Annotated in this window: 109 protein-coding genes, 1 tRNA gene and 2 pseudogenes (2 of these 112 only partly in view); 59 read left to right on the top strand and 53 right to left on the bottom strand. The window is 60.3% G+C overall.

The window, feature by feature from the left end; genetic code table 11:
- From ACP7BX_RS25365 to ACP7BX_RS25350, 4 genes are all read left to right on the top strand, one after another.
- On the top strand, nt 1-426 hold the 3' portion of the coding sequence (locus ACP7BX_RS25365) for a sensor histidine kinase (protein ID WP_033898552.1). 855 nt of this gene lie to the left of the window's left edge; only the last 426 of its 1,281 coding nucleotides appear in the window; its start codon lies off the left edge, out of view; its stop codon occupies nt 424-426.
- A gap of 189 nt (nt 427-615) precedes the next feature.
- Nucleotides 616-1,296 carry a class I SAM-dependent methyltransferase gene (locus ACP7BX_RS25360; protein ID WP_269131907.1) on the top strand — a complete coding sequence of 227 codons (681 nt, stop codon included), beginning with the start codon at nt 616-618 and terminating at the stop codon, nt 1,294-1,296.
- Between the two features lie 4 nt (nt 1,297-1,300).
- Nucleotides 1,301-2,020 carry a lipopolysaccharide kinase InaA family protein gene (locus tag ACP7BX_RS25355; protein WP_426132041.1) on the top strand — a complete coding sequence of 240 codons (720 nt, stop codon included), beginning with the start codon at nt 1,301-1,303 and terminating at the stop codon, nt 2,018-2,020.
- Nucleotides 2,017-2,244: a hypothetical protein gene (locus tag ACP7BX_RS25350; RefSeq protein WP_028617789.1), complete on the top strand. Its 228-nt coding sequence runs from the start codon at nt 2,017-2,019 to the stop codon at nt 2,242-2,244. Before ACP7BX_RS25355 ends, ACP7BX_RS25350 begins: the two co-directional genes overlap by 4 nt.
- Nucleotides 2,245-2,308: 64 nt before the next feature.
- Here the strand turns inward: ACP7BX_RS25350 and ACP7BX_RS25345 are convergent, their stop codons facing one another.
- Genes ACP7BX_RS25345 through ACP7BX_RS25335 form a run of 3 tightly spaced genes read right to left on the bottom strand, consistent with a single transcriptional unit; the run spans nt 2,309 to nt 5,932 of the window.
- Complete coding sequence (locus ACP7BX_RS25345; RefSeq protein ID WP_426132044.1) at nt 2,309-3,406, bottom strand: DUF1513 domain-containing protein; 1,098 nt, start codon at nt 3,404-3,406, stop codon at nt 2,309-2,311.
- 2 nt (nt 3,407-3,408) lie between these two features.
- On the bottom strand, nt 3,409-4,473 hold the full coding sequence (locus ACP7BX_RS25340) for an imelysin family protein (protein WP_033898548.1): 1,065 nt from the start codon (nt 4,471-4,473) through the stop codon (nt 3,409-3,411).
- Between the two features lie 31 nt (nt 4,474-4,504).
- The gene (locus ACP7BX_RS25335) at nt 4,505-5,932 is read right to left on the bottom strand and encodes a di-heme oxidoredictase family protein (RefSeq protein WP_426132040.1); all 1,428 of its coding nucleotides are present in this window, start codon (nt 5,930-5,932) and stop codon (nt 4,505-4,507) included.
- Nucleotides 5,933-6,071: 139 nt separating this feature from the next.
- Between ACP7BX_RS25335 and ACP7BX_RS25330 the strand changes: the two genes are divergently transcribed.
- On the top strand, nt 6,072-6,635 hold the full coding sequence (locus ACP7BX_RS25330; protein WP_426132039.1) for an NAD(P)H nitroreductase: 564 nt from the start codon (nt 6,072-6,074) through the stop codon (nt 6,633-6,635).
- Here the strand turns inward: ACP7BX_RS25330 and ACP7BX_RS25325 are convergent.
- From ACP7BX_RS25325 to gap, 8 genes and pseudogenes are all read right to left on the bottom strand, one after another.
- Nucleotides 6,632-7,387 carry a methyl-accepting chemotaxis protein gene (locus ACP7BX_RS25325; protein WP_371858613.1) on the bottom strand — a complete coding sequence of 252 codons (756 nt, stop codon included), beginning with the start codon at nt 7,385-7,387 and terminating at the stop codon, nt 6,632-6,634. The two genes, ACP7BX_RS25330 and ACP7BX_RS25325, sit on opposite strands and share 4 nt — an antisense overlap.
- 102 nt (nt 7,388-7,489) lie before the next feature.
- Nucleotides 7,490-8,629: pseudogene (locus ACP7BX_RS25320) on the bottom strand (HAMP domain-containing protein); the annotation flags it as partial.
- A gap of 280 nt (nt 8,630-8,909) precedes the next feature.
- Nucleotides 8,910-9,311 carry a YbaN family protein gene (locus tag ACP7BX_RS25315; RefSeq protein WP_269131904.1) on the bottom strand — a complete coding sequence of 134 codons (402 nt, stop codon included), beginning with the start codon at nt 9,309-9,311 and terminating at the stop codon, nt 8,910-8,912.
- A 168-nt stretch (nt 9,312-9,479) separates the two neighbouring features.
- Complete coding sequence (locus ACP7BX_RS25310) at nt 9,480-10,088, bottom strand: biliverdin-producing heme oxygenase (RefSeq protein ID WP_314530951.1); 609 nt, start codon at nt 10,086-10,088, stop codon at nt 9,480-9,482.
- 133 nt (nt 10,089-10,221) lie between these two features.
- Nucleotides 10,222-12,795 (bottom strand): TonB-dependent receptor, encoded by a 2,574-nt coding sequence (locus ACP7BX_RS25305; protein WP_426132038.1) that lies wholly within the window; start codon nt 12,793-12,795, stop codon nt 10,222-10,224.
- Between the two features lie 115 nt (nt 12,796-12,910).
- Nucleotides 12,911-13,879, bottom strand: a complete 969-nt coding sequence (locus ACP7BX_RS25300) for a FecR family protein (protein WP_178955282.1) — start codon at nt 13,877-13,879, stop codon at nt 12,911-12,913.
- Between the two features lie 74 nt (nt 13,880-13,953).
- The gene (locus ACP7BX_RS25295) at nt 13,954-14,472 is read right to left on the bottom strand and encodes an RNA polymerase sigma factor (protein ID WP_033898538.1); all 519 of its coding nucleotides are present in this window, start codon (nt 14,470-14,472) and stop codon (nt 13,954-13,956) included.
- An 86-nt stretch (nt 14,473-14,558) separates the two neighbouring features.
- A complete protein-coding gene (gene gap / locus ACP7BX_RS25290) occupies nt 14,559-15,560 on the bottom strand; it encodes a type I glyceraldehyde-3-phosphate dehydrogenase (RefSeq protein WP_038845935.1) in 1,002 nt (333 codons plus the stop codon).
- Between the two features lie 221 nt (nt 15,561-15,781).
- Here gap and edd point away from each other — a divergent pair, with 221 nt between their 5' ends.
- From edd to ACP7BX_RS25270, 4 genes are all read left to right on the top strand, one after another.
- Nucleotides 15,782-17,608, top strand: a complete 1,827-nt coding sequence (gene edd / locus ACP7BX_RS25285; RefSeq protein ID WP_016975495.1) for a phosphogluconate dehydratase — start codon at nt 15,782-15,784, stop codon at nt 17,606-17,608.
- A complete protein-coding gene (locus tag ACP7BX_RS25280) occupies nt 17,605-18,561 on the top strand; it encodes a glucokinase (RefSeq protein ID WP_314530965.1) in 957 nt (318 codons plus the stop codon). Before edd ends, ACP7BX_RS25280 begins: the two co-directional genes overlap by 4 nt.
- A 102-nt stretch (nt 18,562-18,663) precedes the next feature.
- Nucleotides 18,664-19,398 (top strand): response regulator, encoded by a 735-nt coding sequence (locus tag ACP7BX_RS25275; RefSeq protein WP_016975493.1) that lies wholly within the window; start codon nt 18,664-18,666, stop codon nt 19,396-19,398.
- 31 nt (nt 19,399-19,429) lie between these two features.
- The gene (locus tag ACP7BX_RS25270) at nt 19,430-20,857 is read left to right on the top strand and encodes an ATP-binding protein (protein WP_161630237.1); all 1,428 of its coding nucleotides are present in this window, start codon (nt 19,430-19,432) and stop codon (nt 20,855-20,857) included.
- On the opposite strand, the gene ACP7BX_RS25265 is transcribed toward ACP7BX_RS25270, so the two are convergent.
- Nucleotides 20,854-21,783: an AraC family transcriptional regulator gene (locus ACP7BX_RS25265; protein ID WP_016975491.1), complete on the bottom strand. Its 930-nt coding sequence runs from the start codon at nt 21,781-21,783 to the stop codon at nt 20,854-20,856. The genes ACP7BX_RS25270 and ACP7BX_RS25265 overlap by 4 nt on opposite strands.
- A gap of 328 nt (nt 21,784-22,111) precedes the next feature.
- Here ACP7BX_RS25265 and ACP7BX_RS25260 point away from each other — a divergent pair, with 328 nt between their 5' ends.
- Both ACP7BX_RS25260 and ACP7BX_RS25255 read left to right on the top strand, forming a co-directional pair.
- Complete coding sequence (locus ACP7BX_RS25260; RefSeq protein ID WP_016975490.1) at nt 22,112-22,453, top strand: antibiotic biosynthesis monooxygenase family protein; 342 nt, start codon at nt 22,112-22,114, stop codon at nt 22,451-22,453.
- 42 nt (nt 22,454-22,495) lie between these two features.
- Nucleotides 22,496-22,738 carry a hypothetical protein gene (locus ACP7BX_RS25255; RefSeq protein ID WP_033898533.1) on the top strand — a complete coding sequence of 81 codons (243 nt, stop codon included), beginning with the start codon at nt 22,496-22,498 and terminating at the stop codon, nt 22,736-22,738.
- Here ACP7BX_RS25255 and ACP7BX_RS25250 read toward each other — a convergent pair.
- The gene (locus ACP7BX_RS25250; protein ID WP_426132037.1) at nt 22,735-23,358 is read right to left on the bottom strand and encodes a flavin reductase family protein; all 624 of its coding nucleotides are present in this window, start codon (nt 23,356-23,358) and stop codon (nt 22,735-22,737) included. The two genes, ACP7BX_RS25255 and ACP7BX_RS25250, sit on opposite strands and share 4 nt — an antisense overlap.
- A 159-nt stretch (nt 23,359-23,517) precedes the next feature.
- Between ACP7BX_RS25250 and ACP7BX_RS25245 the strand changes: the two genes are divergently transcribed.
- Nucleotides 23,518-24,273, top strand: coding sequence for a hypothetical protein (locus tag ACP7BX_RS25245; RefSeq protein WP_426132036.1), 756 nt, complete (start codon nt 23,518-23,520; stop codon nt 24,271-24,273).
- Between the two features lie 112 nt (nt 24,274-24,385).
- On the opposite strand, the gene ACP7BX_RS25240 is transcribed toward ACP7BX_RS25245, so the two are convergent.
- The 4 genes from ACP7BX_RS25240 to ACP7BX_RS25225 all read right to left on the bottom strand — a co-directional run bounded on the left by ACP7BX_RS25240 (nt 24,386) and on the right by ACP7BX_RS25225 (nt 30,593).
- Nucleotides 24,386-25,705 (bottom strand): MFS transporter, encoded by a 1,320-nt coding sequence (locus ACP7BX_RS25240; protein ID WP_426130841.1) that lies wholly within the window; start codon nt 25,703-25,705, stop codon nt 24,386-24,388.
- A 166-nt stretch (nt 25,706-25,871) separates the two neighbouring features.
- A complete protein-coding gene (locus ACP7BX_RS25235; RefSeq protein WP_177111202.1) occupies nt 25,872-27,206 on the bottom strand; it encodes a sigma-54-dependent transcriptional regulator in 1,335 nt (444 codons plus the stop codon).
- Nucleotides 27,200-28,966, bottom strand: coding sequence for an ATP-binding protein (locus ACP7BX_RS25230; RefSeq protein ID WP_426130966.1), 1,767 nt, complete (start codon nt 28,964-28,966; stop codon nt 27,200-27,202). Before ACP7BX_RS25230 ends, ACP7BX_RS25235 begins: the two co-directional genes overlap by 7 nt.
- A 103-nt stretch (nt 28,967-29,069) precedes the next feature.
- Nucleotides 29,070-30,593: a fumarate hydratase gene (locus ACP7BX_RS25225; protein WP_016971118.1), complete on the bottom strand. Its 1,524-nt coding sequence runs from the start codon at nt 30,591-30,593 to the stop codon at nt 29,070-29,072.
- Nucleotides 30,594-30,809: 216 nt separating this feature from the next.
- On the opposite strand from ACP7BX_RS25225, the gene ACP7BX_RS25220 reads away from it, so the two are divergent.
- Nucleotides 30,810-31,742, top strand: coding sequence for an iron-sulfur-binding ferredoxin reductase (locus ACP7BX_RS25220; RefSeq protein ID WP_426130843.1), 933 nt, complete (start codon nt 30,810-30,812; stop codon nt 31,740-31,742).
- 30 nt (nt 31,743-31,772) lie between these two features.
- On the top strand, nt 31,773-32,522 hold the full coding sequence (locus ACP7BX_RS25215; protein ID WP_426130845.1) for an enoyl-CoA hydratase: 750 nt from the start codon (nt 31,773-31,775) through the stop codon (nt 32,520-32,522).
- A 196-nt stretch (nt 32,523-32,718) separates the two neighbouring features.
- Here the strand turns inward: ACP7BX_RS25215 and pyk are convergent, their stop codons facing one another.
- Nucleotides 32,719-34,170: a pyruvate kinase gene (gene pyk, locus ACP7BX_RS25210; protein ID WP_177111199.1), complete on the bottom strand. Its 1,452-nt coding sequence runs from the start codon at nt 34,168-34,170 to the stop codon at nt 32,719-32,721.
- A 173-nt stretch (nt 34,171-34,343) separates the two neighbouring features.
- Here pyk and ACP7BX_RS25205 point away from each other — a divergent pair, with 173 nt between their 5' ends.
- Nucleotides 34,344-34,718: a hypothetical protein gene (locus ACP7BX_RS25205; protein WP_025854787.1), complete on the top strand. Its 375-nt coding sequence runs from the start codon at nt 34,344-34,346 to the stop codon at nt 34,716-34,718.
- A 226-nt stretch (nt 34,719-34,944) separates the two neighbouring features.
- Nucleotides 34,945-35,304, top strand: coding sequence for a PilZ domain-containing protein (locus tag ACP7BX_RS25200; RefSeq protein WP_016975477.1), 360 nt, complete (start codon nt 34,945-34,947; stop codon nt 35,302-35,304).
- A gap of 24 nt (nt 35,305-35,328) precedes the next feature.
- Here ACP7BX_RS25200 and ACP7BX_RS25195 read toward each other — a convergent pair whose 3' ends face one another.
- From ACP7BX_RS25195 to ACP7BX_RS25170, 6 genes are read right to left on the bottom strand one after another with little or no spacing between them, the layout of a single operon-like run.
- Nucleotides 35,329-36,660, bottom strand: a complete 1,332-nt coding sequence (locus tag ACP7BX_RS25195) for a DUF58 domain-containing protein (RefSeq protein WP_426130848.1) — start codon at nt 36,658-36,660, stop codon at nt 35,329-35,331.
- A gap of 7 nt (nt 36,661-36,667) precedes the next feature.
- Entirely contained in the window at nt 36,668-37,663 is a 996-nt protein-coding gene (locus tag ACP7BX_RS25190; protein ID WP_426130850.1) for an AAA family ATPase, read from the bottom strand.
- Nucleotides 37,660-38,832 carry a DUF4350 domain-containing protein gene (locus ACP7BX_RS25185; RefSeq protein WP_426130852.1) on the bottom strand — a complete coding sequence of 391 codons (1,173 nt, stop codon included), beginning with the start codon at nt 38,830-38,832 and terminating at the stop codon, nt 37,660-37,662. Before ACP7BX_RS25185 ends, ACP7BX_RS25190 begins: the two co-directional genes overlap by 4 nt.
- On the bottom strand, nt 38,829-40,358 hold the full coding sequence (locus ACP7BX_RS25180) for a DUF4129 domain-containing protein (protein WP_426130854.1): 1,530 nt from the start codon (nt 40,356-40,358) through the stop codon (nt 38,829-38,831). Before ACP7BX_RS25180 ends, ACP7BX_RS25185 begins: the two co-directional genes overlap by 4 nt.
- Nucleotides 40,345-41,325 (bottom strand): stage II sporulation protein M, encoded by a 981-nt coding sequence (locus tag ACP7BX_RS25175; RefSeq protein ID WP_426130856.1) that lies wholly within the window; start codon nt 41,323-41,325, stop codon nt 40,345-40,347. The genes ACP7BX_RS25180 and ACP7BX_RS25175 overlap by 14 nt, the downstream gene beginning before the upstream one ends.
- Complete coding sequence (locus tag ACP7BX_RS25170) at nt 41,322-42,014, bottom strand: RDD family protein (RefSeq protein ID WP_426130858.1); 693 nt, start codon at nt 42,012-42,014, stop codon at nt 41,322-41,324. Before ACP7BX_RS25170 ends, ACP7BX_RS25175 begins: the two co-directional genes overlap by 4 nt.
- A 167-nt stretch (nt 42,015-42,181) precedes the next feature.
- Here ACP7BX_RS25170 and sbcB point away from each other — a divergent pair, with 167 nt between their 5' ends.
- On the top strand, nt 42,182-43,609 hold the full coding sequence (sbcB, locus tag ACP7BX_RS25165) for an exodeoxyribonuclease I (RefSeq protein ID WP_426130860.1): 1,428 nt from the start codon (nt 42,182-42,184) through the stop codon (nt 43,607-43,609).
- A gap of 89 nt (nt 43,610-43,698) precedes the next feature.
- Here the strand turns inward: sbcB and mvaT are convergent, their stop codons facing one another.
- Nucleotides 43,699-44,073, bottom strand: a complete 375-nt coding sequence (gene mvaT, locus ACP7BX_RS25160) for a histone-like nucleoid-structuring protein MvaT (protein ID WP_016970296.1) — start codon at nt 44,071-44,073, stop codon at nt 43,699-43,701.
- Nucleotides 44,074-44,423: 350 nt separating this feature from the next.
- On the opposite strand from mvaT, the gene purU reads away from it, so the two are divergent.
- Nucleotides 44,424-45,272: a formyltetrahydrofolate deformylase gene (purU, locus tag ACP7BX_RS25155; RefSeq protein ID WP_010208067.1), complete on the top strand. Its 849-nt coding sequence runs from the start codon at nt 44,424-44,426 to the stop codon at nt 45,270-45,272.
- An 86-nt stretch (nt 45,273-45,358) separates the two neighbouring features.
- Entirely contained in the window at nt 45,359-45,529 is a 171-nt protein-coding gene (locus ACP7BX_RS25150) for a hypothetical protein (RefSeq protein ID WP_177004758.1), read from the top strand.
- Here ACP7BX_RS25150 and ACP7BX_RS25145 read toward each other — a convergent pair whose 3' ends face one another.
- Both ACP7BX_RS25145 and ACP7BX_RS25140 read right to left on the bottom strand, forming a co-directional pair.
- A complete protein-coding gene (locus tag ACP7BX_RS25145; RefSeq protein ID WP_370590840.1) occupies nt 45,530-46,294 on the bottom strand; it encodes a methyl-accepting chemotaxis protein in 765 nt (254 codons plus the stop codon).
- Between the two features lie 93 nt (nt 46,295-46,387).
- A pseudogene (locus tag ACP7BX_RS25140) lies at nt 46,388-47,419 on the bottom strand (HAMP domain-containing protein); the annotation flags it as partial.
- Nucleotides 47,420-47,622: 203 nt separating this feature from the next.
- Between ACP7BX_RS25140 and ACP7BX_RS25135 the strand changes: the two are divergent.
- Nucleotides 47,623-49,101, top strand: a complete 1,479-nt coding sequence (locus tag ACP7BX_RS25135) for a helicase HerA-like domain-containing protein (protein WP_426130862.1) — start codon at nt 47,623-47,625, stop codon at nt 49,099-49,101.
- A gap of 4 nt (nt 49,102-49,105) precedes the next feature.
- Here ACP7BX_RS25135 and ACP7BX_RS25130 read toward each other — a convergent pair whose 3' ends face one another.
- Nucleotides 49,106-49,561 (bottom strand): DUF721 domain-containing protein, encoded by a 456-nt coding sequence (locus ACP7BX_RS25130; RefSeq protein WP_033898507.1) that lies wholly within the window; start codon nt 49,559-49,561, stop codon nt 49,106-49,108.
- 305 nt (nt 49,562-49,866) lie between these two features.
- On the opposite strand from ACP7BX_RS25130, the gene secA reads away from it, so the two are divergent.
- The 3 genes from secA (at nt 49,867) to ACP7BX_RS25115 (ending at nt 54,902) form a co-directional block, all read left to right on the top strand.
- Complete coding sequence (secA, locus tag ACP7BX_RS25125; protein WP_038845958.1) at nt 49,867-52,602, top strand: preprotein translocase subunit SecA; 2,736 nt, start codon at nt 49,867-49,869, stop codon at nt 52,600-52,602.
- A gap of 124 nt (nt 52,603-52,726) precedes the next feature.
- Entirely contained in the window at nt 52,727-53,944 is a 1,218-nt protein-coding gene (argJ, locus tag ACP7BX_RS25120; protein ID WP_426130865.1) for a bifunctional glutamate N-acetyltransferase/amino-acid acetyltransferase ArgJ, read from the top strand.
- A gap of 13 nt (nt 53,945-53,957) precedes the next feature.
- Nucleotides 53,958-54,902, top strand: a complete 945-nt coding sequence (locus tag ACP7BX_RS25115) for a Nudix family hydrolase (protein ID WP_038845961.1) — start codon at nt 53,958-53,960, stop codon at nt 54,900-54,902.
- Between the two features lie 125 nt (nt 54,903-55,027).
- Here ACP7BX_RS25115 and ACP7BX_RS25110 read toward each other — a convergent pair whose 3' ends face one another.
- The 3 genes from ACP7BX_RS25110 to ACP7BX_RS25100 are packed head-to-tail and all read right to left on the bottom strand — an operon-like array spanning nt 55,028 to nt 58,609.
- Nucleotides 55,028-55,606, bottom strand: a complete 579-nt coding sequence (locus ACP7BX_RS25110) for a cob(I)yrinic acid a,c-diamide adenosyltransferase (RefSeq protein ID WP_038845963.1) — start codon at nt 55,604-55,606, stop codon at nt 55,028-55,030.
- Nucleotides 55,607-55,608: 2 nt separating this feature from the next.
- Nucleotides 55,609-57,645: a sensor histidine kinase gene (locus tag ACP7BX_RS25105; RefSeq protein WP_269131877.1), complete on the bottom strand. Its 2,037-nt coding sequence runs from the start codon at nt 57,643-57,645 to the stop codon at nt 55,609-55,611.
- A 46-nt stretch (nt 57,646-57,691) separates the two neighbouring features.
- On the bottom strand, nt 57,692-58,609 hold the full coding sequence (locus ACP7BX_RS25100) for a putative 2-dehydropantoate 2-reductase (RefSeq protein WP_426130867.1): 918 nt from the start codon (nt 58,607-58,609) through the stop codon (nt 57,692-57,694).
- 123 nt (nt 58,610-58,732) lie between these two features.
- On the opposite strand from ACP7BX_RS25100, the gene ACP7BX_RS25095 reads away from it, so the two are divergent.
- Together ACP7BX_RS25095 and ACP7BX_RS25090 are read left to right on the top strand one after the other, a co-directional pair.
- Nucleotides 58,733-59,218, top strand: a complete 486-nt coding sequence (locus ACP7BX_RS25095) for a YajQ family cyclic di-GMP-binding protein (protein ID WP_003175814.1) — start codon at nt 58,733-58,735, stop codon at nt 59,216-59,218.
- A gap of 123 nt (nt 59,219-59,341) precedes the next feature.
- Nucleotides 59,342-60,184 (top strand): mechanosensitive ion channel family protein, encoded by an 843-nt coding sequence (locus tag ACP7BX_RS25090; RefSeq protein WP_177111179.1) that lies wholly within the window; start codon nt 59,342-59,344, stop codon nt 60,182-60,184.
- 192 nt (nt 60,185-60,376) lie between these two features.
- Here the strand turns inward: ACP7BX_RS25090 and ACP7BX_RS25085 are convergent, their stop codons facing one another.
- Complete coding sequence (locus ACP7BX_RS25085; RefSeq protein ID WP_269131874.1) at nt 60,377-61,678, bottom strand: OprD family porin; 1,302 nt, start codon at nt 61,676-61,678, stop codon at nt 60,377-60,379.
- Nucleotides 61,679-62,552: 874 nt separating this feature from the next.
- On the opposite strand from ACP7BX_RS25085, the gene ACP7BX_RS25080 reads away from it, so the two are divergent.
- Together ACP7BX_RS25080 and ACP7BX_RS25075 are read left to right on the top strand one after the other, a co-directional pair.
- Nucleotides 62,553-62,978 carry an HIT domain-containing protein gene (locus ACP7BX_RS25080; RefSeq protein WP_038845967.1) on the top strand — a complete coding sequence of 142 codons (426 nt, stop codon included), beginning with the start codon at nt 62,553-62,555 and terminating at the stop codon, nt 62,976-62,978.
- Between the two features lie 3 nt (nt 62,979-62,981).
- Entirely contained in the window at nt 62,982-63,188 is a 207-nt protein-coding gene (locus ACP7BX_RS25075; protein ID WP_010208093.1) for a SlyX family protein, read from the top strand.
- A gap of 69 nt (nt 63,189-63,257) precedes the next feature.
- Here ACP7BX_RS25075 and ACP7BX_RS25070 read toward each other — a convergent pair whose 3' ends face one another.
- Entirely contained in the window at nt 63,258-63,860 is a 603-nt protein-coding gene (locus ACP7BX_RS25070; protein ID WP_033898496.1) for a cold-shock protein, read from the bottom strand.
- A 415-nt stretch (nt 63,861-64,275) separates the two neighbouring features.
- On the opposite strand from ACP7BX_RS25070, the gene ACP7BX_RS25065 reads away from it, so the two are divergent.
- From ACP7BX_RS25065 to ACP7BX_RS24980, 18 genes are all read left to right on the top strand, one after another.
- The gene (locus tag ACP7BX_RS25065; RefSeq protein ID WP_033898494.1) at nt 64,276-64,749 is read left to right on the top strand and encodes a Dps family protein; all 474 of its coding nucleotides are present in this window, start codon (nt 64,276-64,278) and stop codon (nt 64,747-64,749) included.
- Between the two features lie 180 nt (nt 64,750-64,929).
- Nucleotides 64,930-65,262: a ribbon-helix-helix domain-containing protein gene (locus tag ACP7BX_RS25060; RefSeq protein WP_269131872.1), complete on the top strand. Its 333-nt coding sequence runs from the start codon at nt 64,930-64,932 to the stop codon at nt 65,260-65,262.
- 167 nt (nt 65,263-65,429) lie between these two features.
- Nucleotides 65,430-65,651, top strand: coding sequence for an FmdB family zinc ribbon protein (locus ACP7BX_RS25055; protein ID WP_010208103.1), 222 nt, complete (start codon nt 65,430-65,432; stop codon nt 65,649-65,651).
- A 107-nt stretch (nt 65,652-65,758) separates the two neighbouring features.
- A complete protein-coding gene (gene aspS / locus ACP7BX_RS25050; RefSeq protein WP_033898492.1) occupies nt 65,759-67,534 on the top strand; it encodes an aspartate--tRNA ligase in 1,776 nt (591 codons plus the stop codon).
- Nucleotides 67,535-67,669: 135 nt separating this feature from the next.
- Nucleotides 67,670-68,416 carry a YebC/PmpR family DNA-binding transcriptional regulator gene (locus tag ACP7BX_RS25045; RefSeq protein ID WP_314531074.1) on the top strand — a complete coding sequence of 249 codons (747 nt, stop codon included), beginning with the start codon at nt 67,670-67,672 and terminating at the stop codon, nt 68,414-68,416.
- A gap of 158 nt (nt 68,417-68,574) precedes the next feature.
- The gene (gene ruvC / locus ACP7BX_RS25040) at nt 68,575-69,099 is read left to right on the top strand and encodes a crossover junction endodeoxyribonuclease RuvC (RefSeq protein WP_016975450.1); all 525 of its coding nucleotides are present in this window, start codon (nt 68,575-68,577) and stop codon (nt 69,097-69,099) included.
- A 67-nt stretch (nt 69,100-69,166) separates the two neighbouring features.
- Complete coding sequence (ruvA, locus tag ACP7BX_RS25035) at nt 69,167-69,778, top strand: Holliday junction branch migration protein RuvA (RefSeq protein ID WP_314531078.1); 612 nt, start codon at nt 69,167-69,169, stop codon at nt 69,776-69,778.
- Entirely contained in the window at nt 69,779-70,837 is a 1,059-nt protein-coding gene (ruvB, locus tag ACP7BX_RS25030; RefSeq protein ID WP_015885611.1) for a Holliday junction branch migration DNA helicase RuvB, read from the top strand.
- Nucleotides 70,838-70,977: 140 nt separating this feature from the next.
- Entirely contained in the window at nt 70,978-71,433 is a 456-nt protein-coding gene (ybgC, locus tag ACP7BX_RS25025) for a tol-pal system-associated acyl-CoA thioesterase (RefSeq protein ID WP_015885610.1), read from the top strand.
- A 1-nt stretch (nt 71,434) separates the two neighbouring features.
- Nucleotides 71,435-72,130: a protein TolQ gene (tolQ, locus tag ACP7BX_RS25020; RefSeq protein WP_015885609.1), complete on the top strand. Its 696-nt coding sequence runs from the start codon at nt 71,435-71,437 to the stop codon at nt 72,128-72,130.
- Between the two features lie 23 nt (nt 72,131-72,153).
- Nucleotides 72,154-72,606, top strand: coding sequence for a protein TolR (gene tolR, locus ACP7BX_RS25015; protein ID WP_161630238.1), 453 nt, complete (start codon nt 72,154-72,156; stop codon nt 72,604-72,606).
- A complete protein-coding gene (gene tolA / locus ACP7BX_RS25010; RefSeq protein WP_033898485.1) occupies nt 72,606-73,679 on the top strand; it encodes a cell envelope integrity protein TolA in 1,074 nt (357 codons plus the stop codon). The genes tolR and tolA overlap by 1 nt, the downstream gene beginning before the upstream one ends.
- A gap of 17 nt (nt 73,680-73,696) precedes the next feature.
- Entirely contained in the window at nt 73,697-74,977 is a 1,281-nt protein-coding gene (tolB, locus tag ACP7BX_RS25005) for a Tol-Pal system beta propeller repeat protein TolB (protein WP_033898484.1), read from the top strand.
- Nucleotides 74,978-75,032: 55 nt separating this feature from the next.
- Nucleotides 75,033-75,533: a peptidoglycan-associated lipoprotein Pal gene (gene pal / locus ACP7BX_RS25000; protein ID WP_003209827.1), complete on the top strand. Its 501-nt coding sequence runs from the start codon at nt 75,033-75,035 to the stop codon at nt 75,531-75,533.
- Nucleotides 75,534-75,539: 6 nt separating this feature from the next.
- Nucleotides 75,540-76,373: a tol-pal system protein YbgF gene (ybgF, locus tag ACP7BX_RS24995; RefSeq protein ID WP_426130873.1), complete on the top strand. Its 834-nt coding sequence runs from the start codon at nt 75,540-75,542 to the stop codon at nt 76,371-76,373.
- Between the two features lie 164 nt (nt 76,374-76,537).
- Nucleotides 76,538-77,185 (top strand): 7-carboxy-7-deazaguanine synthase QueE, encoded by a 648-nt coding sequence (gene queE / locus ACP7BX_RS24990; protein ID WP_010208116.1) that lies wholly within the window; start codon nt 76,538-76,540, stop codon nt 77,183-77,185.
- Between the two features lie 16 nt (nt 77,186-77,201).
- On the top strand, nt 77,202-77,876 hold the full coding sequence (queC, locus tag ACP7BX_RS24985; protein ID WP_028617741.1) for a 7-cyano-7-deazaguanine synthase QueC: 675 nt from the start codon (nt 77,202-77,204) through the stop codon (nt 77,874-77,876).
- 63 nt (nt 77,877-77,939) lie between these two features.
- Nucleotides 77,940-78,015: transfer RNA gene (locus ACP7BX_RS24980), tRNA-Lys, on the top strand.
- A 132-nt stretch (nt 78,016-78,147) separates the two neighbouring features.
- On the opposite strand, the gene ACP7BX_RS24975 is transcribed toward ACP7BX_RS24980, so the two are convergent.
- Nucleotides 78,148-78,756 carry a helix-turn-helix transcriptional regulator gene (locus tag ACP7BX_RS24975; protein ID WP_426130875.1) on the bottom strand — a complete coding sequence of 203 codons (609 nt, stop codon included), beginning with the start codon at nt 78,754-78,756 and terminating at the stop codon, nt 78,148-78,150.
- Nucleotides 78,757-78,920: 164 nt separating this feature from the next.
- Here ACP7BX_RS24975 and ACP7BX_RS24970 point away from each other — a divergent pair, with 164 nt between their 5' ends.
- From ACP7BX_RS24970 to nadA, 4 genes are all read left to right on the top strand, one after another.
- Nucleotides 78,921-79,151, top strand: a complete 231-nt coding sequence (locus ACP7BX_RS24970) for a hexameric tyrosine-coordinated heme protein (RefSeq protein ID WP_033902227.1) — start codon at nt 78,921-78,923, stop codon at nt 79,149-79,151.
- 211 nt (nt 79,152-79,362) lie between these two features.
- On the top strand, nt 79,363-80,649 hold the full coding sequence (locus ACP7BX_RS24965) for an OmpP1/FadL family transporter (protein ID WP_177073973.1): 1,287 nt from the start codon (nt 79,363-79,365) through the stop codon (nt 80,647-80,649).
- Between the two features lie 117 nt (nt 80,650-80,766).
- Nucleotides 80,767-82,341, top strand: a complete 1,575-nt coding sequence (locus tag ACP7BX_RS24960) for a lactate dehydrogenase (protein WP_426130878.1) — start codon at nt 80,767-80,769, stop codon at nt 82,339-82,341.
- Nucleotides 82,342-82,575: 234 nt separating this feature from the next.
- Complete coding sequence (gene nadA / locus ACP7BX_RS24955) at nt 82,576-83,634, top strand: quinolinate synthase NadA (protein ID WP_038845978.1); 1,059 nt, start codon at nt 82,576-82,578, stop codon at nt 83,632-83,634.
- Between the two features lie 4 nt (nt 83,635-83,638).
- On the opposite strand, the gene ACP7BX_RS24950 is transcribed toward nadA, so the two are convergent.
- The 12 genes from ACP7BX_RS24950 to arcD (ACP7BX_RS24895) form a co-directional block, all read right to left on the bottom strand.
- The gene (locus tag ACP7BX_RS24950) at nt 83,639-84,127 is read right to left on the bottom strand and encodes an RDD family protein (RefSeq protein ID WP_122728567.1); all 489 of its coding nucleotides are present in this window, start codon (nt 84,125-84,127) and stop codon (nt 83,639-83,641) included.
- A gap of 95 nt (nt 84,128-84,222) precedes the next feature.
- Nucleotides 84,223-84,435 carry a cold-shock protein gene (locus ACP7BX_RS24945; RefSeq protein ID WP_003365337.1) on the bottom strand — a complete coding sequence of 71 codons (213 nt, stop codon included), beginning with the start codon at nt 84,433-84,435 and terminating at the stop codon, nt 84,223-84,225.
- Nucleotides 84,436-84,824: 389 nt separating this feature from the next.
- Nucleotides 84,825-85,949, bottom strand: a complete 1,125-nt coding sequence (gene gcvT, locus ACP7BX_RS24940) for a glycine cleavage system aminomethyltransferase GcvT (protein WP_426130881.1) — start codon at nt 85,947-85,949, stop codon at nt 84,825-84,827.
- Between the two features lie 39 nt (nt 85,950-85,988).
- A complete protein-coding gene (locus ACP7BX_RS24935) occupies nt 85,989-87,365 on the bottom strand; it encodes an L-serine ammonia-lyase (RefSeq protein ID WP_177073975.1) in 1,377 nt (458 codons plus the stop codon).
- Between the two features lie 171 nt (nt 87,366-87,536).
- Nucleotides 87,537-90,374: an aminomethyl-transferring glycine dehydrogenase gene (gene gcvP / locus ACP7BX_RS24930; RefSeq protein ID WP_038849560.1), complete on the bottom strand. Its 2,838-nt coding sequence runs from the start codon at nt 90,372-90,374 to the stop codon at nt 87,537-87,539.
- A 10-nt stretch (nt 90,375-90,384) separates the two neighbouring features.
- Nucleotides 90,385-90,768, bottom strand: a complete 384-nt coding sequence (gene gcvH / locus ACP7BX_RS24925; protein ID WP_010208126.1) for a glycine cleavage system protein GcvH — start codon at nt 90,766-90,768, stop codon at nt 90,385-90,387.
- 271 nt (nt 90,769-91,039) lie between these two features.
- A complete protein-coding gene (locus tag ACP7BX_RS24920) occupies nt 91,040-92,548 on the bottom strand; it encodes a sigma-54-dependent transcriptional regulator (protein WP_426130884.1) in 1,509 nt (502 codons plus the stop codon).
- 175 nt (nt 92,549-92,723) lie between these two features.
- Nucleotides 92,724-93,086, bottom strand: a complete 363-nt coding sequence (locus tag ACP7BX_RS24915) for a DUF5064 family protein (protein WP_016975436.1) — start codon at nt 93,084-93,086, stop codon at nt 92,724-92,726.
- Between the two features lie 18 nt (nt 93,087-93,104).
- The gene (arcC, locus tag ACP7BX_RS24910; protein ID WP_177004775.1) at nt 93,105-94,034 is read right to left on the bottom strand and encodes a carbamate kinase; all 930 of its coding nucleotides are present in this window, start codon (nt 94,032-94,034) and stop codon (nt 93,105-93,107) included.
- 53 nt (nt 94,035-94,087) lie between these two features.
- Nucleotides 94,088-95,098, bottom strand: coding sequence for an ornithine carbamoyltransferase (locus ACP7BX_RS24905; RefSeq protein WP_033896356.1), 1,011 nt, complete (start codon nt 95,096-95,098; stop codon nt 94,088-94,090).
- A 69-nt stretch (nt 95,099-95,167) separates the two neighbouring features.
- Nucleotides 95,168-96,424, bottom strand: coding sequence for an arginine deiminase (gene arcA, locus ACP7BX_RS24900; RefSeq protein WP_426130887.1), 1,257 nt, complete (start codon nt 96,422-96,424; stop codon nt 95,168-95,170).
- A gap of 33 nt (nt 96,425-96,457) precedes the next feature.
- Nucleotides 96,458-97,885, bottom strand: coding sequence for an arginine-ornithine antiporter (gene arcD, locus ACP7BX_RS24895; protein WP_038851585.1), 1,428 nt, complete (start codon nt 97,883-97,885; stop codon nt 96,458-96,460).
- A gap of 447 nt (nt 97,886-98,332) precedes the next feature.
- Here arcD (ACP7BX_RS24895) and arcD (ACP7BX_RS24890) point away from each other — a divergent pair, with 447 nt between their 5' ends.
- Nucleotides 98,333-99,760 (top strand): arginine-ornithine antiporter, encoded by a 1,428-nt coding sequence (arcD, locus tag ACP7BX_RS24890; protein ID WP_095017422.1) that lies wholly within the window; start codon nt 98,333-98,335, stop codon nt 99,758-99,760.
- A complete protein-coding gene (locus ACP7BX_RS24885; RefSeq protein ID WP_426130889.1) occupies nt 99,757-100,620 on the top strand; it encodes a DNA-3-methyladenine glycosylase family protein in 864 nt (287 codons plus the stop codon). The genes arcD (ACP7BX_RS24890) and ACP7BX_RS24885 overlap by 4 nt, the downstream gene beginning before the upstream one ends.
- A 114-nt stretch (nt 100,621-100,734) precedes the next feature.
- On the opposite strand, the gene ACP7BX_RS24880 is transcribed toward ACP7BX_RS24885, so the two are convergent.
- The 3 genes from ACP7BX_RS24880 to ACP7BX_RS24870 form a co-directional block, all read right to left on the bottom strand.
- Nucleotides 100,735-102,084 carry a CoA transferase gene (locus ACP7BX_RS24880; RefSeq protein WP_426130891.1) on the bottom strand — a complete coding sequence of 450 codons (1,350 nt, stop codon included), beginning with the start codon at nt 102,082-102,084 and terminating at the stop codon, nt 100,735-100,737.
- A 40-nt stretch (nt 102,085-102,124) separates the two neighbouring features.
- Entirely contained in the window at nt 102,125-103,468 is a 1,344-nt protein-coding gene (locus ACP7BX_RS24875) for a sensor histidine kinase (protein WP_426130893.1), read from the bottom strand.
- Nucleotides 103,469-103,536: 68 nt separating this feature from the next.
- The gene (locus ACP7BX_RS24870) at nt 103,537-104,001 is read right to left on the bottom strand and encodes an LTXXQ domain-containing protein (protein ID WP_016975427.1); all 465 of its coding nucleotides are present in this window, start codon (nt 103,999-104,001) and stop codon (nt 103,537-103,539) included.
- Nucleotides 104,002-104,340: 339 nt separating this feature from the next.
- Here ACP7BX_RS24870 and ACP7BX_RS24865 point away from each other — a divergent pair, with 339 nt between their 5' ends.
- Nucleotides 104,341-104,889: an ImmA/IrrE family metallo-endopeptidase gene (locus ACP7BX_RS24865; protein WP_314531141.1), complete on the top strand. Its 549-nt coding sequence runs from the start codon at nt 104,341-104,343 to the stop codon at nt 104,887-104,889.
- Nucleotides 104,886-105,302, top strand: coding sequence for a hypothetical protein (locus ACP7BX_RS24860; protein WP_314531144.1), 417 nt, complete (start codon nt 104,886-104,888; stop codon nt 105,300-105,302). Before ACP7BX_RS24865 ends, ACP7BX_RS24860 begins: the two co-directional genes overlap by 4 nt.
- A gap of 67 nt (nt 105,303-105,369) precedes the next feature.
- Here the strand turns inward: ACP7BX_RS24860 and ACP7BX_RS24855 are convergent, their stop codons facing one another.
- The 4 genes from ACP7BX_RS24855 to ACP7BX_RS24840 form a co-directional block, all read right to left on the bottom strand.
- Entirely contained in the window at nt 105,370-106,047 is a 678-nt protein-coding gene (locus tag ACP7BX_RS24855; protein ID WP_314531147.1) for a response regulator transcription factor, read from the bottom strand.
- Between the two features lie 7 nt (nt 106,048-106,054).
- Nucleotides 106,055-106,462, bottom strand: a complete 408-nt coding sequence (locus ACP7BX_RS24850; RefSeq protein WP_095017418.1) for a translation initiation factor 2 — start codon at nt 106,460-106,462, stop codon at nt 106,055-106,057.
- Between the two features lie 106 nt (nt 106,463-106,568).
- On the bottom strand, nt 106,569-106,868 hold the full coding sequence (locus ACP7BX_RS24845) for a YciI family protein (RefSeq protein WP_015885584.1): 300 nt from the start codon (nt 106,866-106,868) through the stop codon (nt 106,569-106,571).
- A gap of 1 nt (nt 106,869) precedes the next feature.
- The gene (locus ACP7BX_RS24840; RefSeq protein ID WP_016975424.1) at nt 106,870-107,466 is read right to left on the bottom strand and encodes a septation protein A; all 597 of its coding nucleotides are present in this window, start codon (nt 107,464-107,466) and stop codon (nt 106,870-106,872) included.
- Between the two features lie 87 nt (nt 107,467-107,553).
- Between ACP7BX_RS24840 and ACP7BX_RS24835 the strand changes: the two genes are divergently transcribed.
- The 6 genes from ACP7BX_RS24835 to rluB form a co-directional block, all read left to right on the top strand.
- Nucleotides 107,554-108,417 (top strand): PHP domain-containing protein, encoded by an 864-nt coding sequence (locus ACP7BX_RS24835; RefSeq protein WP_314531158.1) that lies wholly within the window; start codon nt 107,554-107,556, stop codon nt 108,415-108,417.
- Nucleotides 108,418-108,430: 13 nt separating this feature from the next.
- Nucleotides 108,431-109,060, top strand: a complete 630-nt coding sequence (locus ACP7BX_RS24830; protein ID WP_033896346.1) for an L-threonylcarbamoyladenylate synthase — start codon at nt 108,431-108,433, stop codon at nt 109,058-109,060.
- 120 nt (nt 109,061-109,180) lie between these two features.
- Nucleotides 109,181-109,879: a segregation and condensation protein A gene (locus ACP7BX_RS24825; protein ID WP_177053511.1), complete on the top strand. Its 699-nt coding sequence runs from the start codon at nt 109,181-109,183 to the stop codon at nt 109,877-109,879.
- A 12-nt stretch (nt 109,880-109,891) separates the two neighbouring features.
- Nucleotides 109,892-110,830: an SMC-Scp complex subunit ScpB gene (scpB, locus tag ACP7BX_RS24820; RefSeq protein ID WP_426130897.1), complete on the top strand. Its 939-nt coding sequence runs from the start codon at nt 109,892-109,894 to the stop codon at nt 110,828-110,830.
- Between the two features lie 32 nt (nt 110,831-110,862).
- Nucleotides 110,863-111,051 (top strand): DUF1289 domain-containing protein, encoded by a 189-nt coding sequence (locus ACP7BX_RS24815; protein WP_426130899.1) that lies wholly within the window; start codon nt 110,863-110,865, stop codon nt 111,049-111,051.
- Between the two features lie 147 nt (nt 111,052-111,198).
- A protein-coding gene (gene rluB / locus ACP7BX_RS24810; RefSeq protein WP_010208149.1) for a 23S rRNA pseudouridine(2605) synthase RluB crosses the window boundary here: on the top strand, nt 111,199-112,347 show its 5' portion. Its footprint extends 63 nt past the window's final position; only the first 1,149 of its 1,212 coding nucleotides appear in the window; its start codon is at nt 111,199-111,201; its stop codon lies off the right edge, out of view.

Genomic DNA, 112,347 nt, shown 5'->3' with positions numbered 1-112,347 from the left:
AGCCTCGCGCAGGTGGCCGATGATCTGCTCGGTATCTGGCGCGAGCCCATCGAGCAAAAAGGCCTGGAGCTGATCTACAACCCCGGTCACCCCCTGGACACGCGCTATAACACCACCTTCCTGCACGCCGTCATGGGCAACCTGCTGCGCAACGCCCTGCACTACACCGAACACGGGTTCATCCGCTTGACCCTGGAACCCACGGGCTTTGTGGTGGAAGACAGCGGGGTCGGTATTCCCGAAGACAAACGTGAGGCGATGTTCGAGCCGTTTGTACGCGGCAGCGAGAAACGCGGAGAAGGCCTGGGCCTGGGATTGTCGCTGGTCCAGCGCATCTGCGAGAACCAGGGCTGGACCGTGAGCCTCAGCACCATGGAGCCCAATGGCTGCCGCTTTCATGTGCAACTGAGTCAGGTCAACGCCTGACTCCACCCTCTGCCGCTATCCTGCCAGAGATCACCGTCATTCGGCGAAGATGGCCCCATGCCATTGCTTGTGTCTGTAAAGTCTTGAAATGTATGGGGATTGGACAGGACAAGTTTTTCACAACGGGTTGACCTGTTGATCACAGACGGCTGCTTAAGGTTGTAGGCATCAGCAACTGGAGATCCGTTGATGTCTACCCCGACCAAACTCGAATTTTCCGAAAAGTACGACGACGAACACGCCCAAGAGTATTTGCTCAAGCATCAGGACAATCTGGCCCGCCGGTTGTCCCACAAACGCGACGAGCAATTGGCCCGTGGCGCGCTGGCGATGGCCGGTGAGCCTGGCCTGGTGCTCGACTTGCCGTGCGGCGCCGGGCGTTTCTGGCCGCTGCTGGCCGAAAAGCCCAACCGCGTCATCATTGGCGCCGACAACTCGGCGTCGATGTTGAAGGTGGCAACGGTCGCCCAGCCCGCCGATGTGGTGAAACGGGTACGACCCTTGCAGACATCAGCGTTTGATATCGATCTGCCGGATAACTCGGTCGACAGCATTTTTTGTATGCGCCTGTTGCACCACATTGGTGATCCGGCGCACCGACTGGCGATATTGCGGGAGTTTCAGCGCGTTACCCGTGACAGCGTGATCGTTTCGCTGTGGGTCGATGGCAATTTCAAAGCCTGGAAACGCAAACGTCTCGAAGAGCAGCGTCGTAAAAAAGGTGAGCAGGAAGGTTACCAAAACAGATTTGTGTTACCGGCTGCTACTGTTGAAGCAGAATTCGAAGAAGCCGGTTTCCGTGTTCAGGAGTCCCTGGACTTCATTCCGCTCTACGCCATGTGGCGAGTGTATGTATTGCGCAAGAGGTAACAGGATGGCAGTTGAGTGCGTAGCAGGCAGTCATGTAGCGCCCGAAGAACGCTTTGATTATTTCTGGCGCCAGCAAGGCGAGTGGGTCGAAGAACCCAACCGTCGGCGTGGGGGTGAAAGTGGTGTGCAACGCGTGATGAGTGCCAATGGACGCTTGCTCTACAGCAAGCGCCAGACCGGCCATATCTACCGCAGTTGGTTGCACCCGTTTGGCCGTCCCACTGTGTTGCGTGAGCGGGATGCCATCAAGGGCCTGCGCCTGTTGGATGTACGCGTACCCGAGATGGTTTTTTGCGAGGCGCGCCGCGACCCTGAGCACCACTGGCAGGCCCTGTTGGTGACTGCGGCCCTCGATGGCTTCGACGAAATCGAAAACTGGTATGCCGCCGGTGGTCGTGAACAGTACGGCGAGCTGGTGCATGAGCGCGTGCTCAAGGAGCTTGCTGGCACCTTGGCGCGTATGCACCTTGGGCGCTGGCAGCATGGCTGCCTGTACATCAAGCACATTTTTGTAAGGGTGACCGGCCAGGGCGACTCGGCCAACGTCGAAGTGGCGCTGCTGGATTTCGAGAAATGCCGCCAACGCTTGACCGCTTATCGGGCCGCTTCCCATGACATGCTGCAACTGCGCCGCCATTCGTCGTGGAACGACACCGACTGGAAGAAACTCAGCTACTTTTATGAGACGGCGTTTGGCAGCGCTATCAAGGGTTTAACCAGATGAAGCTAGAAATAGCACGAGGTTTGTTCCTGGTCGGGGCGTTGGGCGTTGCAGCCTTGGCGCTGGCGGCCTGGGAACAGCCTCGCACACAGGTGCTCAGTGCAACGCAGGGTGGCGCGCAATGCCTGTTGCCGCGCGTCGCCAAGGCGAGCACCGCAGCCAAGCCTGATCATGAGTTGTTGCTGTTCATGTTTGGCATGTCTCAAGGGATGAGGCCACAGAGTTGAAACGATTCAAACCCCCAGGAAAGGGCCTTGCGATGCGAGGCCCTTTTTTTTGCTGTGCGCCAGCTCAGATCAGATGCAGGTGGTTATCCCAGAGCCCGGCGGGCAATTCCAACGGCTTTGCCACCAACGGTTTCTGACGACAATCGTAGAACCGGCAACGACCTTGGCCCGAGGTCACGACAAAGCCATTCTCGACGGCCCCGACACCGGCACAGTCAGGCAATGGCCCATCAAGACGCAGCTCGCCACTGTCCATGTCCCAGATAAAGAAGCGGTTGCCCCGTGGAGCCGTCAACGCCACCAGGCGCAACTCGCTGTGCACCGCGACGCTGGCGGTGTAGTGCCCCATGGCCTGCAACTGCTCATCCGCCACCGGGAACGCCACGAAGGGTTGGCCCGGCCGCTTGATCGCCAGCAACTCGGAACGCTCCTGTGACGCGCCCATGAACTGCTGCCCGGTGAGGATGGTGCCATCGCTGGCAATCCCCATATGGCGCACGCTGTTCATCTGCTGGCCCAGGGTTTCCTTGCTGATCAGGCTGCCGTCGCGGTGCATCAACACCAGGCTTGGCTCCATGGCATTGAGGTTCATTTCCACGCGGCTTTCGGCTTCGGTGCGAATGCCGCCGTTGGCCACCACCAGCGTCTCACCGTCGGGCATCCACGACACCTGATGCGGGCCGATGCCGTGGGTGGACATCTCGCCGGTATGCACCAGCCGCTCGCCTTCGAACTTATACACACCGAGGAGGCCACGGCCGGGGTCGGTCGTGTCGTTCTCGGTGGCGTACAGCCAGTCGCCACTCTTGTGAATGACCGCGTGGCCATAGAAATGGCGATTCGCCTTGGAAGTGATGGTTTGCAGCAGCGTGCCATCACGCAGGTCGATCAGGTAACTCTCGGTGCCTGGGCGACGGGCGACAAACAGTGCAATTGGCAGCGTCGGGTGGTTGATGATGTCGTGGCAGCGCTGGCCGACCTGGGTGGCAAACACCGGCTTGCCGTCCAGGCGATAGCCCACGGCATAGTGCTTGCCGTCTGCATCATCCCGCGCCGACAGCAGCAGCGGGCCCTTGTCTTTCCCTTTGAACAGCGTCCAGCCGCCCAGAGTGAGCGCACTGAGCAGCACGCTGCCAACCGCCAAAGCCTGTCGCCTGAGCATCATCAGTCACCGTCGTTGGCGTTAAAGCCCAGTTGGATACCCAGCGCCTTGGCCAGCTCGCCTTCGTGCAGGCGGTGGACGACGTTGAGGCTGTCGTAGAGATCGTTGAGCTGCTGGCGCCCGGCGTCGTCGGCCAGCAGTTCATTGAGGGTGCGCTGGTTGCTGGCGAACAGTTTCAGCGACGCGGCGTAGGCGGCGTCGATCTTGTCGGCCAACGGCTTCTGCTCGGACGGCAGCAGGCCACGCAGGCCTTTGTTGTCGACGCCGACCCATACGGTCTGGGCGGCGGCGAGGCTGGCTTCGAGGCTTTGCAGGGACGACTGGCTGCGCCATGCATCGGCCTGGAAGGGCTGCGGGATGCCCTTGGTCTGGCGGCCCATTGGCGTGCCGAGTTTCTTCTTCAGAGTGTCCAGTGCGGTCACTTGGACGCGCAGCAGATCGGCAATGGCTTCGTGGGAATCGGCGTAGCGCTGGTTCGGAAACTTGGTCATCTGCGCCAGCATGCCGTCGGTGCTGTTCCAGCTCGCCAGGATCTCTTCGGCCAGGGCTTTTTGACGGTCGCCGATGGCCACCAGCAGTGGGCAGTAACGGGCTTTTTGCGCGTCGTCGGCGATGTCGGTCTTGGCGTCATAGAGGATGTATTCGTAGGCCGACAGGCCTTGCACCACCACGCTGGACTTGGCCAGGGCGGCGCCATCGATCTGCGGCTGGCTGGCGACCAGTTGCTCGACCTGGCGGCCGACCAGGTTCTTCTTGTCTGGCCAGAACTGCACCTGCCACGAACGGTTGCCTTCGGCCAGCGGGCCGATCAACAGCGGTTGCAGCTCGGCCCAGGCCTTCTGCGCGTGCAGGAAGTCGGCACGGGCGGTGTCCAGGCTCTCTTTGCCTTGGCAGTAGGCCAGGGCGCTGACGGCCAGTTGGCGGTCGGCTTCGACCCAACGGCTGTAGGTCGGCAGGATCACTTGCTTGGCGATGGCCGCCGAGGTCACCGCTTGCGGGTCTTGCGGCGAGCAGGCGCCGAGGGCGAGGGCGGCCAGGCTGGTGAACAACAACTTGGGACGGAACATGTCGAGCTCCCTTCTGTAATTGGGGCGAAGCTTATAAAGAATTCAGGAACGCCAGCAACGCAGCGCGCTGCTCGGCATTAAAGGACAACACATGCTGCTGCGCCGCGTGTGCTTCACCGCCGTGCCACAGCACGGCCTCCAGCAGGTTGCGGGCGCGGCCGTCATGCAAGAACTGGGTGTGGCCACTCACGGTTTGTGTCAGGCCAATGCCCCACAACGGCGGCGTACGCCAGTCGCGGCCACCGGCCTTGAATTCGCTGCGGTTGTCGGCCAGGCCTTCGCCCATGTCATGCAGCAGCAGGTCGCTGTACGGACGAATCACTTGGTTGGCCAGCTCAGGTTCGGCGGCATTGGCCGCCGTGGTGAACGTGGGGTTGTGGCAACCCTGGCAACCGGCCTGGTAGAACAGGTTCTTGCCGGCCAGCACCTGTGGCGTGTTGACGCCACGGCGCGCCGGCACGGCGAGGTTGCGGGTGTAGAACAGCACCAGGCGCAGGATGTTGTCGCTGACTTCCGGCTCGCCATCGGGGCCATTGCCGTTGGGGGCCTGCTTGCAGGCGACTTGGGCATCGGTGCAGTCATCGAAGGGTCTCAAAGAGGTGGTGAGGCCCATATCACCAGAAAACGCGTGAACATTTTGTTGATTGAGGTTGGGTTGCCCGGCTTTCCAGCCAAAACGCCCGAGCACGGTTTTTTGCTGGGCGTCGTCCCAGACCCAATTGGCGCGGCCGACGATGGCTTCTTTGTCGGCGGTCTTCGGGTCGGTATTGCGCAGGATATCGGCGTCGCTGATGGCTTCGAGCAGGCCCAGGCCGATCATGGGCGGGGCGATGCGTGCGGAGAAGCGTGTATCCGGATCCATCGGGCCGTAGCCGAGCTGGGTGATCTGCAGGTCTGGCTTGCGCAACTCGACCACGGTGCCGTCCTTGAACGTCACGTTGACCGGTGTGTAGTCGACCCGCACCTTGCCTTCCGGCAGCACGCCCGGCACGGCCATGTCCTGCAGCTGACCGCCGTAGACCAGCTCGGGCACCACGCCGACCTGTTCGATGAGCTTGGCATAGGGCGCTGCATCCGGAATCGACAGGCGCACCAGCATCGACACCGCATTCGGTGCGTCGGGCAACGGCGGGTGCCCACGGCCATCCTTGATATGGCAGTTCTGGCAGGCATTGGTGTTGAACAGTGGGCCAAGTCCATCACGCGCGGTGGTGGTAGACGGTGCGATCACCCACGGGCTGCGAAAGAAGCTGTTGCCGACGCTGAAATCCAGGCGGCGGGTAGGCGACAGGTTGGCCGAGGGCAGGGAAAACGCGTTCTGGTCGCGCTTGTTCACCGTTGCAGCACCGCCCGCCCGTGATTCACCCGGCTCGGCCTTGGTAAACCTGGGCGCGTCATCGCAGGCGGCCAGGCTCAAGGCCAGCACGGCTGCGGACAGGCGAAAAAGCGAACGGAACATCAAGTTTCCCGGACGAAGGCAAAAAATAAGGTCGCAAAGTCTAACAGGGCGGGGCGCAATGAATAAGAGCAATTATCGTTTGGTCGAATCCGATTCATTCCCGCTAGAATGGCCGCACATTTTTCTCTGGAGGTGGCCAATGCAGGCTCTCGACGCTTTGCTCAACCGTGTTTCCGTGCCGCGTCTGCTGGAACCGGCACCGACCCAGGAGCAGCGCGACGTGCTGTTCGCCGCCGCCATGCGCGCGCCCGACCACGGTCAATTGCGCCCTTGGCGCTTCCTCACCGTTGAAGGTGCGGCCCGTGAGCAAATGGGCACGCTGCTGGCCGAGGCTGCGCGCCTGCAAGACGCCGACGCGCCACAAGCCGCCATCGACAAGGCCCAGAACGGCCCGTTGCGTGCGCCCTTGGTGGTGGTGGTGATTGCCCGTTTGCAGGAACACTTCAAGGTGCCGAAATCCGATCAATTGCTGGCAGCCGCCTGTGCGGCCCACGGCATCCTGCTGGCGGCGTATGCCCAGGGGATTGGCGCCGTGTGGCGCACGGGTGAACTGTCCTACTCGTCCCATGTCGCCAAAGGCCTGGGGCTGACGGCAGATGAGGAAGTGATTGGCTTCCTCTACCTGGGCACGCCGCAGAATCCACCGCGCACAGCGCCCAAGGAAGATGTGGCGGCGTTTGTCAGTGCCTGGACCGGCGTTTAAACCCTGAACTGATCCATCAGCTTCATCTGCTGGCTGGCCAACGCATTGAGTTGGCTGCTGATGGCCGCCGACTCGGTGGCCTGGCCGGTGAGGGTTTCGGTCACGGTGCGGATCGCCGAGACGTTGCGGTTGACCTCCTCGGCCACCGCGCTCTGCTGTTCGGCGGCGCTGGCGATTTGCAGGTTCATGTCGCTGATCACGGTCACCGCGTCGCTGATCTTGCCCAAGGCCTGCACCGCTTGATGGATCTGCCCGGCATTGTTCTGGGCCTGGCTCTGGCTTGAATGCATGGTCGCCACCACGCCACGGGTGCCGCTCTGGATGCGCTCGATCACCAGGCGGATTTCCTCTACCGAATCCTGGGTGCGCTTGGCCAGGTTGCGCACTTCGTCGGCCACCACCGCAAAACCACGTCCGCTTTCTCCGGCGCGTGCGGCTTCGATGGCGGCGTTCAGCGCCAGCAGGTTGGTCTGCTCGGCGATGCTGCGGATCACTTCCAGCACCGAACCAATCTGCTCGCTGTTGACCGCCAAGGCTTCGACTTCGCCCACGGCCTTGCTGACTTCTTCGGCCAGGGTGGTGATGTCGCGAGTGCTCTGCTCGATGATCGACATGCCTTCGCGCGCCGACTGATCGGCCCCGCGTGCCGCGCTGGCGGCATTGGAGGCGCTGTTGGCGACGTCGTGGGCAGTGGCACTCATCTCGTTGGAGGCCGTAGCCACTTGGTCGATTTCGCGGAACTGCACCTGCATGCCTTCGCTGGTCTGGCGCGCGATGGCGGAGGACTGATCGGCGGTGCCACGGGCTTCGGTGATGCTTTGCTTGATCTGGGCGATGGTCGGTTGCAGCTTGTCGAGGAAGCGGTTGAACCAGTTGACCAGTTCACCCAATTCGTCCTTCTTGGCGTAAGCCAAGCGTTGAGTCAGGTCGCCGTCGCCGCTGGCGATGTCTTTGAGCATGGCGGCCACGCTGTTGATTGGGCGAGTTACGCCGGTGGCGGTCAGCCAGATCAGCAGCAGGCCCAGCAAGCCGGCCGCGGCGGCCACCAGCAGCGCCTTGAGGGTGCCGGCGGCCTGGGCGTCGTCGAGCACACCTTGCAGTTTCACGTTATCGGCGAGCATCACGGCTTTGGGCAGCTTGATCACCACGCCCCAGGCTTTGGCATCGGCAATCGGCTTGACCGGGTACACGGCACGAATGGTGCCGTCCTGTTCGCGGATCATGCGGTTGTCACTGGCCAGCAACTGCACGATTTCCTTGCCTTCGGCGCCAAGGGTGTCGATCAGGTTCTTGCCGACCTTGGCCGGTTCACCGCTGTAGGCCGCGATCAGGCCAGTGCTTGAAAGGATTTCCAGGTGCGCGGCGCCATTGAACAGGTCTTTCTGTGCGATATCAGTGGTGGCTTGCAACGCATTCAGGGCGATGTCGACGCCCACCACGCCGATAACCTTGCCGTCCACGATCAGCGGCAGCGAGATGGTCGTCATCAACACGGGTTTGCCAGCCACGGTGTCTTCGTACGGGTCCAGCAGGCAAGTGTTACGCGTGTCGCGTGGGCAGGTGTACCAAATGTTGTAGGGCGTACCGCTGAGGTTGAGGGTGGTCTTGGTCAAGTCGTCCTCGACCATGATGGTGTTCAGGCCTTCGCCTGCTGCGCGGCTCCAGTAACTGGAGAAGCGGCCTTTTTCGTTGGAGACGCGGGCTTTGTCGTCGATGAACTCGCTGTCCTTGCCGTCCAGGCCATTGGGCTCGAATGAAAGCCAGATGCCCAACACCTTATTGTTACGGTCAAAGGCGGTTTTCAGACTCTGGTTGAGCGCCTCGCGCAACGCCCCAGCTTCAAGCCCGCGCTGGGTGGCCAGCTTGCGCAAGTCCTTGATCTGGTCGGCCAGCGCGGTCACGGCCACCAGGCTGTCGCCGAAGGTTTTCTGCAACTGCGCCGCTTGCTCGGCAGCCTTGGCCTGCAGCAATTGCTCAACGCTGGCGGTGAGCATGCGCGAACTGGAGTCGCTGACCAATTGATCGTTCTGGTTGGTGTTGTAGATGTTGATGCCGACGACCAGCGCAATCACCCCCAACAGGCAAAGGCCCGACAGCAGCACGATTTTCAAGCGAATGGAGAGGGTGTCGAACATAGGTTCACTCACGAATGGACTTGTTGGAAAGCACGCAGTGCAGGCCAAGTCCATTCAGCGCTATGTCTGAAACATCGGCGTCATGAATCAATTCATGAGAGAGAGGCGATGAGCGGTAGGAAAAATCCTACACGCGCCGTTATACGGGCGCTGCAAGCCGTTCCGGGCGTGACCAGATCCACAGGTTGCCCAGGCTCATTCCGGCGATTGCGAGGTAGATCGGCCAGCCATGGTCGAGCATCACCAGCATCAGGATGGCGCACAGCAGCATGCTCACCGTGGCACTGACCTTGGCCCGGCGGGCGATGATCTTGCCGTTGCGCCAGTTGAACAGGATGGGCCCGAACAGCCGGTGGTTTTCCAGCCAGGCGCTGAGGCGCGGTGAGCTTTTGGTGGCGGCCCAGGCGGCGAGCAGGATGAATTCGGTGGTGGGCAACCCCGGCACGACAATCGCCACCAACCCGATGCCCAGGCTGACGTAGGCCAGCAGGCCGAAGAGGATCCGGGCGATTTTCGAGGTGGATTGGGTTTTGCGAGTCATGGTGAAGCTTATCTGGTAGGAAAAATGCAGATTATCTGAACTGGAATGCAATCAAGTGTGGGAGCTGGCTTGCCTGCGATAGCAGTGTGTCAGTCACTGCATCTATACCTGACGCACCGCTATCGCAGGCAAGCCAGCTCCCACATTGATCCGGTTTCTACCGGAACATTACGCCAGTTCAGGGGCGCTAGCGTACGCTTGTTCCAGCAAGACGGTGAAGCGTACAAACGCGTCGATTGCGCCTTTTTCCACCGCAGCCTCTTCTTCAGCGCTGAATTCCAGGGCATCGAGCGTACGGGTGAAGCGCTTCCAGCCTTCGGCACGACCACCGGCCGGTTCACCCAGGTGACGGGCACCGAAGGTTTCGCTCAGGCCCAGGCCCACAGCGCGCTTGATCAGGAACGCAGCGCCCAGTTTGGAGCCTTCGGACACGAACAGCCAGCCCAGGGCTTCGGCCTTGCTCGGGTTTTTCACGGCACCGGCCACCGGTGCAGGCACTTCGGTGTCGAGGTCGCCCAGGTCCAGTTTGGCGGCTTCGGCGCGGCAACGCTCGGCCAGGTCCGGCACGATCTTGATCAGCTCTGCATCGTTGTACAACGCTACCAGTTCCGACTGGAACAGGTACTGCGCGACCACGAAGCGGGCGAAATTGGCCTGGGTTTCAAACGGCGCGTGGGCTTTGACCAGGGCGTCGAGTTTGGTATGTGGCTCGTTGGTGATCTGGTTCAGGCGCTGGGAGCGTAGGCTTGGGCGTTCTGCGGTTGGAGAAGCGGTCATGAAAAAGTCCTTGAGAAGGGGAGCGCCTGGGTGCCCTAAAGAGAGCTGTTATCAACTAGACGAACAAGAAGACGCGGCACAGTAAAAAATCCTCACCTCGTCGATGAAATTTCGACGAGGTGAGCGGAGCGGATCAGATGTCCCAGATCAGGTTGATCGCAAAGTTGCGACCCGGCTGGGTCAGGCGGTCGAGGTTGGCCGGGGAGGTCACGCCGGCTTCACCGACGCCGTCGTAGCTGCGTACGTCGTCCCAGTTCCAGTACTTCTTGTCGGTGAGGTTGTAGAGGCCGCCATTGATGGTCACGTCGTTGGTGACCTTGTAGAAGCCGGTCAGGTCGACGATGCCAAAGCCTGGGGTCTTGAACGGGCCCTTGGACTTGTCGCCGTCTGGCGAGAAGAAGGTGGTGCTGTCGACGCGGTTCTGTTTCTTGACCAGTGTCCAACTGACCAACGCGCCGTATTGTTCCTGGTCGTAACCCAGACCGAACACGCCCTTGAGCGGGTTGACGCTGTTGAGGGGTTCGCCGGTCTCATCGTTGCGGCCATAGGCGTACGCCACCGCACCTTGGGTGTACAGGCCTTGGGGCGCGCCAAACGCGTCCAGGTTCATGCGGCCCTTGGCTTCGATGCCCTTGATAGTGGCGCGCTTGATGTTGAACGGCTGGAAGATCGTGCCGGTGGGGGCGACGGAGGTGTTGTCCTCGTCGATGAAGTCTTTGTACTTGTTGTAGAACACTGCGACATCGAAGTTACCCGCGTCGAAGTTACCGCGAATCCCGGTCTCGATGCCTTTGCTGGTTTCCGGCTTGAGGCTCGGGTTTGGCTCGACCACGTACCCTTGCTGGATATTTTCAAAGCGGCCGTACAGGGCCTTGGCTGACGGCGTGCGGAAGCCTTCGGCGTATTGGCCGAACCAGGTGTAGTGGTCAGTCAGCGCGTAGGTCAGGCCGAATTTCGGCGAAACACGGTGCCAGGTCTTGGTGTCGTCGTCGTGTGGGTAGATCCGGTTCGGGTCGGTGGCGTTGAGGAAGTCCTCGGTCAGCTTGGGTTTGAGCTGGGTGTAGTCATAGCGAACGCTGGGCAGGAAGGTCCAGTTGTTCCAGGCGATCTGGTCCTGGGCAAACAGCGAATAGGTATTGATGGTCGGGTCCGGGAAGTCGCTGGCCTTTCTCACGCTGTCTGTGGCGGACGGGCTGGGGGCGCCGATGGCGGTACAACCGCTGCCGACGGCCAGGCAGGTGGCGGCACCTTCACGGGACCCGGTGACTTTCTGCTGCTTGAGGGTGGTGCCGTAGGTCACTTGGTGATCGGTGTCACCGAGGCTGAAGGCCTTGTCCAGTTGGGCATCGAATACCCATTGTTTTTCCTGGTAGAGCGTATCGCGGGTCCGCAGCACGCGACGGCCGGCCTGGTAGATCTCGGCGGTGGTCTGGTCGGTCTTGGCAATCTGATAGTTGAGGCTGGTCTTGATACGGTCGGCAACCGGCGATTCCAGCGCGAAGCTGTTTTCCAGGCCGAAGCGCTCACGGGTGATGGTGTCGTTGCCCGAGCGTGCGCGGTACAGGTTGGGGGAGACGGGGGCGCCAGTGTTGAACGGCCCGCCTATGGCGTTCTTCTGGTTAGTGTCGCGATCATCCTTGTACTTCTCATACGTCAGGCCTAAGCGATTGTTCTCCCCATAATTCCAACCCAGCTTGGCGAGGATGTTGGTGGTGCGCGCGTCCTCCGGGTTGGCGCCGGTGCGGGCCAGGCCGGTGGCGTTATTGCCGTCGTAGGACTCCATTTCGTGGCCATTGCGTTGGCTCAGGTGCAGCAAGCCGTCGAAGTCCTGCACGCGGCCGGCGAAGGTGCCGGAGGTCAGCCAGCTTTCATCGGCGGAGCTGTAGCCGGTCTTGAGACGGGCGCCGACGTCCTGGCCGGGCTTGATGATGTCGTCCGGGTCGAGGGTGAAGTAACTCACTGCGCCGCCAATGGCGCTGCTGCCGTACAGGGCCGAGGCCGGGCCGCGCAGGATCTCGACGCGCTTGACGATTTCCGGGTCGACGTAGTTGCGACGGGTCTTGGCGTAGGGGCCGTTGAAGAAGTTGTCCGGCACTTCCACGCCATCGACCTGAGTGAGGATGCGGTCGCCGTCGATGCCGCGAATGTTGAAACCGGCGTTACCGGCACGGGTGCCGGCGCCACCGACCGAAACGCCGGGCTCATAGCGCACCAGCTCGCGGATGGTGTTGACGTTCTGGCGGTCCAGCTCTTCGCGATCATGCACGCTGACGGTGCTCGGTACGCTGCTCACGTCCTGCTCATTGCGGGTGGCGCTGATGGTCACCTGTTGCAGGTTGAGGGTGCTGCCCGCTGCACGTTTTTCCAGGACGATGTTGTTGCTGCCCAGTTTGCGATAGCTCAGGTTGGTCCCCACCAACAGCCGGTCCAGGGCTTTTTCCGGCGGCAGCGGGCCGCGCACGCCAGGGGACGACACACCCTGGCCCAATTCAGCGGGCAGGCCGACTTGCCAGCCGGTCACGGCGGTAAAGGCGTTGAGGGCCGAGACCAGCGATTGCTGCTCGATGCTGAAGTTGTAGTTGCCGTGACTGCGCGCAGCGGGTTCGGCGGCGGTGGCGCTCATCACTGGCGCACCGGCCAGCAGAATGGCGGCCGTCAGCAAGGACAGGACGGGCGAAGAGGACCGGCGGTTGAAACAAGAGGACATCGAGAGCGCTCCGGGGTACGAATCTTATAGTTGCGAACTGAAACAAATAGGAATCAGTTGCATTGGCTAAGACGAGACGTACCACCCTCAGCTATCGAGTAAAAATAATTCTCATTTAGTTCAAGATCACCAGCGCCGGGTATTCCGACAGCTTGGCCGAGGTGATGTGGGCCAGGGATCGCACCACATCCAGAGGCTGGTCGAGGCGATAATTGCCGGTGACGGCGACGCTGGCGAGTTGGTCATTGGTGTTGACGATCCAGCCAGGGTAATAGCGACGCAGCTCGGCGAGCACTTCGCTCATCGGGCAGTTCTCGAAGATCAGCCGGCCTTGCACCCAGGCCAGGTCCTTGTTGGCGTCCAGCTTGGCCGGCTGGCCGAACCCCCTGGGCCCGATGCGGATGCTTTCACCGGCGCTCAGGCGCACGCGGGCATCGTCGAAAGTGTTGCTCAGGTCGACATCGCCGCGTTGCACTTGCACCTGGGCTTCGCCATTCAGGTAACGCACGGCAAAAGCCGTATCGCGCACGCTGGCACGGACAGGGCCGGCGTCGATTTCCAGGGGTAGGCCGTGGCTGGGCACGATTTCGAAAAACGCCTCGCCCTGGTACAGGCGGGCGATGCGCTGGTGGTCCTTGATGCTGCTGGAAAACGCCGAGTTGGTGTTCAGCAGCACTTTGGAACCGTCGTCCAGTTGCAGGCGCTGGCGTTCGCCCACCACGGTGAGGTGGTCGGCCTGCAGGCGTACCGGCAGGTTGCTGAAGCTGAACAGGCCGATCAGCAGCACGGCGGCGGTAGCCAGTGGTTTCCAATGCGGTTTGATGCGGCGCCAGGCGCTGGGCTTGCGTGGTACCGCCAATGCGACGGCGGCACTGTGCACCGGCGCGCCACCCCAGGCGGCCTGGGCCTTGGCGAAAGCATGAACGTGGGCGGGATCGCTGGCCAGCCAGGCTTCGAATTCGGCTTGCTGCCCGGGTTGCGGGCACTGCAAGGCGATCAGCCAGTCGAGGGCTTGATCCATAGCCGTGTCTTGCAACACCTCATGAGCCAGCTCATGGGGTCGCAGTTTATTCGGGTCCGTCACGGTGTTCCTCGGGTCTTCGCCACGTTCTATTCAACTTTCCTACAGCCTGGGTCGACGCTTCTTTCGCGTGAAGCTTAAGGCCGATCCAGCCGTTCGGCCACACCTACACAGATGGCCATGATCAATTTGAGTTCCTTTTGCACGGTGCTCAAGGACACTTCCAGCTGATCGGCAATCTCTTGGTAGCTGCAACCATGCAGGCGGCTGAGGATGAAAATCTGCTGTTGGCGGGCGCTCAACTGGCCCAGGCTGACGCTCAAGGCTTCGAGCATTTGCTCGGCCTGGGTGGCATCTTCGGGGGTGCTGATGGGGGCCGCGACACTTTGCAGGACATCCAGCGGGACATCTTCCTGCAGCGTGCGGGCCTGGATTCTGCGCGCGCGCAGATGATCCAGCGCCAGGTTGCGCGCCGTCTGATAGACAAAAGGTTCAAGGTGATCGATCGGCCGCTCGCTCAGGGCCCGAGTCACGCGCAGGTAGGTTTCCTGCAACAGGTCCTCGGCGGTGCTGTGGTTATTCACCATCCGCTGCAAGGTGCGAAGCAGAACCACCCGTTGGGTGAGAAAAACATGGTTGAAGCGAGATTGGCTCACAGTGATACCAGACCGATTTGCAGTGAATGATAATGCTTATCATCAACTCAAATGGCAAGTAGCTATTTCTGTGAGCCTGTTTTGGCTTACTCGGCGTTACACAATGCCAGGCAGTTATCCAACATACGGTTGGAGAAGCCCCACTCGTTGTCATACCAAGCCAGCACTTTCAGCAACTTGCCACTGACCTTGGTGTGATTGGCGTCGAAGATCGACGACAACGGGTTGTGGTTGAAGTCGCTGGAAACCAGCGGCAAGGTGTTGTAACCAAGGATCTTGGAATGCTGGCTGGCATCCTTGAGCAACGCATTGACCTGTTCGGCAGTGGCTTCTTTCTTCAACTGCACGGTGAGGTCCACCAGCGACACGTTGATCACCGGGACACGCACCGCCATGCCGGTCAACTTGCCCGCCAGTTCCGGCAACACCAGGCCGACGGCTTCAGCCGCGCCGGTCTTGCTCGGGATCATGTTCTGGGTGGCCGAACGCGCGCGGTACGGGTCGGTGTGGTAGACATCGGTCAGGTTCTGGTCGTTGGTGTAGGCGTGAATCGTGGTCATCAGGCCACTTTCGATGCCCAGCTCGCGGTGCAGCACCTGGGCCACAGGCGCCAGGCAGTTGGTGGTGCACGACGCGTTGGAGATGATCTGGTGGGATTGGCGCAGAATGTCGTGGTTCACACCGTAGACCACGGTGGCGTCCGCGCCCTTGGCCGGTGCCGAGATGATCACCTTGCGCGCGCCGGCGGTAATATGGGCGGCAGCCTTGTCACGGTCGGTGAACAGACCGGTGCATTCGAACACCACGTCGATCTTGTGCGCAGCCCACGGCAGGTCGGCGGGGTTGCGAATGGCACTGACGGCAATCCGGTCACCATTGACGGTCAGGCTTTCCTGATCGTGGGCGACCTCTGCGTCGAAAGTGCCATGCACGGTGTCGTATTTGAGCAGGTGGGCGTTGATCGAACTGTCGCCCAGATCGTTGATGGCGACGATCTGCAAATCCTGGCGGTAGCCTTGGGTATACAGTGCGCGCAGGACATTACGGCCGATACGGCCAAAACCATTGATTGCGATACGAAGAGTCATTGGAGAGTGCCTGTCGTCGATTTGTTGTAAGAATTACAAGATTATTCGCATAAAAATAGAAAACAAGCCTTTTTAGTGGCAATATTTTGTTCAATCTACAACGAGTGACCTGAATCAACTGGTCCGATGATCCAAACGACTCCCTGCCATCCCATGCGCTGCGGGCGTTTGATCAGCATAGACACTCAGGTCGCCACATCCGTTAGCCTGGAGTTCTACACATGCATCCCCGCGTTCTTGAGGTCACCGAACGGCTTATCGCCCGTAGCCGCGCCACCCGCGAGGCCTACCTTGCGCTCATTCGCGGTGCAGCCATCGACGGTCCGATGCGCGGCAAGCTGCAATGCGCCAACTTCGCCCATGGCGTGGCCGGTTGCGGCACTGAAGATAAAAATAGTCTGCGCATGATGAATGCCGCCAACGTGGCAATTGTTTCGTCATATAACGACATGCTCTCGGCGCACCAGCCGTACGAGCATTTCCCTGAACAAATCAAGAAAGCCCTGCGCGAAGTCGGCTCGGTCGGCCAGTTCGCTGGCGGCACCCCTGCGATGTGCGACGGCGTGACCCAGGGCGAGCCTGGCATGGAGTTGAGCCTGCTCAGCCGTGAAGTCATTGCCATGTCCACGGCGGTAGCGCTGTCCCACAACATGTTCGATGCCGCGCTGATGCTGGGCATCTGCGACAAGATCGTCCCCGGCCTGATGATGGGCGCGTTGCGCTACGGCCACCTGCCGATGATCTTCGTGCCGGGCGGGCCGATGCCGTCCGGCATCTCCAACAAGCAGAAGGCTGATGTGCGCCAGCGCTACGCCGAAGGCAAGGCCACCCGCGAAGAGCTGCTGGAATCGGAGATGAAGTCCTACCACAGCCCCGGCACCTGCACCTTCTACGGCACCGCCAACACCAACCAGTTGCTGATGGAAGTGATGGGCCTGCACCTGCCGGGCGCTTCGTTCGTCAACCCGTACACGCCGCTGCGTGATGCGCTGACCCGCGAAGCCGCGCATCAGGTCACGCGCCTGACCAAGGCCAACGGCAGCTTCATGCCGATCGGCGAGATCGTCGACGAGAAATCCATCGTCAACTCCATCATCGCCCTCAACGCCACCGGCGGTTCGACCAACCACACCCTGCACATGCCGGCCATCGCCATGTCGGCGGGCATCATCCTCACTTGGGACGACATGGCCGACCTCTCCGAGGTGGTGCCGACCCTGTCCCACGTGTATCCAAACGGCAAGGCCGACATCAACCACTTCCAGGCGGCGGGCGGCATGTCGTTCCTGATCCGCGAACTGCTCGAAGCCGGCCTGCTCCATGAAGACGTCAACACCGTGGCCGGTAAGGGCCTGAGCCGCTACACCCAGGAGCCCTTCCTGGTCGACGGCGAACTGATCTGGCGCGATGGCCCGATCGAAAGCCTCGATGAAAGCATCCTGCGTCCCGTGGCCCGTGCGTTCTCGCCGGAAGGCGGCTTGCGCGTGATGGAAGGCAACCTCGGTCGCGGCGTGATGAAGGTGTCTGCCGTTGCCCCTGAGCATCAGATTGTTGAAGCGCCGGCGGTGGTGTTCCAGGACCAGCAAGACCTGGCCGACGCGTTCAAGGCCGGCCAGTTGGAAAAAGACTTCGTGGCCGTCATGCGCTTCCAGGGCCCGCGCTCCAATGGCATGCCCGAATTGCACAAGATGACGCCGTTTCTCGGCGTGTTGCAGGACCGTGGCTTCAAAGTCGCACTGGTAACAGACGGGCGTATGTCCGGCGCGTCGGGTAAGATCCCCGCCGCGATTCACGTCAACCCCGAAGCCCAGAGCGGCGGGCCGCTGGCGCGGGTGCGCGATGGCGATATCATTCGCGTGGATGGCGTGAAGGGCACCTTGGAGCTTAAGGTGGACGCCGACGAATTTGCAGCGCGCGCGCCTGCCACGGGCCTGTTGGGCAATAACGTGGGGGCCGGTCGCGAGCTGTTTGCATTTATGCGCTTGGCCGCAAGCTCCGCAGAGCAGGGCGCCAGCGCCTTTACCTCTGCCTTGGAGACGCTTAAGTGAAGCTAGCGCTGGTCGGTGACATCGGGGGCACCAACGCCCGTTTCGCGTTGTGGCGCGATCAGGAACTGCATTCGATCCGCGTGCATGCCACGGCGGATCACTCCAGCCCTGAAGACGCGATCAAGGTTTACCTCAACGAGGAAGGCCTGCAAATCGGCGACATCGGTGCGGTGTGCCTGTCGGTGGCCGGACCGGTGAGCGGTGATGAATTTAAGTTCACCAACAATCACTGGCGCCTGAGCAAGACTGCGTTTTGCAAGACGTTGCAGGTCGATGAATTGCTGCTGGTCAATGACTTCTCGGCCATGGCCCTGGGCATGACCCGCCTCAAGCCCGACGAATTCCGCGTGGTTTGCGAGGGTACGCCGGAGCCGTTGCGCCCGGCGGTAGTGATTGGCCCTGGCACTGGCCTGGGTGTCGGGACGCTGCTGGACCTCGGCGCAGGCCGTTTTGCGGCGTTGCCGGGGGAGGGCGGGCATGTCGACCTGCCCCTGAGCAGCCCGCGTGAAACCCAGCTGTGGCAGCACATCTACACTGAGATCGGCCACGTCAGCGCCGAAACCGCCTTGAGCGGTGGCGGGTTGCCGCGCCTGTACCGTGCCATTTGCGCGGTCGACGGCCACACGCCGGTACTGGAAACCCCCGAGGCTATCACGGCCGCAGGCTTGGCCGGCGACCCGGTGGCGATGGAGGTATTGGACCAGTTCAGCATCTGGCTGGGCCGCGTCGCCGGCAACAATGTGCTGACCACCGGTGGACGCGGTGGCGTGTACATCGTAGGCGGGGTGATACCGAGGTTTGCCGACTTCTTTATCAACAGCGGCTTTGCCAAGAGTTTTGCCGACAAAGGCTGTATGAGCGACTACTTCAAGGGCATTCCGGTGTGGTTGGTAACCGCGCCGTATTCCGGGTTGACCGGGGCTGGGGTGGCACTGGAGCAGGCTTTTGCGTAGGCAGTGATGGCCTCATCGCGGGCAAGCCCGCTCCCACATGTGGGAGCGGGCTTGCCCGCGATGAGGCCATCAAGAACACCCCATAACAACAAGGAGGACCCCGTGAGCGTAATCAGTAAATCGATTCTCCTCGTCGACGACGACCAGGAAATCCGCGAATTGCTGCAGACCTACCTCAGTCGCGCCGGTTTCCAGGTGCGTGGCGTGCCGGATGGCGCGGGGTTCCGCCAGGCAATGAACGAGGCGCCGTGCGACCTGGTCATCCTTGATGTGATGTTGCCGGACGAAGACGGTTTCAGCCTTTGCCGCTGGATCCGCCAGCACCCGCGCCAGGCGCAGGTGCCGATCATCATGCTCACCGCCAGTTCCGACGAGGCCGACCGCGTGATCGGCCTGGAGCTGGGCGCCGACGACTACATCGGCAAGCCTTTCAGTCCCCGCGAGTTGCAGGCGCGGATCAAAGCCTTGTTGCGTCGCTGCCAGTTTGGCCAGGAACGCAGCAGTGGTGGCGAAGTGTTGGTGTTTGATGAATGGCGCCTGGATATGATCAGCCACCGCCTGTTCCATGTGGACGGTGAAGAAGTGATCCTTTCCGGGGCCGATTTCGCGCTGCTCAAATTGTTTCTCGACCACCCGCAACAGATCCTCGACCGCGACACCATCGGCAACGCCACCCGTGGCCGTGACCTGATGCCGCTGGACCGTATCGTCGACATGGCCGTCAGCCGCTTGCGCCAACGCCTGCGCGACACTGAAAAACCCCCGAGGCTGATCCGTACCGTGCGCGGCAGCGGTTATCAACTGGCAGCCAGCGTGGTTGCCGGCAATGCCCACTGAACATCTGACTGAGCGTCGCCGCCGCTTCCCGGTGCCCCGTTCTTTGCTGGGGCGCATGCTGCTGCTGACGCTGCTGGCAGTGTTGTTTGCCCAGGCGCTGTCCAGCGTGATCTGGGTCTCGCAGTTGCGCGCCACCCAGCTCGAAGGCCTGGTCACCAGCGCCCGCAGCCTGGCGCATTCGATGACCGCCAGCGTGAGTTATTTCCGTTCGTTGCCGGTGGCCTACCGTCCGTTGGTCCTCGATCAATTGCGCAGCATGGGCGGCACGCGTTTTGTCGTGACCCTCAATGATCGCCCCTTGGACATGGCCATCCTGCCGCAGACCCCGCGTAAGCAGGCCGTGCTTGAAGCGGTCGATGAAGTGCTGAAACAAACCCTCGGCGCCGATGTGCATATCTCGGTGGAGTTCGTCAGCGCCGAAGACCTGCGTATCTTCAACGCCGGCCTGAAGCTCGATGAGCTGCCGCGTTCATGGGCCCACTACGCGTTGACCCTGGAACCGGTAAATCCGCCGGTGCTGGTCACTCAGATCCAGCTCGCGCCCGGCGAATGGCTGTACATCGCCTCGCTACTACCCGAGCCCTACACCAGTCTGGAAGAACAAGGCCTGCCGTCCCAGCAGGTGTGGTTTATCGTGCTGACCAGCGGTTTCCTGTTGCTGTTCATCGGCCTGCTGGTGCACTGGCAAAGTCGCCCTCTCAAGCGATTGGCGCGGGCCGCGCGGGACATGTCGCTGGGCGCCGACGTAGAGCCGGTGGCCGAAGGTGGCGGCAGCGAAGTGGTGGAAGTGGGTCGTGCGTTCAATGCCATGCGCGAGCGCATCAGCCGTTACCTGACCGAGCGCAGCCAGTTGTTCAGCGCGATTTCCCACGACTTGCGCACACCGATCACCCGTCTGCGCCTGCGTGTGGAATTGCTGGAAGACGAGAACCTGCAAACCAAGTTCGGTCGCGACCTGGATGAGCTGGAGTTGTTGGTGAAGGGCGCGCTGCAATGCGTGAAAGACACGGATATCCACGAAAACATCGAACCGGTCGACCTGAACCATGTGCTCGACTGCCTGGTGGAACCGTACCTGGCGCCGAACGGCAATGGTCGCGTGACCCAGCATGGCCGGGCGTTGACGACGTATCCGGGCAAGCCGCTGGCGCTCAAGCGTTGCATCGGCAACCTGATCGACAACGCATTGAAGTACGGGCAGAACGCCCATCTGCGCATCGAAGACGACGGCGTGGAATTTATCCTGCATGTGGATGACGAAGGCCCCGGCGTACCCGAGCAACGCCTGGAGCAAGTCTTCGAACCGCACTTCCGCCTGGCCGGGCAGCAACAGGGCTATGGCTTGGGGTTGGGGATTGCGCGCAACATTGCCCACAGCCATGGCGGCGAAGTGAGTTTGCAGAATTTGCGTGAGGGTGGGTTGCGGGTGACCCTGCAACTGCCGCGCACGCTCGACTAAATGCTCTGGCGCAGCCGGGCCAAATCTCTGAGGGGGGGCGCCCCAAACAACCGACTGTACTCGCGGCTGAACTGCGACGGGCTTTCATACCCCACGCGATACCCGGCCGCCGACGCTTCCAACCCTTCGGCGATCATCAACCGCCGCGCTTCCTGCAAGCGCAGTTGCTTCTGGTACTGCAACGGGCTCATGGCGGTGATCGCCTTGAAGCGGTGGTGCAAGGTCGAGACGCTGAGGTTCACTTCCTTGGCCAGGTCGTCGATGCGCAGCGGTTGCTCGTAGTTGCCGTTCAACCACTTGATCGCCTGGCTGACCCGATGGCTCTGACTGTTGGCCACGGCGATTTCATACAGGCGATAACCCTGGGGACCCCGCAACAGGCGATAAAGAATTTCGCGGTTGATCAGCGGCGCCAGCATGGCGATGTCTTTGGGCGAGTCCAGCAGGCGCGCCAGGCGCAGCACGGCGTCGAGCAGTTGGCCGTCGATACGGTCGACATACATGCCACGGGACGTCGGACGCGACGGCACGCCCATCGGGCCTGCTTCCGCGATCAAGGCCGTCAGCTGCGCCGGGTCGATATTGATGCGCACCGACAGGTTCGGGTCTTCCGGGGTGGCCTCGATGATCCGCCCAGCCACCGGCATCGCCACCGAGAACACCAGGTAATTGAGTGGGTCGTAGGCAAAGATCTCGTCAGCCAGGCGCACTTCCTTGCTGCCGCTGGCCAGGATGCACAGGGCGGGCTCCACCAACACCGGCATGAAGTCACGCGGCGTGTTGTGGCGGTTCAGGAACAAGGTGGTGATGGCGGTACCGTAGGAGCCGTCCTCCCAGGTATGCCGGTGCACGATGCTGGCCAGTTCGGCGCGCTGCTTTTCCATCTCGGCATCGAGGGGGATGGCTTTATGTTCGGGCGACGACATGGAGCGTCCTCTACTGGCTACTTCGATGGGCTCAGCTTAGCGGCGGCTTTTCAAAAAGTGTTACGTCGATTCTGCACAATCCTTGCCTGATCCTGCGGCGCATCGTGAATCAGGCAATCGCAGCGCCTGTCATCTCCCTGAAACAAGGCGTTGGCCAATGGAATAAAACAGCTGCGCCAGACGTCCTCTCTACGCTTCTCGCAGGATTGTGCAATAAGCCGACAGGAATTGACTAACCGCGCTCGCATTCGCGCCGTTATCTTTGATCCTGTGGCAACACGCCCTCACAGTGCTTGCCGAGCATCACTTCTCAACGGGAGAGTCGAACATGTCCACCCCCATTCCCGCGAGCCATATGGCCTTTATCCGCGCCCGCACCGGGTGCAGCACCGAACTCGGTGCACGCTTGAGCAGTTTGATCGAACCGGGCCGTCAGGCTCAGGGTTGCCTGCAATTCTCGTTGCAGCATTCCCAGGTCGATCCCGATGTATGGCTGGTCTCGGGCTTCTGGAGCAGCGAGCAGGCGATGAGTGCCTACTTCAATTCTCCGGCCTTGATGATCTTTACCGAGCTGTTGAACGACATGGTGGTCCGCAGCATGGACTTCCAGACCTTTACCGATGCATCCGCCGCCCACGCCTACGGCGAGTACCTGCAACTGGCCGGTTGAGGGTTAGAATGGCCAACTTTTCCATTGGCCAGGACCTGCAACATGGCACGTAAACAATTTGCCCACCACGAAGCCGTTTCCGCCGTAGTACCGGGGGAGGGTGGCTACAGCGCCGCCGTCGCCGTCAAGGCACTGGATGGCATGGGCGCACCGCGCTTTCACAAGATCCTTGATGGCCAGACGTTCAAGACCGCCTCCGACGCCGACGATGCGGCCACCCTGCAACTGGAGCGGTTGGTCGATGTCGACGAAGAAGGTCAGTTGGCATGGGCGGCTGAATCCTAAGCCTTGGGTCGATGCATCTTGAACAGGGCCTCAGGGCCCAACTGGAAGTAATCCGCCGGGCCGCCACCGCGCAAAATCGGCTCGGCGGCGGCGGTGTCATAGATGCCGTCCTTGAGCAGCCACTTGGCAATGTGCACCGCGACCACCTCGCCGAGCACCAGCCAGCTCGGCACTAATGCTTTGTCGGCGCGCTGAAGCTGGATGATCTGCGTCACCTTGCATTCGAACGACACCGGGCTCTCGCGCACTCGTGGCACGCCCACGATCTTCGAAGCCACCGGCGTCAGGCCGGACAATTCGAACTCATTCACCTCGGGTGATACCGGGGCGCAACTCTGGTTCATCTGCTCGGCCAGCGGGCGGGTCGCCAGGTTCCACACAAACTCGCCGGTCTGTTCGATGTTGTTCAGGCTGTCTTTGCGCCCGACACTGGAAAACCCGATGATCGGCGGAATGTAGTTGAACGCATTGAAAAAACTGTAGGGCGCCAGGTTCAGGCGGCCTTGGCTGTCGTGGGACGAAATCCAGCCAATGGGCCGGGGGCCGACGATGGCATTGAACGGGTCATGGGGCAGGCCGTGGCCGTTGGCGGGTTCGTAGAAATGGATATCGTCAGGCATGGCCGATGTTCCTGCAGTGGGCGTCGATGAAGTGGCCATACTATGGAATTTTCATTCATCGCCCACCTATTTTTCACAGCTCCACCGTCAGTCTGCGCCCAATGTCGACCGCCCAATCAGTCGGCCTATTGAGAGACTGCGCTTCGGAGCCTTGCCCCTATGAATAAACTTCCTCAGATCACCCTGGCGTTCTGGGTCATGAAAATCTGTGCAACCACCCTGGGCGAGACCGCCGGGGATTTGCTGTCGATGACCCTGGATGTCGGTTACGCCATCAGTTCGATGATGCTGATCAGCGTGTTCCTGCTCACCCTGGTGACGCAGCTGCGCTCGAAAACCTATAACCCGGTGCTGTACTGGATCGTGATCTTGTCCACCAGCACGGCGGGCACCACCATGTCGGACTTCATGGATCGCACCCTGGGCCTGGGTTATGCGACGGGGTCGATGATCCTGATCGTGATCCTGATGATCATTTTCGCGCTCTGGCACCTCAGTGGCGATTCGCTGAACGTGAACAAGGTGCAGACCTTCCGGGGCGAGCTGTTCTACTGGATGGCGATCCTGTTTTCCAACACCTTGGGGACCGCGTTGGGTGATTTCCTGGCGGACGACTCCGGGCTGGGTTTTGCCGGGGGCGCGTTGTTGGTCGGCTCAACCATCGCCGCGGTGGTTGCGCTCAAGTACTTCACGCAGATTTCGTCGGTGTTGTTGTTCTGGGTGGCGTTTGTATTGACGCGGCCATTCGGTGCAACGCTGGGGGACTTCCTCACCAAGCCCCATGAAAAGGGCGGATTGGACTTTGGCACGGTGGGTTCGTCGGCGGTGTTGGCGGGTGTGTTGCTGGTGATGATTGTGGGCGCTTCGTATGCGCAGCGGCGGTATGGCGCTATCAACCAGACGCTGCAGAACTAAATGTGGGAGCGGGCTTGCTCGCGAATACGGAGTATCAGCCACCGGAAACATTGACTGATCCACCGCATTCGCGAGCAAGCCCGCTCCCACAGTTTTATACCGCGATAGGCTGTTAATCAGTGGTGATGCGTGAATGCTTGCGCGTGTCCTTCATGGTCACATAGACCACCAGCGACACTGCAATACAAGCAGTTACATACCAGTAGTAGCCGGTTTCCATGCCGATGCTCTTGAACCACAGCGCGATGTATTCAGCGGTGCCGCCGAAGATCGAGACGGTCAGGGCGTACGGCAGGCCCACGCCCAGGGCGCGGATTTCGGTGGGGAACAGCTCGGCCTTCACCACGGCGTTGATCGAGGTGTAGCCGCTGACGATGATCAGCGCCGCCATGATCAGGAAGAACGCACCCCACCAGCTCTGGATGGTGTGCAGGGTGGTGAGGATCGGCACGGTGAACAGCGTGCCAAGGATGCCGAAGGCGATCAGGATCGGACGACGGCCGACTTTGTCCGACAGCCCGCCGACGATGGGTTGCAAGCACATGAACAGGAACAGCGTCGCCGCCGAGATGGTGGTGGAGTCGGAAATGCTCATGCCGACCGTGTTCACCAGGTATTTCTGCATGTAGGTGGTGTAGGTGTAGAAGGCGAGGGTGCCGCCCATGGTCAGGCCGACCACGGTCAGTAGCTCCTTGGGATGGCGCATCAAGGTGCGCATTGCGCTTTCCTTGGCTTTTTCCTTCTTGGTGAACGACTCGGTTTCTTCCATGCCACGACGAAGGTACAGCGCGACGACTGCGCACAGTGCGCCGATGGCGAACGGGATACGCCAGCCCCACGCGTACAGCTGCTCGGTGGTCAGCAGTTGTTGCAGCACGATCAGCACGGCCAAAGCGATGAGCTGGCCGGAGATCAGGGTCACGTATTGGAAGCTGGAGTAGAAACCACGACGTTCCTTGGTTGCCATCTCGCTGAGGTAAGTGGCGGAGGTGCCGTATTCGCCGCCGACCGACAGCCCCTGCAGCAAACGGGCGAACACCAGCAGGATCGGCGCACCGATACCAATCATTTCATAGCTGGGGCTCAGGGCAATCAGCAGCGAGCCGAAGCACATCAGGTAGACCGAGGCCATCAGGGCTTTTTTACGCCCGACCTTGTCGGCATACAGGCCCATCAGCCAGCCACCGATCGGGCGCATCAGGAAGCCCACGGCGAAGATTGCGGCGGTGTTGAGCAGTTGAGCGGTGGTGTCGCCTTTCGGGAAGAAGGTCTTGGCGAAGTACAACGAGAAGGCGGCGTAGACGTACCAGTCGTACCACTCGACCATATTGCCGACGGAACCACTGAAAATCGATTTGATGCGGCTGGAGGTAGTGCGCTCTTTCGTCGGCGCGGCCGCCGACCCCAGAGGCAGGGCGTTGGAGTTATCCATTGAAGGATCCTTCATCTAGTTGTTTTTATGGAGCGGCGCGTGCGCAGCCTGGCTCGAGCTATAGCAGGAGCTGTGCCAGGTGGATGAAGGCCCGGAATAGAAGGGTTGCAGGATTTTTTTGAGCGGAAAGCCGCTGATGATTTTCAGGTGATGAGCGGAAATCCGCTCATTCGTCCTTCAGGAACATGTCGCGGGCGAGGCCGTGGCGCTGCATCTTTTCATTGAAGGTACGGCGTGGCAGTTGCAGCTCGGCCAGCACCGCCTTGATATCACCCTTGTGCCGGGTCAGCGCGGCTTTCAGGCAGTGGGCTTCGAAGGCCTCCTGCTGCGCGGCCAGGGATTGCCCGGCCTCGATGCCTTCCGGTTCCGGCTCGCCAAGGCCGAGTACCTGGCGTTCGGCGACGTTGGCCAGTTCGCGGACATTGCCCGGCCAGTCGTGGCTGAGCAGGCGCCCCAGTTGCGCGCCGCTCAGGGGCTCGACGCTGCGGCCCAGGCGCTCGGCGGCACTCTGTGCAAAGTGGTCGAACAGCAGCGGGATATCTTCGCGGCGTTCACGCAAGGGAGGCAGGCGCAATTGGGCGACGTTCAAGCGATAGGCCAGGTCTTCGCGAAAGCGCCCGGCGCGGGCCTCTTCCAGCAGGTCCGGCTTGGTCGCGGCGATGATGCGCAGGTCGACGTGGATACTTTGGTTGGAGCCCAATCTTTCAAGCTTCTGTTCCTGCAACACGCGCAGCAGCTTCACCTGTTGGGCCAGCGGCATGCTTTCGATTTCGTCGAGGAACAGCGTGCCACCATGGGCATATTCCAGTTTGCCGATGCGCTTGCCCTGGGCGCCGGTAAACGCGCCGCTTTCGTGGCCGAACAGCTCGGCTTCAAACAACTGCTCGGGGATGGCGGCGCAGTTGAGCGCGACAAAGGGTTTCTTCGACCGTGGGCCAAAATCATGCAGGCAACGGGCGACCATTTCCTTGCCACTGCCGGTCTCGCCACGGATCAGCACGTTGACCGGCAGGCTGGCCAGGTCCAGCACCTGGCGGCGCAAGGTTTGCAAACCACGCGACACACCCAGCAGGGTCGTTTCCAACTGCGCCCGATGATCGGCCTGCTGGTGCAGGCGTCGGTTTTCCAGGATCAGCCCACGTTTGTCCAAGGCTCGGCGCAGGCTGTTGAGCAGGGCGTCGGGGCTGAAGGGTTTTTCCAAAAAGTCGTAGGCACCGTCGCGCATGGCCTCAACCGCCATCGGCACATCACCGTGGCCGGTGAGCAGGATGACCGGTAAGTCGGCATCGCGACGTTGCACTTCGGCCAGCAGTTCGAGGCCGCTGAGTCCGGGCATGCGCACATCGCTGAGGATCACGCCGGGGAAATCCTTGGGCAGCTGCGCCAGGCAGGCCTCGGCACGGCTGAATAGCTGCACCTCAAAACCCGACAGGCTCAGCCATTGCTCGACGGCCGTGCGGATGCTGGCTTCGTCATCGACCACAATCACCGCGTTCAACATAGGTCGGGCGTCTCCAGCGCGATAGGCAGGGTCAGGGTGAACACCGCGCCGTCGCCGCGATTGCTCGCGATCAGGCGCCCGCCCAATTCGTGCACGATAGCGTAGGACACCGCCAGCCCCAAGCCGAGCCCGTCGCCCACGGGCTTGGTGGTGAAGAACGGGTCGAACACGCTGTTCAGATGTTCTTCGGCAATCCCGCCGCCGCTGTCGCTGACGGTCAGCTTCCACAGCTGTTGGTCGGCATGCAGGCGGATTTCCAGGCGTTTGCGCGGTTTATCGGCCATGGCATCGAGGGCGTTGCGCAACAGGTTGATCAGCACCTGCTCCAGGCGGATCGCATCGCCGCGCACCCAGGCGGGGCGGGTCAGGTCCAGCACCACGCCGATGGATTCATCGCGCAGGCGCGCATCGAGCAAGTGCAGGGACTGGTCGACCACGGTGGCCAGGTCCAGGCGTTCACGCAGGCCGCTCGGGCTTTTGCGCGCGAAGGTCTTGAGGTGGCCGGTGAGGGCGGCCATGCGCGTGAGCATGTCGTCCAGTGGCGTGAGCGCCTGGTAGGCGTCGTCGACACGACCATGATCCAGCAGCAGGCGCAACGTGGCCAACTGCATGCGCTGGGCAGTGAGTGGCTGATTGATTTCGTGGGCGAGGGCGGCGGACATCTGTCCCAGCGCTGCGAGCTTGGCCGATTGCACCAGGCCATCCTGGGCCGTGCGCAGCGCCTGGGTGCGTTCTTCCACCAGTTGCTCAAGCTCTTCGCGACTGCGCTGGCGCAAGCGGGCCAGGCGCCAGCGCTGGGTCAGGAACAGCACCAGGAACACCAGCGCCAGCCAGGAACCGGCGGCGGCCAACCCGGCGTTGCGCTGATCTTCAAAGGCGAACTGCGGCTTGCGCAGCAGGTGCAGGGTCCAGCCTTCGGCCTTCAGCGGCAGGGATTCCCAGATGTAATTGGCACTGCCATCCGGACCGTTGACGCGCATCAAATGGCTGTTTTCGTCGAAGCGTTGCAGGGTGCTGGTTTCGAGTGCCTGCAGTTGTTTTTTGTCGTACTGGCGAGTGGCCTTGAGCTCGGCCAGGTCGCTGGCCGACAACGGTCGCAGGTTGCGGTAACGCCAGCCGGGTTGATTGGCGATGAACACGATGCCACGTGCATCGCTGACCAGCAGCAGGTCATTGCCCTGGGCCCATTCGCGCTCAAGTTCGGGGAATTCGAGTTTCACGACCATCGCGCCAAGGAACTGCTCGTGTTCATCCACCACGGCACTGGAGAGAAAGTACCCGGGGATGCCGGTCGTCACGCCCACCGCATAGAAGCGCCCGGTGCCCTGGCTCAAGGTCTGGCTGAAGTAGGGGCGAAACGCGTAGTTGTGCCCCACATAACTGCTCGGCAGGTTCCAGTTGCTGGCGGCCACGGCCAGGCCGGTGCGGTCCATCAATTCCAAGGTGGACGACTGCGCCGCGCCGTTGATGCGCTCCAGCTTGCGGTTGAGCAGATCCTGGGTCGCGGTATCCAGCGGGCCCTTCAAGGCATTGATCATCTCCGAGTCCAGCGCCAGCACCGCAGGCAGGGCGCGGTAGCGTTCGATCAGGGTATGCAGCGAGTTGGCGTACAGCGCGAGCTGCTGATTGGCACGGGCGGCGTCGTCCACCAGCGCCTGGCGTTCGGCATGGCGCGTGGCCCAGGCTGCGGCCAGTAGCGCGCCGGCGATGATCAGCAGGGAATAGAAGGTCAGGCGCAGGGGGCGAGGGATCACGATCATACGGTGAGGGGCAGGCACGGTAAGGGAGTGCACCATACCATGTGCCATAAAAAAGGCGACTGGGCCATGGCCGCAGTCGCCTTTATGTTTGCAGGGGAAGCGCTTACTGCACTTCTACCGCCAGGCTTTCACTGATCTTTTTCTGCCAGATGGCAGGACCGGTGATGTGCACGGATTCGCCTTTGCTGTCGACAGCAACGGTAACCGGCATGTCCTTCACGTCGAACTCGTAGATCGCTTCCATGCCCAGCTCGGCGAACGCCACCACGCGCGACTTCTTAATGGCTTGCGCCACCAGGTAAGCAGCGCCGCCCACGGCCATCAGGTACACGGCCTTGTGGTCCTTGATCGCTTCGATCGCAGTCGGGCCGCGCTCGGATTTGCCGATCATGCCCAACAGGCCGGTTTGTTCGAGGATCTGACGGGTGAACTTGTCCATCCGCGTCGCGGTGGTCGGGCCGGCTGGGCCAACCACTTCTTCGCGCACCGGATCAACCGGGCCGACGTAGTAGATGAAGCGACCTTTCAGATCAACCGGCAGGGTTTCGCCCTTGTTCAGCATCTCGACCATGCGCTTGTGCGCGGCGTCGCGACCGGTGAGCATCTTGCCGTTGAGCAATACGGTTTCGCCCGGCTGCCAGCTCTGCACTTCTTCCGGGGTCAGGGTGTCGAGGTTGACGCGACGGGCCGATGGGCCAGCTTCCCAGACGATTTCAGGGTAAGCGTCCAGCGGTGGCGCTTCCAGCGATGCCGGGCCCGAACCGTCGAGCACGAAGTGCGCGTGACGGGTGGCGGCGCAGTTGGGGATCATGCACACCGGCAAGGACGCGGCGTGGGTCGGGTAGTCCATGATCTTCACGTCGAGCACGGTGGTCAGGCCACCCAGACCCTGGGCGCCGATGCCCAGTTGGTTGACCTTCTCGAACAGCTCCAGGCGCATCTCTTCGATACGGTTCTGTGGGCCGCGCTTTTTCAGCTCGTGGATGTCGATGGACTCCATCAACACTTCTTTGGCCATGACGGCGGCTTTTTCGGCGGTGCCGCCGATGCCGATGCCGAGCATGCCCGGTGGGCACCAGCCGGCGCCCATGGTCGGAACGGTCTTCAATACCCAGTCAACGATCGAGTCGGACGGGTTGAGCATGGCCATTTTCGACTTGTTCTCGGAACCGCCACCCTTGGCCGCCACGTCCACTTCCACGGTGTTACCCGGAACGATGGAGTAGTGGATGACCGCCGGGGTGTTGTCCTTGGTGTTTTTGCGCGCGCCTGCCGGGTCGGCCAGGATGGAAGCACGCAGGACGTTTTCCGGCAGGTTGTAGGCGCGACGCACGCCTTCGTTGATCATGTCGTCCAGGCCCATGGTGGCGCCATCCCAACGCACGTCCATGCCCACGCGCACGAACACGGTAACGATACCGGTGTCCTGGCAGATCGGGCGATGGCCGGTGGCGCACATGCGCGAGTTGATCAGGATCTGGGCGATGGAGTCACGGGCCGCTGGCGATTCTTCGCGCAGGTAGGCTTCGTGCATGGCCTGGATGAAATCCACGGGGTGGTAGTAGGAAATGAATTGCAGGGCGTCGGCAACGCTCTGAATCAGGTCGTCTTGCTTGATCACGGTCATGAGTCGCGCTCCTCTATAAGGGAACATTCAATAAAGGTGGCTTCAGTGTTGCATCGGTCGGCTGAAGCCACCTTTCCAAGGCACGCCAAAATGGTGCAGGCGCGACGCTAAAAAGGCGCGGCAGTATAACCCGGCTCGGTGGCCGATACACCCGACTATGGTCAAACTGTCGCAGGCATGATTCCCTGTGCGCGCCCCTTGTGATTGAGCCCTTATATGCCTGAACTCTACGTCGGCGAACGCCATTGGTCGGTATCTTCCGGCAGCAACCTGCTGGATGCCTTGAACCAGGCCGGTGTGGCCGTGCCCTACAGTTGCCGCGCCGGCAGTTGCCATGCGTGCCTGGTGCGATGCCTGGGGGAGGTCGAGGACAAGCAGCCCGAGGCCTTGAGCCCGGCGCAACGCCAGGACGGCTGGCGCTTGGCGTGCCAGTGCCAGGTGAGCGGGGACCTGCGCGTTGAAACCTTTGACCCGGCGCGTGACGGGTTGCCGGCCCAGGTGCTGAGTGTGGATTGGTTGAGCCCGAGCGTGCTGCGTCTGCGTCTGCAACCCGAGCGTGGCTTGCGCTACCGGGCCGGGCAGCATCTGGTGTTGTGGGCGGGACAAGTGGCGCGGCCCTATTCCCTGGCGAGCTTGCCCCAGGATGACCCATTCCTGGAGTTTCACCTCGATTGCCGTCTGCCTGGCGAATTCAGTGATCTTGCCCGCCAGTTGCAGCTGGGCGACCGTCTGCGCCTGGGCGAATTGCGCGGTGGCGCGCTGCAATACGACCCTGACTGGCAAAGCCGGCCGTTGTGGCTGCTGGCGTCCGGCACCGGCCTTGGCCCGCTTTGGGGCGTGTTGCGTGAGGCCTTGCGCCAGGATCATCAGGGCGACATCCGCGTGATTCACCTCGCCCATGATGCGGGTGGGCATTACCTGGCCGAACCCCTGGCGCAACTGGCGGCACAGCATCCCAACGTGACGGTGGAGCTGTGGACGGCGGCGCAGGCGACCCAGGCATTGGCGCAACTGCGGCTTGTTTCGCGGCAAACTCTGGCTTTACTCTGCGGGCACCCGGCCAGTGTCGAGGCGTTTTCCAAGCGTCTGTTCCTGGCGGGACTGCCGCGCAATCAACTGCTGGCCGATGTGTTCCTGCCCCGTGGTTGAGCGCTGAATTCTACAGCCGCGAGATTCGCCATGACCGATGCCATCCTGCAACACCGCGAACGCGGGTTGCTGACCTTGCAGCTCAATCGCCCCGACAAGAAAAACGCCCTGACCCGCGCCATGTACACGCAACTGGCCGAGGCACTGGAACAGGCCGATGCGGATGAGGCCATCCGCTGCGTGCTGATCCAGGGCAGCAGTGACTGTTTCACCGCCGGCAACGACATTGGCGATTTTCTTGAACAGCCGCCCAGCGATCTCGACAGCCCACCGTTTTACTTCATGAAAAGCCTGCTCAACTGCCGTAAACCGGTGATTGCCGCCGTGGCGGGCTCTGCGGTGGGTATTGGCACGACCCTGCTGCTGCATTGCGACCTGGTCTACATCAGCCGTGATGCGCGGCTGCGCATGCCATTCGTCAACCTGGGGCTGTGTCCGGAGTTTGGGTCGAGCCTGATCCTGCCGAGGTTGTTGGGGCACGCGAAGGCTGCGGAATTATTGCTGCTGGGCGAAGGCTTTACCGGCGAGCAGGCGGCAGCCTGGGGGATTGCTACCGAGGCGCTGGGCAGCGGGGAGGCGGCGTTGGCCAAGGCGCGGGAAATGGCCGAGCGCTTTGAGACCTTGGCGCCGGGGGCTGTGCAGGTGACCAAGCAATTGATGAAGAGCGTTGACCGTGAGCAATTGCGCCAGGTGATTGAGGAAGAGGGGGCGCTGTTTACCCAGCGGTTGAGGTCGCCGGAGGCGGTTGCGGCGTTGTCGGCTTTTATCACTCGGCGATGAAGCTTTGGTGATTGGTCTGGCCTCTTCGCGGGCAAGCCCGCTCCCACATTCGACCGAGTTCCTTCAGGATGTACGCGGTTAACTGTGGGAGCGGGCTTGCCCGCGAAGGGGCCCTCCAAGCCAACACATCAATCGGTTTTAAATGCAAAAAGCCCCGCCATTCACAGGGCGGGGCTTTTGTTTTTCAGCCTGTCACTCAGACCTGCGGGTCGCCCACGTGCAGGATCTTCATGCCATTGGTGCCACCGGTGGTGTGGTAGCTGTCGCCCTTGGTCAGGATGACCCAGTCGCCTTTCTCTACGACACCACGTTTGACCAGCTCGTCGATCGCCTTCTGGCTGACTTCGTTCGGTGCCAGCGAGGCCGGGTCGAACGGAATGGTGTACACGCCACGGAACATCGCAGCGCGAGCCTGGGCTTCGCGGTGCGGGGTGAACGCGTAGATCGGCACCGAGGAGCGGATGCGCGACATGATCAACGGCGTGTAGCCACTTTCGGTCAGCGCGATGATCGCCTTCACACCGGGGAAGTGGTTCGCGGTGTACATGGCCGCCAGCGCGATGCTCTGGTCGCAGCTTTCGAACTCTTTGCCGATGCGGTGGCTGGAAGTCTTGCTGGTTGGGTGCTTTTCAGCGCCGAGGCAGATACGCGCCATGGCTTGCACAGCTTCCAGCGGGTACGGGCCAGCGGCGCTTTCGGCCGAGAGCATCACGGCGTCGGTGTAGTCGAGCACGGCGTTGGCCACGTCGGACACTTCGGCGCGGGTCGGCATCGGGTTCTGGATCATCGACTCCATCATCTGGGTCGCCACGATCACCGCTTTGTTGTGACGGCGTGCGTGCAGGATGATCTTCTTCTGGATACCGATCAGCTCGGCGTCACCGATTTCCACACCCAGGTCGCCACGGGCAACCATCACTGCGTCGGAAGCCTTGATCAGGCCGTCGAGGGTTTCGTCATCGGCCACGGCTTCGGCGCGTTCGATCTTCGCCACCAGCCAGGCAGTACCACCGGCCTCGTCGCGCAGTTTACGGGCGTATTCCATGTCGGCGGCGTCGCGCGGGAAGGACACGGCGAGGTAGTCCACTTCCATTTCGGCGGCGAGCTTGATGTCGGCCTTGTCTTTTTCGGTCAGGGCCGGTGCGGTCAAGCCACCGCCACGACGGTTGATGCCTTTGTGGTCGGACAGCGGGCCGCCGATGATCACGGTGCAGTGCAGTTCAGTCGGGGTAGCGGTGTCGACGCGCATCACGACGCGACCGTCATCTAGCAACAGCTCGTCGCCGACGCCGCAGTCCTTGACCAGGTCCGGGTAGTCGATACCCACGACTTGCTGGTTGCCTTCGGTCAGCGGGTGGCTGGTGGAGAAGGTGAATTGATCACCGATCTTCAGCTCGATCCGCTTGTTGGCGAATTTGGCGATACGGATTTTCGGGCCTTGCAGGTCACCCAGCAGTGCGACGAAGCGGCCGTGCTTGGCGGCCAGGTCACGCACCAGCTTGGCGCGAGCCTTGTGCTCGTCCGGGGTGCCGTGGGAGAAGTTCAGACGGGCAACGTCCAAACCAGCCAGAATCAGCTGTTCGAGGACTTCCGGCGAGTTGCTGGCCGGGCCAAGGGTGGCGACGATTTTGGTACGACGGACGGACATGCACAGACTCCTGAGTTCAAGCGCTGAGGAAGGCTACTATGCTCTTTCGTTGTAGTCATTGTTCGTTTGCACTACTTATCGACGATTGACTTGTTTTCGTTGCGGCTGAATACGAACATCCTTGAAGATTTTCGACGGGGGGTCGATACACTGCACAAGACAGGAGAACCCTCATGCGAATTTTGCTCATTGCTGCCCTGGCCGTCAGTGTTGTCGGCTGCACCCGCTGGTCGATGGACCATCATCTGAACAATGCCTACCGCGCCTACAAGGTCGGTGACTGCGAACGCGTTACCCTGGAATTGTCCCAGGTCGACCGTGAAAGTCGCACCCGACGTTATGTACAGCCGGAAGTCTCGATGTTGCGCGGCCAGTGCCTGGAACGGCAGAAACTGTTCGTCGACGCGGTACAGACTTATCAATTCATCATCAATCAATACCCGTCGAGTGAGTACGCCTACCGTGCCCGCGCAAGGCTCGACACCCTGCAACAACTGGGGCATTACCCCGGCGCAAGCGTCGCGCAACCGCGTCCAGCGTCCTTGTGATGATCTTCGTCATTCAATAACTGGCCCGTCGCCAGTCTTGGGCTATCCTTTGAATGTTCGTTTGTATAAGTTTCTATGCAAATGGATGGGAGGCCCTGACTGGGTGGCTGTCTAGCGACAGGCAATTGCCTGTTGTCGCACCGAGATCCAGGGAGCGTGGGCGATTAACGCCCGTTCCGAATCACTGGCACGGCCGCAGTCATGGCCACTGGATGGCGATCTCACCATGTTTACCGACCGACGGATCGAGCGGCATCAGCTTCCTTATTTCCTGCAAGTGTTTAATCGTCTCACCGACAAGCCCATCGGCTTTTTGGGCAATGTCTCGGAAGATGGGCTGATGTTGATCAGCCAATTGCCCATGATGGTCGACGTGGACTTCGAGTTGCGCTTGAAGATTCCAGGCGCTGACGACACTTTCCACCCCATTGATCTCACGGTGACCTGTCTGTGGAGCCATGAGGACATCAACCCGCAACACTACGATTCCGGCTTCAGAGTGCTCCAGGCACCCGAGGAATATGGGCAGTTGATCAACGTCTTGTTGAATTACTTCAGCTTTGATCCGTTGCAGGCTTCGGCGTAGATGAAGAGCGTTGGCGCGCCCTTATCAGAGCACGCCGGCTTTCTTCCACCCCAGGTAACGTGTGACCAAGGCCGGTCCCAGTTCAGACGGTAAAGTGTCCAGTAGGGACAGGCCTTGGGCGCGCAGTCGGTCATGCAGTTCGTTACGGGTATTCAGGTAGTCGATGGTGCCGCTGTAGGCCAAGGCTTCGGGCAAGGTTTGCACGGGGGCTTGGCGCAGTTGATCAAGGGCTTCCTCACGTAAACTGGCCACCAGCACCCTGTGATGGCGGCTGATGCGATTGACGGCCGTCAGCAGTGTTTCATCATCCTCATCCCGCAGGTTGGTTATCACGATCACCAAAGCGCGTCGTTTTTGCCGAGCCAGCAGTTGGCTTGCTGCAGCCTGATAATCGGCAGCCCGCCGAGTGGTATCAAGGTCGTATACCGCGTTGAGCAACAGATTCAACTGGCTACTGCTTTTGACTGGCGCCAAGTAACGTGGCTGGTCTCCGGCAAAGGTGCACAGCCCTACCGCATCACCCTGGCGCAACGCGACATAGCTGAGCAGCAGGCAGGCATTCAGGGCATGGTCAAAGTGGGACAGTTCGTCATCCTGGCTGCGCATGCGGCGGCCGCAATCGAGCATGAACACGATCTGTTGGTCACGCTCATCCTGGTATTCACGGGCGATGGGTGTGCGTTGCCGGGCGGTAGCCTTCCAGTCGATCTGCCGCAGGCTGTCACCCTCGCGAAACTCACGCAACTGGTGAAACTCCAGTCCCAAGCCGCGGCGCTGCCGTTGGCGTACACCCAGTTGGCTCAGCCAGTTATCCACACCCTGCAGTTGAGCACCATAGAGACGGGCGAAATCCGGATAGACGCGGGTGGTATCGCTCACGTCGATCAGTCGCCGAGCTGACCACAGGCCCATGGGGCTGGGCAGGAGAATTTCACAGCGGTTGAAACTGAAATGACCACGCCTCAAGGGGCGAAGGCGATAACCCAGTTCACTGTGTTCACCAGGGCGCAGGTCTATGGATTGGGGCATGTGCTCCACCGACAGCCCATCAGGGACATGATCGAACACCTGCACGCTCAGTGTCTGCGGGAAGTCATGCTCGAGAACCAGGCGTATTTCCCCCCAGCGGCCCAGTGCCAGGCTTCCGGGCATTTGCCGCTGCACGCGGGGCGAAGGGCGGCTACGCAGACGCATCGCATCCAGCAGCGCGAGCAGTAACAGCGCCAGTAGCAGACCCCACGCGATGGAGTGCAAGGTGTCGGGCACCTTGAACTGCAACGCTGCCGCAATTCCCAGCAGGATGTCCAAGCCCAGCAATACGCCAAGCCAGTTCAGCAGCAGACGGGTCGGTTTCATGGGCGATTCATTGCCGAGGTGCCGGGATCTGGTCGAGCAGTTGCTTGAGCACCTGGTCGACCTCCAGCCCGTCGATATCCAGCTCTGGCGCGATGCGTACCCGATGGCGCAGCACTGCCAGCGCGCAACCCTTGATATCGTCCGGGGTGACGAACTCACCACCGCGCAACAGGGAGCGGGCACGTGCGCCACGTACCAGGTCGATGGAAGCGCGTGGGCCAGCGCCGATGGCCAACCCCGGCCAACTGCGCGTAGCGCGCGCCAGCCGTACGGCATAGTCGAGCACTTGTTCGTCGAGTGCCAGTTCACTGGCTATCTGCTGAAGCGACAGCACATCTTCGGCCAGCAGTACCGTACGCAAGGGTTGTACATCCAGCATATCGGCCCGAGACGAGCGGGTGACTTCACGCACCATGTCCAGTTCTTGCTGCGCGTCGGGGTAATCCATGCGCACCTTGAGCATGAAGCGATCCAGCTCCGCTTCCGGCAGCGGGTAAGTACCTTCCTGTTCAATAGGGTTCTGGGTCGCCAGCACCATGAACGGTTGACCGATGGGCAACGCCTCGCCTTCGAGGGTGACTTGCCGCTCCTGCATGGCTTCGAGCAAGGCTGCCTGGGTCTTGGCCGGGGCACGGTTGATTTCGTCGGCCAGCAACAAATGGGTGAACACCGGCCCTTTGCGCAACTTGAACTGTTCAGTGTGCAGGTCATACACGGCGTGGCCGGTGACATCGCTGGGCATCAGGTCCGGGGTGAATTGAATACGCGCGAAATCCCCCTCAAAGCAACGTGCCAGGGCACGCACCAGCAGAGTTTTCCCCAGCCCCGGCACGCCTTCGAGCAGCACATGGCCGCCGGCGATCAGCGCGGTCAGGACATCGTCGATCACCGGGTCCTGGCCAATCACCGCCTTGCGCAATTCCGTACGCAGGTCCTGGGCTTGCCTGCTGGCACGTTGCAGGGTTTCGCTGGTCAGGGCAGTGGCGCTTGGAAGTTCGCTCATAGGGCATTCCTGAGGGTTTGCAGGCACGCGACCTGCCGGCTGAAATCGGCACTGGAAAGCCGTTTCTGCGGGAGTGGGTCAAGGACCTGGCTGATGACATGAAGGGGTTGGCGCGTCAGGTGTTCAAGCACCCGGCACTGTGCTGCACTGTCGAGGTGTTCAAAACCGGGGTGACGGTGCCGGGCCGCGCGCAGAATATCGCGCTGCAAAGCATGCAGCAGCGTGCCCTGGCCGCTGCGGCGCAGCAGGAAGTCGGCACTGGCTTTAAGGTGTTCCTGCAATTGGCGGCGAGCATTGGAGGTTGGAGATCGAGTCGGGCCTTGACGCATACCGGCCCGCCACAGTGCCAGGGCGATCAGCGAAATAAGTGCGATCAGGGCCTGGGGAAAATACCGCATCAGTAACGTGAACAGGTCGTCGAAGTCACTGTTGAACAACAGGGTCACGGCCGTGCCCTGATTCAGGTACCACAGCAGCCAGGCATTGTCCTGCTTGCCGATGTTCGGGGTTTTCCACAGGTCACTGTCGGTGATCACTGTGACGCTGCCTTCCCCGAGGTCGAGTTGCATCAGGTGGCTCGACCTTGAGCTGTTGGCGGAAAATTGGGCCTGGTGCCTAGGGTCGGTAAGATTGAAATCCGTGTCGAAACTGAAGTACGCCGAGGCGGTTTCATTGTCGACGTAGAGTTTGGTGAGGTCCTGGCTTTTGTTTTTAAGGGGCTTTTTGCTGGAAGGCGCAGGTTCCTCAGGTTCGTCACTCAAGGTCTGATGGATATGCAAGCGATCGAGCAGCAGGTCGCCACTTTTGCCGGTCTCCTCATCCCACAACGCCTCGGCCACCAGCAACAGATGACCGCCGGATTTGGCCCAGCTCAGCAGTTGCTCTACCTGGCGGGGTGACATGTTGCTGCGCTCGCCGAGCAGCAACAGGCTGTTGCCCTTGCCCGGTAGGGCAGTCAGCCGCTCCAGGCTGTTGGCGTGCTCAACGGTCACGCCTTGTTGGCGTAGAAAGTGTTCGGCTGCCAAGTAGGGGTTGGCCAAGGCTTCTGGAGAAGGGCCACGATCCACCACCTCGTCGTAGGGAATTGCCTTGGTCCACGCGTAGAAGGCACCGGCTCCAAACACGCATGCCAACAATAATAGCCCCACCCACAATAACGACCGGTTCATTGATTGCTCCCCGGGTTGAACAGGGTGCGCCAATCACTGCACAGTTTTTGCTGGGCTGAGGGGGGAGGCAGGTGATGGCCGTAGGCAAGGTTCTGCCAGTGTTGGGTCAACTCATCGCTGAAAGCCAGCAGCTGCGGTTGTTGCAACCGTTGAACCCGCTCCAGGACCTGGCCTTCGGTATCAGCGCTTTTCAGCGGCACATTGAAATCATGCAACAGCCGACTGAGCAGGCCTCGATACAGTAGGCCAAGGGCTTCCCTGGGATGGGTGGCCCACAAATGCTCGGCGGCACTGGCCACATCGTCGGGCAACGTCTGCGTGTCCAGTTCAAGGCCGAACAGTTGCGTGGGAACGGGGCCACCAACCTTGATCGTGTGAGGCCCGCGCCGACTGACAAAGGTGCGCAACCACTCACGATAACGCCACGCCAGCAGGAACAGGGCGCCGATCAGAAGCCCCCACAACAGCACCTCCAAGCCCAGCGCGATCGACTTGAAAGTATTGCTGTTGAAGTTATCCAACAGCGCCTTCAGCCAGTCTGGAAGCTTGCCGTCGCTGTGAGCTTTGCTTTTAACCGACGGATTTTCTTCGCCAAAGCGATAGCGCGTGACGGTTTCCGGGTTCTTGAAGGGAGGCTTGTCCAGCAGGGACTGGACAGATTGGCTTGCGCTCTGAGTGCTCAGGGGTTTTGAGGGGCTGGACGCTTCTGCCATGACTGGCGCGCTGAATGGCAGCAGCGTCAGCCCGATCATCAGCAACAGCAGCGGCGCCACATTGCTCAGGCGTTGACGGAGGCGACGGAAGACTAACTCCAGGTCCCAGGCCTCCAATACGGTACGGCGGTTGAGGTAGAGGCTGAAACCGCAGGCGACATAGATGGGTTCCCAAAACACCAGGATCAAGGCGTAGAAGGCGTTGCCCAAATGTTCCAGCCATAACCCTTCCGAGCTTGTCGCCAGTACCAGGCGCTGCCAATCCCAATCCATCTCGACGTTTTGGGGAATGAAGAGGTAGAAGAGTGCCATGCAACCGAACCACAAGCCGATCTCCAGGTGCACCCCAATGGTGGTCAACCAGCGTGCGGCCCCGGCATTACGTTGCTGCAGTACACCCAGGCGTTTTTGGCGTGCGGGCCCATCCAGGCCTTCGAGCTGGCTGACCGGCATCACAAAGCTGCGGCTCAGACTGAACCGGCGCCAGGTCAGGCTGGCCAACAGTTGACCCTTGAGCAGGCGCGGCCACTGACGAACGGCCTGCTTGATGCTGGGTGTTTCGCCAAACAGGGCCTTGGACAAGATATACAAGGGGAGGCGATCAAAGGCCGGCTTGAGCCACCAGAACAGGAACATCGCGGTGGACGGGTACTTCCACAACAGTGCCGTAAGCACGGCGAACACTGGCAGCGTCACCAACGCCCAACTGCCCATCAACAGCAGGCGATGCTCACGGGCCATCAACACGCCAAGATCCATCGCCTCCCAGGCAGTACGTGGGCGGATTACCACGCTGGCATCACTGAGGCGCATGGCGAGTCCTTCCGGCAAGGCTCAAGTAAGCGACTACCAGCAGCCACAGCGTCGCGCCAACCAGGTACTTGACCCAGGGAGCTATCAGGGTGGTGGATGACCAGTACGCCTCAATGAAGGCTGCGATCAACAGGAAGAGCATGACACCGCATAACATTTGTACGCTCTTGCGCGCCGCCAGCCGCAGTGATTCGCCGCGGGTCAACTGCCCGGGAGCGATCAGCGCCCAGCCCAGTTGCAAACCTGCGGCACCGGCGAGGGCGATGGCCGTCAGCTCGAAGGCACCATGCCCGATCACGAATGACCAGAAGGTCTGCCCGTAGCCGATTTCGGTCAGATGCCCGGAGACCGCACCGATGACCAGGCCGTTGAAAATCAGGTAGAACACGCTGCCCAGCCCGAACAGTAATCCGGCAGCAAAGGTCTGGAACGCGATACCGATGTTGTGCATCACGTAGTAGCCGAACATCATCCAGTCTTCGCTCGAGGCACGCTCAGCGGTGCGGCCCAGGCGGCTGGCATCAGGGTCATACATGCCCTGCATCTCGGCAACCTGCTGGGGACTGACGATGCTGTAGATCAGGTCGGGAAACAGGTAGACCAGCAACGCGATACCCACCAGGCTGCCAAAGAACAGCAGGCTCGCTACCAGCACGAAACGCCACTGTTCCCGCACTAACCGGGGAAAATCGGCAAGTACGAAACTCAGCACATTTGCCGTCAATTGGCTGCGATGGCGGTAGAGTTGTTGATGGCCGCGCAAGGCCAGTTGTTGCAAGGGGTCTACCAAATAGCTGCTGTAGCCACGTTCCTGGGCCAGGGCCAGGTGCTGGCACAGGCGTCGGTACTGATGGGGGAAATCGGCCATGTCACTGGTTTTAACCTTGCCTTGTTCCAACTGTTGCAGGTGTTGGGCAAAGGCCTGCCATTGAGGCTGGTGACGGCTTTCGAAAAGACTCTGCTTCATGTTGGCCCCAACAGGCCACGGGCCACGCCGTTGAGTTGTTCCACGGCGCGGGCTGGGGACACTTGCAACGGGGTAGCGAGAATCGACGCCAACTCGTGAACGCGTTCCGTGGAAAGCTCACCCTGGCGTTCCGCAAAGCCAAGGATGGCCCGTTGTTCACTCAGCTCCAGGGCGAAGGGCAAGCGTAGGGCGGCAGCTTGAGGAATCTTGGGGCGCATGAGCGGTTGTTCCCGGTAGATCACCAGTGTACCGGCGGCCAGGTCGCCCAGGCGCTTGAAATGAGGATGCTGCAGGCAACTGATCGCGCCCAGGAAGTAACCGAAGGGCAGCATGTCGACAAACCGCAGCAGATTACGGGTCAGTGACGCGGACCAGCCGACCGGGGTGCCGTCATCGTGTACAACACGTAATCCCATGACTTGCTTGCCGGGCGAACAACCCTGGTTGAGCACCTCGAACAGCACCATGTACCACCAACTGATCAGGAACAGCAGCAGCGAGCCCAGGCCGATGCCAACATTGCCAAGTAAGGCCAATGGCACCAGCAGAACGCCCATCACCACCCCGCGCAACCCCAGGTCGAAGGCAAAGGCCAGCGCACGTGGCATCAGGCCAGCGGGGCGCAGCGGCAGGTCGATGCCCTCCGGGGTTTCGATCTGGTAGCGGGTATCCAACGGGGCTGACGGCATCGCGATCCTTGGCAGTGCAGAGTGGCTGGGAGACACGGATGCTAGCAGTGTCGGCGATGGAAGCAACCATTCAAGGTTTTGCTGGATGTTTGTACAGTTGATTTGGTGCTGGTCGCGGACGCCGTCCAGCGCCTAGACTTTGTCGATCTTCAGTACAGGAATAGCCCGTGACCTCCATTTTCTGGTACGACTATGAAACCACCGGCATCAATCCGCGCAGTGATCGCCCGCTCCAGGTAGCGGGCATTCGAACGGACCACGAACTCAATGAGATCGGCGAGCCGGTCAATCTTTATTGCCAGCCCAGCGACGATATCCTGCCCCATCCCGTCGCCTGCGCCATTACCGGTATCACCCCAGCAATCCTCGCGGAAAAAGGCCTGGCAGAGGCCGATTTCATGACTCGGGTGCATGCCGAGCTGGCGGCTCCGGGGACGTGTGGCGCCGGGTACAACACCTTGCGCTTTGACGATGAAATGACGCGCTACAGCCTGTACCGCAACTTTTTCGACCCTTACGCTCGTGAGTGGCAGGGCGGCAACAGTCGTTGGGATCTCATCGACGTGATCCGCACCGCCTATGCCCTGCGTCCGGAGGGTATTGAATGGCCGCAACAGGATGGGCGCGTCACGCTCAAGCTGGAGCGCCTGACCGAAGCCAACGGTATCGATCATGGCCAGGCGCACGATGCTCTGTCTGACGTGCGAGCCACGATTGCCCTGGCCCGATTGGTTCGTGAGAAACAGCCCAAGCTGTATAAATGGCTGTTTCAACTGCGCAGCAAGCAGGCGGTGATGGACCAGGTGCGATTGCTGCAACCCATGGTGCATATCTCCGGGCGTTTTTCCGCCGAGCGTCATTACCTGGGCGTGGTATTGCCATTGGCGTGGCACCCGCGCAATCGCAATGCGCTGATCGTCTGCGACCTTGGGCTCGATCCTCAAGGGTTGTTGGACCTGGATGCCGATACCTTGCGTCAGCGTCTCTATACCCGTCGTGACGATCTTGCCGAGGGCGAGTTGCCGGTGCCGCTTAAGTTGGTGCACATCAATCGCTGCCCTGTGGTTGCTCCCTTGAATGTGCTTCGGGCAGAAGATCGTGAGCGTCTGCACTTGGACATGGATCTTTTTCAGGCGCGTGCCCTGCGGCTAACTGACGCACAGGAACTTTGGCGCGATAAATTGGCGGCCATTTATGCCGAGGAAGATTTCGCGCCGAGTTCAGACCCGGAGCAACAGCTTTACGATGGCTTTATCGGAGATCGTGATCGGCGCTTATGTGAACAAGTCCGGATGGCCGAGCCTGCGCAACTAGCTCGCCAGCAATGGCCTTTTGATGATCATCGTTTACCTGAATTACTGTTTCGCTACCGAGCGCGTAACTTCCCCGATACCTTGAATAGTGAGGAGCAACAACGCTGGCAGCTTTTCTGTCAGCAACGTTTGTCGGACCCAGAGTGGGGCGCGCCAAATACCCTTGCAGCATTTAAGCAGGCTAAACAGGAATTTGCCGTTAGTGCGACGCCTTTTCAGGCGCAGGTGCTTGAGCAGTGGCAGGAATATGCCGACGCGCTGGCCCATAAGGTGAATCTGTAGTCGGCTCTCATACAATACACAGGCAATAAAAAACGCCAGCAAGCTGGCGTTTTTTATGTATCGCGTATCAGGCGCAGGCCTGGCGAGGCTTAGCCCAGCAGGGTAGCCCAGCCTTCAACCACGTCACCGCCCCACTTGGCTTTCCACTCTTTCAGAGTTTTGTGGTTGCCACCTTTGGTTTCAATCACTTCGCCGTTGTGCGGGTTTTTGTACTGTTTGACTTTGCGAGCACGCTTGGTGCCGGTAGTTTTCACAGCGCCACGTGGAGCTTTAACTTTCGATTCTGGATCCAGCAGCGCGATGATGTCACGCAGGGATTTGGAGTACTCACCCATCAGGGCGCGCAGTTTGCCTTCGAATTCCAGCTCGGTTTGCAGTTTGTCGTCTTGGGACAGGTTCTTCAAACGGGCTTGCAGCTCTTTGATAGCTTCTTCGGTGGCACGGTATTCGTTGATCAGAGACATGTGGACTACCTTATGTAGAGCGCTGATTGACAGGGAGAGTGGCCCAATAATAGTCAGGCAGTTTGCCCAAGTAAACATTTAAGCTCGCATTTATGTGAATTACTTTGAATGTTTGTAGCATTGCTATGCATTCGAGTTAATTACTAGGGCGTAAGCCTTAAGATAATCTCGTTGAAATATGGGGAGTAGCCGTAGGTTGAGGGAGTCGATTCATATAAAGGTGGTAAAACCATAGGCTATTAAGGGGCGAGCCGTCGGCCAGCGATCAGAATAAGCGTCAACGAATACTGCAGTTTTCCTGCGCAATCGCTAGAATGGCGGCCTTTGCGAAGTTCTGGAGTTTCCCCCTAATGCGCACTTTTCGGCTGGTGATTGCTTGCCCGGACCGGGTTGGCATCGTTGCCAAGGTCAGTAACTTTCTGGCCTCCCACAACGGTTGGATCACCGAGGCGAGTCATCACTCGGACAATCTCAGCGGTTGGTTCTTCATGCGTCACGAGATTCGTGCCGATTCGCTGCCTTTTGGTCTTGATGCCTTCCGCGACGCGTTTGCGCCCATCGCCGAAGAGTTTTCGATGACCTGGCATATCACCGACACCGAGCAGAAGAAACGCGTGGTGTTGATGGCCAGCCGTGAATCCCACTGCCTGGCCGATTTGCTGCATCGCTGGCACAGCGATGAGCTGGACTGCGAGATCGCGTGTGTGATTTCCAACCATGATGACCTGCGCAGCATGGTCGAGTGGCATGGCATCCCGTACTACCACGTGCCGGTCAATCCGCAGGACAAAGAGCCGGCGTTCGCCGAGGTCTCGCGTCTGGTCAAGCAACACGAAGCCGACGTGGTGGTGCTGGCGCGCTACATGCAGATCCTGCCACCGGAACTCTGCCGCGAATACGCTGGCAAGGTGATCAACATTCACCACAGCTTCCTGCCGTCGTTCGTCGGCGCCAAGCCGTACCACCAGGCGTCGCTGCGGGGTGTGAAGTTGATCGGCGCTACTTGCCACTACGTCACCGAAGAACTGGACGCCGGCCCGATCATCGAGCAGGACGTGGTGCGTGTCAGCCACAGCGACAGCATTGAAGACATGGTGCGTTTCGGCCGTGACGTGGAGAAGATGGTGCTGGCCCGTGGCCTGCGTTACCACTTGGAAGACCGTGTGCTGGTGCATGGCAACAAGACGGTCGTGTTCTGATCGACCTGTTGTGATTGAAGAATGAAGGGCCTGGGCGTTAAATCGATCCAGGCCCTTTTTCTTTGTACGCTGCCGAGGATTGAATCATGAGTGATCCGCTGGACAAAGCCACTTCAAAAGCCCCCGCCACATTAGGGGAGGGCTGTTTGAGTCGATACGACCCGGATGACCTCAGCAGCGAGGACGGCACCGAGTTTCCCGGTGCCGCCGAACTGTGGGAGCAGGAGCAGGCCAAGTCCGAGACCAAGGACGCCTGATCAGATCCGGAAACTGCCAACCAATTGTTTCAACCGTGCAGCCTGTTGTTCCAGGTCGGCACAAGCACGCAACGTGGATTGCAGGTTTTCCACACCTTCCTGGTTGAGGGTGTTGATCTCGGTAATGTCCATGTTGATCGACTCCACTACCGAGGTCTGTTCCTCCGTGGCGGTGGCGACGGATTGGTTCATGCCATCAATTTCGCCGATGCGTTGGGTCACGCTGTTCAGGCGTTCGCCGGCCAGGTTGGCGATATCGACACTTTCAAGACTGTGGCGCTGACTTTCACCCATGGTGCTGACCGAGTCTCGCGCGCCGACTTGCAGTTCTTCAATCATCTTCTGCACCTGTTGCGCCGATTCCTGAGTGCGATGCGCCAGGTTGCGCACTTCATCCGCGACCACCGCAAACCCACGCCCGGCTTCCCCGGCACGCGCCGCTTCGATGGCGGCGTTCAATGCCAGCAGGTTGGTTTGCTGGGAAATACTGGTGATCACTTCGAGAATCTGGCCGATGTTCACCGTCTTGCTATTGAGCGCTTCGATGTTGCTGCTGGAGGCGCTGATCATCGACGACAACTGGTTCATCGCCTTGATGTTGCGTTCCACCACTTGCTGGCCATCCTCAGCCAGATGCCGTGCATCGCTGGCCTGATGGGAGGCCTGCGCTGCATTGCGCGCGATTTCCTGGGCCGCAGCGCCCAGTTCATTGATGGCGGCGGCGACGCTATTGGTGCGGTTGGCCTGCTCATCGGAATTGACCATCGACGAGTTGGAGGCGCTGACCACCCGCAGTGCCACTTCATTTACCTGTTCGGTGGCCGAAGACACTTCGCGGATCGACGTATGAATGCGCTCCACGAAGCGGTTGAAGGCGTTACCCAGCGTGCCGAATTCATCGTGGTTCTGGATGGTCAGGCGGCGTGTCAGGTCGCCCTCGCCATCGGCGATGTCCTGCATGGCGCGGGTCATCACGTGCAGTGGTTGCAACAGGATACGGATCAGCATGCCGAGCAGGGCGATGATGATCACCACCGCAATGAGCGTGGCGATGACCGCTGAGGTGCGGAATTCGCTGAGCATGGCGAAGGATTTGTCTTTATCGACTGAAATACCGAGGTACCAGTTTACCGAGGGCAGGCCCTTGATCGGAGTGAAGGTCACGATGTTGTCTATGCCGTTGGCCTCGACCTCGCTGAAGTCTGCGCTGATCTTCGGCGTATTTTTCGGATACACGTCGGCCAGGGTCTTCATCACCAGGTTTTTGTCCGGGTGTACCAGTACCTTGCCGTCGGCGCTGACCAGGAACGCATAGCCCATGCCGCCGAAATTAAGCGCGCCGATGTTATCCACCAAGGTTTGCAGGCTCAGGTCACCGCCGACCACGCCGATGCTTTGGGTGCCTTGGTTGCTGGGAGTGGCAACGGAAATGATCAACTTGCCGGTGGCCGCATCGATATAGGGCTCGGTCAGGGTTGAACCGTTGCTGCTCTGGGCGCCCTTGTACCAGGGGCGGACACGCGGGTCGAAACCGTCCGGCATCTTGGTGTCGGGGCGGATGGTGAAGGCGCCTTTGCTGTCACCGACGTAGGTCGCCATGAAGGAGGACGTCAGGGTTTTCTGTTCCAGCAGGCTGGCAACCGCGGACGGCTCGGGGTTGATGGCGATGTTTTGCGCGGCGTTTTCCACCAGGGCTATACGCCCGTTAAGCCAGGTTTGAATGTTGCTGGCGGTGACATCGCCCATTTCATGCAGGTAGTTGTTGAGATCGTCGCGTATCGCGTTGCGTTGCAGGTAGTCGTTGTAGAGGGTAAACAGCGCGAATGCGGCAATGACGATAAGGGAGGCTGCAAGCAGGATTTTGTGGCTGAAGCGCAGATTTTTATTCATGGCTTGTAGGGTCCGCTAAGGTCTTAATATCCGAAGCGCGTCCTTATGGGAGGCGCAAATGGCAGCGTCAAAAAAGGTGTGATACTTCTTGTGATGGTTCCGGTGGTCCCTGTGGGAACTATCTGACCTATTTTTAGACTTTGTGGGTCTCACACTTCTCTGTATCGACCTGGCCGCACTAAAGATTAACCATGGGTGACGAAATGCCTGACTCCACGCAACTGCTAATCGGCGCCGGCCTCGACGGCCAGCCCATCGCCCAGGCCATGCGCCTGGCCAACCGTCACGGGTTGATCGCCGGTGCCACCGGCACGGGCAAAACCGTTACGCTGCAACGCCTGGCCGAAGCCTTCAGTAATGCCGGCGTGGCTGTGTTTGCGGCGGATATCAAGGGTGACTTGTGCGGCCTGGGGGCCGCAGCGAACCCGCAGGGCAAGGTGGCCGAGCGCATCGCCGGCATGCCGTTCCTCAATTACACGGCCAAGGCTTATCCGGTCACGCTGTGGGATATCCACGGGCAATCCGGTCATCCGTTGCGCACTACGATCAGCGAAATGGGCCCATTGCTGCTCGGTAGCCTGTTGGAACTCACCGACAGCCAGCAATCGGCGCTTTACGCGGCGTTCAAGGTCGCAGACCGCGAAGGCTTGTTGTTGCTGGACCTCAAGGACCTCAAGGCGCTGCTCAATCATCTGCGCTACCACCCCGAACTGTTGGGCGAAGACGCGGCGCTGATGACCACCGGTTCCAGCCAGGCGTTGTTGCGACGCCTGGCGGTGCTGGAGCAGCAGGGCGCCGAAGCTTTGTTCGGCGAGCCGGCCCTGCAGTTGGAAGATATCCTGCAGCCCACCAGTGACGGGCTTGGTCGCATCCATCTGCTGGACGCGAGCCGTCTGGTGCACGAAGCGCCGAAGGTGTACGCGACCTTCCTGCTGTGGCTTCTGGCGGAGTTGTTCGAGCAACTGCCCGAGCGCGGTGATGCCGACAAGCCGTTACTCGCACTGTTCTTTGATGAGGCGCACTTGCTGTTCGCCGACACGCCCAAGGCGTTGCAGGAGCGACTGGAGCAAGTGGTGCGGCTGATCCGTTCAAAAGGCGTTGGCGTGTATTTTGTCACCCAGTCGCCAGGCGACCTGCCGGACAGCGTGCTGGCGCAACTCGGCCTGCGCATCCAGCATGGCCTGCGGGCGTTCACGACTAAAGAGCAGAAATCCCTACGCGCCGTAGCCGACGGTTTTCGGCCGAACCCGGCCTTTGATGCCCTTTCGGTATTGACCGAGTTGGGCACGGGCGAGGCGTTGGTGGGCACGCTGCAGGAAAAGGGCACGCCGGAAGTCGTCCAGCGTGTATTGGTTGCACCGCCGCAGTCGCGGATCGGGCCGCTCAGCGAGGCCGAACGCGCTGCATTGGTGGCCAGTTCACCGTTGCAGGGCCGGTATGACAAGCCGATTGATCGGGAGTCAGCTTATGAAGTGCTGATGGCACGCAAAGAGCTTGGGCCAACCGAAGAGGCCAAGCCGGCCGCCGAGGAGCCTAGCTTCACCGACAGGGCCGGGGCGTTTCTCGGCACAACCGCAGGTAAGGCGCTGAAGTCCGCAATGCAGCAAGCCGCCAATCAGATGGGGCGACAATTGGTCCGTGGTTTGTTGGGGTCGTTGTTGGGCGGCAGCAAACGCAAGTAGCGATTCAGGGCTTGGCTTTGGCGTGGGCCGCCAGCCGTTCAAGCGCCGCGCGCAAGCCTGGGTTGCTGATCCCGTCGGCCGTTGCCTGAATGGCTTCGGCCGCATGGGTCGATAAATCATGAATGTGTTCCGCCACGCCAGGTTGGGTGGTGGGCGGCTGTACCTTGAACTGGATGCGCGTCAAGCCAGCGAATTCATCGAACGCCATCAATTGACGCTGCAGGCGTTTTTGCTGATAACGCAAACGTGTCGCCCAGTGGCCATCTGTGACAATAAGCAGCAGGTTGCCTTCACGCCAGGACGCCACGCGGCAATGTTCGCGTGCGGCCGGCTGCAACTGGGTTTCGAGCAGTCGTTGCAGGCGGCCCAGGCGTTGCGCATGGCCAAAGATGGCTTTCAGCGGCTTGGCATCGCGAAGCAACACGGCGGGAGCGCGGGCTGATAAGGGGCGAAACGCCATTATTGGACACCTTAAGTAACAGAGCCGCCATCTTAGCAGAACGCGCCTGAACGCCCCCAGCCAATGCATTCGTAGGGTTTTGTTCATGAAATCAATTGGTAACTTCTTCGCTCCATGGGTTGAAGTTCCGACAAAAGCCCTTATTTTAAACAAGCCCTCTCACAGCACCATGCCAGCATCGGGGAACAACGCCACTTTCCTCACCCACGAATCCGGGTAGAATGCGCGTTCGCATGCGGCCGTGAGGGCTGCTCGGGCCACTCACGGTGCGCCCTCCATCCCTATGTGTGGAAGAACCTGCCGATATGTTTGCGCCTTTGTTAAAGAAACTTTTTGGAAGCAAGAATGAGCGCGAAGTCAAACGCATGCTCAAGACGGTGCAGCTGGTCAATGCCTTCGAAGAGCAGATGGTTGCCCTTTCGGACGAGCAATTGCGCGCCAAGACCCAAGAGTTCAAGGCCCGCATAGCCAAAGGTGAAACCCTCGACAAGCTGCTGCCCGAAGCCTTTGCGGTCGCCCGTGAAGCCGGTAAGCGTGTCATGGGCATGCGCCACTTCGACGTCCAGTTGATCGGCGGCATGACCTTGCATGAAGGCATGATTGCCGAAATGCGTACCGGTGAAGGCAAGACCCTGGTGGCAACCCTGGGCGTTTACCTCAACGCACTGTCCGGCAAGGGCGTGCACGTTGTGACGGTGAACGACTACCTGGCCCGCCGGGACGCCAACTGGATGCGCCCGCTGTATGAATTCCTCGGCCTGACCGTCGGCGTGGTTACGCCGTTCCAGCCGCCGGAAGAGAAGCGCGCTGCCTACGCTTGCGACATTACCTACGGCACCAACAACGAATTCGGTTTCGACTACCTGCGCGACAACATGGCGTTCAGCATGGATGAAAAATTCCAGCGCGAACTCAACTTTGCCGTGATCGACGAAGTCGACTCCATCCTCATCGACGAAGCCCGTACCCCGCTGATCATCTCCGGCCAGGCCGAAGACAGCTCGCGCCTGTACACCGAAATCAACAAGTTGATTCCGCGCCTGGAGCAGCACATCGAGGAAGTGGAAGGCGTGGTGACCAAAGAAGGTCACTTCAGCATCGACGAGAAGACCCGCCAGGTCGAACTCAACGAAGCCGGTCACCAGTTCGTCGAAGAAATGCTGACCCAGATCGGCGAGCTGGCCGAGGGTGAAAGCCTGTACTCGGCACACAACCTGGGCCTGTTGACCCATGTGTATGCCGGCCTGCGCGCCCACAAGCTGTTCCATCGCAACGTCGAATACATCGTGCAGGACGGCCAGGTCGTGCTGGTTGACGAACACACCGGCCGTACCATGCCGGGTCGTCGTCTGTCCGAAGGCCTGCACCAGGCCATCGAAGCCAAGGAACACCTCAACATCCAGGCTGAAAGCCAGACGTTGGCGTCCACCACTTTCCAGAACTACTTCCGTCTGTACAACAAACTGTCCGGCATGACCGGTACGGCCGACACCGAAGCGTTCGAATTCCACCAGATCTACAGCCTGGCCGTCATGGTCATTCCGCCGAACAAACCGTTGGCGCGTAAAGACTTCAACGACCTGGTGTTCCTGACGGCCGAAGAGAAATACGCGGCCATCATCAACGACATCAAGGACGGCATGGCCCAGGGTCGCCCGATCCTGGTGGGTACCGCCACCATCGAGACTTCCGAGCACGTATCGAACCTGCTCAACAAGGAAGGCATCGAGCACAAGGTCCTCAACGCCAAGTTCCACGAAAAAGAAGCCGAGATCATTGCCCAGGCCGGTCGCCCAGGCGCACTGACCATCGCCACCAACATGGCCGGTCGTGGTACCGACATCCTGTTGGGCGGTAACTGGGAAGTGGAAGTCGCGGCACTGGAAAACCCGAGCCCTGAGCAGATCGCCCAGATCAAGGCCGATTGGCAGAAACGCCACCAGGCCGTGCTGGAATCCGGTGGCCTGCAGGTGATCGCTTCCGAGCGTCACGAATCGCGCCGTATCGACAACCAGCTGCGTGGTCGTGCCGGTCGCCAGGGTGACGCCGGTTCCAGCCGCTTCTACCTGTCCCTGGAAGACAGCCTGATGCGCATCTTCGCTTCGGACCGCGTGAAGAACTTCATGAAGGCCTTAGGGATGCAGTCCGGTGAAGCGATTGAACACCGCATGGTGACCAACGCCATCGAGAAGGCCCAGCGCAAGGTCGAAGGCCGCAACTTCGATATCCGTAAGCAACTGCTTGAGTTCGATGACGTCAACAACGAACAGCGTAAAGTGATCTATCACATGCGTAACACGTTGCTGGCCGCCGACAACATTGGCGAGACCATCGCTGATTTCCGTCAGGACGTGCTCAACGCTACCGTCAGCGCACACATCCCGCCACAGTCCCTGCCAGAGCAGTGGGATGTTGCCGGCCTGGAAGCCGCGTTGAAGAGCGACTTCGGTGTGGACCTGCCGGTTCAGCAGTGGCTGGACGAAGACGATCACCTGTACGAAGAAACGCTGCGCGAGAAGCTGATGACCGAGCTGCTGGCCGCATACAACGAGAAAGAAGAGCAGGCGAGTGCCGAAGCACTGCGCACCTTCGAGAAGCAAATCGTACTGCGCGTGCTGGACGACCTGTGGAAAGACCACCTGTCGACCATGGACCACCTGCGTCACGGTATCCACCTGCGTGGCTACGCCCAGAAGAACCCGAAGCAGGAGTACAAGCGCGAGTCGTTCACGCTGTTCTCCGAACTGCTGGATTCGATCAAGCGCGATTCGATCCGCGTGCTGTCCCACGTTCAGGTGCGTCGCGAAGACCCGATCGAGGAAGAAGCCCGCCTGCGTCAGGAAGCCGAGGCTCTGGCTGCGCGCATGCAGTTCCAGCATGACGAAGCACCGGGCCTGGAAGCGCCTGAGGTATTGGGCGAAGAGGTCGATGTGGCCCTGGCTCAAACCCCGGTTCGCAATGACCAGAAGCTGGGCCGCAACGAGCTGTGCTACTGCGGTTCGGGCAAAAAGTTCAAACACTGCCACGGCCAGATCGAATAAGATTTTTGCCTGACGCTGCAACACCCCGCGCCGCGACCGGCCTCTGCCGTCGCGGCGTTTTGCCATTAATTTCGCCGTCGCTTACGACGGCACAGACATCATCTGATTTTTAAGGAGCGCATTCATGGCTGTTGGTCTTGGTCCTTTGCCCACATTGCACCCGGTTGCCGGTTTTGAACTCGGTATCGCTTCGGCCGGCATCAAGCGCCCTGGACGCAAAGATGTGGTGGTGATGCGCTGTGCCGAAGGCTCGACCGTCGCCGGTGTGTTCACCCTCAACGCGTTCTGCGCCGCACCGGTGATCCTGGCCAAGCAACGCGTTGCCGGCACGATCCGTTACCTGCTGACCAACACCGGCAATGCCAACGCCGGTACCGGCGAGCCAGGCCTGGTGGCGGCTGCGCGCACCTGCGCCAAGCTGGCCCAGTTGACCGGCGTGGACGCCAGCCAAGTGCTGCCGTACTCCACTGGCGTGATCGGAGAGCCATTGCCGGTAGAAAAAATCGAAGGCGCGCTGCAAGCTGCGCTGGACGACCTGTCTGTGGATAACTGGGCCGCGGCAGCAACCGGCATCATGACCACCGACACCCTGCCCAAAGGCGCGAGCCGCCAGTTCGTGCACGATGGCGTGACCGTCACCGTGACCGGTATCAGCAAGGGCGCGGGCATGATCCGTCCGAACATGGCCACCATGCTCGGCTACATCGCCACCGACGCCAAAGTCTCCCGCGACGTGCTGCACAGCCTGATCCTCGATGGCGCCAACAAGTCGTTCAACCGCATCACCATCGATGGTGACACCTCGACCAACGACTGCTGCATGCTGATCGCCACCGGCCAGGCCAACCTGCCGGAAATCACCGAGGCCAGCGGCCCGTTGTTCGTGGCATTGAAGCAGGCGGTGTTTGAAGTGTGCATGGAAGTGGCCCAGGCCATCGTGCGTGACGGCGAGGGCGCCACCAAGTTCGTGACCGTTGAAGTCAACGGCGGCGGCAATCACCAGGAATGCCTGGACGTGGGCTACACCGTGGCGCATTCGCCGCTGATCAAGACGGCCTTGTTCGCCTCCGATCCCAACTGGGGCCGTATCCTGGCGGCAGTGGGTCGTGCCGGTGTGCCGGACCTGGACGTGAGCAAGATCGACGTGTTCCTCGGCGACGTGTGCATCGCCGGCCGTGGCGCCCGCGCCGAGACCTACACCGAAGCCCAGGGCTCGGCGGTGATGCAGCAGGAAGAAATCACCATCCGTATCGAGCTGGGACGTGGCACGTGCAGCGAAACCATCTGGACCACCGACCTGTCCCACGAATACGTGAAGATCAACGCGGAATACCGTACCTAAGAGGAAACGCGCGGTGAAACGAGTGCATGTAGCAGCCGCGGTGATCCGCGGTGTCGACGGCAGGATCTTGTTGGCGCGCCGCGCCGATACCCAGCATCAGGGCGGCCTCTGGGAGTTTCCAGGCGGCAAGGTGGAGGCCGATGAATCGGTCGCCAGCGCGCTGTCCCGCGAATTGCAGGAAGAGCTGGGTATACAGGTCACCACCGCGCGGCCGCTGATCAAGGTGCAGCATGATTACCCGGACAAACAGGTGTTGCTGGATGTCTGGGAGGTTTCGGCGTTTACCGGCGAGCCTCATGGTGTTGAAGGGCAACCGTTGGAATGGGTCGCTCCTCGGGACCTGATCAACTACGAGTTCCCGGCGGCCAATGCGCCGATTGTGGCGGCGGCGCGTTTGCCGGCTGAATACCTGATCACCCCTGGCGAACTGGAAACCCCGACGTTACTGCGGGGTATTCAGAAAGCCATTGCTGGCGGTATCAAGCTGGTGCAACTGCGTGCGCCCAACGGCTACGACCCTAAATACCGTGACCTCGCGGTGGATGCGGTGGGGCTGTGCGCGGGTAAGGCACAACTGATGCTCAAGGGGCCGTTTGAATGGCTGGGGGATTTTCCTTCGGCCGGCTGGCACATGACCTCGGCACAACTGCGTAAATACGCGAGCAAAGGTCGACCGCTTCCTAAAGATCGTTGGCTGGCGGCCTCTTGCCACAACGCAGAAGAGCTGGCACTGGCGGAAATGATGGACGTGGATTTCGTCACACTGTCGCCAGTGCAGCCGACCCAGACTCACCCCGATGCCCAGCCATTGGGATGGGAGCAGGCGGCAGAGTTGATCCGTGGGTTCAGCAAGCCGGTGTTTCTGCTGGGCGGGGTTGGGCCTGCCGAGCGAGAGCAGGCTTGGGAAGTTGGGGCTCAGGGTGTGGCGGGGATTCGGGCATTTTGGCCTGAGGTTTGATGGTGTTGTGACGGGCCTCTTCGCGAGCAAGCCCGCTCCCACATTCGATCGAGTTCCACCTTTGGAATACGGTCGAATGTGGGAGCGGGCTTGCTCGCGAAGGCGTCAGATCAGGCACTGAAAACTCAGTGGGGCTTGGCCGCCGCCTGCCACAACACCTCCGCAACACCTTGGCGCCGAGCAATCACCCGCGCCGCCACAAACAGCAAGTCCGACAACCGATTGATGTACGCCAACCCCACCCCTTCCAACGGTTCCACCGCATTCAACTGCTGACACCGCCGCTCCGCACTGCGCGCCAGGCTGCGGCACACGTGGGCTTGGGCGATCAATGCCGAGCCACCGGGCAGGATGAAGTTCTCCAGCGGCCCGACTTCCTCATTCCAGCGGTCAATCGCGGCTTCCAGCCGATCCACTTCCGCAGCGTTCAAGGCTTTGTACACCGGCATTGCCAGTTCACCGCCCAGGTCGAACAGACGATGCTGACAAGGCGTAAGCACCTCGATCACATCCTTCAGTTCCGGATGCTTGCCACTCTGTTCTTCCAGGCTGGCCAGCAACAAACCCAACTGGCTGTTCAGCGTGTCCACCTCACCAATCGCTTCAACCCGTGGGTGGTCCTTGGGCACGCGGCGGCCATCGCCCAGGCCGGTTTCGCCCTTGTCGCCGGTGCGGGTGTAGATCTTCGACAGGCGAAAGCCCATGGTCAGTGCTCCAGTTGGTTCAGTTCGTAAGGGGGCAGTTGGCTACCGGCCAACGGCAGGCGCAGGGTGAAGCAGGTGCCTTGGCCCAGGGTGGAATGCACTTCCATCTGGCCCTTGTGGTTGTTGGTGATGATGAAATACGACACCGACAGCCCGAGCCCTGTGCCCTGGCCGATTTCCTTGGTGGTGAAGAACGGCTCGAAGGTGCGTTTGCGCACGTTCTCGCTCATGCCGATGCCGTTGTCTTCCACTTGGATCTCCGCCCACGGCGGGTTGAGGCGCGTGCGCAGGATGATGCGCCCCGGCTCGCTGTCGTCTTCACGCAAATGGATGGCCTGGGCGGCGTTTTTCAGCAGGTTGAGCAGTACTTGTTCCAGTTCGTTGGCGGTACCGGGCACCGGGCCGAGTTGAGGGTCGAACTGGCGGATGATGGCCTGGCCCTTGAAGTCGAAGCCGATGGCCAGGTCGAAGTCATTGCCAGCGATTTCCACGGCCTGGTCGATCAGCGCCGGCAAATCGCAGGGGGCCATCTGTCGGTTGCTGCGACGGCTGAAACTGAGCATGTGGGTGACGATTTTTGCCGCCCGCGCCCCAGCCTGTTGGATGCCATCGAGCAGTTGCGGCACTTCGCGGCTTTGCAGGTAGCGATTGACGGTTTCCAGCTCGATGCCTGCCTGCTCCGCATGCTCCAGGTTCTTGGGCAACTCGGGGGACAGGCGGCGGCGGATGTTCTGCACGTTGTGCAGGATCGCCCCCAGCGGGTTGTTGATCTCATGGGCCATGCCGGCGGCCAAGCCACCCACGGAGAGCATCTTCTCCGACTGCACCATCATTTCTTCCAGGGATAGGCGCTGGGTGATGTCATCGATCCGGATCACCACGCCACGCCCGGCCCCGCCCATCAGCGGGTAGAAGGTCAGCGCGTAGTGCTTGGCTTCGTCGTCCTTGAACCAGGTGACACGCTCGATGCGCTCCACGGTGTGTTGCTCCACCGCCGCCCGGATCTGCGGCAGGTAAGGTTTGAGCGGCTGGAACGCCAGGTAGATCGGCTGGTTCAACGCTTCATCCAGGCGCGTGCCGGAGAGGGCGCTGGCCTCCTGGTTCCATTGGGTGACGTAGAGCTGTTCATCCAGGGCGATAAGCGCCGAGGGCATGGAGTCGATGATGCTGTTCAGGTAATTCTGGAAGCCGGTAAGTTTCTTCTCGATCTTGCTGCGAACCTGCACTTCCAGTTCCAGTTTGCGGTTGGTGTGGCGAGTTTCTTCCGCCAGACCCTGAGCCTGGTCATACGCCGCCTGAGAGTCGTCCCGCGCACGCTTGAGCTGTTGCTCACGGGCTTCGATGCGCGACAGCATGGTGTTGAAGGCCTCGGCCAGGCTGCCAATTTCGTCGTGGTTACCGCGGCCGGCGCGCAGGGCGTAGTTCTCCTCGCGGGTGACCTGGCGGGAGAGTTCTTCCAGTTCGTGGATCGGCCGAGTGATCAGGCGTTTGATCTGGCGCGCGATGATCAGCCACAACAACACGCTGAAAATCAGGATGCCCAGGCTGGCTGTCAATGTGCCGGTATAGAACGCCACCGGCAGCTCGCTACTGGCCACCAGCAGCAGATGCCCGGACGGCTGGCCGGCGCGGGGCAGGGTGATGACCTGGTTGCTGCGAAACTCGGTGACACGCCAGGCTTCGATATGCCGATAGTTGTCCGGCAGGTGCAAGCGGTCGCCGTGTTGCATCTGCGCCAGGCGATTGCCTTCGCCGTCATACAGGGCAGCGGCGCGCAACGGCGAATAGCTGGTCAGTTCGTTGAGCAGCGCGTCTGCCTTGGCGGGCGATTCGAGGGCTTCGGCGGCAAGTGCGGGGTTGGACACCAGGCGGCCGATGGCCTGCAAGGCCTGGGGTGCCATGCTTTCCTGGGAAATCCAGTAGGCGGCGCTGATAAAGGTCAGGTTGGCCACCAGTAACACGGTGGTCAACAGCACCAGCAGGGCGGCGAGCAGTTTCTGCCCGACCGGTAGGTTTTCAAGACGCTGGCGCAGCGGCATCAGGGTTTTCCCAGGTGATAGACAGGCGGGCAGGGTAGCGCGTGGCTCAGTCGCGGGGCAATCCGCGTGCAAGCAAGCACTCCACCAGGCGCACTTGCAACTGTTGCAGGTGCGGCAGGTTCAACTGGTGGCGAGAAGCCGCCTGGCAAGCATAGCCCAAGAGATAGCTGATTTCGGTGCGACGGCCGGCGGTCACGTCTTGATACATGGACGAGTAGTTGGCGGCGGTGGCCTGGATCACCCGTTCGACTTCGTGTTGCAGGTCCTGCGCGGCAGCGGGTTGTCCGCAGCACGCCAGCAGCTCCGCCAGCTCGGCGCAGAGGGTTGCGACTTCGCAGTGATGGGCTTGCAGTTCTCCGTTACGGCACTGGTACAGCACGGTCAGTGGGTTGATGGCGCAATTGAGCGCCAGCTTGCGCCACAGCCGCGTGAGGATGTCGGTGCTCCAATCGTGGGGGATGCCGGCGGCCTGTAAATCATCCAGCCAGAGCGGCGGGGTGGGATGGCTCGCGTCGCCCAGCCAGGTGTAGCCATGGCCCGCGAACACCACACGCCAATCGCCGTCGCGAAATGCGCCTTCGGTGCTGGAGGCAAAGATGCAGCGTGCCTGGGGCAGTTGCGCGGCCACCGCGTCCTGGCTGCCGAGGCCGTTCTGCAGCAGAATGAGTTCTGCGTCCGGTGCCAGCCGGTGTTGCAGTTGTGCGACGGCACTCTGTGCGTCGTAGGCTTTGCACGCCACGAGTAGGCGATGAATCGGCTCGGGACTGTCGGGCGTTTCGCCAATTACCGGGTATGTGTGTTCCATGCCCTGTTCTACCAGCGTCAGCCCTTTGGCTGCCTGATAGCTGGCCAGGCGCGCGGCATCGCGCAGGATCAACCGCACGGGCACGCCAGCACGCGCCAGCCGCGTGGCCCAGAGTGTGCCCAGGCTGCCGGCGCCGAGAATATGCCAGGTGGTCGACATCAGTTTGTGCTCCAAAGGGTCGCCCGCAGCGAACGGGACAAAAGAACCGCTATAATGCCCCGGCATTTTAGCTTGGGCGCGCTCCATCTCTACTGAGCCCGCCCCTTATATTGGAGAAATGACATGCCTTCGTTCGACGTGGTATCCGAACTGGACAAACACGAAGTCACCAACGCCGTCGAGAACGCCGTCAAGGAACTGGACCGTCGCTATGACTTGAAAGGCAAGGGCAGCTTCGAATTCAAGGAAAAAGAGCTGACCGTCAACCTGACCGCTGAAGCCGATTTCCAGCTGGAAGCGATGATCGAGATCCTCAAGCTGTCGCTGGTCAAGCGCAAGATCGACGCGCAATGCCTTGAAATCAAGGACGCCTACGCCTCCGGCAAACTGATGAAGCAAGAAGCCGTCCTCAAGGAAGGCATCGACAAGGAGCTGGCGAAGAAGATCGTTGCCCACATCAAGGACGCCAAGCTGAAAGTCCAGGCTGCCATCCAGGGTGAGCAGGTTCGCGTCACCGGCAAGAAGCGTGACGACCTGCAAGAGGCCATCGCCGCCCTGCGCGCCAAGACCTTCGACATGCCGCTGCAGTTCAATAACTTCCGCGACTGATGGCACTTTGGGGAACCTGTGGGCGTTTTTGACGTCCCACGCCCCAGAACCTGCGCCGACGATTGAGCCCTACGGGGCTCAATTGCATTTATGGCCAAACATCCGGTAAACAGGAGAATGTAGATGGATTTGAATGCTGAAGTGGATCACCTGATCAAGACCTCTGAGTCGTGGATCCCGATGATCATGGAATACGGCAGCCGGTTTTTGCTGGCGGTGCTCACCTTGGCCATCGGTTGGTGGCTGATCAACGTGTTGACCCACCGCGTTGGGCGTCTGCTGGCATTGCGCAATGCCGACCTGGCGCTGCAACACTTCATCACCAGCCTGGCGAACATTGCGCTCAAGGTCATGCTGGTGGTCAACGTGGCCTCGATGATCGGCGTCGCCACCACTTCGTTTGTTGCTGCGATCGGTGCTGCCACTCTGGCCATTGGCCTGGCATTGCAAGGTAGCCTGGCGAACTTCGCTGGCGGCGTGCTGATTCTGTTGTTCCGTCCGTTCCGCATTGGTGACTGGATCGAAGCCCAGGGCACTTCCGGCACCGTCGACAGCATCCAGATCTTCCACACCGTGCTGCGCACTGGTGACAACAAGACCGTAATCATCCCTAACGGCAGCCTGTCCAACGGCCTCATCACCAACACCAACCGTCAGCCGACCCGCAAGGTGGTGTTTGACGTGGGCGTCGACTATGAAGCCGACCTGCAGAAAGCCCGTGAAGTGTTGCTGGAACTGGCCAAAGACCCACGTGTATTGGCAGACCCGGCTGCTGTAGCAGTGGTGTCGACCTTGGGTGACAGTTCGATCACTGTTTCCCTGCGGTGCTGGACCAAGACCGCAGATTATTGGGACGTGGTGTTCATGTTGAACGAACTTGCACGTGACCGTTTGAAAGCAGCGGGGATTGATATTCCGTTTCCGCAGCGGGTTATTCGTGTGATGCAGGAAACAGTTGCCAAGTAATAGCGATTAGCTGCCTTGAACTTGGCCGTTAGGTCAGGTTCAAGCCGTTGGTAATAATGTCGTTAGTTAGCTTGCTAGTTATTTTGTTGCTGAAACATTAAAGCCATAAAAAAGCCGCTCCCTTGTTAAACAAGAGAGCGGCTTTTTGTTTAAGGCGAAAGCCTTAAGTCATCGCTGTAACAAAACTGTCAATTACAGGATGTTCAGCGGGTATTGCGCGATCAGACGCAGTTCGTCGATCGAAGGCGAACCGTAGTAAACGCCATCACCCGAACGGTAGGTCGCTTGACGCAGACGCAGGCTCAGGTCCTTGGCCGGACCGCTCTGGATCACGTACTTGGCTTCGATATCGCGTTCCCACTCTTTGCCGTTCGAGGTGGTGGCGGTGTTGGCGCCACTACCGGTCACGTAACGAGTCATGAAGCTCAGGCCAGGAACACCGAAGGTCGCCATGTTGAGGTCGTAACGAGCCTGGAAGGACTTCTCGCCTTCGGCGTTGAAGTCGGAACGAGCGATGGAGTTGGCCAGGAACACTGTGCCGCCACCGTCGATGCCGTAGCCATAGTCGCCGTCGCCGGTGACTTTCTGGGCTGCCAGGGTGAAGGTATGAGCGCCGATGGTGTAGGCGCCCTGCAGGCTGAACGCACGGTTGTCGAGCTTGGTGGTGTTATCTTTCTCTGCGCGTTGCAGGCCGGCACCTTCGCTCTTGGTGTCGTAGATGTTGAAGTCGAAAGCCAGCGACTGGTCATCGCTGAGGGCGTGTGTCCAGTTGACGTTGGCGTAGTATTTGCGCCAGTAGTCTTCGACTTTCGAGTAGTAGAGACTGGTGGTGAACTCTGGAGTCCAGGAGTACACGCCACCGACGAAGTTCGCTTCTTTGAGACCTACGTGCCCGACATCACTGCTGTCGCTGATACTGTCTTTGTAGGTTTGCGATTGCGCTACGATCGAGGTGAAGTGACCGGCTTCAAGTTTCAGGCCCTTGATCTCGTTGCTGGTGATCGACACACCCTGCGGCAGTTCTGGGAGCAGACGGCTGTCGTCTGAAGCAAATACAGGCGCTGTGGTGTACTGGTCGCCGATTTTCAGGACGGTATCGGAGAAACGGAACTTGATGGCGCCGCCGCCTTTGGAGTAATCATCCTGCGAACGGCCGTCAGAGCCGGTAGGGAAGAGGCCTGTACCGGCGCGACCTTTGCCGCTGTCGAGCTTGACGCCCAACAGGCCGATTACATCCACGCCGACCCCGATGGTGCCTTGGGTGAAGCCGGATTGGTACAGGCCGTTGAAGCCCAGGCCGGTTTCTTCTTGGCGACTTTGTGCAGTCGACGGGTTGTTGCGCCTGTCGCGGCTGAAATACAGAGCGCGAGTATTGATGCTGAAAGTACTGTCTTCAACAAAGCCTTTGGCGTCGTCCTGGGAGGAGGCCATTGCGAACTGTGTAGTGCCTGCTGAAACAGCCAGGGCGATCATGCTCCACTTCATCACGCGCATCGTGATTTGCTCCTTTGGTTTTAGGAAGAGTACTGCCGTCCCACCTATATTTTTGTCTGGGCGGCTCTTTCTTTTTGTGTCGGCGCAAAGTTATATCACGCTGACAATATTGGCGATACTTGCCCAACTTTCCTTTCAGCTTCTTTACGAGCTTGTCGTAGATTGCTATATCCATGTCGCAAATTCACAGCCTCACTGTAACGAGGCTGACAACTTCAATACTGTTTCCAGACCGTTAAAAGAACGCAAAAAAACGTTACTTTCCAAGTTTGAAATCTTCCTTGGCGTGCATTGAACCGCTGCTGTTTTTCATCGCGAAACACCTGCTTCCCTTCCGGTGCCGTTGCCGACGATAGAGGGATGAATGCAGCAAGCGTGCCCAAACCGTAAATCGAATGTCATTTTTTCGTGAAAAACGTTACCGCTGAGTGAAAACCGCATAAGCACGGGGTTTTTACGCCGATTGGTTTGGCCTTGACGCCCGCGCCCTGTGTCTGTTGGGTAGTACATAAATCCTGTATCTGGGAAAAACGTTACCCGTTCACCCCAGTCAGTGGGTAATCGGCGGATCTCTTTGAGGCGTAATTGGGTCATTTTGGTGCATACCCTCTGATGCCTCAGTGTTTCGGTGATGGCTCAATGCCTTGTTTTCTGAGGCCTCTGCACCGCGGTTCTCGTCGCAATATTTTGAGCAGCGCTTAGCCAATCACTGAAGGATTGGTCATTGAGCGTAGTCGAAAAATCCGTTTGGCTCGAAATGGTGCACTTTTTTTCGTCACGCCTTGCCTGGGCGCGTATTGGCTGACGTGAAGCAACAGCGATTCGCAGGTATGCTGGGGGCCTTGAACCTGACCTGCCGAACGGAGTGCCTGCGGTGTTCGCTTTAGATCAACGCCTTCAACAAGACACACTGGTCATCGGGGATTTCCCCCTGTGCCGCCTGCTGCTGTCCAACGATTCGAACTACCCCTGGTTCATCCTGGTGCCGCGCATCCACGGTATCAGCGAAGTGTTTCAACTGGATGTCGTCGACCAGCAACGCCTGTGGCAAGAAACCACCGCCTTGGCCCAGTTGCTGAATGAAGGCTTGTCCGCCGACAAGATGAACATCGGCGCTCTGGGCAACGTGGTCAGCCAGTTGCACGTGCATGTGATCGTGCGCAAACGTGATGATGCCGCCTGGCCTGCGCCGGTATGGGGCAAACACCCCGCGCAGCCTTATACCGATGAACACGTGGCCGCCATTCGTGCTCGCCTGCGCGAGCTGTTGCCCGCCGACTTCGTCTTTACCCAGGGTTGAATCATGGATCTGCAAGACCGCGTCAACGATCTGGAAAGCCGCCTGGCCTTTCAGGACGACACCATCGAGACCCTCAATGACATCCTCGTCACCCAGCAGCGGGCCGTCGAGCGCCTGCAACTGCAGATGACCGCGCTGCTCAAGCGCCAGGAAGAAATGGGCGGTCAATTCGAGACCTCCGAAGAAGAAGCGCCGCCGCCTCACTATTAATAGGCGTGCATAAAAAAACCGCGACCCAGCCAGGCTGGGTCGCGGTTTTTTTTGCTGCGAAGGCGGGTATCAGCGACGCGGCAGTGCAGCGATCACGTCTTCGGCCTGCAGGCCTTTGTCGCGATTCATGACGGAGAATTCCACGCGCTGGCCTTCCACCAGGACGCGATGGCCTTCGCCGCGAATGGCCCGGAAGTGGACGAAGATATCGTCGCCCGAATCACGGGAAATAAAGCCGAAGCCTTTGGAGGTGTTGAACCACTTGACGGTACCGGTATCCCGATTGGTCATGTCGTAGGTTTGCGACGAGGCCGCAGGGGACGAGCGGTAGAAGCTGATGGCCAGGTGAAGAACAATGGCGACCACAGCAATCACCAGGCTGAGCAGGATGGCCGGGTGGCCGCCGACTTCAGGCATGGGTGCCAGTAGGGTGAGGGTTTGTACGACAACAGTCAGTACCAACAGCGCGCTGACCAGGTTTTGCAGTTGATGACGCGTGCCTTTGTTCCAGTAAGGGATCACCGGTGCCAGCGTCAGGTTAAGAAGGCCGAACAAGGCCAGGTACAGAGCGTCGTGTTGTTCCAGATACGGCAGGCTTTCAGGTTGCAGGGTCGGGATAAAGGACAGCAGCAAAGCTGCAACGCCCGTTAGCAGGTGGACGATTTTCAACATTTTGATTAACTCACGTTAAGACGGATCACAAGGAAGAGCTGACTGGCACGGTTCGCTTCTGAACAATGGGAGGCGTTGGGCACGTGCGCGGGGTATCAGCCTATGCCGCTGCCGCAGAAAGTAACGGCGACGACACGCCGCCTATTTAACAGCAAAGGCTGTGCCTACTCAAATCAAGCATTTCGAGGTGTTGCAAGGGCGACGGCATTTCTGCGTCAAACGCTTGTCCTAGACACGTGCGGGCTTTTCAAGCGGCCTTCTGGGAGATTTCCTACATGGGCCCAAGGCTTGGACTGCGTCGTTTTCACAGGCCGGGGCGGGGCGAATTGCCGCGCCGGGCTGCGCATCACCGGCACACTTGCTAGAGTGGACCTGCACCTGATCAATGAATGCTTGTCAATTGAAGGGGATAAACATGGCAATCGATATCGGTATCAGTGAAGAAGATCGTAAATCCATCGTCGACGGGCTTTCGCGACTGCTTTCCGATACCTATGTACTGTACCTGAAGACCCACAACTTCCATTGGAACGTCACGGGCCCTATGTTCCGCACGTTGCACCTGATGTTCGAAGAGCAATACAACGAGCTGGCGCTGGCGGTGGACTCCATTGCCGAGCGTATCCGTGCATTGGGTTTCCCGGCGCCGGGTGCCTACTCGGTCTACGCGCGTCTTTCTTCCATCAAGGAAGAAGAAGGCGTGCCGAATGCTGAAGACATGATCAAGCAACTGGTAGAAGGCCAGGAAGCGGTCACGCGCACCGCGCGCGGCATCTTCCCGCTGCTCGACAAGGTCAGCGATGAGCCGACGGCCGACCTGTTGACCCAGCGCATGCAGGTTCACGAGAAAACCGCGTGGATGCTGCGTTCCCTGCTCGAAAATAAGTAAACAACTGCCCTTGGCGGCGTCTTCCCGGCGCCGCTCGCTTGTTTCCGCGCATTTCCTGGCGTTGTCCTACGCCTATCAACGTCGCGTCTTCTGGCTGCTGCACTCTGCCTGCGGTTTTATAAGGCCATTGCCTAATGGGACATCCCATGGGCGGCTGTTTGGCAATGGAGTGTCAGGTGTATGTCACGTGGAGTGGGTAATGGAATCATGGAAACCGGTGGTTTTCATAAAATTAAGGTCGACCCCTTTGCAAAAGGGTTCGACATGGGGCTGGCCAAGCCATTGTCCCGGTCGGTAAGGCTCAACGGGTTTTCCACGTGCCTGCGGCTGGAGCAAATCTATTGGAATATCCTCACGGAAATTGCCAGGATTAACGCCTGTTCGGTCAGTGCGTTGCTGTCCTATGTGGATCGGGAAGTGCACTTGCGTCATGGCGGGGTGAAGAACTTCAGTGGGTTGGTCAGGGTGGTGTGTGTGGTTCACGCCTTGAAAGAACGTGTTCAACCTTCTTAGCCACCGGGCTTCGGGGTCAGCCTTCCTTTGAGGCGGGCAAGGCCCCGGGGCAGAAAGCCGGCTGCGCTGCCTCGATTTACCAGATATAATCCCGCGCTTTGCTGCGCGTGCCGGGTTATCCCGGAGCAGGCGTGGCGCAGTAACGTTCTGATCGCCGAGACATCGCCATGCCCATGTACGACTATCAATGTGCTTCCTGTGGTCATCAGTTGGAAGCCATTCAGAAGATCAGCGCCGCGCCGCTGGTCGATTGCCCGGCCTGCCAAGCCCCGGAGCTCAAGAAAATGTTGTCCATGCCAGGCTTCCGCCTGAGCGGCAGCGGCTGGTACGAGACCGATTTCAAGACCGGCTCGAAGAAGAACCTGGCGGGCGGCGACAAAGCAGACTGAGTTGAACTCTACGCGCAGGCTCCTGCATTATCCGTCCCCTGCTTTAATGTACGGTGACGAGGCAAGCCTCCACCGAATTTCGAATTACGAGAAGTGAAACCACGACCATGATGCGCAGCCACTATTGCGGCCAACTGAACGAGACCCTGGAAGGTCAGGAAATCACCCTTTGCGGATGGGTTCACCGTCGCCGCGACCACGGCGGGGTGATCTTCCTCGACATCCGTGATCGTGATGGTCTGGCCCAGGTGGTGTTCGACCCGGATCGCGCCGAAAGCTTCGCCGCTGCCGACCGCGTGCGCAGCGAATACGTCGTGAAGATCACCGGCAAGGTTCGCCTGCGTCCGGAAGGCGCCGTGAACAAGAACATGGCCTCCGGCGGCATCGAAGTGCTGGGCTACGAGCTGGAAGTGCTGAACGAGTCGGAAACCCCGCCGTTCCCACTCAACGAATACTCCGACGTCGGCGAAGAAACCCGCCTGCGCTATCGCTTCCTGGACCTGCGTCGTCCGGAAATGGCCGAGAAGCTGCGCCTGCGTTCGCGCATGACCACCAGCATCCGCCGCTTCCTCGACGAAAACGGCTTCCTGGACGTTGAAACCCCGATCCTGACCCGGGCCACCCCGGAAGGCGCGCGTGACTACCTGGTGCCGAGCCGTACCCACGCGGGTTCGTTCTTCGCTCTGCCGCAATCGCCGCAACTGTTCAAGCAACTGCTGATGGTGGCCGGCTTCGACCGTTACTACCAGATCGCCAAGTGCTTCCGTGACGAAGACCTGCGCGCCGACCGCCAGCCGGAATTCACCCAGATCGACATCGAGACCAGCTTCCTCGATGAAAAAGAGATCATGGGCCTGACCGAGCAGATGATCCGCAACCTGTTCAAGGAAGTGCTGGACCTGGAGTTCGGCGACTTCCCGCACATGACCTTCGAAGAAGCCATGCGCCGCTACGGTTCCGACAAGCCAGACCTGCGTAACCCGCTGGAACTGGTGGACGTGGCCGACCAACTGAAAGAAGTCGACTTCAAGGTGTTCAGCGGCCCGGCCAACGACCCTAAGTGCCGCATCGCCGCCCTGCGCGTGCCTGGCGGCGCGAGCATGCCGCGCAAGCAGATCGACGACTACACCAAGTTCGTCGGCATCTACGGTGCCAAGGGCCTGGCGTACATCAAGGTCAACGAGCGCGCCAACGGTGTTGAAGGTCTGCAATCGCCGATCGTTAAAAACATCCCGCTGGACAACCTGAACGCGATCCTCGATCGCGTCGGTGCAGTCGACGGCGACATCGTGTTCTTCGGCGCCGACAAAGCCAAGATCGTCAGCGAGGCCCTGGGCGCGCTGCGGATCAAGCTGGGTCACGACCTGAACCTGCTGACCTGTGAATGGGCCCCGATGTGGGTCGTTGACTTCCCGATGTTCGAAGAGAACGACGACGGCAGCTTCAGCGCCTTGCACCACCCGTTCACTGCGCCGAAGTGCTCGCCGGCCGAGCTGGAAGCCAACCCGGCAGGCGCTTTGTCTCGTGCCTACGACATGGTGCTCAACGGCACTGAGTTGGGTGGCGGTTCGATCCGTATCCACCGTAAAGAGATGCAACAAGCGGTGTTCCGCCTGTTGGGCATCAACGAAGCGGAACAGGAAGAGAAATTCGGCTTCCTGCTCGACGCCCTGAAATACGGCGCACCGCCGCACGGTGGCCTGGCGTTCGGCCTGGACCGTCTGGTGATGCTGATGACCGGCGCCCAGTCGATTCGTGAAGTGATCGCCTTCCCGAAAACCCAGAGCGCTGCGGACGTCATGACCCAGGCGCCAGGTGTGGTGGATGCCAAGGCACTGCGCGAACTGCACATCCGCCTGCGCGAGACGCCTAAGGCTGAGTAAGGCTGCTGCGTGAAAGCGCACTGAGGTTTACGCAGTCTAAAAAGGCGCATCTTCGGATGCGCCTTTGCGTTAAAGGACTATTCCTCGCCTGGGGCGGGGGTGATCAAGGTTTCTACAGAATTTCGGAGTTGTGTTATGGCTGGCCATTCCAAGTGGGCGAACATCAAGCACCGCAAAGAGCGTCAGGATGCCAAGAAAGGCAAGATCTTCACCAAGTGGATTCGCGAGCTGACCGTCGCTGCCCGCCAGGGCGGTGGTGACCCCGGCTCCAACCCGCGCCTGCGCTTGGCGTTGGACAAGGCGCTGGGCGCCAACATGAGCCGCGACATCATCGACCGCGCCGTGGCCCGTGGCGCTGGTGCTGCCGACACCGACGACATGGTCGAGCTGAGCTACGAAGGCTACGGCCCCGGCGGCGTGGCGGTGATGGTCGAGTGCATGACCGACAACCGCAACCGCACCGCGGCAGCCGTACGTCATGCGTTCAGCAAGTGCGGTGGCAACCTCGGCACCGACGGTTCGGTGGCTTACCTGTTCGAGCGCAAGGGGCAGATCACCTTTGCACCCGGCACGGATGAAGACGCGCTGATGGAAGCCGCGATGGAGGCAGATGCCGACGACGTGGTGACCAACGAAGACGGCTCCATCGACGTGTTCACCTCGTTCGCCAGCTTCTACGCCGTGCGCAATGCGCTGGAAGCCGCTGGCTTCAAAGGCACCGACGCGGAGATCGTGATGCTGCCGACCACCAGCGCCGAGCTGGACCTGGACGGTGCGCAGAAAGTGCTGAAGATGCTGGATATGCTGGAGGACCTGGATGATGTGCAGAACGTGTATTCCAACGCGGATATCCCGGAAGAAGTCGCTGCACAGCTAGTCTGAAGGATGACGTAGTTCAAACTGTGGGAGCGGGCTTGCTCGCGAATGCGGTGTGTCAGTCGCTGAAAATGTTGGCTGATCCACCGTCTTCGCGAGCAAGCCCGCTCCCACATTGGATCTTCACGGTGTCAAAAATTGTGTTTACTTAACCCGCAGGCGTTATGACTTTAATCCTAGGTATCGACCCCGGTTCGCGCATCACCGGTTTTGGCGTGGTGCAACAGACCCCGCGCGGCTGTGTCTACGTCGCTTCGGGCTGCATCCGCACCGGCGCGGGCGAGTTGGCCGAGCGCCTGCAGATCGTCTATCGCGGCGTGCGTGAAGTGATCCAGACCTACGGACCGGTCACCATGGGCATCGAAAAGGTGTTCATGGCAAAAAATGCCGATTCGGCGTTGAAACTGGGCCAGGCCCGTGGCGCCGCCATCGTGGCGGGAGCGGAGGAGGGCATGGAGATCGCCGAGTACACGGCGACCCAGGTCAAGCAGGCCGTGGTCGGTACGGGGGCGGCGAATAAAGAGCAGGTGCAGATGATGGTCATGCACATGCTCAAGCTCACCTCAAAACCGCAGATCGACGCCTCCGACGCCCTGGCCATTGCCATTTGCCATGCGCACACCCGTTCCAGCTTGCTGCCTCATGGGCTGGGTACGGCACGCAGTCGTGGCGGGCGCCTGCGTCTCTGATAGCATCAGCGCAATCGAAATTTCCGGTCAGGCCATGCGCTGACCCCACGCTTTAAGGATCTGAACCGTGATTGGACGCTTGCGCGGCACCCTGGCTGAGAAACAGCCGCCGCACCTGATTCTGGATGTAAACGGGCTGGGGTATGAGCTTGAAGTGCCCATGACCACCCTGTATCGCCTACCGTCGGTCGGTGAGCCGATTACGCTGCACACCCATTTGGTGGTGCGCGAAGACGCGCAACTACTCTATGGTTTCATCGGCAAGCGCGACCGCGACTTTTTCCGCGAACTGATCCGCCTCAACGGCGTGGGCCCGAAACTGGCCCTGGCGTTGATGTCGAGCCTGGAAGTGGATGAGCTGGTGCGCGCCGTTTCGGCCCAGGACACTTCAGCGCTGACCAAGGTGCCGGGCGTCGGCAAGAAGACCGCCGAGCGCCTGCTGGTGGAACTCAAGGACCGCTTCAAGGCCTGGGAAGTGGTACCGAGCATGTTCGCCCTGGTACCGAACCAGCCGGATATGCCGGCGGGCCAGGCTGCCAGCGCCGAAAGCGATGCCGTCAGCGCGCTGATTTCCCTGGGCTACAAACCACAGGAAGCCAGCAAGGCCGTGTCGGCCATCAAGGACAAGAACCTGAGCAGTGAAGACATGATCCGCCGCGCCCTGAAGGGAATGATTTAAGTGATTGAAGCTGATCGTCTGATTGCAGCCACTGGCCCGCGCGACCGTGAAGAGGTCCAGGACCGCGCCATCCGCCCCCTGAGCCTGGCCGACTACATCGGCCAGCCCACCGTGCGCGAGCAGATGGAGCTGTTCATCCAGGCTGCGCGTGGGCGCAGCGAGTCCCTGGACCACACGCTGATCTTCGGCCCGCCTGGGCTGGGCAAGACCACGTTGGCCAATATCATTGCCCAGGAAATGGGGGTGTCGATCAAATCCACCTCCGGCCCTGTGCTGGAGCGTCCGGGTGATCTGGCGGCGTTGCTGACCAACCTTGAACCCCACGACGTGCTGTTTATCGACGAGATCCACCGGCTCTCGCCAATCGTCGAGGAAGTGCTGTACCCGGCGATGGAGGACTTCCAGCTCGACATCATGATCGGCGAAGGCCCGGCAGCGCGCTCGATCAAGCTCGACCTGCCACCGTTCACCCTGGTGGGCGCCACCACCCGCGCCGGTATGTTGACCAACCCGTTGCGAGACCGTTTCGGCATTGTTCAACGTCTAGAGTTCTATAGCACGGCCGACCTGGCGACCATCGTCAGCCGTTCGGCGGGCATTCTCGGCTTGCCCCTGGACCCGGAAGGCGCGTTTGAAATCGCCCGTCGGGCCCGCGGTACGCCTCGAATTGCCAACCGTTTGCTGCGGCGTGTGCGCGACTTTGCCGAGGTGCGGGCCAAGGGGCACATCACCAAGGCCGTGGCCGACCTGGCGTTGAACCTGCTGGATGTGGATGAGCATGGCTTCGATCACCAGGATCGACGTCTACTCTTGACCATGATCGAGAAGTTCGACGGCGGCCCGGTGGGGGTCGACAGCCTGGCCGCGGCCATCAGTGAGGAGCGTCATACCATTGAGGATGTGCTGGAGCCGTACTTGATCCAGCAGGGTTACATCATGCGTACCCCGAGGGGGCGAGTCGTCACGCGCCACGCCTATCTGCACTTCGGGTTAAACATTCCGTCACGATTGGGCGAGATGCCTGTAGTAGACGAATTCCTCGATGCAGTGGACGATTAAAAGCTTCACGCCAGACGATTTATCCGAGGTTTGTGCTGTCCTAGTGGCTGGTGTCGTCATTCAGTCAGTCAGAAATGTTTCAGACAACGAAAAAACAGTTGCCCAGCCGGATTGGCAACCTGAGGAGTAAGCACTAGAGTATGCGCGCGCAAAACGGGGATCAGTCGTTCGCACATCGCTGTCGCGTTTATTACGAGGACACCGATGCGGGCGGCATCGTGTATTACGTCAACTACCTCAAGTTCATGGAGCGGGCTCGAACCGAGCGGCTACGGGAGCTGGGCTTTGCCCAATCCCAGCTGGCAGGGGAGGACCTGTTATTCGTCGTGCATTCCAGCGAGGCGCGGTATCACGCGCCGGCGCGGCTGGACGACGAGTTGTTGGTCAGCGCTGAAGTAATCGAATTGAACCGTGTCAGCCTGCGTTTCAAGCAGCAGGTCAGGCGGGCAACGGATGCAACGCTGCTCTGTGAGGGGCAGTTCCTGGTGGCCTGTGTGCGCACCAATAGTTTGAAACCCCGGGCCATTCCCGAAGCTCTACGTGCGGCCTTTGCCGACGTAAGCGGCGCGGGTAAACAATCAAAGCAGGAGATTTAGCGTGGAACCTACCGTCGTCGACCATTCCTCCATGTGGAGCCTGGTCAGCAATGCCAGTGTTGTGGTTCAACTGGTCATGCTGACCCTGGTAGCCGCATCGGTTACCTCTTGGGTCATGATTTTTCAGCGCAGCAACCTGCTGCGTGCCGGTCGACGTGCCTTGGAGAGCTTTGAAGAGCGCTTCTGGTCGGGTATCGATCTGTCCAAGCTGTACCGCCAGGCTGGCAGCAACCCAGACCCGGATTCGGGCGTCGAGCAAATCTTCCGCGCCGGTTTCAAGGAATTCTCCCGCCTGCGCCAGCAGCCTGGTGTTGACCCGGAAGCGGTCATGGAAGGCGTGGCCCGTGCCATGCGTGTCGCCATTTCCCGCGAAGAAGAGAAGCTTGAGCAAAGCTTGCCGTTTCTTGCCACCGTCGGTTCCGTGAGCCCGTACATCGGCCTGTTCGGTACCGTGTGGGGCATCATGAACTCCTTCCGTGGCCTGGCCCAGGCCCAGCAAGCGACCCTGGCCACCGTGGCTCCAGGTATTGCCGAAGCCCTGATCGCCACCGCGATCGGCCTGTTCGCTGCTATCCCCGCAGTAATTGCCTATAACCGTTTTGCCGCCACCAGCGAAACGTTGATCGGCCGTTACTACACCTTCGCCGACGAATTCCAGGCGATCCTGCACCGTAAAGTGCACACCAGCGAAGAATAAGCAGGTAATTCCCAATGGCTTTAATCGCTCGAGCTCGCAAAAAGCGCAAGCCGGTCGCCGAGATGAACGTAGTGCCTTACATCGACGTGATGCTGGTGCTGCTGGTTATCTTCATGGTGACCGCGCCGATGCTCAATCAGGGCGTGAAGGTTGATCTGCCCAAGGTTTCCAGCGAAGCCTTGCCGCAAGACAACAACACCCAGGTCCTGACCATTTCGATCAAGGCTGACAAGACCTATTACTGGAACCTTGGCAGCGAAGTCGATACCCAAAAACAGCAGGACAAGGCCATGACCTTGCCGCAGATGACCGACGCGGTGACCAAGATCATTCGCTCTGGCAATGAAGGCGGCAAGCACACCCAAGTCTTCATTCGCGGCGACAAAGTGGTCGACTATGGCTCTGTCATGGGCGCCATGGGCGGACTGCAGAAGGCCGGCGTGGGTAACGTTGGCTTGATTACCGAGGCGCCCTGATGCAGCAACAGCGAGAGCCGTCCGCCTCGGAAAGCTTCTTCTGGCCTAGCGTCTGGGCAATTGCCCTGCACGTCCTGGTGTTTGGCATGCTGTTCGTCAGCTTTGCCATGACCCCGGACCTGCCGCCAGCCAAGCCGATCGTGCAGGCGACCCTGTATCAGCTGAAATCGAAAAGTCAGGCCACCACCCAGACCAATCAGAAGATTGCGGGTGAGGCCCAGAAGTCGGCTGCGCGCCAGACTGAAGTCGAACAGATGGAACAGAAGAAGGTCGAGCAGGAAGCGGTGAAGGCTGCTGCGGAACAAAAGAAAGAAGAGGCGGCTCAAAAGGCCGAGGAATCGAAAAAGGCTGACGAAGCGAAGAAAGCGGACGAGGCGAAAAAGGCTGATGAAGCCAAGAAAGCCGAGAAAGCTGCCGAAGCCAAAAAGGCCGAAGAGAAACAATTGGCTGATATAGCCAAGAAGAAGTCTGAAGAAGAAGCCAAGAAGGCTGCTGAAGAAGAGGCCAAGAAAAAGGCCGCTGAAGACGCCAAGAAGAAAATAGTCGAAGACGCGAAGAAGAAAGCCGCCGAAGACGCCAAGAAAAAAGCTGAAGCAGACGAGGCGAAGAAAAAAGTCGCCGACGACGCGAAGAAGAAAGCTGCCGCCGATGCCCAGAAGAAAAAGGCCCAGGAAGCAGCGCGCAAATCCGCCGAAGAGAAAAAGGCCCAGGCCTTGGCAGACTTGCTCTCCGACACGCCGCAGCGTCAGCAAGCCTTGGCCGATGAACGTGGCGATGAAGTTGCGGGCAGTTTCGACGACCTGATTCGGGCGCGGGCAGCAGAGGGTTGGACACGTCCACCTTCGGCACGTAAAGGCATGACAGTAGTGCTGCAGATCGGCATGTTGCCGGACGGTACGGTGACTTCGGTCAGCGTGTCCAAGTCCAGTGGTGACGGTTCGTTCGACAGTTCGGCGGTTGCCGCGGTCAAGAATATTGGCCGGTTGACCGAGATGCAGGGAATGAAACCAAGCGACTTCGCTCCCTATCGTTCATTCAAGATGACATTCACACCTGAGGATCTAGCCTTGTGAGAAACCTTCTTCGAGGAATGCTTGTCGTTATTTGCTGTATGGCAGGGATAGCGGCGGCGGATGAAAAGAACATCCTGGTCACCAGCGGTAGCGATCGGGCCACCCCGATCGCGGTAGTACCGTTCGGTTGGCAAGGCGGCAGCGTGCTGCCGGACGACATGGCCCAGATCGTCAGCGACGACCTGCGCAACTCCGGTTACTACGCACCGATTCCAAAAGGCAACATGATCAGCCAGCCAAACCAGGCCAGCGAAGTCGTGTTCCGTGACTGGAAAGCGGTAGGCGCGCAGTACCTGATGGTCGGCAACATCACGCCGGCCGGTGGTCGTCTGCAAATCACCTACACCTTGTTCAACGTGGCGACCGAGCAGCAGGTTCTGACCGGCAGCGTGTCGGGCACGGCCGAGCAGATCCGCGACATGGCCCACTACATCTCGGACCAGTCGTTTGAAAAACTCACCGGTATCAAGGGTGCTTTCTCGACGCGTCTGCTGTACGTAACGGCTGAACGTTTCTCCGTAGACAACACTCGTTACACTTTGCAGCGTTCGGACTACGACGGTGCGCGGGCTGTGACTTTGCTGCAATCGCGTGAGCCAATCCTGTCGCCGCGCTTCGCGCCGGACGGCAAGCGTATTGCCTACGTGTCCTTCGAACAGAAGCGTCCGCGTATCTTCGTCCAGCACATCGATACTGGCCGTCGTGAGCAGATCACCAACTTCGAAGGCCTCAACGGTGCACCGGCCTGGTCTCCGGATGGTTCGCGCCTGGCGTTTGTACTGTCCAAAGATGGCAACCCGGATATCTACGTGATGAACATGGCTTCGCGCCAGATCACTCGCGCAACCAGCGGCCCGGGCATCAACACCGAACCGTTCTGGGGCAAGGATGGTTCGACCATCTACTTCACCTCTGACCGCGGCGGCAAGCCACAGGTCTACAAGGCGAACGTGAATGGTGGTGGGGCAGAACGCGTTACTTTTATCGGTAACTACAACGCCAACCCTAAACTTTCGGCCGATGAAAAGACGTTGGTGATGATTCACCGTCAGGATGGTTTCACTAATTTCCGGGTTGCGGCCCAGGATTTGCAGCGTGGAACCGTAAAAATCCTCACAGATACCAACCTTGATGAGTCAGCCACTGTTGCGCCCAACGGCACCATGGTAATCTACGCCACCCGCCAGCAGGGCCGGGGAGTCTTGATGCTCGTGTCCATTAATGGCCGCGTAAGGCTCCCACTTCCTACCGCACAAGGCGAAGTCAGAGAACCATCCTGGTCCCCTTACCTGAACTGACGCGGCGCTACAAAAAGAAGTACTTAACACACTGGGGTTCATTAGGAGTTTCACGATGGAAATGCTGAAGTTTGGTAAGTTTGCTGCTCTGGCTCTGGCTCTGTCCGTAGCCGTTGGTTGCTCGTCTAAAGGCGGCGACAATGCCGGTGAAGGCGCAGCTGTTGATCCAAACGCTGGTTACGGCGCTAACACTGGTGCGGTTGACGGCTCCCTGAGCGAAGAAGCTGCTCTGCGCGCTATCACCACTTTCTACTTCGAATACGACAGTTCGGACCTGAAACCAGAAGCCATGCGCGCTCTGGACGTTCACGCGAAGGACCTGAAAGCTAACGGCGCTCGCGTTGTTCTGGAAGGTAACACTGACGAACGTGGTACTCGTGAGTACAACATGGCACTGGGCGAGCGTCGTGCGAAAGCCGTTCAGCGCTACCTGGTACTGCAAGGTGTTGCTCCAGGCCAACTGGAACTGGTTTCCTACGGTAAAGAGCGTCCAGTTGCTACTGGCCACGACGAGCAGTCCTGGGCTCAAAACCGTCGCGTCGAACTGCGTAAGTAATTCGTCATGCGAACGTGCCGTCGTGCTCTAACTGTATTGGCTCTCAGCCTCGCACCGCTTGCGGTGTGGGCTGCGGTTCCTGTGGAAGATAGCAACTCTGGCTATAACAATAGCGGGAGCAGTTATCCGCCAGCGGGTTATGGCACGAACGGCGCCTATGCGGGGGGAGCGGCTACGTCCGCTCCCTCGGCACAGGGCGAACTGTTCAACCAGCTGCAACGCATGCAGGATCAACTGGCGCAGCAACAAGGCACCATTGAAGTACTGCAAAACCAAGTGAACCAGCTGAAGCAAGAAGGCCTGGAGCGTTACCAGGATCTTGATCGACGCATTGGAGCCGGCGTTCAACCTGCCGCAACTCCTGATAATTCTTCTGCCGGTGGCGCGCCTAGCGCTGCTGCCGGTGGTGCAGCAGCAGGGGCGGCTGCCAGCCAAGCCCCTGCCGCGAGCAGCGAACCGGGTGATCCGGCGAAGGAAAAGCTGTATTACGATGCAGCCTTCGACCTGATCAAAGCCAAGGATTTCGATAAGGCCAGCCAGGCATTTACCGCTTTCCTGCGCAAATACCCGAACAGCCAGTACGCGGGCAATGCCCAATACTGGTTGGGTGAAGTCAACCTGGCCAAGGGTGATCTACAGGGCGCGGGCCAGGCATTTGCCAAGGTCAGCCAGCTGTACCCCAAGCACGCCAAGGTGCCGGATTCACTGTACAAACTCGCTGACGTAGAACGCCGCCTGGGTCATACCAACAAGGTCAAAGGCATTCTGCAGCAGGTTGTGGCCCAGTATCCGGGGACATCCGCTGCTCAGTTGGCCCAGCGGGATCTGCAGCGCTTGTAAGCGATGCAGCCCGTTTAGAAGAAACCCGCGCCTGGCGCGGGTTTTTTCGTTAGAATCCACGCCCTTTTATGAAACACGCTTTTTGGGGCCTGCGCGTTGGCGGGGTTCCTTTAAGTGCCTGACGGAGGCGGACAGCCTGTTTAGCTGTTACGCCCGTGGCGACTATGCAAGACACATTACGAATTACCGAAGTCTTTTACTCGTTGCAGGGTGAAACGCGAACGGCTGGCCTGCCCACAGTATTTGTGCGCCTGACCGGTTGCCCCCTGCGTTGCCAATACTGCGACAGCGCCTACGCCTTCAGTGGCGGCACGGTGCGCACCCTCGATGACATTCTGGAGCAGGTCGCCGGCTATAAGCCGCGCTACGTCTGTGTGACCGGCGGCGAGCCGTTGGCCCAGCCCAATGCCATCCCGTTGCTCAAGCAGCTGTGTGATGCCGGCTACGAGGTTTCCCTGGAGACCAGTGGCGCCCTGGACATCTCCGCGGTCGACCCCCGTGTCAGCCGCGTGGTCGACCTCAAGACCCCCGACTCCAAGGAAGCGCACCGTAACCGCTACGAGAACATCGAGCTGCTGACGGCCAACGACCAGGTCAAGTTCGTCATTTGTTCCCGCGACGACTACGACTGGGCGAACTCCAAGCTGATTCAATACGGGCTGGACCGCCGCGCAGGCGAAGTGCTGTTCTCGCCAAGCCACCATGACCTGAATGCACGCGACCTCGCCGATTGGGTGGTTGCAGACAACCTACCGGTGCGCCTGCAATTGCAGTTGCATAAATACCTTTGGAACGACGAGCCAGGACGCTGATATGACTGAACACACAATGGATCAAAAACGCGCGGTAATCCTGCTGTCCGGCGGCCTCGACTCCGCCACCGTGGTGGCCATGGCCCAGGCGCAAGGCTACAGCTGCTACACCATGAGCTTCGACTACGGCCAGCGTCACCGCGCCGAGCTGAATGCCGCCGCGCGTGTCGCCCGTGAGATGGGCGTGGTCGAGCACAAAGTGATTGGCCTGAACCTCAACGGCATCGGCGGCTCCGCGCTGACCGACAGCAGCATCGACGTGCCGGAAGCACCTAGCGAAGGCATCCCGGTGACCTACGTGCCGGCACGCAACACCGTGTTCCTGTCCCTGGCCCTCGGCTGGGCAGAAGTGCTCAACGCCCGCGACATCTTCATCGGCGTCAACGCAGTGGATTACTCCGGTTACCCGGACTGCCGCCCAGAGTTCGTCGAGTCGTTCGAGCGCATGGCCAACCTGGCGACCAAAGCCGGTGTAGAAGGGCAGGGTTTCCGCATCCTGGCGCCGCTGCAAAACCTGAGCAAGGCCGATATCGTCAAGGCTGGTGTAGGACTTGGCGTAGATTATTCGCTGACTGTTTCCTGCTATCAGGCAGACGATGACGGCCGTGCTTGTGGGAAATGCGACAGCTGCCGACTGCGTGCAGAAGGCTTCCAAGCGGCCGGAATTACTGACCCAACGCGTTATTTCTGATTTATTTCAAATAAGGTGTTGAATAATCCTTAGAAATCAGTATTATACGCGCCACCACACAGCGGGTCGTTAGCTCAGTTGGTAGAGCAGTTGGCTTTTAACCAATTGGTCGTAGGTTCGAATCCCACACGACCCACCATTTTTGGCGGTTTAGAAAATCCGGAAGGCCCACGCAAGTGAGGATTTCCGGGTTTTTTTTTGCCTGTTCGAAACGTCAAAGGCCCCGGCTCGTGAAGAGTCCGGGGCCTTTTTTATTTCTCGGGAAATCCTGTCAGGCGCTGTGCTCAATAAAGTACTGACAAATCAGCCGATCCTCCCGCAAGCACTGTTCGCTCGCCGGCATCCCGGTGGCTTCGGAAAAGAACGCGGCCATCGCCCTGCACACACACTGTTCTTCACGCACCACGCTGCCCACTGGGCAGGTGAAGTTGCGCACCATCACACCACCTTCCTGGGGCACCGCCTCGGTACTCGCGCCCAAGGCGTCGGCGGCGGTCATGGCCGCACGCAAGCCGCTGTCAAAATCCACGGGGTTGGCCAGGCCAGCGCGTTGGGCCAACTGGCGGCCGGTTTGTTCCAGCACATCACCCAGCTCGTCGACGTTGTAGCGGTCCTTCAGAGTAGCCAGCAATTGCGTGAGTAGAATTTGATAAGCCGTTGAGGTGACATCTTCGCTGCCCGGTGCGGCTTCGAAGATCACGGGAGGCTTGCCCACAGTGTTAGGCGGACGGATCTTGCTGCGGCGCACCAACCCCTCCGACTCCAACTGTTTGAGCTGCACGATCACGGCATTGCGGGTCACGGCCAGAAGCTCGCAGAGCTGCACCACGGTCAGTGGCTCGCGCTGGAGAAGCTGCAGGATGTCACTTTTGGTACTCACGGGCGGTCAGGTTCGCTGGCGATTGGGAGGGGCGAGTATAGCGTCATCAAATCCAGTTCACGGAACAAAAAACAATAAAGACAACAAATATTGTCAATATAGCTCGACAGTGATTAGAATCCTCTGCGCCATCGCACTGTGCGATCTAAAAAAGGAAATGCCTGATGAGTCTGATACCCAACAATTCACTGGTCACCGCAACCCCCGAAGAGGGGCGCGAGCTGGCTATCAAAATGGCGCGGCTGGTGATCAAGGCTACCCAACCCGATGAAGCGGTACGCGGTCGCTTGCGCGATGTGTATGCCAATGACGCGGCAATGCTGATCAGCATTGGCCATGTGGTCGCGACGGAATTTGCGACGATTGCGGCGGCGAATAAATACTGGAACGTGTAGGGCGACCCGGCAGCCAGCGGTCTCTGTTGGCTGCCTGGAACTGTCCGGTCATAACCAGGTTGAAAGGTCTGAAAAAGACGCGATAAAACAGCAGAAGTCTCTGATATACATAGGATTGTCCGACAATCCGCCGCATGAAAAACTCTTCATAAACCCCTCGCTCGAACGTTGGTAGCTTCCTCGTCGCTGCCCCACAATTCGAGTCCTAATAATGAATAACAAAACTCTTAAAGGCGCCTTGGCGCTCGCCGTTTCCCTTGCCTCAACCCCGCTGTTCGCCGGTGGTTTCGCGCTCAATGAACAAAGTATCAGTTCAATGGGCACGGGCTATGCCGGTCGCTCCTCATCGGCCGAAGACGCCAGTACCGTATTCGGCAACCCCGCCGGTATGTCTCGCCTGAAGCAGAATGAAGTCAGCCTTGGTGCGACTTACCTCGATGCCAAAACCGATATCAAGAACGCCAGTTCCTCGCAGTTCGGTGCCGACAATCCAGGCACCAACAAGGGCGATATGGTGCCCGGTATTGCCGTGCCGATGGGCTACCTGGTCACGCCCATTGATGAGCACTGGGCGTTCGGCCTGGGCATCTATGCACCGTTCGGCCTGGTGACTGACTATGAGCACAGCTTCCAGGGCAATGGCTTCGGCAACAAGAGCAAGGTTTCGGTCATCACCGTGCAGCCGACGGTCAGCTATGCCTTCAACGACAAGGTGTCGGTAGGCTTCGGCCCGACCTTCAACCGCATCAGTGGCGAGCTGGATTCCAATGTGCCGCTGGGTGGCGGAGCCGGCGAAAGCGTGAAGGTCAAAGGCGACGACAACGCCACCGGGTTCAACGCCGGTATCCTGGTGCAACCCCTCGAAAGTACGCGTATCGGCGTGACCTACCACTCGCAGGTGGTGTACCACCTCACCGGCAAGACCCACGCCTCCGGGGTGATTTCCGATGCCTTTGACGGTGGCCCGCAGCGTTATGACGCCAGTTTGAACGTGACCACGCCGTCCTCGGTGGATTTCTCGGTCACCCATCAACTGAATGACGACTGGACCCTCTACCTCGGCAGCACCTACACCCGTTGGAGCCAGTTGAAGAAGATCACCATCAACAACGACGGCGTGTCCGACCTTACCGCTCAGTTCGGCGGCCTGGGCTCGATCACCGAGCAACAACACTGGCATGACACCTGGTCCCATGCCATCGGCGCGGCGTACCGGGTCAATAAACAACTGGTACTACGGACCGGTTTCTCGGTGGATCAGACGCCGACCAACAACACCGACCGTTCCGTGCGGATTCCTACGGGGGATCGCACTGTTTTCAGCCTGGGCGCCGGCTGGACGCCCGTCGACAACCTGACGTTCGATGTGGCGTATTCCTACCTCAAGGAGGAGCCGATCAAGGTCCATCAGAACCTTTCCCAGGTGGGGCTGACCTACGATGCCAAGTATGAAAACAGCGCCAATGGGTTCGGTGGATCGGTGACTTACCGGTTCTGATTTTCGCAAAACCGCAAGGAGCCAGCTTTCTGGCATGGCTCTTTGCTATCTACGTGCTGTCAATCGATCGAAGTCTTGGTTAAATTGAGCATTGTCCAGCTCAAGACAGGGATCGTCATGACCACGCTTTCGCCTATTAATACTGGCAATACGCTTATCGCCCGTCCGACAGAAACGCCGCCTGCAACCCTGACGCACAACGTTGAAGTCAGCCTGAAGAGGCCCTCTGCAGTCGTCAGCCTGGGCAACGTCGTCTCCGATACGCTTTCCGACACCTATTCCCGTCGCGGACAATTACCGGGTCAAGAAACCGTGCGTGCCTGGGAAAGTGACAGCCAGGACGCGCTCAGCAAATCGCTCAACGCCAACTTCAATTCGCGGTCGACGGCCAACCGCTTCAGTGGCTTGGGCGCCGGCCTGATTGCGCAGTTCGCCAAGGGCGGGGCAGCGGTTTCCCAGTCGGTGATGTTCGCGAGTGCCGACCGCGCGGCGAACGCGGGTGAAATCAAAGTTGATCAGGGTCTGCTGCACACCAAGGCCGACAATTTGATCAGCCTCAGCATCAAGACCGCCAGCGGCAAGACTGTCACCTTCAGCCTCTCGAGCCAGACTGATGGCCTGGGTGTGCAAGCGACGGTAGACGGTGGCACCTTGACCGATGAGGAGCTCAAGGCCGTCGGCAAACTGGGCAGCGCCTTCCAGTCTGCCGTGGATGGGTTGACGGCAATGCCACCGAAGCTCGACCTGAGCCAACTGACGCAGTTTGACACCAAGCTGCTGGCGTCGGCGGACCTCAATGCCAAGTTCAAATCCCTGGACGGTCAGGACCTGAGCCTGGCCTTCCATGCCGATAGCCAAAGCCGCACCACCCGCATGAGTGGCCCGCTCGGCGAGCTGAACCTGGCCGTCGACCTGAAAAACGCTGCGATCCTCGGCAACGCCAAACAACAAGCCAAGGCCCTGCAAAGCTATCTCGCCCAATTCGACCGGGCGCAGGAGCGCGGCAGTGCCAAGCCAGAGCTGATGGCGATGTTCAAAGACGCCTTCAGCGCCATGAACAGCCATTATCCACAGGGCGTTACCCTGCCCGAAGCGTTGACACGCAATTCGACTGACCAAGGCTTGCTGACCGGTTTGGCGGACTTCAAGGCATCCATCAAACAGGCCAGCGAATCGCCTAACCCGATGCGCCCGTCTGAGGTGGACAGCTTCGCCTACGAGGTCTCGCAAAAGACCCGCGTTGGCGGCAACAGCCTGTTGGATCGCAGTGTCAGCCAGGACCAGCAGTCGAGCCTCTCCGCGAGTTTCCATAAAGGGCTCAAGGGCGGCAAAGCGCCTGCCCTGGACGGCAATGCAGAGTCGCAGAATTATCGCTACGTACAAGTGCAGGACAAGGCCAGCAGTTCGGCCAAGCTCTCCTACAAGGACGGCCTGCTGGCCAGTGCAACCCTCGATCAAAGTGCCAGCCAGAACACCCGCACGCAGCAATATGTGATGGGCAAGTTGGTGGAAGACACCACGGTGCCGAAAGAGGCGTCGGTCAAGCGCGACTATCTGGTGTTGCTCGAATACGCGGCCAAGGAAAGCAAGAAGTCCAAGGATGCGCTGGAGGAGTCCACTGTGAAGGAAGCCCTGGCCAGTCTGCATGCTTCGGTAATGTTGCAGGAAGATCCGTCCGCACTGGCACGTTGACGCGGCTGTAAAAAAGGCGTCTCCAGTGATGGAGGCGCCTTTTTTTTGCCCGGCAGACGCACCGACGAATGCCAGATTAGGCTTTTGAAACCCTTGGATATTCTGTAGCCTTGCGCAGCTTCACCTTAACCCGTGCTTGATGAACACAATCACTTCGTCCGGCGGCGCCCGAAGGGCTCCAGAGCCGGTGGTACACTCGACTTTCGCGCAACTGCGCCTGCAGGTCTTGCGAACATGACGCAAATTTCCGAACGCCTTCTGGTTCAAGCCCACCTCGACGCCAAGCAGCCCAAGGCCCTCAGCGCCGCTGAAGAGGCGAACCTGCGTACCGCCATCGCCGCCGAGCTCAAGGCTCAAGACGCTGTGCTGGTCGCCCACTTCTACTGTGACCCGGTGATCCAGGCCCTGGCCGAAGAAACCGGCGGCTGCGTCTCCGACTCCCTGGAAATGGCTCGCTTCGGCGCTGCCCACCCGGCCAAGACCGTATTGGTCGCTGGTGTGCGTTTCATGGGCGAGACCGCCAAGATCCTCACCCCCGAAAAGCGCATCCTCATGCCGACCCTGGAAGCCACGTGTTCCCTGGACCTGGGTTGCCCGGTGGAAGAGTTTTCAGCGTTCTGCGACCAACATCCCGAGCGCACCGTGGTGGTGTACGCCAACACCTCGGCGGCGGTCAAAGCCCGGGCGGATTGGGTGGTGACATCCAGTTGCGCATTGGAAATCGTCGAAAGCCTGATGGACAACGGCGAAACGATTATCTGGGGCCCGGACAAGCATCTGGGCACCTACATCCAGCGCCAGACCGGTGCCGACATGCTGCTGTGGGACGGTGCCTGCATCGTCCACGAAGAGTTCAAGTCCAAGCAGCTTGAAGACATGAAGGCGCTGTACCCGGATGCAGCGATTTTGGTGCACCCAGAGTCGCCGACCTCGGTGATTGAACTGGCGGATGCCGTAGGTTCGACCAGCCAATTGATTGCTGCCGCTCAGCGCCTGCCGAACAAAACCTTCATCGTCGCCACCGACCGCGGCATTTTCTACAAGATGCAGCAGCTGTGCCCGGACAAAGTCTTTGTCGAGGCGCCTACCGCTGGCAATGGCGCGGCGTGCCGCAGTTGCGCACATTGCCCGTGGATGGCGATGAACACGCTGGAGCGCACGCTGCAGTGCCTGCGCGAGGGCAGCAACGAGATCTTCGTCGAGCCATCAGTGATCCCGCAGGCCGTGCGCCCGCTCAAGCGCATGCTCGATTTCACTCAGGCTGCCCGCCTGAAACTGGCCGGTAACGCCTGAGTCGTTACTTTTTCTGTTTGGGGATGCGAACCAGCTGGCTGTCGGAATAGATGTCATGCCAGCTGCGTTTGCGCTTATCAACCAGCGACCAGATAAACCCCAGCCCCACGCACAACCACGACGCAATCGACACCACAAAGCGCAACAGCGCCTGCCACAGGCTGATCCGTGAGCCATCGGCATTCTGCACGCGCACGCCCCACACCTGCATGCCCAGGGTCTGCCCGGAATGGGTCCAGAACTTGGCAAAAAAACCGAACAGCACGAACAGCAGAATCGTCGACAGCAATGGGTCGCCGTCCAGCGCGCCGGATTCGGTGAGGGTGCGCATTTTCGCTTCACCGACAAACGCGATCCAGATCAGCTTGTAGATGAACGCGGTAACGATCAGCAGGGCAGTGCACAATAGAAAGTCATAGAACATCGCTGCCAGGCGACGGCCCAGGCCAACGGCGGGAAATTCGCCTTGAGGGCTCAGCAGGGGTTTTGACATGGCAGGGCTCTCTTGTGAAAAAAGCCATTTTACGAGCAAACGCACATAAAAAAGCCCCTGATGTCACCATCAGGGGCTTTTTGTCGCAGGAGGGATCAACCTTCCGCTTGTACTTCGTCAGCCTGCATGCCTTTTTGGCCTTGCACAGCAACGAACGTCACTTTCTGGCCTTCTTTCAGGCTCTTGAAGCCGTTGCCCTGAATAGCGCGGAAATGCACGAACAGATCCGGACCGCTTTCTGGAGTGATAAAACCAAACCCTTTCTCGTCGTTAAACCACTTGACGGTACCGCTCTGACGTTCAGCCATTTTCTTATTTCCTTGACGCTAAAAATTAATGACAGCCCCTTTCGCAGGAAAGAGTACTGGGCTGGGTTGCAGGAAAGTAAGAGACGTCGAACGGGTTGTAGCTAAGTTTGGCTACTGCCCAGGTCCAGGTTCCAAGCGACCCATGCAAACACAGTGGGCAAACTCTACGCCAACTAATAGAGAAAAAACAAGCCCTGCCAAAAGCCCAGGTTTTGCTGGGGCTTATGACACTTGGGTGAATGTTCTGGATCCGACTTATTCGATAGAGTTGGTCACTTGTTATAGCTTGATCCCTATAAAAAAGACTATCGAGAGTGCACTGTTTTATGGCGATTGCGTTACAAATTAGTGCGCGTTAACGCAATCGCGTTACTTATAGAAACAGTCAATCAACCACGGTAGTAACGTTGCGGCACAAATGGCATTTTACTTACACGTAGTGGCACCTTTTTCCCACGTACCAACGCAGAGACTTCGGTATCCAGTGCGGTGAAGGCGCTGTCCAGGTAACCCATGGCCAGTGGGCCGCCGAGGGTCGGACCGAAACCGCCGCTGCACACACTGCCGATCTCGGTGCCGTCCGCGTCGACGATTTCTGCGCCTTCACGCACCGGCGTGCGTTCTTGCGGCAACAGGCCTACACGTTTGCGGTTCACACCGGTTTGCTGCTGGGTGAAGATTTTGTCGGCACCCGGGAAGCCGCCGGCACGGGCTCCGTCGGCACGACGGGCCTTGGAGATCGCCCACAGCAGGCTGGCTTCGATCGGTGTGGTGTCGGTGTTCATGTCATGGCCGTACAGGCACAGGCCGGCTTCCAGGCGCAGCGAGTCGCGGGCACCCAGGCCGATGGCCTGTACTTCGGTCTCGGCCAGCAGGCTGCGCGCGAGGCTTTCGGCATTGGCGGCGGGCACGGAGATTTCAAAGCCGTCTTCGCCGGTGTAGCCCGAGCGGCTGACGTAGCAGTCCACGCCCAGCAGGCGCAGCGTGGCGAACTGCATGAAGGTCATCTTGGTGACTTCCGGTGCCAGGCGCGCCAGTACCTTCACCGCCGCCGGACCTTGCAGGGCCAGCAGTGCGCGCTCTTCGAACAGCGGCTCAATGGTGCACTGGTCGCCGAGATGCTGGCGCAGGTGGGCCAGGTCCTGGTCCTTGCAGGCGGCGTTGACCACTAGGAACAGTTCGTCGTTACCCAGGTTGGCCACCATCAGGTCATCGAGAATACCGCCCTGGTCGTTGGTGAACATCGCGTAGCGCTGCATACCCACCGGCAGGTCGATGATGTCGACCGGCACCAGGGTTTCCAAGGCCTTGGCGGCATTGGCGCCGGTGAGGCGGATCTGGCCCATGTGGGACACGTCGAACAGCCCGGCCTGATCACGGGTGTGCAGGTGTTCCTTCATCACGCCCAACGGGTATTGCACCGGCATGTCGTAGCCGGCGAAGGGCACCATGCGCGCGCCGAGTTCGATGTGCAGGGCGTGCAGAGGGGTTTTCAACAGGGTTTCGGTGGACATATTCAGCTCCTGAAAAACGTGCTGGCGCGCCGTTAGGCGTCAGCACTCGATAATGTTGACCGCCAAACCGCCGCGGGCGGTTTCCTTGTATTTGCTTTTCATGTCGGCGCCGGTCTGGCGCATGGTGCGGATGACCTTGTCGAGGGACACAAAGTGCTGCCCATCACCGCGCAAGGCCATGCGCACCGCATTGATCGCCTTGACCGAGCCCATCGCATTGCGCTCGATACACGGCACCTGCACCAGCCCGCCAATCGGGTCGCAGGTCAGGCCGAGGTTGTGTTCCATGCCGATCTCAGCGGCGTTTTCCACTTGGGAAACGCTGCCACCCAACACTTCGCACAACGCCCCGGCCGCCATGGAACAGGCCACGCCAACCTCGCCCTGACAGCCGACTTCGGCGCCGGAGATCGACGCGTTTTCCTTATACAGAATGCCGATGGCGGCCGCGGTGAGCAGGAAGCGCACCACACCGTCTTCGTTCGCGCCTGGGATAAATCGCATGTAGTAATGCAGCACCGCTGGCACGATGCCCGCCGCGCCGTTGGTGGGCGCCGTGACCACGCGGCCGCCGTTGGCGTTTTCTTCATTGACGGCCAGGGCGTAAAGGTTGACCCAGTCGAGTACCGACAGTGGGTCGCGCAGCGCCGACTCCGGGTGTTTGCACAGCTGGCGATGCAGGGCCGCGGCGCGCCGCTTGACCTTCAAGCCGCCGGGCAGAATCCCTTCGTTGCGACAGCCCGCATCCACACAGTCCTGCATCACCTGCCAGATCTTCAGCAGCCCGGCGCGGGTTTCCGCCTCCGGACGCCAGGCGCTCTCATTGGTCAGCATCACCTGGCTGATGGACAACCCGTAGGTGGTGCAATGGCCGAGGAGGTCTTTGGCATGCTTGAAGGGGAAGGTCAGTGGTGTGGCATCCTCGACAATCCGATCGGCCCCGGCGGCGTCTTCATCCACCACAAACCCACCACCGACCGAGTAGTACTCGCGGCTGCGGATCTGGATAGTGGCGGCATCGAAGGCACGGAAAATCATGCCGTTGGGATGGTAGGCGAGGGGTTTGCGAATCATCGCCAAGTGTTCTTTCTCGTTGAACGCAATGCTGTGTTCGCCGAGCAGGTTCAGGCGGCCGTCCTTGCGCATCTGCGCCAGGCGGGTGGCCACGGTTTCGGTATTCACGGTGTCCGGGTGTTCGCCTTCCAGGCCCAGCAGCACGGCCTTGTCGCTGCCGTGGCCTTTACCGGTGGCGCCCAGCGATCCGTAGAGTTCCACCTTGATGCTGGTGGTGGCGCTCAGCAGGTCGTCACGCTTGAGGCCCTCGACGAACCGAGCGGCGGCGCGCATCGGGCCAACGGTGTGGGAACTGGAGGGGCCGATGCCAATCTTGAACAGGTCGAACACGCTAAGGGACATGGTTGTTCTCCGGTTTCTTATTATTGGGCGAGAATCTTGTGGTTGAACTCGGTCAATGTGGGAGCCGGGCTTGCCCGCGATAGCGGTCGGTCAGGCAACATTTATGTCTCTGATACACCGCTATCGCAGGCAAGCCAGCTCCCACATTTTTACCGTGTTCCTTCAGTCAGATCAGGCGTAGCTCTCGATCGACGGGCAAGCGCACACAAGGTTGCGATCACCAAACACGTTGTCCACCCGCCCAACCGGCGGCCAGTACTTGCCTTCGATCAACGACGGCACCGGGTACACCGCCTGCTCGCGGGTGTACGGATGAGTCCACTCACTCACCAGTTCAGCGGCGGTGTGCGGCGCGTTCTTCAGTGGGTTGTCGTCCTTGTCCAAGGTGCCGTTTTCCACCGCGCGGATTTCTTCGCGGATGGCGATCATCGCGTTGCAGAAGCGGTCCAGTTCTTCCTTGGATTCGCTTTCGGTCGGCTCGATCATCAAGGTGCCGGCCACCGGGAACGACATGGTCGGCGCATGGAAGCCGAAGTCGATCAGGCGCTTGGCCACGTCGTCCACGCTGATGCCGCTGCTGTCTTTGAGGGGGCGCAGATCCAGGATGCATTCGTGCGCCACCAGGCCGTTGCTGCCGGTGTAGAGCACGGGGTAGTGCTCTTCCAGACGACGGGAGATGTAGTTGGCATTCAGGATCGCCAGCTGCGAAGCGCGCTTGAGGCCCGCACCGCCCATCATGCTGATGTACATCCAGGTGATCGGCAAAATGCTTGCGCTGCCGAATGGCGCCGCACACACCGCGCCTTCCTTGCGTTCCATGGCCGCGTGGCCTGGCAGGAACGGCGTGAGGTGCGACTTGACGCCAATCGGGCCGACGCCTGGGCCGCCACCACCGTGAGGGATGCAGAAGGTCTTGTGCAGGTTCAGGTGGGACACGTCGCCGCCGAACTTGCCCGGTGCGCACAGGCCGACCATGGCGTTCATGTTGGCGCCATCGATGTACACCTGGCCGCCGTTGTCGTGAATGATGCCGCAGATTTCGCGGATACCTTCTTCGAACACGCCGTGGGTGGACGGGTAGGTGATCATCAGCGCGGCCAGGTGGTCGCGGTGCTCGATGGCCTTGGCGCGCAGGTCTTCGATGTCGACGTTGCCGCGTGCATCGCACGCAGTCACGACCACGCGCATGCCCGCCATATTGGCGGTCGCCGGGTTGGTGCCGTGGGCCGACGATGGGATCAGGCAGATGTCGCGGCGCTCATCGCCACGGCTCTGGTGATAGGCACGGATGGCCAAGAGGCCTGCGTACTCGCCCTGGGAACCGGCGTTCGGCTGCAGGGAGATCGCGTCGTAACCGGTGGCGGCGCAGAGCATGGCTTCCAGGTCGGAGGTCAGCTCCAGGTAGCCGGCGCTTTGTTCGGCAGGGGCGAACGGGTGCAGGGCACCGAACTCGGCCCAGGTCACCGGGATCATTTCGCTGGCGGCGTTGAGCTTCATGGTGCACGAGCCCAGCGGGATCATGGTGCGGTCCAGCGCCAGGTCCTTGTCGGCCAGCTTGCGCAGGTAGCGCATCAGCTCGGTTTCGGAGTGATAACGGTTGAAGACCGGGTGGCTGAGGACGGGCGACTGGCGCAGCAGGGCGGCTGGCAGCGTGCTTTCCGTCTGGGCGAAAGCGGGCAGGGGCTTGCCGTCGGCAAAGATCGCCCACAGGGTTTCGATATCGGCTTGGGTGGTGGTTTCGTCCACCGACACACCCACACGCTCGCCATCCACCACACGCAGGTTGATGCGCTGGGCACGCGCCTTGTCGTGCAGCGCGGCGGTGTTGGCGCCGGTGTTGAGGGTGAGGGTGTCGAAGAAGTGTTCCTGCTCGACCTTCAAGCCCAGGGCGGTCAGGCCCTTGGCCAGGATCGCGGTCAGTTGGTGCACACGCTGGGCAATCTGGGTCAGGCCTTTGGGGCCGTGGTACACGGCGTACATGCTGGCGATGTTGGCCAGCAGCACCTGGGCGGTGCAGATGTTCGACGTGGCTTTCTCGCGGCGGATATGTTGCTCGCGGGTCTGCATGGCCAGGCGCAGGGCCGGCTTGCCGAAACGGTCGACGGACACCCCGACCAGACGGCCCGGCATGTCGCGTTTGAACGCATCCTTGGTGGAGAAATACGCCGCGTGCGGGCCACCAAAGCCCAGCGGCACGCCGAAGCGTTGCGCGCTGCCGATGGCCACGTCGGCGCCGAATTCGCCCGGCGGGGCCAGCAAGGTCAGGGCCAGCAGGTCGGCGGCCACGGCCACCAGGGCATTGGCGGCGTGGAAGCGCTCGGTCAGTGCGCGGTAGTCGAACACGTCACCGTTGCTGGCCGGGTACTGCAGCAGGGCGCCGAAGAACGGGCTGACGTCGGTCAGTTCGCGCTCATCGCCCACCACCACGTCGATGCCCAACGGCTCGGCACGGGTTCGCAGCACGTCGAGGGTTTGCGGGTGGCTGTGGATCGAGGCGAAGAAGGCGTTGCTGCCCTTGTTCTTGCTCAGGCGCTTGCAGAAGGTCATGGCTTCGGCGGCGGCGGTGGCTTCATCGAGCAAGGAGGCGTTGGCTATCGGCAGGCCGGTGAGGTCGCTGATCAGGGTCTGGAAGTTCAGCAGCGCTTCCAGGCGGCCTTGGGAAATCTCGGGTTGGTACGGGGTGTAGGCGGTGTACCAGGCCGGGTTTTCCAGCAGGTTGCGCAGGATCGGCGACGGCGTGTGGCAGTTGTAGTAACCCTGGCCGATGTAGGTCTTGAACAGTTGGTTCTTGCCGGCGATGGCCTTGATCTTGGCCAGTGCCTCGGCTTCGCTCAGGCCGTCTTCCAGGCCGAGCACGCTGGTGCCCTTGATGCTTTCCGGGATCACGCTGGCGCTCAGCGCTTCCAGGGAGTCGAAGCCCAGGCTGGCGAGCATCTGCTGCTCATCTTCCTGGCGCGGGCCGATGTGGCGGGCGATGAATTCGTTGGCGGTGCTGATGTTGATCGACATGGCGCGCTCCTCAGGCTTCAGCGTTGGCTTTGATCAGGCGGTCGTACGCGTCCTGATCCAACAGTTTAGCGACCGCACCGGCATCGGCCGGTTTAAAGCGGAAGAACCAACCTTCGCCCATCGGGTCTTCGTTGACCAGCTCCGGGCTGCCATCCAATTTGTCGTTCACTTCAAGGACTTCACCGTCCAAAGGCATGTACACGCCGCTGGCCGCTTTGACCGACTCAACGGTGGACGCCTCGGCGCCCTTGTCATAGGCCTGCAACTCCGGCAGTTGCACGAAAACCACATCACCCAGCGCGTTCTGCGCGAAAGCGGTGATACCCACGGTGACGCTGCCGTCAGCTTCGGCGCGCAGCCATTCGTGATCTTCAGTGAAACGCAACTCGCTCATGGAAACTCCTCAAGGCCAGATTCGTCTGGTGGACGGGATTGGAATAATGGGGAGTTGCTTAGCAATATCGCGGCCAATCTTATTTAATCGTTATAAATCAATGAGTTAATAAAATTGGTTATAACGTTATGCATTATGGCTGTAGCGATTTCGCTACAGCTGGGCGCAGGAAAAAAAGCCTATGCGGATCAAAGCCTTGCATGGCGCGCAAAAAACAGGGTTGTAGCGATATCGTTACGCTGTAGCGCTTTCAGTACAGCCGATGTCGTTCTCAGACCTTATTCGGGATGCCGTACTTGCGCAGGCGATGGGCAATCGCCGTATGGGACGTCTGCAACCGGCTGGCCAGTTGGCGGGTCGAGGGGTAGCTGGTGTATAGCGTTTCCAGCAGGTTGCGCTCGAAGTCTTCCACCGCCTGTTCGAGGCTGTCGATTTCACCGTCGCTCTGGCGCGCCACTGACGTGCCGGCGATATCCAGGTCGCCAATGTCCACCAGGCTGCTTTCGCAGATGGCGGCGGCGCGGAAGATCACGTTCTGCAGTTGCCGAACGTTGCCCGGCCAGCGGTTGCCCAGCAGCGCCGGGTACGTGCCGGGTGCCAGGCGGCACACCGGACGCTGGATCTGCGCACAGGCCTGCTGCATGAAATAACGGGCCAGCAACAGGATGTCCTGGCCGCGTGCGCGCAATGGCGGCACTTCGACGTTGAGCACGTTGAGGCGATAGAACAGGTCTTCGCGAAAGGTGCCTTCGCTGACCATTTTTTCCAGATCGCGGTGGGTGGCGCTGAGGATGCGCACATTGACCTTCACTTCGCGGTCACCGCCCACGCGGCGGAAGCTGCCGTCGTTGAGAAACCGCAGCAGCTTGGCCTGCAAGTACGGCGACATCTCACCGATCTCATCCAGAAACACCGTGCCCTGGTTGGCCAACTCCATCAGCCCCGGCTTGCCGCCGCGTTGCGCGCCGGTAAAGGCGCCCGGTGCATAACCGAACAACTCGCTTTCCGCGAGGTTCTCCGGCAGCGCCGCGCAGTTCAAGGCCAGGAAGGGCGCACTGTGGCGCGCACTGATGGCATGACAGGCCCGCGCCACCAGCTCTTTGCCGGTGCCGGTTTCGCCCTGGATCAACAACGGGGCATCCAACGCCGCTACCCGCTGGGCGCGGGCCTTGAGCGTGCGGATGACCGGGGATTCACCGAGCAGCGCGTCAAAGCCTTCGGCATGGTCATGGTGCAGCGCCGACAGCTGTTCGCCGATGCGGTTGGGTTGGTAGAGGGTGAGCAGGGCGCCGGCGTCAGTGATCGGCGTGGCGTCCAGCAGCAGGGTCTGGCCGTTGACGCTGATCTCGCGCAGCGGCAAGCGAAAGCCTTGCTCCAGCAGGGTGTCGAGTAGCTTCGGGTCATTGAACAGTTCGCTGATGCTTTCGCCCGCCGGCTCGCGAGCATACAGGGCGATCAGCGCCGGGTTGGCCAGCAGGATCTTGCCCGCGCTGTCCAGCGCCAGCACCGGGTCGGTCATGGCGGCCAACAGGGCATCGAGTTGCAGGTGGCGACGTTGGCCGGGGAGGATGTCCACCACGGTCACCGCTTGCACGCCCTGCACGCTGAAGAGGGCGTCGCGCAGTTCTTCGAGTACTTCGGCGCTCAGGGTCGGCGCGTCGATGTAGACGTTGGGCGGCACCATCTCCACCGCATCCAGGTTGAGATTGCGCCCACCGAGCAGGGCCAGGACTTCCTGGGTAATGCCGACGCGGTCGATGAAGCTGACGTGGATACGCATGGGGCGCTAACAATTCTGGGGAGCGAGAGGCGGCAAGTATGCCTGACAGGCGATGCAGATCAAAAAATGTGGGAGCTGGCTTGCCTGCGATAGCGTACTTTCAGTCAATACATCGGGTGACTGAACCACCGCTATCGCAGGCAAGCCAGCTCCCACAGGGGGAGTTGCGGTGTTCCTACTCCAAGTGTTCGGGCTTTACCGGATCACCCGGCTTCACATCCAACTGATGCCGCACATCCTCGAACATCAAGTCGTACTGCTTGTGCATCGCGCCGTTCAACACGGCGATCTTCGGCATGCCGTACTTCTGCGCAATGTTCATCGCGTGCCGCGCAAAGTCGAACGCCTGGTCCTTGGGCAGGAAGAACTCTTCCTTGAGGTCCTTGCCCTGCACCGAGCCATGCAGCTTGAACAGCATGCCTTTGCCTTCCTTTGGATCCTGGCTGACTTCGTAGTCGATACACAGATTGTAGCTGTAGTCCTGCGCATTCAGCGCGTGGCGTTCAACGTGCAAGTGACCCGGTTCAAAGGTGGCCATAGGCGTCTCTCCTCTACTTCACAGATAGGTGATGCCAGGTTTTGCCGTGCTGATGCGCGTACCGGCGCTGCCCTGGACGATGGCTTCGATGTCCGAGAGTGAACCGATGACGGCGGTTTTGCCAGTCTGGCGGGCGAACTCGCAGGCAGCTTGTACCTTGGGCCCCATGGAACCGGCGGCGAAGCCGAGTTTTTCCATTTCGTCGGGGTGGGCCTGGCCGATGGCCTTCTGGGTCGGTTTGCCGAAATCGATAAACGCGGCGTTGACGTCGGTGGCGATCACCAGCAGATCGGCGTCCAACTGCGAGGCCAGCAGCGACGAACACAGGTCTTTGTCGATCACCGCTTCGATGCCTTTGAGCTTGCCGTCCTCGCCATACATGGTCGGGATGCCGCCGCCCCCCGCGCAGATCACGATGCTGCTTTTTTCCAGCAGCCACTTGATCGGGCGGATTTCAAAGATACGTTTAGGGCGCGGGCTGGCGACCACACGACGGTACTTGTCGCCGTCCGGCGCAATGGCCCAGCCTTTTTCGGCGGCGAGTTTCTCCGCTTCGGCCTTGGAATACACCGGGCCGATGGGCTTGGTCGGGTTCTTGAAAGCCGGGTCCTTGGCGTCCACTTCGACCTGGGTGAGCAGGGTGGCGAAGGGCACTTCGAAGTCCAGCAGGTTGCCCAGTTCCTGTTCGATGATGTAGCCGATCATGCCTTCGGTCTCGGCGCCGAGCACGTCCAGCGGGTACGGCGAGACCTGGGTGTAGGCCGCCGCCTGCAACGACAGCAGGCCGACTTGCGGGCCATTGCCGTGGGCGATCACCAGCTCGTTGCCGGGGTGGATCTTGGCGATCTGTTCGGTGGCAATTCGGATATTGGCGCGTTGGTTGTCCGCAGTCATGGGTTCACCACGGCGGAGCAGGGCGTTACCGCCCAGTGCAACGACGATACGCATAGCGTCTGTCCTTTTTCAAAGCAGCGGGGGAGCGGGCTCCCCCGAAGAAAGGGTTACAGGTCGGCCAGGGTCGACACCAGGATCGCCTTGATGGTGTGCATGCGGTTTTCCGCTTGCTCGAAGGCGATGCAGGCCGGCGACTCGAACACGTCGTCTGTTACTTCAATGCCATTGGCCAGGTGCGGATACTGCTCGGCAATCTGCTTGCCGACCTTGGTATCGCTGTTGTGGAACGCCGGCAGGCAGTGCATGAACTTGGTGCGCGGGTTGCCGGTGGCTTTCATCAGCTCGGCGTTCACTTGGTATGGCAGTAGTTGTTCGATGCGCTCGGCCCAGGCTTCCACGGGCTCACCCATCGATACCCACACGTCGGTGTGGATGAAGTCCACGCCCTTGACCGCGGCTTTCGGGTCTTCGGTGAGGGTGATGCGCGCGCCGCTTTCCTCTGCGTATTTCTTGCAGCGCCCAACCAGGTCATCGTGGGGCCACAGGGCTTTAGGCGCGCAGATACGCACGTCCATGCCGAGCTTGGCGCCCACCAGCAGTAGCGAGTTGCCCATATTGTTGCGGGCATCGCCCAGGTAGGCGTAGCTGATCTCGTGGATCGGCTTGTCGGCGTGTTCGCGCATGGTCAGCACGTCGGCGATCATCTGGGTCGGGTGATATTCATCAGTCAGGCCGTTGAACACCGGCACGCCGGCAAACTTGGCCAGCTCTTCGACGATCTCCTGCTTGAAGCCTCGGTATTCGATGGCGTCATACATGCGCCCGAGTACGCGGGCGGTGTCCTTCATGCTTTCCTTGTGGCCGATCTGCGAGGACCCCGGGTCGATGTAGGTGACGTTGGCGCCTTGGTCATAGGCGGCCACTTCGAAGGCGCAGCGGGTGCGGGTGGAGGTTTTTTCGAAGATCAGCGCGATGTTGTTGCCTTTGAGGTGTTGCTGTTCGGTGCCGGTGTACTTGGCGCGCTTGAGGTCGCGGGACAGGTCCAGCAGGTAGCGCAGCTCGCGCGGAGTGTGGTGTTCCAGGCTGAGCAGGCTGCGGTTGTGAATGTTGAACGCCATGATGATTCTCCTTGGATTCGGTAATCGGCCCGGTCGGCGCGGGATATGCGCCGCCGGGTGGATGGTCGTTTAGTAGTCGATAGGGTCGCGGATGATCGGGCAGGTCATGCAGTGGCCGCCGCCACGGCCACGGCCCAGTTCACCGGCACTGATGGTGATGACTTCCACACCGGCCTTGCGCAGCAGGGTGTTGGTGTAGGTGTTGCGGTCGTAACCGATCACCACGCCGGGCTCCACGGCCACCACGTTGTTGCCGTCGTCCCACTGCTCGCGTTCGGCGGCGAAGCTGTTGCCGCCGGTTTCCACCACGCGCAGGGCCTTGAGGCCGAGGGCCGCGGCGACGGTGTCGAGGAAGTTGGTTTTCTCGCGTTGGATATCGATGCCGTGAGGCTTGCTCTCGTCTGGGCGCAGGGTGAACGGCACGATCTGGTTGACCACTTCGGGGAAGATGGTGACCAGGTCGCGGTCGCAGAAGCTGAACACGGTGTCCAGGTGCATCGCGGCGCGGGATTTCGGCAGGCCGGCCACGATGACTTTTTCCACCGCCGTGTTCTTGAACAGGTTACGCGCCAGTTGGCCGATGGCCTGGTGCGACGAACGCTCGCCCATGCCAATCAGGACTACGCCGTTGCCGATGGGCATCACGTCGCCGCCTTCCAGGGTGGACGCGCCGTGTTCTTGATCCGGGTCGCCGTACCAGATCTGGAAGTCCGCGTTGGTGAACTCCGGGTGGAACTTGTAGATGGCGGTGGTCAGCAGGGTCTCCTGGCGTCGCGCCGGCCAGTACATCGGGTTCAGCGTCACGCCGCCGTAGATCCAGCAGGTGGTGTCACGGGTGAACTGAGTGTTGGGCAGCGGCGGCAGGATGAAGCTGGAATGCCCGAGAAAGTCGCGGAACATCTCGATGGTCTTGCCACCGAAGCTGCTCGGCAGGTCATCGGCGGACACGCCACCAATCAGGAACTCACTGATTTTGCGCGGCTCCAGGCTGCGCAGCCAGGAGCTGACTTCATCCACCAGGCCCAGGCCGACGGTGTTGGCGGTGATCTTGCGCTCCAGGATCCAGTCCAGCGCGTCGGGGATGGCGACGATGTCGGTGAGCAGGTTGTGCATTTCCAGCACATCAATATCCCGCTCGCGCATCTTGGTCACGAAGTCGAAATGGTCGCGCTTGGCCTGGGCCACCCACAGCACGTCATCGAACAGCAGTTCATCGCAGTTGTTGGGGGTCAGCCGCTGGTGGGCCAAGCCTGGGGAGCACACCATGACTTTGCGCAGTTTGCCGGCTTCGGAATGTACGCCGTACTTCACTTTTTCCGTGGTCATTTCAGATCCTCCAGTGAACAAAAGATTCAGGTGTTACAGGGTCAGGAAGCCGTCGTAGAGCCCATAGGCCGCCACCAGGGCGCCAATGACCACTGCGGCGAAAATCAGCTTCTCGACGTTGGTGAAAATCGGTTTGCCCAGTTCACGCTTGGCCTTGGCGAACAGGATCGCGCCGGGGGCGTAGAGCAGGGCGGAGAGCAGCAGGTATTTGGTGCCGCCGGCGTAGAGCAGCCAGATCGCGTAGATCAGGGCGATGGCGCCGATGAACAGGTCTTTCTTGCGCTCTTTCAGGGCGTTTTCGTAGGTCTCGCCGCGCACCGCCAGCAGCAGGGCGTAGGCCGCCGACCACAGGTAAGGCACCAGGATCATCGAGGTGGCGAGGTAGATCAGCGACAGGTAAGTGCTGGCGGAAAACAGCGTGATCACCAGGAACAGTTGCACCATGGCGTTGGTCAGCCACAGGGCGTTGACCGGCACATGGTTAGCGTTCTCCTTGCGCAGGAACTCCGGCATGGTGTGGTCCTTGGCGGCGGCGAACATGATCTCCGCACACAGCAGCACCCACGACAGCAGCGCCCCCAGCAGCGAGATGATCAGGCCGACGCTGATCAGCACCGCGCCCCAGTGGCCCACCACATGCTCCAGCACGGCGGCCATCGACGGGTTTTGCAGCTTGGCCAGTTCCGGTTGGGTCATGATGCCCAGGGACAGCACGTTCACCAGCATCAGGAACAGCAGCACGGTGATAAAACCGATCACGGTGGCCTTGCCCACGTCGGAGCGTTTTTCCGCACGGGACGAGAAGATGCTCGCGCCTTCGATGCCGATGAACACCCAGACGGTGACCAGCATCATGTTGCGCACCTGGTTCATCACACTGCCCAGGTCCGGGTTTTTCACGCCCCAGATGTCAGCGGTGAAGATCTCCAGCTTGAACGCAAACAGCGCGATCAACACGAACAGCACCAGCGGTACGACCTTGGCGACGGTGGTCACCAGGTTGATGAACGCCGCTTCCTTGATGCCGCGCAGCACCAGGAAATGCACGGCCCACAGCAGCGCCGAGGCACCGATCACCGCAGCAGGGGTATTTCCCTCTCCAAATAGCGGGAAGAAGTAACCGAGGGTGCTGAACAGCAACACGAAGTAACCGACGTTGCCCAGCCAGGCACTGATCCAGTAGCCCCAGGCGGACGAGAAACCCATGTAGTCGCCGAAACCGGCCTTGGCGTAGGCGTAGACCCCGCCGTCGAGGTCAGGCTTGCGGTTGGCGAGGGTCTGGAACACAAAGGCGAGGGTCAACATGCCGATGGCGGTAATCACCCAACCAATCAACACCGCGCCGACGTCGGCGCTGGCGGCCATGTTCTGCGGCAGTGAGAAGATCCCGCCGCCAATCATCGAGCCCACGACAAGTGCAACCAGTGCGCCGAGTCGAAGTTTTCCGGGAGATTCAGACATTGCATAACTCCAATGCAGGAGAAGAGAGACCACAGAATAATTCCGTGTGCTATTCAAACAGCTGACTCAGATCACTTCATTGGCACATTCCATTGTGAATTAATGACTTAGGCTGGAAACTCGTGGGCGATATAAAACCTCGGAGAGGTGCTTTGCAGAGCGCTTCTCTCGCTTTATGGTTAATCTATTAGTCAGGTCCGTGGACGTTTGAAGCTAGACCGTATTTCCAGATGTGCAAACTTTTTGAACGAAGTTTCACCAAAGCGCTATAAGCGCAATGCGTGGGCAGTATTTAAATTCTAAATAAGCCTAATTGTGTGTAACTGACATGCCATTACGTTATGAACGTGTCAGTTTTATCGCCTTCTCTAATAAACGCTACACTCGCTGAGTTAATTAGTTGAGTGCACGGTTGTCGGCTCAAACAGTTATTGACCAGGAGTGTGTATGTCCCAACCGGCCCAGAAACTTCGACTCAGCGCCTTGATCGCCCTGGTGGTGGGCTCGATGATCGGCGGCGGGATTTTTTCCTTGCCGCAGAACATGGCTGCCCGCGCCGAGGTGGGGGCCGTGCTGATCGGTTGGGCAATCACCGCCGTCGGCATGTTGACCCTGGCATTCGTGTTCCAGACCTTGGCCAACCGCAAGCCCGAGCTGGATTCGGGGGTGTACGCCTACGCCAAGGCGGGTTTCGGCGATTACATGGGTTTCTCTTCCGCTTGGGGTTACTGGATCAGCGCCTGGATGGGCAACGTGGGTTACTTCGTGTTGCTATTTAGTACCCTCGGCTACTTTTTTCCCGTGTTCGGCCAGGGCAACACACCGGTGGCCATCGGCTGTGCATCCTTGTTGCTGTGGGCCGTGCATTTCCTGGTGATGCGTGGGATCAAGGAGGCGGCGTTCATCAACCAGATCACCACCGTGGCCAAGATCGTGCCGTTGCTGATGTTCATCGTGATCGCCGCCGTGGCGTTCAAGGCGGATATCTTCACCCGCGATATCTGGGGCCTGGGCAACCCGAAGATCGGCAGCGTGGTGGACCAGGTGCGCAACATGATGCTGGTCACTGTGTTTGTGTTCATCGGCATCGAAGGCGCCAGTGTCTACTCGGCGCGGGCGGAGAAACGCTCGGATGTGGGCCGCGCCACGGTGATTGGTTTCCTGGGTGTGTTGGCATTGCTGGTGCTGGTGAACGTGCTGTCTTTGGGGATCATGAGCCAGCCGGAACTGGCGCAATTACAAAACCCGTCCCTGGCGGGTGTGCTGGAACATATCGTCGGCCCGTGGGGCGCGATGGCGATCAGCATCGGCCTCGCGGTGTCGTTGCTCGGCGCCTTGTTGTCGTGGGCGCTGCTCTGCGCGGAAATTCTCTACGCCACCGCCCATGACAAGACCATGCCGGCCTTCCTGAAAAAGGAAAACGTCAATCAGGTGCCGGTCAATGCGCTGTGGCTGACCAATGTGATGATCCAACTGTTCCTGGTGATCACGCTGTTTTCCCACAGCACCTACACCACGCTGATCTACCTGGCGTCCTCAATGATTCTGGTGCCCTACCTGTGGTCGGCCGCCTATGCGGTGCTGCTGAGCGGGCGCGGCGAGACCTATGAAGGCGCCCACGGCCAGCGCATGAAGGACCTGCTGGTCGGCCTGATTGCCCTCGGCTACGCGGTGTGGCTGCTCTACGCCGGGGGCTTGAAATACCTGCTGCTGTCGGCGTTGTTGTATGCGCCGGGCGTGATCCTGTTCGCCCTCGCCAAGCGTGAACAGGGCCAGCCCTTGTTTACCCACATGGAAAAAGGCATTTTCAGCTGCGTGATCGCAGGCGCAGGGCTGGCGGCGTATGGGTTGTACAGCGGGGTGTTGTCGTTGTGAGACTGGCGTATCAGCCACCCTACGATTGGGCGGCAATGGTGGGGTTTCTGTCGGCGCGGGCGATCGGCGGGATGGAGACGGTCGAAGCGAACGTGTACCGGCGCAGTATCCGCCTCGGCGGGCAGCAGGGCTGGATCAGTGTGGCAAGGGGGGATGGCGATTGGCTCGACGTGGAGGTGGATTTTCCAGACGCGGCGGCTTTGCCTGAGATCGAGCGTCGCCTGCGCGCTATGTTTGATCTGGACGCCCACCCTCAGTTGATCAACCCGCAACTGGCGACGGACCCCTTGATGGCGCAACTGGTTGCGGCGCGTCCGGGCCTGCGTGTGCCGGGCACCTGGGATGGCCTGGAACTGGCGATTCGTGCGGTGTTGGGCCAGCAAATCACTGTGGTGGCTGCGATTCGTCTGGCGGGCAAGTTGGTGACGCAATACGGTCAGCCACTGGCAACCCCACATGCCGGTATCACCCATGTGTTCCCCTCCGCCGAGGTGTTGGCAGCGGCGGACCTGGCGACGCTGGGCATGCCCAAGGCGCGTGGGCGGACCTTGTCGGGTGTGGCCCAGGCGTTGCTGGATGATCCCCACTTGTTCGAACCCCAGGCCAACCTCAAGGCCGGTGTGGCGCGGTTGGTGGCGTTGCCAGGCATTGGTGATTGGACCGCGCAGTACATCGCCATGCGCCAGATGCGCGAGGCGGATGCGTTTGCATCGGGGGATATCGGGTTGATCAATGCGCTGGTGGCGTTGGAAGGTGGGCCGGTGAGCCCACGCCAGTTGCTGGCGCGGGCTGAGGCTTGGCGACCGCTCAGGGCGTATGCGGCGCAGCACTTGTGGACGTCGTTGCAGCGGGCGGATTGATAGTGCCTGGACTGGCCTCTTCGCGAGCAAGCCCGCTCCCACATTCGACCGCATTCCCTGGAGGTACTCGGTCAAAATGTGGGAGCGGGCTTGCTCGCGAATGCGGACTCAAGGTCACCACTGAGGTCGGTGTGATCCCAATTCCCCAGCCGGCAAATCCCACTGCAACGGCGTGCCGCTGATGGTCACCGGTGGCAATAATCGATGTGCCTGGCCCCAGGCTGTCTGCTCCACCAATACGCCTTGATCCGTTGGCGCTTCGGCGCGTAACGCGGGTTGCTCCGGCACTTGTCCAGCCTCCACCAACAAGCTCGCCGTTCGCGCCAATGACAACCGCGCCGCGCCACCACGCCCGGACTTCAATCGTTCGTTCAATGCTTGAATCGCACTGGCCGCCATCAAATACCCGGTGGCGTGATCCAACGCCTGCAACGGCAGCGGCACTGGTTTGTTCGACTGTTTCCAGGCCATGCCGGCGGCGGGGATTCCGCTGCTCATCTGCACCAGGCTGTCGAAACCCCGACGGTTGCGCCACGGGCCGCTCCAGCCGTAGGCGTTGAGGCTGACGTCGATCAGGCCGGGGGCGAGGGTTTGCAGTCCATTGGCGGTGTAACCCAACTGTTCCAGGGCATCGGCGCGGTAACCATGGAACAGGATGTCAGCTTCCTTGAGCAGGCCTTCGAAAACCTGTCGGCCTTCCGGGCTTTTCAGATCCAGGCGGGCGCAGCGTTTGCCCAGGGTCATTTCCGGTACTACGCCGGGTTCGTTCCAGGTGGGCGAGTCGATGCGCAGCACATCAGCGCCCAGGCCTGCGAGAAAACGGCTGGCGACGGGGCCGGCGAGCACGCGGGTCAGGTCCAATACCTTGAGGCGCGCCAGTGGCCGCGCAACCGAGCCGAGCCAGGGCTTGTCGGTGGTGGTTGCAAAGGTCTGGCGCTGCACCAGTTCTTCGGCATTCACCGCCAACCCTTGGGGGTGGGCCTGCCAGGCTTGCCAGTCACGCATCTGCGCGGCGCAACCGCCCTCGTCGACAATCGCCTGTTCCAGTTCGGCGGCGTTCCACTTGGCAACCTTGGCGGCCATTTCGGCCCGGTCGGTCACCTTGCCCAGCACACGCTCGGCCGCCGCGCGGTGATGGGGCGCATTGGTGTGCAGGCGAATCCAGCCATCGGCGCTGGCGTAGTCGCCGGCCACCGGGTCCCATAGCGGCGGTGTTTCCCAGCCTACCGGGCGGATAGAAGACGAAAACCAGAAGGACGCAAGTCGTCGGTCCACACTGACGCTGGGCAGGCGCCCGGTCTGTTGTTGGATCAACTGCGCCACCGCCTGGCCCGCGGCACCGATGCTGGCGCTGGCCAGCTCAGTCACGGCGAAGGTCGAGGGCAGGGCGCCGGCTTCGGTAAAGGTCAGTGGCGTTTGTGGTAGAGCGAGTGCGGCTTGGATGGGAGTCAGCAGGTCAGTCATCAAAGGCCCTCCGTAAGAGAAGGGCCACTATAGAAGATCATCAGGCCGGTGTGACAACCCCAGGTTCCAGCGGCAGCTCGATGCTGGCAACAAAACCGCCGTCAGGATGGTTGGCCAGGATCAAGCTGCCGCCATGGCGTTCGGCGGCGCGACGCGCAATCGCCAGGCCCAGGCCATGGCCTTGTGCGGTCTGGCCGGGGGCGCGGTAGAAGGGTTCGCCCAGCTGGCTCAAGTGTTCGGCCTCAACACCGGGGCCGTGGTCGCGCACGCTGATCAGGATCCGGTCACCCTGACGCTGGGCGTGCAGTTCGATCGGCTGGCCCTGCGGATTGAAGCGTTGGGCATTGCGCAGCAGGTTATCCACCGCGCGTTCGATCATGGTCGGCCAGCCCTTCAGGTGCAGGTCGGTGTCGGCGTTCAGTTGCACCACCTGGTCCGGCGCGCCGAGCTGGGCGTCTTTTTGCAAGGTTTTGAGCAAGACGGTGAGGTCGACCTCTTCAGCGCTGGCGTTGTCGGCATCAACGCGGGCCAGTACCAGAATTTCACTGATCAAGGCTTCCAGACGGTCGCACTCGCGGGTCAGGCGCGGCCAGAGTTTTTCCCGCTCTTCGGGGCTGGCGCGTTCGGCCAGGGCCAGGGCGATGCGCAAGCGCGCCAACGGTGAGCGCAGTTCGTGGGACACGTCGCGCAGCAATTGGCGCTGGCTGCCGATCAGGCTTTGCAGGCGGGCGCCCATGCGGTTGAAATCGGTGGCCAGCACGCCGAATTCATCGCGACGGTTGGCCAGGCGCGCCAGGCTGTTTTGCTGATAGGTGGCTTGGCCAAGGTCATGCACTGCGCCGCGTAAACGGCTGAGGGGACGGGTGATGGACAGCGTCACCAACAGGCTGAACAGGGTCAGCACGACCAGCGCAATCGCCAACGCGCTCAACGGCCACAAAAGGCTGCTGCGGTGCCAGGCGTCGAGTTCCGGGTGGGGGATGCGGTAGATCAGCAGATAGGTGTCGCCGGTCTTTTCGCTGGTGTACTCGGCGGTCAGGCGACGCCAGGGCAAGTGGCCGTCCTGGCTGTCATTCTGGCGTGCTTCGAAAGCGGCGGCGCGGCGCGGAAAGGTGCCGCGCACCACCGGCTCGCCGCTTTCATTCAGCACTTGTACGTCGATGTGGTACTGGCGCTTGCGTTGTTGCAGCAAATCCTGGGCCGCGTCCTCACCCTGGGCTTCGTAGAGCTGGGTCCACTCTTCGGCCAGGTTATTGAGGCCGGGGTGGCGGCTGAGAATCCAGGCATCTTGATTGAGCATGTGCCCAAGCAGGATCGACAACCCGGCAACCAAGGCGATGGCCAGCCAGAAACTGGCCAGGATGCGCCAGAACAATGAACGCACAGGAAACCCTCAAACAGGAAAAGCCCAGTGGCGGTGACCACTGGGCTGGGAGCGTTAACGCGGGTGCATTATTGCGCTTTTTGCGGCTGTTGCGCTTTCCAGGCCTGGAATTCCTTCCATTCGGCGCGACGCTGTTCCTGCTGCTTGACGATCTCGTCGAATTTCTTCTGCTGGTCAGGCTTGAGCACCGCACGGATGTCCGCCTGGGTTTTCTGCTTGCCGGCGGCGATTTCGTCCTGCATGGCTTTCTGGTCAGCGGCTGGCAATTTGTCCAAGTACTTCTTGGTCAGGTCTTTGCGAGCGTGCCATTGGTCGCCCATCAACTTGCCGATCTGCTGGCGCTGTTCCTTGCTCAGGTCCAGTTGGCTGAAAGGGCCGCCTTTGCCACGCGGACCGTGTTCACCGCCGTGGCCCGGGCCACCCATCATGTGGCCTTCCGGGCCGCCCATCGGGCCTGGGCCTTCAGGCATTGCCGCCATGGCAACGGTGGGCAGGGCAGCGGCGAACATCAAAGCGATAAGGGTCTTGCGCATGGTGATTCTCCTGTCTCTATTCCGGTGAGTCCGGATGTGAGTAGATTACGGAGATCAAGGTCAGTGGCGGTCAGGGGAGCGTAAAGCTTGGGTAAAGAGGGGTTTGGCGGGAACTGACAAAACTGTTGGAGCATCGCCACCGTCTCGGGTGGTAATGAACGTTGCTGGCTCAGTGCAATTCTGGGCATGGGAGGAGTTGCCGCTGTATTGCTACGGTATGTATCCAGGGGGTTGGCAATGCGGCTCGGGTGGCTGTATAAAAACACAGCATTACCTCGATTTGTATGGATCAAGAGGATCCACTTGTGTCAACTGTAATTTGACGGGGAGACTTGACTTGTGCAAAATCCGGCCTCATTTTTAGCTCGCAAAGCCATTGTTTTCAGCTATGTAAAAGGAGGACGCATGGAGTACAGAACTGCCGATGACGTCCTGCGCGCCCATTGGAGTGGCAGCTTGCCGGTCAATCCAAAAGTTATCGCTGAGTCGATGGGGATAGAAGTAAAGGCTCTCACGCCATTTGAGCGGGAGACTTGGCGTCCATCTGAGAGTGGTCACTACTCTTTCCGAAATGGCGAGCCGTTGATTACTTACAATTTTCTCGATGCTCCGGTACGGCAGCGTTTCACCATTGCACATGAGATTGGTCACCATGTGCATGGCGATCTTGACGCACCTCGAGACACTTCCGAGCAATTCAGTGCCAGATCTCGGGATCCTAAAGAGATTGCAGCTAACCGATTTGCTGCTGCTCTCTTGATGCCCGCTGCATTGGTGAAGCACATGGTTCTTGAGCAGAGAGTCACTGATATTGCAAAACTGGCGAATGCTTTTGGCGTGTCGACGGTGGCAATGGAGTTCAGGCTGAAGGCGATCGGGCTTCTATGAACGATACCAGCGACGATTTGGCGGGAGGGGAGGCTGATAATACTGGTCTGATCAGTGACTATCTGAAGAGAGAGTCCTGGCGCTTCAGGTGGGAGAAGCGACTGACCAATGTTACTGTCGCGTTGATTTTGCTGTTTTACGTATCGCTGCTTGGATTTGTTTTCTTGGGGAATATTCGGATTTCAGCGGGTACTTGGTACTTTTTTACCGCTGTTCGCCCGCACAGTACGGGCGATATTCCAATCATAGTGTCCCTTTCCACCGTACCAACTCTACTTCTGATAGCTCTGCTGCGGTACTTCCATCACAGGCCAAAGCCTGATCAGGATGACTCCCAGGCACCTCTGCCAATCAGTGTTGAGGCCGCGAAAGAAATAATCAAAGCCACTACCGATGCAATGAAAACCCATTGAATCTGTTTTGAATAAAAAAGCCCAGCCTGTCAGCTGGGCTTTTTGCATGGACGCAAAATCGGATGCTTTACATGCTGTAGTAGTAGCCCCGGCTACGCAACGCCACGATCCGTGGCCGGCCATCCGGGTGTGGGCCGATTTTTTTGCGCAGGTTGCTGACGTGCATGTCCAGGCTGCGATCGTAAAGGGTCAGCTTGCGGCCCAGGGCGATCTGCGCCAGTTCCTGTTTGTCCAGCGGTTCGCCGGGCTGACGCAGCAGCGCTTCCAGCAGGCGGCTTTCGGAAACGGTGAGGGCGAATTCCTGCTCGTCGATGCTGACCACGCCGCGCACCGGGCTGAAGCACAGGTCGCCCAATTCCAGCTGGGTCGACACGGCGGCCGGATGGCTGCGGCGCAATACGGCGCGCAGGCGGGCGGTCAGCTCGCGTGGGTCGCAGGGCTTGGCCAGGTAATCGTCGGCGCCCAGTTCCAGGCCGAGGATGCGGTCCAGCGGTTCACCACGGGCCGAGAGCATCAGCACCGGCAGTTCCGGGTGATCGTTGCGCAATTGCTTGAGCAATTCAAGGCCGCTGCCGTCGGGCAGCATCACGTCGAGCACCACCGCAGCCGGCGCGCTGTCGGCCAAGGCTTTGCGCGCACTCAAGCCGTCATGGCAGGCACGCACCTGAAAGCCTTCCTGGCTCAACCAACTGGTCAGCAGCTCACAGAGCTCCTGGTCATCATCTATCAGTAACAGCTCGCTCATGACTCACTCAATTTAGCCATTGTCGACGGCGACGGTGCCCCCCGCTGGCGAAGATCCCGCACAGCAGAGCGATCAGTGCGACGGCCCCGCCGGTGACGAACCACTGTTGTTGCTCGGTCAGCCAGCGGGTCAAGGCGCCGCCCTGTGTATCTTTGAGTTGCTGGGCCAGGCGTTGGTTCTCTTGGCGAAGGCGACTCAATTGGGCGCTTTCGCGGGCAGCATCTGCGCTTTGCAGTTGCTTGCTCAGTTCTTCACGCTGGCGTTCGCTTTCTTTCAAACGTTGCTGCAACTCGGTGATCTGGGCGCCGGCACTCAAGGACAGGGGCGTGGAACTGCCGGTGTTCGAGGTTTCTTCAGCGTGGGCCGTAGCCCCGATCATTACCACTGCCAACAGACACAACTGACGTAAGCGCATCGGAACTCCTGATTCCACACGAATATTCAGAACGTTGTCGGCAGGGTACCGAGAATAATGAGCAATTAGGCATGCGCCGAACCGATTAGGTTCGGCGCGGCCGTTATCAAGGCAAGACTTGCTTGAACGGCTTGATCACGACGTCCGCGTAAACGCCGGCCGCCACGTAAGGATCAGCCTTCGCCCAGGCCTGGGCGTCGGCCAGGGAGGCGAACTCAGCGACGATCAGGCTACCGGTGAAACCGGCATCGCCTGGGTCGTTGCTGTCTACCGCCGGGTGCGGGCCGGCCAGCACGATACGGCCTTCGGCCTGCAGCTGCTTGAGGCGCTCGACATGGGCCGGACGTACGCTCAGGCGTTTTTCCAGCGAATTGGCCACGTCGGTGGCAATGATGGCGTAGAGCATGTCAGTCCTCGGTTTTAGGCGTGGTAGGGGCAACGTCATGCAGGTGGCGTGACAGGTAGATGCCCTGGCCCACCAGGAACAACACGGTCATGGCCAGGCTGCCGAACACTTTGAAGTCGACCCAGTAATCCTGGAAGGTAAAGGCCACGAACAGGTTGGCGGCGCCGCAGAACAGGAAGAACACGATCCAGGCCACGTTCAAGCGTGTCCACACGGGCTCCGGCAGGGTCAGCGCATGGCCCATGATCCGCTTGATCAGCAGGCGGTCACCGATGAAGTGACTGCCGGTAAACACCAGCGCGAACAGCCAGTTCACCACCGGCGCTTTCCATTTGAGGAAGGTTTCGCTGTGGAAGGCCAGGGTCAGGCCGCCGAATACCAGGCAGGCAATGAGGGTCAGCCATTGGCTTTTTTCCAGCTTGCGCTGGGAGATGAAGATAGCGCCGTAGACGACGATAGAGCTGATGATCAGGACGGCGGTGGCGCTGTAGATGCCCCCGAACGACACCGGGTGACCGGCGATATCGATGACCCTGGGGTCGAGTTTGGTAACGATGAAAAACAGCAACAGCGGGATGAAGTCGATGAATTGTTTCACAGTAAGAGCCAGAAGCTGGATGTGGCGGCATAATAACAAACATCCTTGGTAGCGAAAGCGCCAGCTGACTTGAGGTTACACATCCCCGTGAATGTTGATTTGCACTGCCACAGCACGGCCTCCGACGGCGCCCTGGCGCCCGCGGTACTGGTTGCGCGTGCGTTTGAAAAAGGCGTGCGAGTCCTGGCGTTGACCGACCACGACACCCTCGAAGGCCTCGACGAAGCCCGCGAAGCCGCGCATTCATTGGGCATGCAACTGGTCAACGGCGTGGAATTGTCCTGCACCTGGGGCGGCGCCACCATTCATGTGCTCGGCTACGGCTTCGATCAGCAAGCCCCGCCGTTGGTGCAGGCCATCGCCGATTTGCACGATGGCCGTTGGCTGCGGTCCGAAGAAATAAGCCGCAAGCTCAGCCTTAAAGGCATGCCGAACGCCCTCGACGGCGCCCGCGCCATCCAGCAGGAGCTAGGCGACAGCGGCAATGCACCGGCCCGGCCGCACTTTGCCGACTGGATGGTGCGTGAAGGTTTTGTCAAAGACCGCGCCGAAGCCTTCCGCAAATGGCTGGGCGCCGGCAAGCTGGGGGATGTGAAGCAACACTGGCCGACCCTGGAAGACACGGTCGGGACCCTGCGTGCCGCCGGCGCCTGGGTGAGCCTGGCGCATCCCTGGCATTACGATTTCACCCGCAGCAAGCGCCGCAAGCTGATCAGCGACTATATTGGAGCGGGCGGCCACGCGATCGAAGTGGTCAATGGGCATCAACCCGCCGAACAGGTCGGCAGCCTGGCGATCCTTGCCCGCGAATTTGGTCTGCTGGTCAGCGCCGGCAGTGATTTTCATGGTCCAGGTGGGTGGTCCGAAATCGGCGAGTATCGCCAGGTACCCGAAGACCTGCCGCTCTTGTCGGGGCGATTCAAGCATGACCCCATTACTGCCACCGTCTGAACAGGTAGAACACGTGAGTCAATTCTTCCAGATTCATCCGGAAAACCCCCAGGCGCGCCTGATCAAACAGGCCGTCGAGATCATTCGCGCCGGCGGCGTGGTGATCTACCCGACTGATTCGTCCTACGCCATCGGTTGCCAGATCGGCGACAAAGGTGCAGTCGAGCGTGTAAGACGCCTGCGCCAGCTGGACGACAAGCACAACTTCGCGCTGATCTGCAGCGACCTGTCCCAGCTTGGGTTGTTCGCCAAGGTCGACACCGGCACGTTCCGCCTGCTCAAGGCGCACACGCCGGGGCCCTACACCTTTATTCTCAACGCCACCCGCGAAGTGCCGCGACTGCTGTTGCACCCCAAGAAGCGCACCATCGGCCTGCGGGTGCCGGAACATCCCATCGCCCTGGCGCTGCTCGAAGAGTTGGGTGAGCCCTTGATGAGTGTGTCGCTGATCATGCCGGGCGAAGATGAGCCGCTGTACGACCCCTACGAAATGCGTCAATTGCTGGAAAAACAGGTCGACCTGATCATCGACGGCGGCTACGGCGGCAACAAGGCCTCCACCGTGATCAACCTGGCCGACGGTGAGCCCGAGGTGATCCGCGTGGGTTGCGGCGACCCGGCCCCGTTCATGGTCGAGGCCTGAATGTCAGCCGTGGAAACCGTGGATCCCCAGGCGGGCGCCCAGCAGGAACTGCCGTTTGCCATGGTGTATGGCCAGGCGGTCATGGAAATGCCGCTGGATCTGTACATTCCCCCGGACGCCCTGGAAGTCTTCCTTGAAGCGTTTGAGGGTCCGCTGGACTTGCTGCTGTACCTGATCCGTAAACAGAACATCAACATCCTCGACATTCCGGTGGCGGAAATCACCCGCCAGTACATGGGCTATGTCGAGTTGATGCAATCGGTACGTCTGGAGCTGGCCGCCGAGTACCTGGTGATGGCCGCCATGCTCGCCGAGATCAAGTCGCGCATGCTGCTGCCGCGTTCGGAAACGGTGGAAGCCGAAGAAGACGACCCGCGCGCCGAGCTGATCCGCCGCCTGCAAGAGTACGAACGCTTCAAGGCCGCCGCCGAAGGCATCGACGGCTTGAGCCGGGTGGGCCGCGACGTAGTAGTGCCCAAGCTCGACGCCCCCGAAGCCCGCGCACGCAAGCTGCTGCCGGACGTGAGCCTGGAAGAGTTGCTGATGTCCATGGCCGAGGTGCTGCGCCGGGGCGATATGTTTGAAAGCCACCAGGTCAGCCGCGAGGCGTTGTCGACTCGCGAGCGCATGAGCGATGTGCTGGAGCGCCTGAAGGGCGGTGGTTTTGTGCCTTTTGTAGAACTGTTTACTAAAGAAGAAGGGCGCCTGGGGGTGGTGGTGACCTTTATGGCGATCCTTGAATTGGTCAAGGAGTCCTTGGTCGAGCTGGTCCAGAATGAGCCTTTTGCGGCTATCCACGTGCGGGCGCGAGCCGAATAAAGAGCTGAATCGATGAATCTGACTGAACCCCGCGAACTGGCCCCGCTGCTGGAGGCCTTCCTACTGGCCTCGGGCAAGCCGCAATCCCTGGAACGCCTGTTCGAACTGTTTGAAGAAGCCGAGCGCCCTGAGCCACCGGTGTTCAAGAAGGCACTGGAAATCCTGCGCAAGTCCTGCGATGGCCGCGCCTTTGAACTGCGCGAAGTGGCGTCGGGTTACCGCCTGCAGATCCGTGAGAAGTTTTCCCCGTGGGTCGGCCGTTTGTGGGAAGAGCGTCCGCAACGTTATTCGCGGGCGATGCTGGAGACCATGGCGCTGATCGCCTATCGCCAGCCGATTACGCGGGGCGAGATCGAAGATGTACGGGGCGTGGCGGTCAACAGCCATATCGTCAAGACCTTGCTGGAGCGCGAGTGGATCCGCATCGTCGGCTACCGTGACGTGCCCGGCAAACCGGCGATGTTCGCCACCACCAAGGTGTTTCTCGACCATTTCAACCTGAAAAACCTCGACGATTTGCCGCCGCTGGCCGAACTGCGCGAGATGGAAGCCGAGCCGGTGCTCGATTTTGACGACGCGCCCGTCCCCGCGGGCCTGCAGGAATTGGCCGATGCCAGCGCCGAGCCGGAAGAGCCGAAGGACGAGACCAGTTTCCATACGTTGCTGCTGGAATTGGACGACATGGAGCAGGGCATCAAGACCGACTTTGATGACCTGCTGCGTGACGGTGCCGCCGGACCTGAAACTCAACCTAACGTTGAGGGTGAGCCTGAAGTCGAAGCAGAGCCAGAGCCAGAGCCGGAGGAAGACATCCTTGGCGTGGCTGAAGCGCGCGAAAAACTCCTCGCCGCCGTCGCCGCTCTCGAACAACCGCCCCTGAGCGACGAGGAAGACGAAGCCCGCGCCCTGGCCGAAGCCATCGAAGCCGAGCGTCGCCAGTTCGAAGACTGACGCAATCTGACTGTTCTTAAAAAGGATTGCCCATGAGTTCCACCAAAGACCCCTGCATCAGCCTCTGCAAATTCAACGCCGACATCTGCGTCGGCTGTGGCCGCAGCAAGCGCGAGATCCGTGCGTGGAAGAAGCTCGACAAGGCCGACAAGCGCATTGTCCTGGCCGAAGCCGAACTCCGATTGCTGGCCCTGGGTGCCACCGGTCGGCGGAAAAGCTAATGATTAGGGTGTTATCGACTAGTCTCTGATGCGCAACGCGCACCATGCGCGTATGATTCGCGACCCTTTGCCGAGCTATTCGGCCAAAGCCCCGCTTTCAACACTCTTCAGGCCACGCCTGAATCGACCCACCGGGAGGTGCTTAAGATGAACGACAAAGACCAGAACGACAGCCAGGAAATCGGCCCAGCAGGCGAAAAACTGCAAAAGGTGCTGGCGCGTATCGGCGTGGGCTCGCGCCGCGACGTCGAAGCCTGGATCACCCAGAAGCGCATCAAGGTCAACGGCGTCGAGGCCACCCTCGGCCAGCGCGTCGACCTGCACGATGCAATCACCATTGATGGCAAGGTCATCAAGCGTGAAGAGGCCGCCGAATCGGTGCGCCGCGTGATCATGTACAACAAGCCGGACGGCGAGATCTGCACCCGTGACGACCCGGAAGGCCGTCCGACCGTGTTCGACAAGATGCCCAAGCCGAAAGAAGGCCGTTGGATCAACATCGGACGTCTGGACATCAACACCACCGGCTTGCTGATGTTCACCACTGACGGTGAACTGGCCAACCGCCTGATGCACCCGTCCTACGAGATGGACCGCGAATACGCCGTGCGTGTGCGCGGCGAAGTCGATGACGAGATGATCGAGCGCCTCAAGGCGGGCGTGGTGCTGGAAGACGGCCCGGCCAAGTTCACCGACATCAAGCAGGCGCCAGGCGGCGAAGGTTTCAACCACTGGTACCACTGCGTGGTGATGGAAGGTCGTAACCGTGAGGTTCGCCGCCTGTGGGAATCCCAGGGCCTGGTGGTCAGCCGCTTGAAGCGCGTGCGTTTCGGCCCGGTGTTCCTGAACTCCGACCTGCCGATGGGCCGCTGGCGCGAAATGAGCCAGTACGAAGTCGACATCCTCAGTGCCGAAGTCGGCCTGACACCGGTCGCGATGCCGCAGATGAACGCCAAGAGCAAAGACAAGCTTGAGCGTATGCAGCGCAAATCGTCGCGTCCTGTGGCACGTACCGAGCGTGTGGCCCGCACCCTGCGCCCGGCGCTGAATGCACCGGCAACCGGCGGTCGTATCTCCCGTGAGCCGCAGATCGAAGGTGAGCGTCGCCCAACCGCGCCATCGCGCCAGGAAGGTGAACGTGCGCCACGTGCACCGCGCCCGGCCCCGGCCGGTGGTCGCAGCAACCGGGGTGAAGCGGATCGCCCGGCCGATAACGCCAGCACCAAGCGTCCAGCCAAGCCGGCGGCGAACAAGCGCCCTGGCCCGAAACTGGTCGCGGACGAGCCGTCGGGCAAG

The sequence above is a fragment of the Pseudomonas sp. DWP3-1-3b3 genome (assembly GCF_049896305.1).
Classification (GTDB): Bacteria; Pseudomonadota; Gammaproteobacteria; order Pseudomonadales; family Pseudomonadaceae; genus Aquipseudomonas; species Aquipseudomonas azotoformans_A.
This window is presented reverse-complemented; position numbering and strand designations above follow the sequence as displayed.

Excerpts from the sequence above, each read along its gene's own strand:
- ACP7BX_RS25355 (WP_426132041.1), top strand. The coding sequence starts at position 1,301 with ATGGCAGTTGAGTGCGTAGCAGGCAGTCATGTAGCGCCCGAAGAACGC.
- nadA (WP_038845978.1), top strand. The coding sequence starts at position 82,576 with ATGACGCAAATTTCCGAACGCCTTCTGGTTCAAGCCCACCTCGACGCC.
- arcC (WP_177004775.1), bottom strand. The coding sequence starts at position 94,034 with ATGCGTATCGTCGTTGCACTGGGCGGTAACGCCCTGCTCCGCCGTGGT.
- ACP7BX_RS24870 (WP_016975427.1), bottom strand. The coding sequence starts at position 104,001 with ATGCGCAAGACCCTTATCGCTTTGATGTTCGCCGCTGCCCTGCCCACC.
- ACP7BX_RS25225 (WP_016971118.1), bottom strand. The coding sequence starts at position 30,593 with ATGACCGTGATCAAGCAAGACGACCTGATTCAGAGCGTTGCCGACGCC.
- ACP7BX_RS24880 (WP_426130891.1), bottom strand. The coding sequence starts at position 102,084 with ATGACTGACCTGCTGACTCCCATCCAAGCCGCACTCGCTCTACCACAA.
- ACP7BX_RS24905 (WP_033896356.1), bottom strand. The coding sequence starts at position 95,098 with ATGGCGTTCAACATTCACAACCGCAGCCTGCTCAGCCTGGAACACCAC.
- queC (WP_028617741.1), top strand. The coding sequence starts at position 77,202 with ATGGATCAAAAACGCGCGGTAATCCTGCTGTCCGGCGGCCTCGACTCC.
- ACP7BX_RS25135 (WP_426130862.1), top strand. The coding sequence starts at position 47,623 with ATGCCTGACTCCACGCAACTGCTAATCGGCGCCGGCCTCGACGGCCAG.
- ACP7BX_RS25065 (WP_033898494.1), top strand. The coding sequence starts at position 64,276 with ATGGCAATCGATATCGGTATCAGTGAAGAAGATCGTAAATCCATCGTC.
- argJ (WP_426130865.1), top strand. The coding sequence starts at position 52,727 with ATGGCTGTTGGTCTTGGTCCTTTGCCCACATTGCACCCGGTTGCCGGT.
- ACP7BX_RS25200 (WP_016975477.1), top strand. The coding sequence starts at position 34,945 with ATGTTTACCGACCGACGGATCGAGCGGCATCAGCTTCCTTATTTCCTG.
- ACP7BX_RS24920 (WP_426130884.1), bottom strand. The coding sequence starts at position 92,548 with ATGCGTATCCACGTCAGCTTCATCGACCGCGTCGGCATTACCCAGGAA.
- gcvT (WP_426130881.1), bottom strand. The coding sequence starts at position 85,949 with ATGTCCACCGAAACCCTGTTGAAAACCCCTCTGCACGCCCTGCACATC.
- tolB (WP_033898484.1), top strand. The coding sequence starts at position 73,697 with ATGCTTGTCGTTATTTGCTGTATGGCAGGGATAGCGGCGGCGGATGAA.
- ACP7BX_RS25315 (WP_269131904.1), bottom strand. The coding sequence starts at position 9,311 with ATGACTCGCAAAACCCAATCCACCTCGAAAATCGCCCGGATCCTCTTC.
- tolA (WP_033898485.1), top strand. The coding sequence starts at position 72,606 with ATGCAGCAACAGCGAGAGCCGTCCGCCTCGGAAAGCTTCTTCTGGCCT.
- ACP7BX_RS25305 (WP_426132038.1), bottom strand. The coding sequence starts at position 12,795 with ATGTCCTCTTGTTTCAACCGCCGGTCCTCTTCGCCCGTCCTGTCCTTG.
- ACP7BX_RS24960 (WP_426130878.1), top strand. The coding sequence starts at position 80,767 with ATGACCACGCTTTCGCCTATTAATACTGGCAATACGCTTATCGCCCGT.
- queE (WP_010208116.1), top strand. The coding sequence starts at position 76,538 with ATGCAAGACACATTACGAATTACCGAAGTCTTTTACTCGTTGCAGGGT.
- ACP7BX_RS25260 (WP_016975490.1), top strand. The coding sequence starts at position 22,112 with ATGTCCACCCCCATTCCCGCGAGCCATATGGCCTTTATCCGCGCCCGC.
- ACP7BX_RS25220 (WP_426130843.1), top strand. The coding sequence starts at position 30,810 with ATGCCTGAACTCTACGTCGGCGAACGCCATTGGTCGGTATCTTCCGGC.
- ACP7BX_RS25055 (WP_010208103.1), top strand. The coding sequence starts at position 65,430 with ATGCCCATGTACGACTATCAATGTGCTTCCTGTGGTCATCAGTTGGAA.
- ACP7BX_RS25325 (WP_371858613.1), bottom strand. The coding sequence starts at position 7,387 with ATGCAGGTGCAGTTCCGCGAAATCGACCAAGTGGCTACGGCCTCCAAC.
- ybgC (WP_015885610.1), top strand. The coding sequence starts at position 70,978 with ATGCGCGCGCAAAACGGGGATCAGTCGTTCGCACATCGCTGTCGCGTT.
- gap (WP_038845935.1), bottom strand. The coding sequence starts at position 15,560 with ATGACTCTTCGTATCGCAATCAATGGTTTTGGCCGTATCGGCCGTAAT.
- ACP7BX_RS24860 (WP_314531144.1), top strand. The coding sequence starts at position 104,886 with ATGAACGATACCAGCGACGATTTGGCGGGAGGGGAGGCTGATAATACT.
- ACP7BX_RS25205 (WP_025854787.1), top strand. The coding sequence starts at position 34,344 with ATGCGAATTTTGCTCATTGCTGCCCTGGCCGTCAGTGTTGTCGGCTGC.
- ACP7BX_RS25245 (WP_426132036.1), top strand. The coding sequence starts at position 23,518 with ATGAATAAACTTCCTCAGATCACCCTGGCGTTCTGGGTCATGAAAATC.
- pyk (WP_177111199.1), bottom strand. The coding sequence starts at position 34,170 with ATGTCCGTCCGTCGTACCAAAATCGTCGCCACCCTTGGCCCGGCCAGC.
- ACP7BX_RS25045 (WP_314531074.1), top strand. The coding sequence starts at position 67,670 with ATGGCTGGCCATTCCAAGTGGGCGAACATCAAGCACCGCAAAGAGCGT.
- ACP7BX_RS25145 (WP_370590840.1), bottom strand. The coding sequence starts at position 46,294 with ATGGTCAATTCCGATGAGCAGGCCAACCGCACCAATAGCGTCGCCGCC.
- ACP7BX_RS25215 (WP_426130845.1), top strand. The coding sequence starts at position 31,773 with ATGACCGATGCCATCCTGCAACACCGCGAACGCGGGTTGCTGACCTTG.
- arcD (WP_095017422.1), top strand. The coding sequence starts at position 98,333 with ATGTCCCAACCGGCCCAGAAACTTCGACTCAGCGCCTTGATCGCCCTG.
- ACP7BX_RS25250 (WP_426132037.1), bottom strand. The coding sequence starts at position 23,358 with ATGCCTGACGATATCCATTTCTACGAACCCGCCAACGGCCACGGCCTG.
- ACP7BX_RS25060 (WP_269131872.1), top strand. The coding sequence starts at position 64,930 with ATGTCACGTGGAGTGGGTAATGGAATCATGGAAACCGGTGGTTTTCAT.
- ACP7BX_RS25230 (WP_426130966.1), bottom strand. The coding sequence starts at position 28,966 with ATGATCGTGATCCCTCGCCCCCTGCGCCTGACCTTCTATTCCCTGCTG.
- ACP7BX_RS25180 (WP_426130854.1), bottom strand. The coding sequence starts at position 40,358 with ATGCGCCTCAGTGATGCCAGCGTGGTAATCCGCCCACGTACTGCCTGG.
- ACP7BX_RS25255 (WP_033898533.1), top strand. The coding sequence starts at position 22,496 with ATGGCACGTAAACAATTTGCCCACCACGAAGCCGTTTCCGCCGTAGTA.
- ACP7BX_RS25350 (WP_028617789.1), top strand. The coding sequence starts at position 2,017 with ATGAAGCTAGAAATAGCACGAGGTTTGTTCCTGGTCGGGGCGTTGGGC.
- ACP7BX_RS24965 (WP_177073973.1), top strand. The coding sequence starts at position 79,363 with ATGAATAACAAAACTCTTAAAGGCGCCTTGGCGCTCGCCGTTTCCCTT.
- ACP7BX_RS25195 (WP_426130848.1), bottom strand. The coding sequence starts at position 36,660 with ATGAAACCGACCCGTCTGCTGCTGAACTGGCTTGGCGTATTGCTGGGC.
- ACP7BX_RS25360 (WP_269131907.1), top strand. The coding sequence starts at position 616 with ATGTCTACCCCGACCAAACTCGAATTTTCCGAAAAGTACGACGACGAA.
- ACP7BX_RS25265 (WP_016975491.1), bottom strand. The coding sequence starts at position 21,783 with ATGTCGTCGCCCGAACATAAAGCCATCCCCCTCGATGCCGAGATGGAA.
- ACP7BX_RS25090 (WP_177111179.1), top strand. The coding sequence starts at position 59,342 with ATGGATTTGAATGCTGAAGTGGATCACCTGATCAAGACCTCTGAGTCG.
- purU (WP_010208067.1), top strand. The coding sequence starts at position 44,424 with ATGCGCACTTTTCGGCTGGTGATTGCTTGCCCGGACCGGGTTGGCATC.
- ACP7BX_RS25170 (WP_426130858.1), bottom strand. The coding sequence starts at position 42,014 with ATGCCGTCAGCCCCGTTGGATACCCGCTACCAGATCGAAACCCCGGAG.
- ruvC (WP_016975450.1), top strand. The coding sequence starts at position 68,575 with ATGACTTTAATCCTAGGTATCGACCCCGGTTCGCGCATCACCGGTTTT.
- arcA (WP_426130887.1), bottom strand. The coding sequence starts at position 96,424 with ATGACCACGGAAAAAGTGAAGTACGGCGTACATTCCGAAGCCGGCAAA.
- ACP7BX_RS25075 (WP_010208093.1), top strand. The coding sequence starts at position 62,982 with ATGGATCTGCAAGACCGCGTCAACGATCTGGAAAGCCGCCTGGCCTTT.
- ACP7BX_RS25100 (WP_426130867.1), bottom strand. The coding sequence starts at position 58,609 with ATGTCGACCACCTGGCATATTCTCGGCGCCGGCAGCCTGGGCACACTC.
- ACP7BX_RS24935 (WP_177073975.1), bottom strand. The coding sequence starts at position 87,365 with ATGTCCCTTAGCGTGTTCGACCTGTTCAAGATTGGCATCGGCCCCTCC.
- ACP7BX_RS25310 (WP_314530951.1), bottom strand. The coding sequence starts at position 10,088 with ATGACCGCTTCTCCAACCGCAGAACGCCCAAGCCTACGCTCCCAGCGC.
- ACP7BX_RS25110 (WP_038845963.1), bottom strand. The coding sequence starts at position 55,606 with ATGGGCTTTCGCCTGTCGAAGATCTACACCCGCACCGGCGACAAGGGC.
- ACP7BX_RS25085 (WP_269131874.1), bottom strand. The coding sequence starts at position 61,678 with ATGCGCGTGATGAAGTGGAGCATGATCGCCCTGGCTGTTTCAGCAGGC.
- ACP7BX_RS24950 (WP_122728567.1), bottom strand. The coding sequence starts at position 84,127 with ATGTCAAAACCCCTGCTGAGCCCTCAAGGCGAATTTCCCGCCGTTGGC.
- ACP7BX_RS25240 (WP_426130841.1), bottom strand. The coding sequence starts at position 25,705 with ATGGATAACTCCAACGCCCTGCCTCTGGGGTCGGCGGCCGCGCCGACG.
- ACP7BX_RS25185 (WP_426130852.1), bottom strand. The coding sequence starts at position 38,832 with ATGAACCGGTCGTTATTGTGGGTGGGGCTATTATTGTTGGCATGCGTG.
- mvaT (WP_016970296.1), bottom strand. The coding sequence starts at position 44,073 with ATGTCTCTGATCAACGAATACCGTGCCACCGAAGAAGCTATCAAAGAG.
- ACP7BX_RS25335 (WP_426132040.1), bottom strand. The coding sequence starts at position 5,932 with ATGTTCCGTTCGCTTTTTCGCCTGTCCGCAGCCGTGCTGGCCTTGAGC.
- ACP7BX_RS25235 (WP_177111202.1), bottom strand. The coding sequence starts at position 27,206 with ATGTTGAACGCGGTGATTGTGGTCGATGACGAAGCCAGCATCCGCACG.
- ybgF (WP_426130873.1), top strand. The coding sequence starts at position 75,540 with ATGCGAACGTGCCGTCGTGCTCTAACTGTATTGGCTCTCAGCCTCGCA.
- secA (WP_038845958.1), top strand. The coding sequence starts at position 49,867 with ATGTTTGCGCCTTTGTTAAAGAAACTTTTTGGAAGCAAGAATGAGCGC.
- ACP7BX_RS25340 (WP_033898548.1), bottom strand. The coding sequence starts at position 4,473 with ATGTTCCGTCCCAAGTTGTTGTTCACCAGCCTGGCCGCCCTCGCCCTC.
- pal (WP_003209827.1), top strand. The coding sequence starts at position 75,033 with ATGGAAATGCTGAAGTTTGGTAAGTTTGCTGCTCTGGCTCTGGCTCTG.
- gcvH (WP_010208126.1), bottom strand. The coding sequence starts at position 90,768 with ATGAGCGAGTTGCGTTTCACTGAAGATCACGAATGGCTGCGCGCCGAA.
- scpB (WP_426130897.1), top strand. The coding sequence starts at position 109,892 with ATGAATCTGACTGAACCCCGCGAACTGGCCCCGCTGCTGGAGGCCTTC.
- ACP7BX_RS24915 (WP_016975436.1), bottom strand. The coding sequence starts at position 93,086 with ATGGCCACCTTTGAACCGGGTCACTTGCACGTTGAACGCCACGCGCTG.
- ACP7BX_RS25190 (WP_426130850.1), bottom strand. The coding sequence starts at position 37,663 with ATGAGCGAACTTCCAAGCGCCACTGCCCTGACCAGCGAAACCCTGCAA.
- ACP7BX_RS25345 (WP_426132044.1), bottom strand. The coding sequence starts at position 3,406 with ATGCTCAGGCGACAGGCTTTGGCGGTTGGCAGCGTGCTGCTCAGTGCG.
- ACP7BX_RS24845 (WP_015885584.1), bottom strand. The coding sequence starts at position 106,868 with ATGCTCTACGCCATCATTGCCACCGACGTGGCCAATTCGCTGGAAAAA.
- ACP7BX_RS25105 (WP_269131877.1), bottom strand. The coding sequence starts at position 57,645 with ATGCCGCTGCGCCAGCGTCTTGAAAACCTACCGGTCGGGCAGAAACTG.
- ACP7BX_RS24945 (WP_003365337.1), bottom strand. The coding sequence starts at position 84,435 with ATGGCTGAACGTCAGAGCGGTACCGTCAAGTGGTTTAACGACGAGAAA.
- ACP7BX_RS25070 (WP_033898496.1), bottom strand. The coding sequence starts at position 63,860 with ATGTTGAAAATCGTCCACCTGCTAACGGGCGTTGCAGCTTTGCTGCTG.
- ACP7BX_RS25130 (WP_033898507.1), bottom strand. The coding sequence starts at position 49,561 with ATGGCGTTTCGCCCCTTATCAGCCCGCGCTCCCGCCGTGTTGCTTCGC.
- ACP7BX_RS24815 (WP_426130899.1), top strand. The coding sequence starts at position 110,863 with ATGAGTTCCACCAAAGACCCCTGCATCAGCCTCTGCAAATTCAACGCC.
- arcD (WP_038851585.1), bottom strand. The coding sequence starts at position 97,885 with ATGTCTGAATCTCCCGGAAAACTTCGACTCGGCGCACTGGTTGCACTT.
- ACP7BX_RS24850 (WP_095017418.1), bottom strand. The coding sequence starts at position 106,462 with ATGCGCTTACGTCAGTTGTGTCTGTTGGCAGTGGTAATGATCGGGGCT.
- ACP7BX_RS24855 (WP_314531147.1), bottom strand. The coding sequence starts at position 106,047 with ATGAGCGAGCTGTTACTGATAGATGATGACCAGGAGCTCTGTGAGCTG.
- ACP7BX_RS25330 (WP_426132039.1), top strand. The coding sequence starts at position 6,072 with ATGCAGGCTCTCGACGCTTTGCTCAACCGTGTTTCCGTGCCGCGTCTG.
- ACP7BX_RS25175 (WP_426130856.1), bottom strand. The coding sequence starts at position 41,325 with ATGAAGCAGAGTCTTTTCGAAAGCCGTCACCAGCCTCAATGGCAGGCC.
- edd (WP_016975495.1), top strand. The coding sequence starts at position 15,782 with ATGCATCCCCGCGTTCTTGAGGTCACCGAACGGCTTATCGCCCGTAGC.
- ACP7BX_RS24970 (WP_033902227.1), top strand. The coding sequence starts at position 78,921 with ATGAGTCTGATACCCAACAATTCACTGGTCACCGCAACCCCCGAAGAG.
- ACP7BX_RS25095 (WP_003175814.1), top strand. The coding sequence starts at position 58,733 with ATGCCTTCGTTCGACGTGGTATCCGAACTGGACAAACACGAAGTCACC.
- aspS (WP_033898492.1), top strand. The coding sequence starts at position 65,759 with ATGATGCGCAGCCACTATTGCGGCCAACTGAACGAGACCCTGGAAGGT.
- ACP7BX_RS25150 (WP_177004758.1), top strand. The coding sequence starts at position 45,359 with ATGAGTGATCCGCTGGACAAAGCCACTTCAAAAGCCCCCGCCACATTA.
- gcvP (WP_038849560.1), bottom strand. The coding sequence starts at position 90,374 with ATGTCGATCAACATCAGCACCGCCAACGAATTCATCGCCCGCCACATC.